Below are 112182 nucleotides of genomic sequence, written 5' to 3' on the forward strand. Positions count from 1 at the left end.
AGCGCCTGACGCTGGGCCGGGCGCGCCAGCGGGCCCGCGAGCGGCTGGACGCGGTCGCGCCGTTCGGCTCGCTGCGCGGGCGGCCGCGCACGGTGGCGGCCGAGGACGGCACCGAGCTGTACGTCGAGCTGGACGGCCCCGAGGACGCGCCGCTGACCGTGGTGTTCTGCCACGGCTACTGCCTCAACCAGGACGTCTTCCACTTCCAGCGGGCGGCGTTCCGCGGCGACCTGCGGCTGGTCTTCTGGGACCAGCGCAGCCACGGCCGGTCCGAGCGCTCCCGCTCCTACCTGGCCGGGCGGCCCGCCTCGATCGACCAGCTGGGCGGCGACCTCGGGGCGGTGCTCGACGCGGTGGTCCCGAGCGGGCCGATCGTGCTGGTCGGCCACTCGATGGGCGGCATGAGCGTGATGGCGCTGGCCGAGCAGCGCCCGCGGCTGTTCCGCGACCGGGTGGCCGGGGTGGCGCTGATCGGCACCACGGCCGGCCAGTGGGAGACGGTGACCCTCGGGCTGTCCCCGGTCGGCACCAGACTCTGGCGCCGGCTGGGCCCCGGGGTGGTCCGGCTCCTGGGCAGCCAGGTCGGCCTGGTGGAGACCACCCGGCGTCTCGGCGCCGACGTCAGCGCCGTCTTCTACCGGCGCTTCTCCTTCGGTGGCGACGGCAAGGACGTCGACCCGGCGGTCGCCCGGTTCGCCGACCAGCTGCTGGACAGCACCCCGATCGACGTGGTCGCCGAGTTCTACCCCGCCTTCGCCGCGCACGAGAAGACGGCGGCGCTCACCGCGCTGGCCGAGCTGCCGGTGCTGGTGCTGGCCGGCACCGAGGACCTGCTCACCCCGGTCGCGCACAGCGAGGCCATCGCCCGGGCGCTGCCGCGAGCCGAACTGGCGCTGCTCCCCGGCGCCGGGCACCTGGTGCTGCTGGAACGCCCGGAGGAGGTCAACGCCCGCCTGGCGGAGCTGATCCAGCGGGCGGGCGGCCCCGAGGTCTGACGACAGGACCTGGGACCGTGCGCGATGTGGCACGGTTGGCTCAACGTCCGTGCGGCAGAACAAGAGGAAGCCATGGCCCCCCAGACCACACTCACCGTCCGTACCCCCGAGCGGATGACCGGGCTCGGCCGGCGGCTGGCCGGGGTGCTGCGGCCCGGCGATCTGGTGCTGCTCTCCGGGGAGTTGGGAGCGGGCAAGACCACGCTCACCCGGGGGCTCGGCGAGGGGCTCGGGGTGCGCGGGGCGGTGACCTCGCCGACCTTCGTGATCGCGCGAGTGCACCCCTCGCTCGTCGGCGGGCCCGCGCTGGTGCACGTGGACGCGTACCGCCTGGGCGGCGGGCTGGACGAGATGGAGGACCTCGACCTGGACGTTTCGCTGCCGGAGTCGGTGGTGGTGGTCGAGTGGGGCGAGGGCAAGGTCGAGCAGCTCTCGGCGGACCGGCTGGAGGTGCGGATCGAGCGGGCGCTCGGGGGCGGCGAGCGGCCGGAGGCCGACGAGGACCCGCGCCGGGTCACGCTGACCGGTCTCGGCGGCCGCTGGGACGGGGTCGACCTGGCCGCGCTGGACGGCTGAGGTTTTTTCCGACAGCGTGTCGGCATCATGTTGCAGCCGGAGGTGGCGCCATGATGGGATGGGCTTTGCAGTTAGGTGTACCTAACTAGGGAGTCCGCCATGCAGAGCAGCACCCCCGTGACCAGGAAAGCCCCGGAGCCGGCCGAGCGGGTCCCGATGGACCGGCTGCTGGCCGCCACCGCCGCGGCGGTGGCCGTCTGCACGCCGCCGAAGCCCGGCGAGGCGGCTCAGCCGACGACCTGTACCCGGGTGCCGTCGGGGGCGAAGTCCCAGAGCGTCTGACCGTCGGCCCGGTCGAAGCGGATCCCGCCGGTCTTGACCTTCGGATCGGCCGGCGCGGTGGAGCCGTCGAGCGCCGCACTGAACCCGAAGACGACACCACCCTGCTGAGTGAACCGGACCACGTGCTCGATCTGCTTGCCGTCGGTCCCGGCCCCGGCGGGCGCCCGGCTGTAGACGGTGTAGCTGCCCGGCGCCGGGTTGACCGAGCCGGGCACCACCGGGAAGGCGGCCTGGATCTCGGGGGTCTTCTTCGGGTCGACCAGCCAGACCTCCTTGGCGCTCAGCGAGTAGACCACCCGCAGGGTGCTGCCCTCCGCCGACTTGGGCAGCGGCGGAGCGCTCGGGGAGGCGTCGGCGCTCGGGGTCGGCGAGCCGGCCGGTGCGGTGCCGGCGTTGGGCGGCGGCTGGGCGGCCGAGGCGCGGCCGGCGGTGCCGTCGGCCTGGACGGCCAGCAGGGCGACCAGCGCCATGGCGCTCAGGGTCAGACCGGCGACCGCGACTGCAGGACCCTTCATCGCCACCGCGCACTCCCGTCGTTCGTAGGGCCGTGAGCCCCATCGTGCCAGGTTCCGGGCGGGGCCCAGGGACCTGGAGAACGTGTGTTCCGTACGGGGACAGAGGGTCGACTCCGGCGACCCTCTAACCTGGACCCGTGCTGCTGCTCGCGTTCGACACCGCTACCCCCGCCGTCACCGCCGCCGTCCATGACGGCGCGACCGTCCTGGCGCAGACCTACCAGGTCGACGCCCGGCGCCACGGCGAACTGCTGCTGCCCACCATCGCGCGGGTGCTCGCCGAGGCCGGCGTGGACAAGCGCGAGCTGACCGCGCTCGCGGTCGGCGTCGGCCCGGGCCCGTACACCGGGCTGCGGGTGGGTCTGGCCACGGCCGCCGCGCTCGGGCACGCGCTCGACCTGCCGGTGCACGGTGTCTGCACGCTGGACGCGATCGCCCGGCAGGCGCGCGCCGAAGGCCTGAGCGGCCCGTTCACGGCGGCCACTGACGCGCGTCGCAAGGAGGTCTACTGGGCCGACTACGACGCGGCGGGGCGCCGGATCGAGGGCCCGGCGGTGGACCGGCCCGGCGACCTGACGGTCCGTCAGGTCTCGGTGGGCGCCGGCGCGCTGCTCTACCCCGAGACCTTCCCGGGCGCGCGCGGGCCCGAGCACCTGTCGGCCGGCGCGCTGGCCGACTTCGCGGTCGCCGAACTGGCCGCCGGACGCGAGCTGTTGCCGCCGCTGCCGCTCTACCTGCGCCGCCCTGACGCGCAGGTCCCCGCCGGCTACAAGGCGGTGCTGCCGGCGTGACCGCGGGCACGCGCACGACGAGGATCACGCTGCGCCCGATGCGCTGGTGGGACATCGCGCCGGTGCTGGATCTCGAGCACACGCTCTTCCCCGAGGACGCCTGGTCGGCCGGGATGTACTGGTCGGAGCTGGCCGACGCGCACCCCGGCGGCAGCCGCCACTACACGGTGGCCACCACCGAGGACGGCACCATCGTGGGCTACGCCGGACTGATGGCGGGGCCCGGCGAGGCGGACGTGCAGACCATCGCCGTCGACGACCGCTACCAGGGCCGGGGCCTGGGCGCGGCGCTGCTCACCGACCTGGTCGACGAGTCCGTCCGGCGCGGCTGCACCGAGCTGCTGCTGGAGGTGCGGATCGACAACTTCCGCGCGCAGCGCCTGTACGAGCGGTTCGGCTTCGCGCCGGTCGGCATCCGGCGCGGCTACTACCAGCCGGCCAACGTGGACGCGCTGGTGATGCGCCGCGACCACCGAAACGAGAACGAGACCGAGGAAGACCATGGCTGACGAACCGCTCGTCCTGGGCATCGAGACCTCCTGCGACGAGACCGGCGTCGGCATCGTGCGCGGCACCACCCTGCTGGCCGACGCGGTGGCCTCCAGCGTCAACGACCACGCCCGGTTCGGCGGCGTGGTCCCGGAGATCGCCAGCCGCGCGCACCTGGAGGCGATGGTCCCCACCATCCAGCGCGCGCTGGACACCGCCGGGATCAAGGCGAGCGACCTGGACGGCATCGCGGTCACCGCGGGGCCCGGCCTGGCCGGCGCGCTGCTGGTCGGGGTCAGCGCCGCCAAGGCCTACGCCTGGGCGCTGGACAAGCCGCTCTACGGCGTCAACCACCTCGCCTCGCACATCTGCGTGGACCAGCTGGAGCACGGCCGGCTGCCCGAGCCGACGATGGCCCTGCTGGTCTCCGGCGGCCACTCCTCGCTGCTGCTCACCGGCGACATCACCAGTGACGTGCGCCCGCTCGGCGCCACCATCGACGACGCGGCCGGCGAGGCGTTCGACAAGGTGGCCCGGGTGCTCGGCCTGGGCTTCCCCGGCGGCCCGGTGGTGGACCGGATGGCCCGCGAGGGCGACCGCAAGGCGATCCACTTCCCGCGCGGCCTGAGCGGCCCCAAGGACCCCGAGTTCGACTTCTCCTTCTCCGGCCTGAAGACGGCGGTGGCCCGCTGGGTGGAGGCCAAGCGGCGGGCCGGCGAGGAGGTACCGGTGGCGGACGTCGCGGCCTCCTTCCAGGAGGCGGTCACCGATGTGCTGACCCGCAAGGCGATCAAGGCCTGCCAGGAGCACGACGTGGACCACCTGATGATCGGCGGTGGGGTGGCGGCCAACTCCCGGCTGCGCGCGATGGCCGAGCAGCGCTGCGAGCGGGCCGGCATCCGGCTGCGGGTGCCGCGCCCGGGCCTGTGCACCGACAACGGCGCGATGGTCGCCGCGCTCGGCGCGGAGATGGTCTGGCGCGACCGGCCGACCTCGGCCTTCGACCTCTCGGCCGACTCCTCGCTGCCGGTCACCGAGGTCTCGGTGCCGGCCGCCCTGCTCGGGCACGGCGACGTGCACGGCGAGGCCTACCGCGCGCTGGACGGCGGGCAGGCGTGACCGAGGCGGTGATGTGGGAGGCCAAGGCGGTCGACGGTCGCGGGGCCGAGCTGCTGGGGTGGGCGCGCGAGCACCTGGCCCCCGCGCTCGCGGCGGCCGAGCGGCTGGAGCTGTTCAGCGCGCCCGGTGGGAGGGTGCTGGCGATCAGCTGGTGGCCGGCCCCGGTCGAGCCGGTGACGCCGCCTGAGCCGCCGTCAGAGCTGCTGGCGCGACCGGTGCATCGCTGGTCCTTCCACCGTGAGTACGTGGCCGAAGCACGGTAGCGTTCCGGGACGAGAGCGCTGGTCGAACACACAACAGCAGGGGGAGCGGGACGCCGTGAAGACCTACCAGAGGAGCCGGCTGACGGCGTGCACGGCGGGCTCGCTCGCCCTGGTCGCCGCCGTCGCGCTCAGCGGCTGCGGCAGCAGCGGCGGGGAGCAGAAGAACGCGGTCGCACCGCAGAGCACCCCGGCGGCCGGGCCGCCGTCGAGCGCCGCGCCGTCGACCGCGGCCACGCCGCCGGCGGCCGGCGACGGTCAGGTGTCGGCCGCGGCCTGGGCCAAGTGGCACCTGCAGCCGCTGCCCGCCGCGCCCGCGCCGCCCGCCGACAAGCCGGTCAAGCTCGGCAGGACCGGCCAGGTCCCGGTGATCAGCGCCATTCCCACCAGCGACAAGGTGGTCTTCGTGACCATCGACGACGGCGAGGAGAAGGACCCCAAGTTCATCGAGATGATGAACGACCTGAAGATCCCGGTCACCATGTTCCTGATGGACGACGCGATCAAGAACGACTACGGCTACTTCAAGCCGCTGCAGGCCGCCGGCAACCACATCCAGAACCACACGCTGCACCACCCGGCGATGAGCACCAAGTCCGCCGTCGTGCAGAAGAACGAGGTCTGCGGCGACCAGCAGGTGCTCAGCCAGCAGTACGGGGCGGCGCCGTTCCTGTTCCGCCCGCCCTACGGCGACGGCGCCAACACCGCCACGCTCAACTCCGCGGTCCAGCAGTGCGGTCCGCGGGCGGTGGTGCTGTGGCGCGAGACGATGCAGATCCACGACATGCAGTACCAGGCCGGCGACAAGAAGTTGAAGCCCGGCGACATCATCCTGGCCCACTTCCGCGGTCCCAAGGACCTCAAGGGCGAGACGATGACCGAGATGTTCGGCGAGTTGCTCAGCCGGATCCAGGAGCAGGGCTTCTCGGTGGCACGGCTGGAGGACTACATCCAGCCGCCGGCCGGCTGAGCCACCGGCTGAGCCAGCAGCATGGTCGGGGTGTCGGCGACCCGGGTCAGGAAGACCGTCGCGGTGTTCGGCCCCTCGGGCTTCAGCTGCCGGCGCAGCTCCTCCGGGGTCAGCCCGATGCCGCGCTTCTTGATCACCACGGTGCCCACCGCCCGCTGCCGCAACAGGATCTTGAGCTTCTTCACGTTGAACGGCAGCAGGTCGGTGATCTCGTACGCGTGCGCGAACGGCGTCGCGAGCAGCTGATCAGAGGTCAGGTAGGCGATCATCGGGTCGATCAGGGTGGCGCCGAGCCGTGCGGCGACCTCGGCGACCAGGTGGGCGCGGATCACCGCGCCGTCCGGCTCGTAGAGGTAGCGGCGCACCGGCCCGGCCGGCGGGTCGGGGAGCCGGCCGCCGGTCAGGGTGTGCGGTCCCGGCAGCAGGGTGGCCCGGTGCGGCGCGTCGGCGGCCGGGGCGGTGCCGAACCAGAGCACCGCCTCCTTGACCTCGCCGTGGTCGGAGACCCACTCCGCCTCCGCGTCCTCGGGCACCGCCTCGTGCGGGATGCCCGGGGCCACCTTGAGCGCGCCCAGCGGGGTGCGGCGGCCGGCCTCGATCGCCCAGGAGAGCGGTGGGGAGTAGGCGGCGGGGTCGAAGACCCGGCCCTTGGCGGTGCGGCGTGCCGGGTCGGTGAAGACGGCGTCGAATCCGTCGACCGCCACCTCGGTCACGTCCGCGCAGCGCACCTCGATCAGCTCGGACAGGCCCAGCGCGGCCGCGTTGGCCGCCGCGACCGCGCAGGTCAGCGGGTCCCGGTCGACCGCGAGCAGCGAGATCCCGGCCCGTGCCAGGGCGATCGCGTCACCGCCGTTGCCCGCGCACAGGTCGGCCAGCCGCGCCACCCCGAGCCGGCTGAACCGGGCGGCCCGCCACTCGGCCACGCTGCGCCGGGTGGACTGCTCGACCCCGTTGGGCGTGAAGTACATCCGCGCCGCGTCGTCCCCGAACTTCGGCTGGGCCCGCTGCCGCAGCCGCGCCTGCCCCAGCGCCGCGGAGACCAGCTCCGCCGGGTGCTCCCGCCGCAGCCGGGTGGCCAGCGCCAACTCCTCCTCGGGGGCGTACTCGCGCAGTTCGGTCAGCAGCCGCTGTCCCTGGTCGGTCAGCAGCCGCGCAAAGGTCTCGGTCTCCACCCGCCCATTGTCCAGGTCCGGCGATTCGCCCTGCGCGCCGCTGGCACTCTGGTTGACTGAGTGCTAACCGCGTCCTATGGTCGTTCCTGGCACTCCCCCCAGGGGAGTGCTAACGCGACAGTATCGGCCTGACCCCCGCGACGGCAGGCCGTCCCTGTCGCTCACCTACCTGTTAGACAACCCCGTAATCTCCGAAGGGGAACTCGGACGTGACCACCGCCAGCAGCAAGGTTGCCATCAAGCCGCTTGAGGACCGCATCGTGGTCCAGCCGCTCGACGCCGAGACCACCACGGCCTCCGGCCTGGTTATCCCGGACACCGCCAAGGAGAAGCCCCAGGAGGGCGTTGTCCTGGCCGTCGGCCCGGGCCGCTTCGAGGAGGGCAACCGTCTTCCGCTCGACGTCACCGTCGGCGACGTCGTCCTGTACTCGAAGTACGGCGGCACCGAGGTGAAGTACAACGGCGAGGAGTACCTCGTCCTCTCGGCTCGCGACGTTCTCGCCATCATCGAGAAGTAAGCAGTCCGGCGGACCTCACGGTCCGCCATCTGGCCCGCCCCGGATCCGTGTCAGTTGTGACAGGGGCCCGGGGCGCGGTTGTTGCTACACCTGACGTCACGTACGCAGATATCCCGAGGAAACGGAATCATGGCGAAGATCCTGCAGTTCGACGAGGACGCCCGCCGCTCGCTCGAGCGCGGTGTCAACAAGCTGGCCGACACGGTCAAGGTGACCATCGGCCCCAAGGGCCGCAACGTCGTCATCGACAAGAAGTTCGGCGCCCCGACCATCACCAACGACGGTGTCACCATCGCCCGCGAGGTCGAGCTGGACGACCCGTACGAGAACCTCGGCGCGCAGCTGGTCAAGGAGGTCGCCACCAAGACCAACGACGTCGCGGGTGACGGCACCACCACCGCCACCGTGCTGGCCCAGGCCCTGGTCAACGAGGGTCTGCGCAACGTCGCCGCCGGCGCGGGCCCGGCCGCCCTGAAGAAGGGCATCGACAAGGCCGTCGCCGCCGTCTCCGAGCACCTGCTCTCCATCGCCCGCGAGATCGAGGGCAAGGACGACATCGCCGCCGTCGCCTCGCTCTCCGCGCAGGACCCGCAGGTCGGCGAGCTGATCGCCGAGGCGATCGACAAGGTCGGCAAGGACGGTGTGATCACCGTCGAGGAGTCCAACACCTTCGGCGTGGAGCTGGACTTCACCGAGGGCATGCAGTTCGACAAGGGCTACCTGTCGCCGTACTTCGTCACCGACCAGGAGCGTCAGGAGGCGGTCCTGGAGGACCCGTACATCCTGATCAACCAGGGCAAGATCTCCTCGATCCAGGAGCTGCTCCCGCTGCTCGAGAAGATCCTGCAGGGCGGTGCCTCCAAGCCGCTGCTGATCATCGCCGAGGACGTGGACGGCGAGGCGCTCTCCACCCTCGTGGTGAACAAGATCCGCGGCACCTTCAACGCGGTGGCCGTCAAGGCCCCGGGCTTCGGCGACCGCCGCAAGGCCATCCTGGGCGACCTGGCCACCCTGACCGGTGCCACCGTCATCTCCGAGGAGGTCGGCCTCAAGCTCGACCAGGCCGGCCTGGACGTGCTGGGCTCGGCCCGCCGCGTCACCATCACCAAGGACGACACCACGGTCGTCGACGGTGCGGGCGACTCCGAGGCCGTCGCCGGCCGCGTCGCCCAGATCAAGGCCGAGATCGCCAACACCGACTCGGACTGGGACCGCGAGAAGCTGCAGGAGCGCCTGGCCAAGCTGGCCGGCGGGGTCTGCGTGATCAAGGTCGGCGCCGCCACCGAGGTGGAGCTCAAGGAGCGCAAGCACCGCCTGGAGGACGCCATCTCGGCGACCCGCGCCGCGGTCGAGGAGGGCATCGTCGCCGGCGGCGGCGCCTCCCTGGTGCACGCGCAGAAGGTGCTGGACGGCGGCCTGGGCCTGTCGGGCGACGAGGCCACCGGTGTCGCCGTGGTCCGCAAGGCGCTCGCCGAGCCGCTGCGCTGGATCGCCCAGAACGCCGGCCTCGAGGGCTACGTCATCACCTCCAAGGTCGCCGAGCTGGACGGCAACCAGGGCTTCAACGCCGCCACCGGCGAGTACGGCGACCTGATGAAGGCCGGCGTCATCGACCCGGTCAAGGTCACCCGCTCCGCCCTGGAGAACGCCGCCTCGATCGCCTCGCTGCTGCTCACCACCGAGACCCTCGTGGTGGAGAAGCCCGCCGAGGAGGAGGCCGCTGCCGGTCACTCGCACGGCGGCCACGGTCACTCGCACTGACCCCTGGTAGCGCGCTGAACCGACGGCCCGGCACCCCCGCTCGAGCGGGGGTGCCGGGCCGTCGGTCTACCCTTGGCGCATGATCGAGGCTCGTCATCTGCGTGTGTTGCGCGCGGTCGCCCGTACCGGGTCGTTCTCCGCCGCTTCGCGGGAGCTGGGGTGCACCCAGCCGGCGGTCAGCCAGCAGATGAAGGCGCTCGAGAAGTCGGTGGGCCTGCCACTGGTGGCCCGCTCCGGGCGCGGGGTGCAGCTGAGCGAGGCCGGCGAGGTGCTGCTGAAGCACGCCTCGGGGATCCTGGCAGGCCTCTCGGCGGCCGAGCAGGAGGTGGCCGCGATCGCGGGGCTGCGGGCCGGGCGGGTCCGCCTGGTCTCCTTCCCCACCGCGAGTTCCACCCTGGTGCCGCCCGCGGTCGCCCGACTGCGCGACGCCCATCCGGGGGTGCGCGTGTCGCTGGTGGAGGCCGAGCCGCCGGAGTCGCTGGCGATGCTGCGCGGCGGTGAGTGCGACATCGCCCTGGCCTTCCGCTACCCGGGCGAGCACCCGAGCAGCACTCCCGCGCACGGTGTGTCGCGTTCGGCCCGGGCCGCCGCGGTGCTGGCCGCCGCCGAGACGGCCGCCGCGGGCGACTGGTCCGAACTGGTGGTGCGTCCGCTGCTCGACGACCCGCTGGTCGGCCTGCTCCCGGTCGGCCACCCGCTGGCCGACCGCACCGCCGAGCAGCCGGTGCGGCTCGCCGAGCTGGCCGAGGAGCAGTGGATCGCGGGCTGCCCGCAGTGTCGCGGACAACTGGTCGAGCTGTGCGCCGAGGCCGGTTTCGCGCCCCGGATCGACTTCGCCACCGACGACTACCCGGCGGTGGTCGGCCTGGTGGCGGCCGGCCTGGGGGTCGCGGTGCTGCCGCGCCTGGCGCTGGACGCGGTGCGCCACGACGCGGTGGCGGCGGTGCCGGTGCACGCGGCCGACGGCCGGTCCGCGCTGCGCGAGGTGGTGGCGCTGACCCTGCCGGACCTGGCCGAGGTGCCGGCGGTGCGGCTCATGCTCGACCGGCTCGCCACGGTGGCGGCCGGTCGTCGAGGGTCGGGCTCTTCGGAAATGTCCGTTCGCTGACCGACGGACGTCGAGCAAACGTTTCTGCTACCGGTGGGCGGCCCCTACCGGACGGTCAGTGCCGGACGGTCACCGGCACCTCGGCCAGCCGGTTGCGGGCGCGACCCTGCAACTCCTCGCGCTCGTCCTCGGTCAGGCCGCCCCAGACGCCGTAGGGCTCGCGGACCGCCAGCGCGTGGGCCGCGCACTGGGTGCGCACCGGGCAGCGCATGCAGACCTCCTTCGCGCTCTGCTCCCGCGAGCTGCGCGCCGCGCCACGCTCGCCTTCGGGATGGAAGAAGAGCGAACTGTCCACACCGCGGCAGGCGGCGGAGAGCTGCCAGTCCCACAGGTCCGCGTTCGGACCGGGGAGTCGGGAGAAATCGGCCATGGCTCATTCCCTTCGAGTCGTCCGACAGCCGTTCGGCGAGGCTTCGAGGCGCCGGGATGGACACCTGGAAATATGACTTACAGCACGCTTCCCGACAAGTCACCCACAGAGTTACCCAACAGTCAATGATCGTACAAAAGCCATGAAAACGGACTAAACGGGCAGGAAGTGGGTCGGATGAGTCGTGGCAATCGGGTGGCCCGGTGTGTCGGCGCCCCCCGCCCCGCGCTGCCGTCGGGCCGTACTCCGGCGTGCGCGGCGCGCGCCGATCGGGTGTCGGACGCGCGCTACGAGCACAAAAGAGCGGTGTCCGCCCCGCGATGCGGCTGATCAGTAATGGGTTGGCCACGTACAGTGGTGGAGATGGCCCTGAAGGCCGTAACTCATTCGAGTGACGGTCGTTGGAAGTGCGGAGAGAGTTCGTACCAGCCAGGAGGCTCAACGTGACGCGGATCAGCTGCGGAGGACGGTCATGACTTCCGTTCTCGTTTGCGACGATTCACCGCTTGCCCGGGAGGCGCTGCGCCGTGCGGTGGCCACCGTGCCGGGTGTCGACCGGGTGACCACGGCGACGAACGGTGAGGAGGTCCTCCGCCGCTGGGTGGCCGACCGCTCCGATCTCGTCCTGATGGATGTCCGGATGCCCGGACTGGGCGGCGTGGAGACGGTTCGGCGGCTGCTGTCCGCCGACCCGGGCGCCCGGATCATCATGCTCACCGTCGCCGAGGACCTGGACGGCGTGGCGCTCGCCGTGGCCGCCGGGGCTCGCGGCTACCTGCACAAGGACGCCTCGCGGGCCGAGCTGCGGGCCACCGTCACCCAGGCGCTGGCCGATCCGACCTGGCGTCTGGCGCCACGCCGGCTGCGCAGCCCCGACATGGGAGCGGCGCCCACGCTGACGGCCCGTGAGATCCAGGTGCTGGAGGGGATGAGCCACGGCCGGAGCAACGCGGAGATCGGCCGCGAGCTCTTCCTCTCCGAGGACACCGTGAAGACGCACGCCAGGCGGCTCTTCAAGAAGCTCGGCGCCTCCGACCGCGCACACGCGGTGGCGCTCGGTTTCCGCTGGGGCCTGGTCCGCTGAAGCTGCGCCGACTTCCGGTGCGCCCCTTCCTCCGTTGGACGGAGGAAGGGGCGCGGTCGCTTTTCCTCGGGCGCGGCATAGGCCGTGGGGCCGGTCAGGCTGCACCATGGAGGGGTGGAGCGCGGCGACGGTGGGAACGGGGGTGGGTCGGTGGCGGATAACGTTCCGGTGCACAAGTCCGGACGCGGTGCGAGGTTTTCCGACGCGACCAGGCACCATGGACCGATGCGCGACGACGAGGCCGCCGAAACCGGCGAGGTAGCACCGGCCGATGCCGTCCCCAGCAACTCCGGGGCCCGCGGCCGGAGGTCGCCGTCTGCCGCGGGCACCTCGCCGCTGGTCGCCGAGCTGGTGGCGGCGGCGGTTCGGGGCGAGGGCCCGGCCACTGACGCCCTGTTGGCCTACGTCCACCCGCTGGTGCTGCGCTACTGCCGGGGCCGGCTGGTCCGGTTGCCCGGAGGCGCCCGGCACCATGTGGACGACGTGGCCCAGGAGGTCTGCGTCGCGGTGCTCTGCGCGCTGCCGCGCTACCGGGACGAGGGGCGGCCGTTCGAGGCCTTCGTCTACAGCATCGCCGCCCACAAGATCGCCGATCTGCAGCGGGCCGCGATGCGCGGGCCCGGCTCGACGGTGATCCCGCCGGACGACCTGCCCGAGGTGCCGGACGAGGCGCTCGGCCCGGAGGAGCGCGCGTTGCTCAGCAGCGACGCCGCCTGGATGCGCGAGCTGCTGTCGAATCTGCCGGCCCGTCAGCGCGAGCTGGTGCTGCTGCGGATCGCGGCCGGGCTCTCGGCGGAGGAGACCGGGGAGATGCTCGGCATGTCGCCGGGGGCGGTGCGGGTCGCCCAGCACCGAGCGCTCAGCCGGCTGCGCGCGCTGGCGGAGGAGTCCGCGTAGCTCGCCCTGTGGCCTCGCTCACGGTTGTCAAGAGGGCGCGACGTGGCTTCTCCCGATGCCAGTACGATGGGGTATCGGCGCCTGGACAGGTCGCCAAAGATCCGTGCGGGCGAGTGACGTCACCTCGTAGATTCGTCCAATAGCGGTTTGGTGTCCTTCCACTGCCGGTGCGCGCCCCGACCCTCACAGGGCGCATCCGATCGACCGGCCGGCCACGGGAAGGTAGCCCCCACCATGTCTCTTAACGCCGCAGGCGTACCCGAGAAGTTCGCGATGCTCGGACTCACGTACGACGACGTCCTGCTGCTGCCCGGGGCGTCCCACGTGCTGCCGAACCAGGTGGACACCTCCTCGCGCGTGTCGCGCAACGTCCGGGTGAACATCCCGCTGCTCTCCGCCGCGATGGACAAGGTCACCGAGGCCCGGATGGCCATCGCGATGGCCCGTCAGGGCGGGGTCGGCGTGTTGCACCGCAACCTGTCGATCGAGGACCAGGCCAACCAGGTCGACCTGGTCAAGCGCTCCGAGTCGGGCATGGTCACCGACCCGATCACGGTCGGCCCCGAGACCACGCTGGCCGAGGCTGACGCGCTCTGTGCCAAGTTCCGGATCAGCGGCGTGCCGATCGCCGACCCGGACGGCAAGCTGCTGGGCATCGTCACCAACCGCGACATGGCCTTCGAGACCGACCGCAGCCGCCAGGTCCGCGAGATCATGACCCCGATGCCGCTGATCACCGGCAAGGTCGGGATCTCCGGTGAGGACGCGATCGGCCTGCTGCGCCGGCACAAGATCGAGAAGCTCCCGCTGGTCGACGACGAGGGCCGGATCAAGGGCCTGATCACGGTCAAGGACTTCGTCAAGGCCGAGAAGTACCCGAACGCCGCCAAGGACGCCGAGGGACGGCTGCTGGTCGGCGCCGCCGTCGGTGCCAGCGCCGAGGCCTTCGACCGGGCCCAGGCCCTGGTCGCGGCGGGCGTGGACTTCCTGGTGGTGGACACCTCGCACGGCCACAGCCACAACGCGCTGGAGTGGATCGCCAAGATCAAGTCGGCCGTCGCGGTGGACGTGATCGGCGGCAACGTGGCCACCCGGGACGGCGCCCAGGCGCTGATCGACGCGGGCGTGGACGGCGTGAAGGTCGGGGTGGGCCCCGGCTCGATCTGCACCACCCGCGTGGTGGCCGGCATCGGCGTCCCGCAGGTGACCGCGATCTACGAGGCCGCGGTGGCCTGCCAGGCGGCCGGGGTGCCGGTGATCGGCGACGGCGGTCTGCAGTACTCCGGCGACATCGGCAAGGCGCTGGCCGCCGGTGCCGACACGGTGATGCTCGGCTCGCTGCTGGCGGGCTGTGAGGAGTCGCCGGGTGAGCTGCTGTTCATCAACGGCAAGCAGTTCAAGTCCTACCGCGGCATGGGTTCGCTGGGCGCCATGCAGTCGCGCGGGCAGGGCCGCTCGTACTCCAAGGACCGCTACTTCCAGGCCGAGGTCGCCTCGGACGACAAGCTGGTTCCCGAGGGCATCGAGGGTCAGGTGCCCTACCGCGGCCCGCTGTCGGCCGTGCTGCACCAGCTGGTCGGTGGCCTGCGGCAGACCATGGGCTACGTGGGCGCGGCCACCGTCGCGGAGATGGAGAGCAAGGGCCGGTTCGTCCGGATCACCTCGGCGGGGCTCAAGGAGAGCCACCCGCACGACATCCAGATGACGGTCGAGGCCCCGAACTACACCAGCCGGTAAGCAGCGCTCGAAGGCCCGCCACCGTCCGCGTGGCGGGCCTTTGTGCGTCCGGTGCCGGGTGTCCGGGATACTAGGGGGCGATCGTGAGCAGCAAGCAGCAGAGAGGCTCGAAGTGACTGAGATCGAGATCGGGCGGGGCAAGCGCGGCCGGCGGGCGTACTCCTTCGACGACATCGCCGTCGTCCCCAGCCGCCGTACCCGGGACCCGAAGGAGGTCTCGATCGCCTGGCAGATCGACGCCTACCGCTTCGAGCTGCCGTTCCTGGCGGCCCCGATGGACAGCGTGGTCTCACCCGCGCAGGCCATCGCGATCGGCCGCCTCGGCGGCCTCGGGGTGCTCAACCTCGAGGGCCTGTGGACCCGCTACGAGGACCCGCAGCCGCTGCTGGACGAGATCGCCGGGCTCACCGACGAGGCCGCCGCGACCCGCCGCCTCCAGGAGATCTACGCCGCGCCGATCCAGGCCGAGCTGATCGGCAAGCGGATCCGGGAGGTGCGCGACTCCGGTGTGGTCACCGCGGCCGCGCTCTCCCCGCAGCGCACCGCCGAGTTCTCCAAGGCGGTGGTCGACGCGGGTGTGGACGTCTTCGTGATCCGCGGCACCACGGTCTCCGCCGAGCACGTCTCGGGCGCGGCCGAGCCGCTCAACCTCAAGCAGTTCATCTACGAGCTGGACGTCCCGGTGATCGTCGGCGGCTGCGCCACCTACACCGCCGCGCTGCACCTGATGCGCACCGGTGCGGCCGGCGTGCTGGTCGGCTTCGGCGGCGGCGCCGCCCACACCACCCGCAACGTGCTGGGCATCCAGGTCCCGATGGCCACCGCCGTCGCGGACGTGGCCGCCGCCCGCCGCGACTACATGGACGAGTCCGGCGGCCGCTACGTGCACGTGATCGCGGACGGCGGTGTCGGCTACAGCGGCGACATCGCCAAGGCGGTCGCCTGCGGCGCGGACGCGGTGATGATCGGTGCCGCGCTGGCCCGGGCCACCGACGCGCCGGGCCAGGGCTTCCACTGGGGCATGGAGGCGGTGCACGAGGAGCTGCCGCGCGGCAAGCGGGTCGACCTCGGCACGGTGGGCACGACCGAGGAGATCCTGGCCGGTCCCTCGCACACCCCCGACGGCACGATGAACCTGTTCGGCGCGCTGCGCCGGGCGATGGCCACCACCGGCTACTCGGAGCTCAAGGAGTTCCAGCGGGTCGAGGTGACGGTCAGCCACCGCTGACGGTCCGTCAGCGAAGGGGTCGGGGCGAGCAGCCCCGGCCCCTTCGGGCGTTCATCGGGCGCCGAAGCGCCTGGTGAAGATGAAGCCTTCGGCGGCCGCGAACAGGTAGAACAGGATGTCCTTGGCGTCGAGCATGCTCCGCCAGCCCTGCATCGTGTCGCCGAGTTCCGAGCCGAAGACGTCGGTGGGCCCCAGGCCGTACTGCTGGTGCAGCACCAGGTAGATGTAGAAGAGCTGGCCGAGGAAGACGCCGAGCACCGAGAGGAGCAGGCCGAGCACCGGCAGCACCGGGTGGCGGCCGCCGACCTTGCCCAGGCCGATCGAGACCAGCAGCGCGAGCGCGATGGCGAAGTAGCTCCACTGCGAGTTGCTGGCCTTCATGATGAAGCCGTAGAGCACCGCGCCGGCCAGCATCGCGAGCAGGCCGACCGCGATGCCGCCGCCGACGTTGCCGCGTCGCGGCGCGGGCGCGGCGAGCTGGGCGTAGCCGTAGGGCGCGGGCTGGCCGAAAGGCGCCGGTGGCCCGAAGGCGGGCGGTTGCGGCTGTGACTGCTGAGGCGGCTGGGGCTGCGGATAGGACGGTGGCACGGGCCCGGACATGGAGCTTCCCCCGACGTGGAGCGGATGCGACGGGGGCGAACGCTAGCAGCGGCGCCCTGTCCGGGGACAGCGGTTTCGGGTCACGACTCGACTATTCCAGGGGTCGAGTGAACAGCCGCCGTGGGCACAGGGGATGATGGAGGCTTGACCGTCGGCCTGGTGCGCGCAGCGACCCGACGGTACGTCACCTGACCGGCAGCAGCACATGGGGGAACGCCCGAATGACCCAGCCGCAGGGCACTTCCGGACGCGTCCTGGCCGACCGGTATCGGCTCGATTCGGTCCTCGGCAGCGGTGGCATGGGGACCGTCTGGCGGGCCGAGGACGAGATGCTCGGCCGGATCGTGGCGGTCAAGGAACTGCGGATGCACGGCAGCGTCGACGACGACGAGCGGCACCGCCTGATCGTCCGTACGCTGCGCGAGGCCAAGGCCACCGCGCGGATCCGGCACACCGCCGCCGTCACCGTCTTCGACGTGGTCGAGGAGGACGACCGGCCGTGGATCGTGATGGAACTGGTCGACGGCCGCTCGCTGGCCGAAGTGGTCAAGGAGGACGGGCCGGTGACGCCGACCCGGGCCGCGGAGATCGCGCTGGAGCTGCTCGGCGTGCTCGGGGCCGCGCACAGCCAGGGGATCCTGCACCGGGACGTCAAGCCGTCCAACGTGCTGATCGGCGAGGACGGCCGGGTGGTGCTGACCGACTTCGGCATCGCCAGCGTGGAGGGGGACACCTCGGTCACCTCGACCGGGATGCTGGTCGGGGCGCCCTCGTACATATCCCCGGAGCGGGCCCGCGGGCAGAAGCCGGGGCCGCCGGCCGACCTGTGGTCGCTGGGCGGCACGCTCTACGCGATGTTGGAGGGCAAGCCGCCCTACGACCGGGGCTCGGCGCTGGCCACGCTCACCGCGGTGATGACCGAGGACCTGCCCGCCCCCGAGAACGCCGGGCCGCTGCGCCCGGTGATCGAGGGGCTGCTGGAGCGGGACCCGGAGAAGCGGCTGGACGCCTCGACCACCCGCTCGATGCTCAAGCGGATCGTCGCGGAGTCCACCGCGCGCGCCGAGTCGACCACCAGGGTGGCGTTGCCGGCCGCCGAGTCGACCAAGCTCGATCTGGCGTCGGGCGGGCCGGCGGAGAAGTCGGCTGACCCGGCACCGGAAGTCGGATCCGCCGACGTTGCGCGCAAGTCGGCGAGGCTGAGCGTGCCCGGGCTGAGCACGGTGCGGGTGGGCAGCAAGCGGGCCGCGGCCGCAGCCGCTGCCACGGCGGCGGGGACGCCGGCGGAGGACCCGGCGCAGGCGGAGACCGGTGTCTGGTCGCGCAGCGGCACGCTGGGGACCGCCGCGCGCTGGTCGGGCCGGCGGCGCCGGCTGCTGGCCGTGCTGGCGGTCGTGCTGCTGGTGCTGGTGGCCGGCGTGATCTGGCTGGTGGCGGGCACGGGCGGGGCGACGAAGAAGGGGGCGGGGCCAGCGGCGCTGCCCGGCGCGGTCGGGGTGGCCTCGACCGTCACGACCGGATCGCCCTCGGCCGCGTCGGCTTCTGCCCCGAGCAGTGCCGCTCCGAGCGGTGTCGCCCCGAGCAGCGCCGCCCCGAGCAGCGCGGCGCAGGGCACCCCCGCCGCGAGCGCGGTGGCACCGGCCACCGGCGCTGCCCCCACCAGTGCCGTCCCGAGCAGTGCCGCGCCGAGCAGCGCAGCGCCGTCGGGCAACCCGGCGCCGGCCGTGCCGACCGGCTACTACCAGTACACCGACTCCTCCGGCTTCTCCATCCAGCTCCCCAACGGGCTGAACCTGGACGCCAGTTCCTCGAAGGACGGCAGTCACGTCTTCCGGGGCGGCGGCATCACCCTGCAGGTCGACTGGACCACCACCCCCGGCGCCAGTGCCCTCGCCGCCTGGCAGTCGGAGGAGCAGCAGGTTTCCCCCACCCTGAGCAACTACCAGCGGGTCCAGCTGCAGGCCCTGTCCGGCTGGCGCTGGTCGAACGCCGCCGACTGGGAGTGGACCTTCGGCTCCAGCACCCGCCAACACTCGCTCAACCGTGGTTTCGTGCTGGACAACCGTAAGTACGGTTATGCGCTCTACTGGACCACGAGCGACAGCGACTGGAGCACCCCCGCGATCAGCCAGGCCCGGGCCATCGGCTTCCAGAGCTTCCAGCCCGCGCCATAGCGAGAGAGGGGGCGGCCATGCGAGCTGGCCCTGGCCAGACGATGGCCGGCCACTATCAGGTGGTAGCCAGTCACGTGACGGACCGTCAGCCGTCGGAGGCGGACGCGGCCGGACCACGCCGCCTCGCGGTGGACCTGCACGGCGACACCCCGGTGCTGCTGGAGGGACTGGAGCTGCCCGAACTGCTGGTGCCCGAACTGACCGGCAGCGCGGACTTCGAGGGCAGCCGCTGGCTGGACCCGGCTGAGATCCTCGCCGCCGTCCGCGCGGTGCTCGCGGACACCCCCGAGCACCCCAGGCTGCGGCAGTCCTTCGAGGTCTTCGCGGCGGACGGCGTGGTCTGGGCCGCGGTCGAGCGGCCGCCCGCGCGGGCACTGCCCGAGCTGCTCGCGGCCGGCCCGCTGGACCCGTACCGGGCCGCCGAGCTGGCCGCCGACCTGTGCGGCGCGCTGGCCGCGCTGCACCTGGACGGTCACCCGCACGGGAACCTGGCCGTCGAGCAGGTGCTGGTCTGCGAGGACGGCGCCGCGCTGCTCGGTGGCCAGGCGATCGGCGCCGCCCAGGAGGCGCTGGCCAGGGCGCTGGGCGGCGCGGACGGGCGGCGCTGGGCACAGGCGCGGACCGGCCTGGTCGGGGCCAGGGCGGAGCGCTGGCCCCCCGAGCTGCTGGCGGCCGAGGCGGCGGGGCCCGCGGCGGACCTGTGGGCGCTGGGCGTGCTGCTGCACCGGGTGCTGACCGGATACGGTCCGTTCCCCGAGCAGAGCCCGACCGCGCTCTTCGCCGCCGTCCGGGCCGCGCAGCGGGCCGACAGCGCCGGGTGCGGACCGCTGCGCCCGCTGGTGGACCGGCTGCTCGCGGGCGACCCCGCCGAGCGGCCGTCGGCCGTCGAGGCCCGGCAGTGCCTGACCGAGCTGCTGGCGCAGGCGCCGGAGCCGTACCGGGCCGAGGAGGTCGAATCGGCGCTGCCGGTGCTGCGGCCGGCCGGACCGCTGGTGCCGCGCCCGCGCCGGTGGCGCCCGGTGGCGGTGGTGCCCGAGCACGCCCGGCACGCCAGGGCGCAGCGGCCGTCCAGGCTGCTGCCGGCGCTGCTGGTCGGCGGGGTCATGGTGGCCATGGTGCTGGCGATCGCGGCGGTGGCCGTGTTCGCCGGGTGACACGCGTAGCGCGGCGGACATCACAGCCCGGTCACGTGGCCGGGTCCCGGTGAAGCATCGTGGATCGGACGCCTAGGCTGGGGCCGGAACATTGTCCGAGCGGTGATCAGATGCGTGCTGCACCGAAGATGGGGGGAGTGGTCGCCGTGAGTGGACAGGAGCAGGCGGGGGCCGCCGGCGCGCCCGTGCCGATCCAGGCCGAGCCGAGCGAGGTCGCGGCGGGCCCGGGGGAGTCGAGCCGCGTGGAGTCGGGCCCAGTGGAGTCGAGCCGCGTGGAGTCGAGCCGCGCGGAGTCGAACTGGGCCGAGCCGATCGGCAGAGCCGAGACCCGTCGGATGCTCGCCGGGCGCTACGAGCTGGGTGAGCGGCTGGGCCGAGGCGGCATGGGGACCGTCTGGCGGGCCAGGGACCTGATGCTGGACCGCGAGGTGGCGGTCAAGGAGCTGACCGTCAACCACCTGCCCGAGGAGGATCTGGCGATCCTGCAGTCCCGGATGAAGCAGGAGGCCAGGGCGGCGGCCCGGATCAAGCACAGCGGCGTGATCACCATCCACGACGTGCTGGAGCAGGACGGCCGCCCGTGGATCGTGATGGAGCTGATCGACGGCCGTTCGCTGGCCGACGTGGTCGCCCAGGACGGCACGCTCTCGCCGCGCGAGGCCGCCGAGGTCGGCACCCAGGTGCTGGCCGCGCTGCACCGGGGCCACCAGCTCGGGGTGCTGCACCGGGACGTGAAGCCGGCCAACGTGCTGCTCGAACACGGCACCGGGCGGGTGGTGCTGCTGGACTTCGGGATCGCCAAGTTCGAGGGCTCGTCCGAGCTGACCCGGCCCGGCGACCTGGTCGGCTCGCCGGACTACCTGGCGCCCGAGCGGGCCCAGGGCGAGCGTCCCGGCCCGGCCTCCGACCTGTGGGGGTTGGGGGCCACGCTGTGGGCGGCGGTGGAGGGCCAGTCGCCGTTCCGCCGGCACGACCCGCTGAGCACGCTGGCCGCCGTGGTCGCCGAACCGCTGCCGGAGCCGCGCAAGGCGGGTGCGCTCGGGCCGGTCCTGGCCGCGCTGCTGGCCAAGCCGGTGGAGCAGCGGCCGAGCGCCGACGAGGCGCAGCGGATGCTGCGCGAAGTGACCGCCGGACACACCATGGCGATCACCGCTCGCCCGGCGGCGATCCACCGCACGCCCACCCAGGTGGTGCCGGTGGTGGACCGCCCGGCGCTGGCCGAGCCGGGCAGCCCCGCCGAGCCGCCGTCCGCCACGTCCGCCGGGCCGACCGGTCCCACCGCCGCGCTCGCGCCCGCCCCGGCGCCGGCACCGGCCGGGCCGACCCCCACCGGGCCGCTGCCGGCGGCCCGCGGCTCCCGCCGGCGCGGGGGCCTGCGGCTGGCGCTGCTCGGACTGACCGCCGCCTTGGTGAGCGGTGCGGTGGCCTTCGGCGTGGTCCGCTACGACCACCGCAGCCAGCCGCCGGTGGCCGACACGTCGCCCTCGGCTTCGCCCAGCACCGCCCCGCCGACCGCCGTGCCCAGCTCCGCGCCGTCCACACCCAGCGCCGCCGCGCCGGCCGGCCCGGCACCGTCCGGCTTCAAGTGGGTCACGGACCCGCTCGGCTTCCGCTTCCCGGAGCCACAGGACGGCGGCACCTGGACCCGGCTGTACCGGAACAACAACGTCTACTACAGCCCGGACGGCCAGCGGCACCTGATCCAGTTCGCCGTCCAGGTCGGCCAGTCGCTCTCGCCGCTGGACCATCTCCAGCAGCTGTCCGACGGGTGGAACAAGCAGGCGCAGCTGGGGACCACGGACTACAAGCAGGAGTACCTCGCCAGCGCGGAGGTGCACGGCTACGAGGCGGCCAAGTGGATCTTCACCTACACCAACACCACCGGCGGCCCGAACGCCGGACCGCGCCGGGCGATCGAGGAGGAGTACCGGGACAGCCAGGGCACCTCGTACGCGATGCTGGTCTCCGGCCCGGTCACCGGTGACGACCACACGCTGACCGAGAGCCGTTTCACCGCGCTGCTGAACGGCTTCACCCCGGTGACTCCGTAGCGCCTTTCGCTGTTACCGACGGGTACACAACGGGCCGTTCAAGGCCTAGGCTGCGCCCATGACGGACATCACGGCAGAAAACCGCGGCGGCGGCCGCAATCCGGCGGCCCCGGGCGCCGGCCGTACGGTCGCCTCGGCGGTCCCGCAGTCCCTGGTCGCCCGGCTGGCCCGCGGTGTCACCGCTGCCGGTGACGCCGACCTCACGCGGACCCTCGCGCCGCTCACCGGTGAGCCGCTGGCCGAGCTGCCGCAGTCGACCCCGCAGGACGTCACGGTGGCCTACGAGCTGGCCCGGCGCGCCCAGCAGGCGTGGGCCGCCCAGCCGGTGCGGCGCCGGGCGGCGGTGCTGCTGCGCTTCCACGACCTGCTGCTGAAGCGGCAGGACGAGGTGCTCGACCTGATCCAGGCGGAGACCGGCAAGTCCCGGCTGCACGCGTTCGAAGAAGTGCTGGGCGCCGCGCTGGCCGCCCGCCACTACGGTCGCGCCGCGGTCGGCTACCTGAAGGACCGCCGCCGCGGCGGGGCGCTGCCGGTGCTCACCCACACCGTGGAGGGGCGTCGCCCCAAGGGCGTGATCGGCCAGATCTCGCCGTGGAACTACCCACTGGAGCTGTCGGTCAGCGATGCGCTGCCGGCCTTCGTGGCGGGCAACGCGGTGGTCAACAAGCCCGACACGCAGACCGCGCTCACCGCGCTCTGGGCCCGCGAGCTGCTGATCGAGGCCGGGCTGCCGGCCGACCTGTGGCAGATCGTGATCGGCGACGGCCCGGTGATCGGCCCGGCCGTGGTCGAGCACGCGGACTACGTCTCGTTCACCGGCTCCACCCCCACCGGCCGGGACGTGGCCCAGCGGGCCGCCGCCCGACTGGTCGGTGCCTCGCTCGAACTCGGTGGCAAGAACGCGCTGCTGGTGCTGGCCGATGCCGACCTGGACAAGGCGGCCGAGGGCGCGGTGCGGGCCTGCTTCTCCTCGGCCGGGCAGCTGTGCATCTCGATCGAGCGGCTCTTCGTGCACCGCTCGGTGGCCGACGCCTTCCTGGAGCGGTTCGTCGCGCGGACCCGGGCGATGCGGTTGGGCGGCGGCCTGGCCTACGGCGCCGACATGGGCTCGCTGGTCTCGACGCGACAGCTGGAGACGGTCACCCGGCACGTCGAGGAGGCCGTCAAGGCCGGCGCCACCGTGCTGACCGGCGGCCAGGCCCGCCCCGAGCTCGGCCCGCTCTTCTACGAGCCCACCATCCTGGACGGTGTCACCCCCGAGATGACGGTCTGCGGCCAGGAGACCTTCGGCCCGGTGGTCTCGATCTACCGTTTCGACACCGACGAGGAAGCCGTCGAGCAGGCCAACGCCACGCCGTACGGCCTGAATTCGAGTGTCTGGACCAAGGATCGGCGGCGCGGCCGGGCGATCGCGACCCGGCTGCGGACCGGCACCGTCAACGTCAACGAGGCCTACGCGGCCGCCTACGGCTCGGTGGGCTCGCCGATGGGTGGCATGGGCGACTCCGGACTCGGCCGGCGCCACGGCGCCGAGGGCATCCTGCGCTTCACCGAGGCGCAGACCGTCGCCACCCAGCGGCTGCTGCCGATCGCGCCCTCGCTGGGCCTGACCGACGAGAAGTTCGCGGCCCTGATGACCACCGGCCTGCGGGCGTTGAAGGCGCTGGGGCTCAAGTGACCGAGGAGAACGGTGTGGCGGACTTCGACTATGACGTGATCGTGGTGGGCTCGGGCTTCGGCGGCTCGGTCAGCGCGCTGCGGCTGACCGAGAAGGGCTACCGGGTCGCCGTGCTGGAGGCCGGGCGGCGCTTCGCACGGGACGAACTGCCGGAGAACTCCTGGGACGTGAAGAACTACCTGTGGGCGCCGGCGCTCGGCCTCTACGGGATCCAGCGGATCCACCTGCTGGCCAACGTCCTGGTGCTCGGCGGGGCCGGCGTGGGCGGCGGCTCGCTCAACTACGCCAACACCCTCTACGTGCCGCCGAAGGCCTTCTTCGAGGACCGGCAGTGGCAGCACATCACCGACTGGGAGGAGGAGTTGGCCCCCTTCTACGACCAGGCACAGCGGATGCTCGGGGTGCGGACCAACCCCACCACCACCCCCTCCGACGTCCACCTGCAGGCGGCCGCCGAGCAGTTGGGCGTCGGCGACACCTTCCACCTGGCGCCGGTCGGGGTCTTCTTCGGCGACGGCCGGGACGCCGACGGATCCTCCAAGACGGTGCCCGGCGCGGAGGTCGAGGACCCGTACTTCGGCGGTGTCGGGCCGCGCCGCAAGGCCTGCGTGGAGTGCGGCGAGTGCATGACCGGCTGCCGGCACGGGGCCAAGAACACCCTCACCGAGAACTACCTGTACCTGGCCGAGGCCAACGGCGCCGAGATCCACCCGCTCACCACGGTGGCCCGGATCCGCCCGCTGGACCGGGCCGACGGCGAGCCGGCCGACGGGGAGCATGGCTTTGCCGTCGACGTGCGGCGCACCAACGCCCGGGGCGCGTCGGCCGAGCGGTCCGGCGCCCGGACCCTGACGGCCGCCAGGGTGGTGGTGGCGGCCGGCACCTACGGCACCCAGACGCTGCTGCACCGGATGCGCGACCAGGGCCGGCTGCCCGGCATCTCGGCCACCCTCGGCGAGCTGACCCGGACCAACTCCGAGGCGCTGGTCGGCGCGCAGACCACGCCCCGGCGCTACGGCGGTCCGGTGGACTTCACCAAGGGGGTGGCGATCACCTCCTCGATCCACCCCGACGAGAACACCCACATCGAGCCGGTGCGCTACGGCAAGGGTTCGAACGCGATGGGCTTCCTGTCGATCATGCAGGTGCCCGGCGGCGGGCGCGGCCCGCGCTGGCTGCGGGCCGGGGCCACCGCGCTCAAGCACCCGACGGTGTTCGCCCGCTCGCTGAGCAACTACCGGTGGTCGGAGCGGACCATCATCGGTCTGGTGATGCAGTCGCTGGACAATTCGATCACCGTCTCGCTGAAGCAGAAGGGCCTGGGGAAGGGGAAGTTGACCTCCCGGCAGGGCCACGGTGAGCCGAACCCGAGCTGGATCCCGGCCGCCGAGCGGGGCGCCCAGGCGCTCGCCGCCTCGATCAACGGCTTCGCCGGCAGCACGGTCGGCGAGGTCTTCGACATCCCGATGACGGCGCACTTCATCGGCGGCTGCCCGATCGCGGACAGCCCCGAGCGCGGCGTGGTCGACCCGTACCAGCGGCTCTACGGGTACCCGGGGATCAGCGTGGTGGACGGCTCGACCATCTCCGCCAACCTCGGTGTCAACCCGTCGCTGACGATCACCGCGCAGGCCGAGCGGGCGATGTCGATGTGGCCCAACAAGGGCGAGACCGACCCGCGGCCGGCCCAGGACCAGGGCTACCGCCGGGTCCCGGCGGTAGCGCCGCTGCGCCCCGCGGTGCCGGGCGGGGCCTTCGGTGAGCTGCGGCTGCCGCTGCTGGCGGTGCCGAAGGTGCCCAGGAAGCAGGACTGACCGGGACGGCGCGCTGCCGCCGGACAAGGGTTGCCGCCGGACAAGGCAAAGGGCCCCGCGGGGGAACGGGGCCCTTTGTCGCTCAGCACGCGGCGTCAGGGCAGCGCCGGTGCTGGGTCGACGGCGCCGGGGGATGAGCGCCGTCTATTCGGTTGGCTTCGAGTTCGCGCCGGGCGCGAGCCGGCGCGTGCGCTCCTTGGTGCGCGCCCCGGCCTGGGTCGGGCCGGGCGGCACACCGCTCTCACGGAGCGTGATGAGATACGCACTGTGACCGCCGATGGGCAGGTGCAGCGCGACAGGTGACCCGCCGGCCCACGTCGGCCGCCGGAAACCCCCTCCCAGCATCGTGCTGGACGCGGGCCATGCTCTGCAACCGATTCGGCCGACTTCGGCACATTCCATTTTCGCCGGTGGTCTCGCCGGCGGCGCTCCTGACGGCCTGTCAGCAGCCTGCCCGGACCCGTCCAGGGCATGGTGGCCTGGCACATATCGGTGACGCTCAGTAGTCGAAGCGTCGGCGACCGGGCGGCGCGACGGCGGTCCGGGCGTCCCCGAAACCCGCCGCCGCGCCTCCTGGCGCAGTCGTGAGCCGGCCGCTGTCCCCTGCTGCCGGTTCACCGCACCCGCGCGCGGTCCCACGGCGCCGCCACCGACCGATGCCTCCGGCGGTGCGGCGCCACGCGAGCGGGCGGACTGTGAAGAACTCCACGCGTGGTCCTGCCGGCCGTACAGGCGCGGGCCCAGGCGCCGGTGCGGCGCACCTGGCGGGTGCGGCGCGGTCGTACGGTCGCCGGGAGAACGAGCGCGCGCCGGGGTCGGACACGGGCAATCGACAAAGGTCGGCAAAGGGGTGAACGGGGCGGCCGGTAGACTCGGGGGTGACACCCCCACATCGCTGCCGGAAGGCCGTCTGTGTCCTCTGCTACCCCCGACCAGTCCGCATCGCCGGTCGACACCGTCCTGGTGGTCGACTTCGGCGCCCAGTACGCCCAGCTCATCGCCCGTCGGGTGCGTGAGGCGCGGGTCTACAGCGAGATCGTGCCGAGCACCATGCCGGTCGCCGAGATGCTCGCCAAGGACCCGAAGGCGATCATCCTCTCCGGCGGTCCGTCCTCGGTCTACGAGGAGGGCGCGCCGCGGCTCGACCGTGCGATCTTCGAGGCCGGGGTGCCGGTCTTCGGCATGTGCTACGGCTTCCAGCTGATGGCGATCACGCTCGGCGGCACCGTCGACGACAACGGCGCGCGCGAGTACGGCCGCACCCCGCTGCACGTCAGCAAGACCGGCTCGACGCTCTTCGAGGGCACTCCGGCCGAGCAGTCGGTGTGGATGTCGCACGGCGACGCCTGCTCCGCCGCGCCCGAGGGCTTCACCGTGACGGCGTCCACCGACGTGGTCCCGGTCGCCGCCTTCGAGAACGACGCGGCCAAGCTCTACGGCGTCCAGTACCACCCCGAGGTGCTGCACTCCACCCACGGCCAGCAGATCCTGGAGCACTTCCTCTACCGCGGCGCGGGCATCGCCCCGTCCTGGACCACCCACAACGTGGTGGACGAGCAGATCGCGCTGATCAAGGAGCAGGTCGGCGACAAGCGCGCGATCTGCGGCCTCTCCGGCGGTGTGGACTCCGCGGTCGCGGCCGCCCTGGTGGCCAAGGCCATCGGCGACCAGCTGACCTGCGTCTACGTCGACCACGGCCTGATGCGCCAGGGCGAGACCGAGCAGGTCGAGAAGGACTTCGTGGCCGCCACCGGCGTCAAGCTCAAGGTGGTCGACGCCGAGGAGCGGTTCCTGACGGCCCTCAAGGGTGTCAGTGACCCGGAGGAGAAGCGCAAGATCATCGGCCGGGAGTTCATCCGGGTCTTCGAGCAGGCGCAGGCCGAGATCGTGGCCGAGGCCGGCGAGCACGGCGAGTCGGTCGACTTCCTGGTCCAGGGCACCCTCTACCCGGACGTGGTGGAGTCCGGTGGCGGCACCGGCACCGCGAACATCAAGTCGCACCACAACGTCGGCGGCCTGCCCGAGGACCTGCAGTTCTCGCTGGTCGAGCCGCTGCGCAAGCTGTTCAAGGACGAGGTCCGGATGGTCGGCCAGGAGCTCGGCCTGCCCGAGGAGATCGTCCAGCGCCAGCCGTTCCCCGGCCCGGGCCTGGGCATCCGGATCGTCGGCGAGGTCACCAAGGAGCGCCTGGACCTGCTGCGCGAGGCCGACGCGATCGCCCGCGAGGAGCTGACCCTGGCGGGCCTGGACCGCGAGATCTGGCAGTGCCCGGTGGTGCTGCTGGCCGACGTGCGCAGCGTGGGCGTGCAGGGCGACGGCCGCACCTACGGCCACCCGATCGTGCTGCGCCCGGTCTCCTCCGAGGACGCCATGACCGCCGACTGGTCGCGGCTGCCCTACGAGGTGCTGGCCAAGATCTCCACCCGGATCACCAACGAGGTGCGCGACGTCAACCGCGTGGTGCTGGACGTGACCAGCAAGCCGCCGGGCACCATCGAGTGGGAGTGAGTCTTTCCGGCTCTCCCGTTGAACGGCCGCACCGCCATCCGCGTATCCGTGGTTGGCGGTGCGGCCGTTCGCGTCAGATCCGGCCAGGTCGCGGGTGCGGTCGGATCTGACGCCCGGCGGTCGGGATACCGTCAAAAACGGGCAGAATGCCGATCGAAAACGTCTGGAAGTGATGGAGGGTGACGCGATGATGGAGGGCACCAGAGACTCGGTCGAGCCCGCCGGCTCCGGCGCGCAGCCGGTGGCCACCGGGCCGGTGCCCCCGGGCGGGGTGGGCCGAGCCGCTCGCGCCGCCCAGCGCCGAGCCCTCGCCGGCCGCTACGCGCTGCTGCCGCTGCGCCTCTTCCTCGGCGTCACCTACAGCTACGCGGGCCTCGACAAGCTGGCCGACAGCCACTACCTGGCCGGCGCCGGTGACCCGCAGTCCTTCTACGCGCAGACCCTGGCCGCCAAGCCGCACAGTCCGGTCGGCTGGGCGCTGGCCCCGGCGCTGCACGAGCCCACCTTCTTCGGCCTGCTGATCGCCTTCGGCGAACTGGCGGTCGGGCTCGGCACCCTGTTCGGCCTCTGGGGCCGCCTGGCCGCGCTCGGCGGTGCGCTGCTGAGCCTGACCCTCTTCCTCACCGTCAGTTTCAACATCACGCCCTACTACCTGGGCAACGACCTGCCCTACCTGATGGCCTGGACCGCCGTGCTGCTGACCGGGACGCCGTACCTGTCGGTCGACGGGTACCTGACGGGCCGGGCCGAGCGCGACCGCCGGCGCGGTCTGGACGAGGACGCGGTGCGCCGCCGGATCGTGCTGGACGGCTCGATCGCGGCGGTCGCGCTCGGCGGTGCGGGGCTGCTGGTCGGCTCGCTGACCGCGACCTTCGTGCGCCGCAAGCCGAAGGCCACCACCGCTGCCACTGCCAGCACTGCCGGCACTGCCGCGCCCAGCACGCCCAAGCCGGTGGCCGGCGGCGGGTCGGCGCCCTCGGTCGCCGTCGCGGACGTCCCCGTCGGCGGCTCGGCCACCGTCACCGACCCCGGCAGCGGCGACGCGGTCTACATCGTGCAGCCCAAGGCGGGCCAGTACTGCGGCTTCTCCTCGATCTGCACGCACGCCGGCTGCGGCGTCAATCCGCCGAAGAACGGGAAGCTCAGCTGCCCCTGCCACGGCTCGGTGTTCGACGCCGCGACCGGCGCGGTGCTGAACGGGCCCGCGACCAAGCCGCTGCCGAAGTACACCGTCACCAAGGACGGCGACCGGCTGGGCCTGGGGCCGCTGCAGTCCTGACGGATCGTCAGCTGCCGGGCGCCTGAGCGGCGCCGCTCACGCGTCCGGCCCTCGGCCGCGTCGGGACATCGCCGCCACCGCGCCGGCCAGGCCGGCCGCGCCGAGCACGATGAAGGTGATCGGCATGACGATCCGTCCGCTCACCGAGAAGCCGTTCAGCGAGGCCACCAGGTAGAGCACGGCGATCACCGTGAAGAGGCCGCCGGCCATGAACGAGAAGAGGTCGAACCGATGCCGCTTCATCCCTGCACCACCTGAATGTCGCCGAGTCCGACCTGCACGGTCACGTTGATGGTTCCCTTGCTCGCGCCGCCCCCCACCGGGCCGAGGTGCACCGTGGTGTGCGCGCCCACGTTGCCGTTCAGCCTCCGGTCGGGGAGTTGGATGTTGCCGACCGCGGTCCGCGCGGTCAGGTTCACGTCCACGCCGGTGGGCAGGGTCAGGGTCGCGTTGCCGGCGCCGAGCCGCGCCGTGGTGGCCACCGTACCGCCGGCCGGGTCGACCGAGGACAGGTCGAGCCGGACGTCGCCGGCCCCGAGCCGGTAGCTGTGGTGCAGCTCGGCCGCGGTGGCCGGGGCCCACGTGCGGTTGCCGATCCCGGTGCCCACGGTGCCGACGCTGCTGCCCACGGCCGCCAGCAGCAGGGTGAGCAGCAGGGCCGGGATGGTCAGTACCCGGGCCCGGCCGTACCTGGCGCCCACCAGGATGGTCAGCCCGAGCCCGAGCAGTCCGGTGGCCAGCGTGGTGGAGAGCAGCACGGTGGTCGCCAGGTGGCCGTTGAGCGCCCAGACCAGCCAGGCCACGCCCACCGAGAGCAGCAGGCCGAACGGGGCGAGCGCCGAGCGCGGGCGGCGCTCCCGGCGGGCCGGCCGCAGCGGTGGTGGCGGCGCGGTGGCGGCGGTCTTGCGCAGCGGGTCGCCGGCGGGCAGGTCGGTGCGCTGCCACCAGGGCTGGGCCGGCGCGCCGGGGTGCGGGCCCGAGCCGTACGGGTTGCGCTCGGGGTGCCGCGGGTCCCACAGATAACCGCTGCGGTTCGGCGGCGCGGCGTCCGAGGGGGCGTCCGCTGACAGGGCGTCGGATGCCGTGGTGCCGCGCTCCTTGGTCAGGTCGACCCGCTCGCGCAGCTCCTCGGCGCGGTTCGCCCACTCCTCGCGCCACTGCTCCTTCTGCTCGGCCCACTCCTCGTGCAGCTCGGCCTTGCGATTGGCCCACTCCTCGTGGAAGTCGCGCCGCCAGGTCTTCCAGTCGCTCAGCGGCGAGGCGGTGCCGCCGTCGGTGCGGCCGCCGAGACCGAAGCGGCTGCCCGTCCCGGTCGGCCGGTCGTACGGGCCACCGGGGCGCGGCGGCCGCCCGAACCCGTGGGCCCGACGGCGTCGCTCGGGGTCGTAGCGCACCGCGAAGAAGATCATCGCGCCGAGCAGCAGCAGCGGGAAGACCGAATCGCCGCTGCCCATCCAGGAGAAGAACACCCCGGTGCCGATCACGGTGAGCAGCACCGCGCCGATCGACTGGCCGTCCACCCGGCCGGTGAGCACCCGCTGCAGCTCGGTGCGCCCGTGCTTGCCGTCCGGGTGCTCCATCGGCACGATCAGCCAGGCCAGCCCGTACAGGAACAGCCCGAGGCCGCCGGTCAGGCAGAGCACCGCGGTCACCACCCGGAAGACCACCGGGTCGATGTCCAGGTGCCGGCCGAGTCCGCCGCAGACTCCGGCCACCACCCGGCGGTTCTCGTCCCGGGTGAGCGGCGGCCGACCGCCCTCGGGCTGCTCCTCGGCGGTCGGCTCGTCCTCGGCCGCGCTCTGCTCCTGCGTCATGGCTCCATCCTGCGGGCTGGCGGCGCCCGGTGGGAGCAGGATGGGCCCTGGACGGACCCTGATCTCTCCCTGAGACCGAGGTCAGGGAGGACGGTGGCGCCGCCGCGGCCCGGGCGGCTTCAGTGGGCCTTGGCGGTGGCCTTGGGGGAGTCGGTGGAGAGCCAGCCGGCCTTGACGTCGTTGTCCAGCGCGCCGAAGAAGCTGTTGGCCATCCTGGCGTAGCCGAGGTCGTCGGGGTGCAGCCGGTCGTAGAACTCGGCCGCGGTGAGGGCCGGCGGGTCGACGTAGTTCAGGTGCCGGCCGAGCTGCAGCTCGCCCGGCACCAGGTCCTGCGCCTGCTGGTTGAACTGCTTGACCAGGTCCTGCAGGCCGCCGGTGGTCGGGATCAGCCCCATCACCGCGACGGTGGCCCCGGGGCGGTCGTCGAAGATCTGGTCGATCAGTGCCGCGAGCCGGTCGGCCGCGTGCGGCTTGTCGTCGCCGCGGTCCAGGTCGTTGATGCCGATGTGCAGCAGGATCACGTCCGGTTCGGAGTCGGCCAGCCAGTCGTCCGCATTGGCCCGGAGGTCGTCGATCATCCAGCCGCTGTGGCCCTCGTGCCACGGCTGCTCGAAGTTGCCGTCGCGCTGCGAGCCGACGAAACTCGCGGTGAAGTCGGACTGCTGGGTGATCAGGTTCCACAGCGGCAGCCGGTAACCGTTGCTGTCGGTGCTGCCCACGCCCACGGTGATCGAGTCACCGAGCGGCATCACCCGCAGTGCCGGCGGGTCGGTCCGGGCCGCCACCGGTGCCGCGCCGGCCGGCGAGGCGCCGGCGACCAGCGTGGCACCCGCGCAGAGTGCCGCGGCCAGCAGCGTGGAGATGATCCGTTTCATGAGCTACCTCCCGATTGGTGACGTTCTGTCAGTCACGGTGAGATAGGAAGTTCATAAGATCAACCAGCGCGGCCTCGACACGCCACGCTCTCCATCCGGACGGCAGCCGACGCTCTGCGCACACCTCTGCGCACACCTGTCCGCACACCTAGGGGACGGACCCTGATGCGCCGAGGCTCGCCCGCGTGTGACCATCGGTGGCGTGGCAGCCCCCGGTACCGAACCCGATCCGAGCACGACCGCCCCCGCCGGCCCACCGTCCGGGGGTGCCGAGCCGACCCCGGGCCCGGCCGGACCGTCGTACCGCAAGCTCTACCGCAGCCCGCACTCGCGGATGCTGGGTGGCGTCGCGCACGGGCTCGCGGTGCACCTGGGACTGCCGGTCACCTGGGTGCGGGCCGCCTTCGTGCTGCTCTTCTTCGCCAACGGCATCGGGGTGCTGCTCTACGCGGCGTTCTGGTTCGTGGTGCCGATCGGCATCGGCGAGCCGGCCCCGCAGGGCCTGGGTCCGCGCTACGTCTGGACGAACGGGGAGTTCGTCCCGGCCGATGCCGCCGGCGCGGCTCCCGAGCCGCTGCTCAAGGGGGAGCGCGGGCGGCTGGCGCGGCTGCGCGACCTGCTCCAGGGCACCTTCCAGGGCGAGCCGCTGGTCGCCGGGCAGGCGCCGGCCGCCGGGCCCGGTGGTGCGGCCAGCCGGCAGAACCTCGGACAGCTGGCCGCGCTGCTGATGCTGGTGATCGGCGTGATGGCGCTGCTCAACGTGCTCGGCATCCAGTCCGCCCAGCCGTACGCCTGGCCGCTGCTGGCGATCGGGGTCGGCGTCGCGCTGGTCTGGCGGCAGGCCGACGACTCCCGCTGGCAGCGCTGGTTCGGGCTGGAGGGCGGCGGCAAGCGGCGGATCGCCTTCGCCCGGGTCGGCGCCGGCGTGCTGCTGGTCACCGTCGGCATCATCACCTTCCTGATCCTGCAGGGCACCGGCTCCACCCTCGCCTCGGTGATCGAGGCCTCGCTCGCGGTGCTGGCCGGGGTGCTGGTGCTGACCGGTCCCTACGCGCTGCGGATGTGGCAGGACCTGGGCGCCGAGCGGACCGCCCGGATCCGGGCCCAGGAGCGGGCCGAGATCGCCGCGCACATCCACGACTCGGTGCTGCACACGCTCACCCTGATCCAGCGCAGGTCCGAGGACCCCAAGGAGGTGCAGCGGCTGGCCCGGGCCCAGGAGCGCGAACTGCGACTCTGGCTCTACCGCCCCGAGGCCGCCGCCGAGGCCGCGCCCGACACCCTCGCCGAGCGGCTGCGCGCGGTGGTCGCCGAGGTCGAGGACCGGCACGGCGTCCCCGTCGAACTGGTCTGCGTCGGCGACTGCCCGATGGACGAGCGGCTCACGGCCCAGATGCAGGCCGCGCGTGAAGCGATGGTCAATGCCGCCAAGTACGGTGGCGGAGGACCGGTGCAGGTCTACGCCGAGGTGGAGGGGAGGACGGTGTCGGTGTTCGTGCGCGACCACGGCCCCGGCTTCGACCCCGACACCGTGCCGGAGGACCGGATGGGCGTCCGTGAGTCGATCATCGGCCGGATGAAGCGCAACGGCGGCACCGCACGGGTGCGCCCCGCGCCGGACGGCGGCACCGAGGTCGAGCTGGAGATGGAGAGAGCCGCAGATGACTGACGCTGTTTCAGGAGTGCCGGGTTCGGCCGGCGAGGGCGGCCCGGGGCGGGTGGCCCGGGTGGTGCTGGTCGACGACCACCGGATGTTCCGCACCGGCGTGCGCGCCGAGATCGGCCGCACCGAGACCACCGGGATCGACGTGGTGGGCGAGGCCGACGACGTCGAGTCGGCGGTCCGGGTGGTCGCCGAGACCCGCCCCGACGTGGTGCTGCTCGATGTCCATCTGCCCGGCGGCGGTGGCGTGGAGGTGCTGCGCCGCTCGGCCGGGGTGATGGGCGAGCCGGGCGGGGTGAAGTTTATCGCGCTCTCCGTCTCGGACGCCGCCGAGGACGTGATTGGCGTGATCCGCGGCGGTGCCCGCGGCTACGTGACCAAGACGATCACCGGCACCGACCTGGTCAACGCGATCTTCCGGATCGCCGACGGCGACGCGGTCTTCTCGCCGCGGCTGGCCGGCTTCGTGCTGGACGCCTTCGCCGCCACCGACACCCCGCCGGTGGACGAGGACCTGGACCGCCTCACCCAGCGTGAGCGCGAGGTGCTGCGGCTGATCGCGCGCGGTTACGCGTACAAGGAGATCGCCAAGCAGTTGTTCATCTCGGTGAAGACGGTGGAGAGCCACGTCTCGGCGGTGTTGCGCAAGCTCCAGCTGAGTAACCGTCACGAGTTGACTCGGTGGGCCACCGCGCGCCGGCTGGTCTGACCGGCTGACCTGCGGCGGCGGTCCGGGAGGCCGCTCCGGGCAGCGGCCCGGAGGCCTCCGGGCGGGCGGGAGCGGGCATCGGCCTGGGGTATGGTGCCAGGTGCACAAATGGGGCGTCGCGGTCTTTCACGGCGTACCCCTTCCCCACATGTGAGGGTAAATCGCATGCGCCTGATGCCAGAGTCTCCGCACCAGACCGGTGTTGAGCCGACCGGCCTGTCCGCACCGAGCGACGGTCGCACCCATGGGAAACGGGGAGGCAGGCCGCGTCTCTACGTGCTGGACGGGCTGCGTCTGTTAGCCGCGCTGGCGGTCGTGTTCTGGCACTACGCCGGCTACCAGCAGCACCCGCAGATGTGGGGTGGCAACTCCACCAAGTTGGTGCCCGAGCTCAGCTCCTGGGCCGCCTACGGGTGGTCGGGAGTCGAACTGTTCTTCCTGATCAGCGGTTTCGTGATCTGCATGTCGGCCTGGGGCCGGACGGTCGGCGAGTTCTTCGTCTCCCGGGTGGTGCGCCTCTTCCCCGCGTACTGGGTCTGCCTGCTGATCACCTCGGCGATCGTCCTCACCGCACGTCCGACCTGGATGTGGAACATCGACAAGTTCCACTACTCGGACGTGCTGACCAACCTGACGATGATGCAGAACGGCGTGGGCGGGGCGATGGACATCGACCCGGTCTACTGGACGCTCTGGATCGAGCTGCGGTTCTACATCATGTTCGCCGTGCTGGTGGCGCTGGGTGCGCTGACCTACCGCAGGGTCGTGATGTTCTGCGCGGTCTGGACCCTCGGCGCGGTCGCGACGGCCGCCTCCGGCTGGGCCGTCCTCGACCTGGTCTTCGACCCCGAGTACGCGCCGCTCTTCATCGCGGGCATCGCGATGTACCTGATCCACCGCTTCGGTTCCGATCTGCTGCTCTGGAGCATCGTCGGCTTCAACTGGCTGCTCGCCCAGCACCGGATGCTGCAGATCATGTCCGGCTACCGGAACGACGCGGGGCACCCGCTCAGCTTCAGCGTGGGCCTGCTCATCGTCACGGCCTGCTTCCTGGTGATGATCGCCGCGGCGCTGGGCCGGCTGGACTGGATCCGCGGCAGGTGGATCGTCACCGCGGGCGCGCTCACCTATCCGCTCTACCTGCTGCACGAGGAGATCGGTTGGTATCTGATCTCCAAACTGCACCGGCACCTGAACCCGTACGTCCTGGTGTTCTCCCTGGTCGGGGCGATGCTGGTGGCGTCCTGGCTGGTGCACCGGCTGGTGGAGCGGCCGCTCTCCAAGGTGCTCAAGCGGCGGCTGACCGCAGCCCTGGAGCGGGCCCGCCGGATCGACGCCGCGGAGCGTGACCGGCTCTGGGCGACGGCGGCCGCCACCGCCGGCGAACCGGGCGCGGACCAGCGCCACGGCGGTTCCCAGTAGTCCCAGCGCGGAGTCCGCGAGGAAGAGGAGAGCATGTCGGACACGTCCACCGACATCGGCGCGCACCCCGATGACGCGGCGCGAGCACCGGGACCGCGCCGTGGATCCACCGGCCCATCGCTGTGGGCGCCCGACACCTGGCCGGTCAGGCTGCTGGCCCCGCTGGGCTACTGGGCCTGCACCCGGTTGCTGATGATCACACTGCTCTTCTCGCTGAAGATCAACGCGACCGGCGAGCTGCACATGCTCTACGAGAAGTGGAGTCACCAACTGGCCCAGGGCAGTTACCCGATCGGTGATCCGACCTGGCAGTACCCGCCGGGCGCCGCCTTCGTGATGCTGGCCCCCCGCCTCATCCCGGGGGTGAACTTCGTCCAGGGCTTCGTCATCGTGATGTTCCTCGCGGACCTCACGGTCATGGCGAGCCTGGTGCTGGTCGGCCGCAGCCGTGAGCGCAGCCTGGCCGGGGCCTGGGTCTGGGTGCTCGGCCTGCCGTTGCTGCTCTACATCCCCTACGCCCGCTACGACATGTTGGTGACCGCCTTCGCCGTGTTCGCGCTGCTCGCGGTGCGACGTCGGCCCCGGCTGGGCGGGGCGCTGGCCGCGGTGGGCGCGATGGTCAAGGTCTGGCCGGCCTTCGCGGTGTTCGGCGCTCCGCGCGGGCGCGGCCTGTGGTCGATCTGCCTGGGCTTCGCCGCCTCGGCGCTGGCCCTCGCCGCGATCGCGGTCGGCTTCTTCCACGGGCCCTTCGACTTCCTGAACGCGCAGGGCAGTCGGGGCGTGGAGTTCGAGTCCCTCGGTGGGACCGTGCTGCTGGTGGCCCGGTTCTTCGGCTACTCGGGGACCATCCAGTACCACTTCGGTTCGATGGAGTTCCTCGGCCCGTACGTCACCGAGATCTCCGACGGGCTGCTGGTGTTGAGCGTGCTGGCGTTCTGCTGGCTGCTGCTGTGGCGCCTGCGCGCCCGGGTCTGGAACGCGGCCACGACCGCGGACGCCGCGCTGGCCGCGGTGCTGGTCTTCACCACCACCAGCCGGGTCATCAGCCCGCAGTACTTCGTTTGGGTGATTGGCCTCGGCGCGGTCTGCCTGACCTTCCGGGAGACGACCCAGCGCGCGGTGGTGGTGCTGCTGGTCGGCGCCACCGCGCTGACCTCGGTCGAATACCCGCTCTTCTTCGACAACGTGGTCCAGGGCTCGGCCGGTTTCACCCTCGTACTGGTGCTGCGCAACGTGCTGCTGCTGCTGGCCATGGTGCTGTCCTGCGTCAGACTGTGGCGGTCGACCGTACCGAGGCGCTGACCCGGGCGGCGCGGTGCGGACGGGCCAAGGTGGCTGTCCGGCACGGTGATCGACCACGGTCGACACGCCGAACACTGATGTGGCCCACGCGGGGTCGGACGTCTCGGTCGATCCGCGCCCGACGGCCTTTCACCACGACCATCGGGAGTGCGCCAGTGAGCACCCAGCTTGCGGGTCCGGATGCCGACGAGGGTACGGGGGTCCGCCGGGCGAGCCGTCTCGGCGCTGCGGGCCTGAGGCGTGGGCTCGGCGACTACCGGGCCCGGCTGCTGACTTCGGGCCGTTACGCAGGACCGGCGCTGCTGGGCTACGCGGCGGTCCGCGCGATCGGCGTCATCATCGTGCTGCTCTGGCACCACAAGCACGGCGAGTCGGGCCTGCACCGGCTCAGCACCATGTGGGACGCCTACTGGTACGCCGACATCGCGAAGCACGGCTACGCCGGGTCGAAGCCGGTGCCCGGACCGCACGGCCCCTACCAGGCCTACGCGTTCTTCCCGATCTACCCGATGGTGATCAGGGCGTGCCACCTGCTGCTGCCCCTGTCGGTCAGTCAGGCCGCGCTGCTGGTGGCCTGGTTCGCCTCGCTGGTCGCGGCCTGGGGGATCTTCGCGGTCGGCGACCACCTGTACGGGCGCCGGGTCGGCACCATCGCGGCGGTCCTCTGGGGGGTCACGCCCTACTCCCTGGTCGAGAGCCTGGCCTACTCGGAGTTGCTGTTCACCGCCTTCACCACCTGGGCGATGTACGCGGCGGTCAGGCGGCGGTGGATCCTGGCCGGTCTGCTCAGCACGCTGGCGGGCCTCACCCGGCCGACCGCCGTCGCGGTCGCCGGCGCGGTCTGCCTCGGTGCGCTGGTCGCGCTGGTGTCGCAGTGGTGGCGGACCCGGCACGGCACCATGCCGCGGGAAGCGCGGGTCGCCTGGTGGCGCCCGGTCGTCGGTGGGCTGATCGCGCCGCTGGGCTTCGTCTCGTTCATCCTCTGGGTCGGTCTGCAGAAGCACAGCCTGACCGGCTACTTCAAGGTGCAGGAGGCGTGGCAGTCGCAGTTCGACTACGGCAGCTCGACCCTGCAGTCGGTCCGGGACATGCTGGCGACCAGCAACACGCTCTGGATGTCCGACGTGGTGGTGGCGATCACCCTGATGGCCTCGGTCATGCTCTTCGCCCTCTCGATCCTGCAGCGGCAGCCGATCGTGCTGGTGGCGCTCAGCGCGCTCGTGCTGCTGCTGGCGCTCGGTGACGCGTCCTACTTCAACTCGCGGGCCCGCTTCCTGATCCCGGCGTTCGCGCTGCTCTTCCCGCTGGCCGGCGCGCTCGCCCGGGTGCGGACCAGGGGGGCGGTGGCGACCGTCATGGCCTTCGCCGCGGTCACCTCGGGGCTCTTCGGGGGGTACCTCGCCTTCGTCTACACCAACTCTCCGTGATCATTCGGTAGCATGGCGTGCCCGATGGAGCGCGTCATGAGCAACGCGGTAGGGGACTGAGCAGTGAGCACCAGTGCTGATGTCGGCACCGCCGACTCGATGACGGCAGAAGCTGACGGCGTGGCGACCTCCGGCCGGCGGTCGTGGCGACGTGACGAACGGTGGAGACGGCTGCTCGCCCGCACCAGCTGGCTCTGGCCGGCGCTGCTCACCCTCGCCTTCGGCCTGCGCGGCAGTTCCCGCCCGCAGATGTGGCGCGACGAGCTGGCGACCTGGAGCGCGGCCACCCGCAGCACCGGTGAGCTGCTGGCCATGCTTCGGCACGTGGACGCGGTCTCCGGGTTCTACTACCTGCTGATGCACTTCTGGGCAGCCGCGTTCGGGGAATCGCCGATGGCCTTCCGGCTTCCCTCGGCGCTCGCGATGACCGCCGCCTCGGTCTTCGTGGTGCTGACCGGGCGCAAGGTGTTCGGGACGCGGGCCGGCCTGGCGGCGGGCCTGCTGTTCGCGGTCCTGCCCAGCGTGTCGAAGTACGCGCAGGAGGCGCGCTCGTACGCCTTCGTGGTGCTCGCGGTGGCCGCCGCGAACTGGCTGCTGCTGCGGGCGCTGGAGCGGCCGACGGTGCGGCGCTGGCTGCCGTACTCGGTGAGCATCGCGCTGGCCGGGCTGTTCCACGTGGTCTCGCTGGCCGTGCTGGTACCGCACGCCGTGGTCGTCCTGCTGCGGTGGCGCGAGCGTGGCAGGTCCCGGCTGCCACTCGGCTTCGCGGCGGCCGTCGTGCTGGCCGTGCTGCCGGTGATCCCGCTGGTGCTGCTCGGTCGGCGGCAGGTGAAGCGCCAGATCTCCTGGCTGTCGATGCCCGACCTGCAGAACTTCGTCGATCTCTGGCACAACCTGTTCAGCTCGCAGCTGGTGAGCGGCTGCGTGCTCGCGCTCTGCGTGCTGCCGGCCGCGTGGCCGCGCGGCCGCCGGCGCGCGGTGGAGATCGGGCTGATCGCCTCGCTGCCGATCCTGCTGGTCTGGTTCGTCTCGCAGGGCAGCGTCTCCTACTTCCTCGACCGCTACCTGCTGTTCACCGTGCCGGCCTGGGCCGTGCTCGCGGCCGGCGGACTGACCGCGCTGCGCCCGCGGCCGCTGATCGTGCTCGGGCTGGTCGGCACCGCGCTGCTGGGCATCCAGGACCAGTACGCCCTCAGGACGGCCAACGTCAAGGAGTGGGCCGACGAGAAGGGTGCCGCCCAGATCGTGGCCAGCGGGTACCGGCCCGGCGACGGGATCGTTCCGGTCCGCGGCGACAAGCGGTTCATGATGCTGGACTTCGCGATGGACGTCTACCTGCCGAGGAGCGTCCGGCCGACGGACGTCTTCCAGGCCGAGACGCCCGCCCGGGCGCACGATCTCTATCCGGTGGACTGCGCGCAGCCGGCCGTCTGCGCCCGGGGTTTCCAGCGGATCTGGGTGCTCACCTACGGCGGGGTCAAGGATCCCTACCAGGAGATCCCGAAGGCCCAGGCGGCGGTGCTGAAAGCCGAGTTCACCGCGGTGCGGATCGACACGGCGGCCCACGGGCTGGCCGTCTCGCTGCTGGAGCGCAAGCCCGACGCCCCCTAGGGCCTGTACGGCGGATCTTTCCGGGCCCGTCAGTTCTGTCGGTGCCGGGCCATAGACTCGGAGGGCCATGAGTAGCCTCTTTGACGACCTCCCGTTGCCCGGCTTCGAGCCCTTCGAGGCGAAGCCCGCCGCCGCCGCGCTGCCCGTCGACTTCGCCGAGGAGCCTCCGCCGGAGGGCTACCACGGCCACGAGGGCGGCTACCCCGAAGAGGAGGAGATCCCCACCGATCTCTTCCGGACCGACTACGCCGCGCAGGCCGAGCGCGACGCCTACTACCGCAACGGCGCGCACCGCACCGTGGTCGACCCGGCCCAGCTGCTCGAAGGCATGAACGACCCGCAGCGCGAGGCCGTGCTGCACGCCGGGTCGCCGCTGCTGATCGTGGCCGGTGCCGGGTCCGGCAAGACCCGGGTGCTGACCCACCGGATCGCCTACCTGCTGGGCGCCCGCGGTGTGCAGCCCGGCGAGATCCTGGCGATCACCTTCACCAACAAGGCGGCCGGCGAGATGCGCGAGCGCGTCGAGCAGCTGGTCGGCCCCCGGGCCCGGGCGATGTGGGTCTCCACCTTCCACAGCGCGTGCGTGCGGATCCTGCGCCGGGAGAGCAAGCGGCTCGGTTTCACCTCCAGCTTCTCGATCTACGACTCGGCGGACTCGCAGCGCCTGATGGCCCTGGTCTGCCGCGATCTGGACCTGGACCCCAAGCAGTTCCCGCCGAAGTCCTTCACCGCCAAGGTCTCCAACCTCAAGAACGAGCTGATCGACGAGGAGACCTACGCGGCGCAGGCCGCCAACCCGATGGAGCGCAAGCTCGCCGAGGCCTACGCGCTCTACCAGGCCCGGCTGCGCGAGGCCAACGCGCTGGACTTCGACGACATCATCATGACCACGGTCAACCTGCTGCAGGCCTTCCCGGACGCGGCCGAGCACTACCGGCGGCGGTTCCGGCACATCCTGGTCGACGAGTACCAGGACACCAACCACGCCCAGTACATGCTGGTGCGCGAGCTGACCGGCGGCGCGGCCGGTTCGGCGCCCAAGCGCACCGTGGACGGCGACCTGGTCAACCCCGCTGCCGCCGGGCTGGTGGACCTGCCGCCCGCCGAGCTCTGCGTGGTGGGTGACGCGGACCAGTCGATCTACGCCTTCCGCGGCGCCACCATCCGCAACATCCTCCAGTTCGAGGAGGACTACCCGGACGCCGTCACGATCCTGCTGGAGCAGAACTACCGCTCCACCCAGACCATCCTGAGCGCCGCCAACTCGGTGATCGAGCGCAACGCCAACCGCCGTGCGAAGAAGCTCTGGACGGCCGGCGAGCACGGCGAGAAGGTGGTCGGCTACGTCGCCGACGACGAGCACGGCGAGGCGCAGTTCATCGCCGAGGAGATCGACCGGCTCACCGACGCCGGCGACGCCCGGCCCGGTGACGTGGCGATCTTCTACCGGACCAACGCGCAGTCCCGGGTCTTCGAAGAGGTGTTCATCCGGGTCGGCCTGCCGTACAAGGTGGTCGGCGGGGTGCGCTTCTACGAGCGCAGGGAGGTCCGCGACATCCTCGCGTACCTGCGGGTGCTCTCCAACCCCGAGGACACCGTGCCGCTGCGCCGGATCCTCAACGTGCCCAAGCGCGGCATCGGCGACCGCGCCGAGGCGATGATCGAGGCGCTCGCCGCGCGCGAGCGGATCTCCTTCGCGCAGGCGCTGCTGCGGGTGGACGAGGCGTACGGGATGGCCGCGCGCTCGGCCAACGCGGTGCGCAAGTTCAACGAGCTGCTGGCCGGTCTGCGCCAGGTGGTCGAGTCGGGGGCCGGTCCGGCCGCCGTGCTGGAGGCCGTCCTGGAGGAGACCGGGTACCTGGCCGAGCTGCAGTCCTCCACCGACCCGCAGGACGAGACCCGGGTGGAGAACCTCCAGGAGCTCGCCTCGGTGGCCCTGGAGTACGAACAGGATCCGGGTGAGCGGCCGGACGCGGGCGAGGACGGCGCGCCGCCGGTCGGCTCGCTGGCCGACTTCCTGGAGCGGGTCGCGCTGGTCGCGGACAGCGACCAGATCCCGGACGACGAGGACGGCCAGGGCGTCATCACGATGATGACCCTGCACACCGCCAAGGGCCTGGAGTTCCCGGTGGTCTTCCTGACCGGCATGGAGGACGGGATCTTCCCGCACATGCGGGCGCTCAGCCAGGTCAAGGAGCTGGAGGAGGAGCGCCGGCTGGCCTACGTCGGGCTGACCCGGGCCCGGCAGCGGCTCTACCTGACCCGCAGCGTGCTGCGCAGTGCCTGGGGGCAGCCGGCCTACAACCCGGCCTCACGGTTCCTGGAGGAGATCCCGGCCGAGCTGGTCGAGTGGAAGCGCACCGGGGCGGCCGCCGTGCCGCCCTCGCGCGGGCTGTCGATGAGCGGCTCGCGCGGGTCGGGTGCCGGCTCGGGGTCCGGCGCTGGCTCCGGCGCGGGTGCCGCCTCGCCGAAGGCGGGCTGGGGCAAGTCGGCGCGCAAGGTCACCGAGCGCGAGGTGGTCGCGCTGGCGGTCGGCGACCGGGTCAGCCACGACAGCTTCGGTCTGGGCACGGTGGCCGCGGTCGAGGGCGTGGGTGACCGGGCGAAGGCGACCGTCGACTTCGGCTCGGCGGGGCGCAAGCAGCTGCTGCTGCGCTACGCACCGGTCGAGAAGTTGTAGCCGCTCGAACGGCTGTCGCGCTAACCTCCCCTCAGGCAGTTAGTGCTGGTTAACGTGGAGGCAGTGATGGGTGTGTCAGGCCCGATCCGGGTGGTGGTCGCCAAGCCGGGGCTCGACGGCCACGACCGCGGCGCCAAGGTGATCGCGCGTGCGCTGCGCGACGCCGGCATGGAGGTGATCTACACGGGCCTGCACCAGACGCCCGAGCAGGTGGTCGACACCGCGATCCAGGAGGACGCGGACGGCATCGGCCTGTCGATCCTCTCCGGCGCCCACATGACGCTCTGCGCCCGGGTGATCGAGCTGCTCAAGGAGCGGGACGCGGCGGACATCAAGGTGTTCTGCGGCGGCATCGTCCCGGCCGAGGACATCGCCGAGCTCAAGGCGATGGGCGTGGCCGACATCTTCACCCCCGGCACGCCCACCCGGGACGTGGTGGCCTGGGTCGAGGCCAACCTGCGCGCGGCGGGCTGAGCCGGGCTCGGCTCGCGGCCTACGGTTCGAGCTCGGCCAGCATCTCCGCGCGGAAGCGCAGGGTGCCGGCCAGCCGGCCGAAGGTCTCGGCCCACGCGGTGTCCGGCGCCGCGTCGGCCGCCAGCGCCGCCACCGCCGGTGCGGTGGCGGGCGCCAGCGAGCGTTCCGTCAGGCCCAGGACGCCGCTGTGGTTCCACGGGTACGAGCCGGCCGCCGCCGCCCGCTCCAGCGCGGCCACCACGGCGGTGCTGAGCGGCGGGGTCCACGGGGTGGCGCAGGCGCCGAGCAGTTGGAAGGCCTCGCCGGGGCCGTTGACCCGCAGGAAGGCGGCCGTCCAGGCGGCCCGCTCGGCCGGCGGCAGCACCGCGAGCAGCTTGGCCGGCGACCCGGCGATCCCGGCCGACCTGGCCCTGCGCGGTGCCGGGCCGAGCAGCACCCGGGCCCAGTCGGCATCGCCCTGGCGGACGGCGGCCCGGGCCCAGGCCTCGCGCAGCTCGTCGCGCCACTGATCGCCGCCGGAGGCGGCGTCGACCACCGGCAGCGCGAGCAGTTGGGCGGGGGAGCGGCCGAAGGCCGTGGTCCAGGCGGTGAGCGGGGTGGCGGCCAGGATCTCGCCCAGCCACCAGGCCTGCTCGCCGCGCCCGGTGGGCGACTTGGGGGGTATCCCGTCCCGTTGCAGGCTCGCGTCGCAGCTGGTGGGCGGCTCGACCAGCAGCGTGCCGTCCGGAGTGAGGCGTACGGCGGCCAGCGCGCGCTCCGCCATCCGGTGGCCGAGTGCGGAGCCGGGCAGCGTGGAGAGCAACTCGGCGGCGGTGGCCCGGACGTTCTTGCTGCGGTCGCCGAGCGCGGCCTCCAGGAACGGCTCGTCGGCCGGGCCCAGTCCCTCCTGCAAGGCGTCCAGGAAGAGCAGCCGGTCCTCGGCCCGCTCGGCCGGCCAGGTCCCGGCGAGCAGCGCGAGCCCGGCGGCCGGATCCCGGCGGCGCAGCCTGGTCAGCTGGGTGACCCGTTCGGCGAACAGCCCCTCCTGCCAGACGCGGTCCGCGCCGGCCGGCCCGTCCACGCCCGTGGTGCGCATCAGATAGCGCCAGTCCGGGTTCTGCTCGGCCAGCCGGCGGCCGAGCGGGCCGACCAGCACGACCACGTCACCGCGCAGCTCGCTGCGGGCCCGGGCGGCCTCCAGCAGGGCCGGCACCTGGGCGGCGGGCGGGCGGTAGCCGCGCTCGCGGGCGGTGGCCAGCCACTGCGGGAGCAACTCGGTGAGGTTGGCCAGGGCGCCGCCGCCAGCTCGTCCGGCTAGCAGCGCGGTCAGCCGGCGGGCGGCGGGCTCGGGCAGCTCGGGGCGCGGGTCGGCGGGCGGCGGCTGTTCGGGGCGCGCGGCGGGCGGTGGCAGCAGCCCGGCGCGGCGCCGCACCACCGCCAGCGCGGCCAGCTCGAGCAGCGCGGTGGCCGGATCGCTGCGGTCGACGGTGGCGGCAGCGGCCACCGCCGCGGCCGAGCCGTCCGCTTGGGGCAGTGCGCGCCGGTCGGTGCCGAGCAGCGCGGTGCTCTGCAGGTCGGCCCAGTAGTCGCCGGTCATGCCGCTGTTCAGGCCGCTGTTCATGCCGCACCTCGCAGACTCAGGTCGATCGCCCGGCCGGTCCGGTCCCAGACCGTCACGGGGGTGAACCCGCGATGTCCGCACTCGCCGAAGACCGTCAGCGGACGCCCTTCGGCGACGGCCACCAGCCGCCAGAGCGCGGTGCTGTCCACCTCGCCTACTGGTAGCGCGCCCTGATCGTCCGTCAGCAGCCAGCCGTCGGGTCCTCGGACCGGGACCACCTCGGCCAGTGGCACCGGCCAGGCGTCCGTCCACGGGTCCTCGGCAACCGCCTCGCCGTAGTCGGCCACCGCCTCGGCGACGGTCCGCCCGCGGGGCGGGCCGGGGGTCGGGACGGGAGTGTCCTGCCGGGGGCCGAGGACGGCGCGCAGCGGGCGGACACCGGGGTGGAAGGCCAGCTCTGCCTCCATCGAGTGGCCGACGGGCAGCGCGAGTTCGGCCGGCTGCCCGGGGCGGTCGTAGTCGAGCAGCACCGCCTGGCGGCCGCTGCGGGCGCCGCGGAGCCAGAGCCGGCGGCTGGTCAGTGGGCCCTCGACGCGCTCCCGGCAGCCGAGCGCGAGCCAGCGGTCGCGCACCGTGGGGCCGGCCAGCAGCTCGGCGCTGTCGATGCTGAAGCCGACCCTGGACCGGACCGTGGCGGCCAGCGCTCCGGGCAGCTCGTCGACCCGCTGGTAGGCGGCGGCGAGCAGGTCGAGCAGCGCGTACCCGGCCAGCTGCTCCTCGCTCGGCAGCGTGGCCAACTCCCGTACCCGGGCGGCGAGTCCGGGGGCCTGGGCGTCCACCATCCGGGCCGCCACCTCATCCCAGTCGCCGGCCGCGCCGGCCAGCCCCTGGCGCACCCGGTCGGCCAGCCGCAGCCGCAGCTCCCGGGCCCCGTCCGCGACCCGCGCCGCCCGCCGCTCGGCCCGCCGGCGCGCGGCCACCGGATCCGCCGGCCCCCGCGCCGCCCGCTGCCGCCCCGCCGCCCCGTTGGCTGCCCAGTCGGCTGACGTGCCCCCGTCCGGCACCGCCTGCGGCTGCCTGCTCCACAGCAGCAGCAACCCCAGCGCGTGCTTGCACGGAGACTTCCGGCTGGGGCAACTGCACTGGTACGCGGGCCCGGTGAGCTCGACCACCGTCCGGTACGGCGCACCCCCGCTGCCGGCGCACAGCCCCCACACCGTCCCGTCCGCGCTCCCGACCGCCGACCACGCGGCGGGCGCGGAGAACGGGCCGGCGGCGGCCCGTGAGGCGGCGTCAGGTGCGAGGGACAGGATGTGCTCGGTGCTCCAGCGTTCCTCCATGGATCGAACGTAGAGCGGGGGACTGACAGTGCCTCAGAAGCGTCTTGGCGGGTAGACCTTGAAGGTCTTGGTGGAGAGGGGGAAGGAAAAGGGCTCGGGGAGCTCGATGTCCTCGCCGAACTCGCTGGACGCGACGGTGCGGTAGTCGCTGCCACGCGGTTGCGAGTGCAGCTCGCAGATTCCCTCGTTCGGGTCAACGATCAGGTAGAGCGGGATCTCGCTGGCGGCATACCAGGCCCGCTTCTTCGCGTAGTCGCTGTCCCGGTCCGAGGACACGATCTCAACGGCGAGGTCGGCGCGTTGAGCGGGGAACGGGTTCGCGTTGTCGGACGTCTGCTCATGGGTCGTCGCGACGATGTCCGGCTTCGGCTCGAAGCTTCTTACTCCGGGAGCTTCTCGAGCAGGCGCATCAGGTCGTGTGCGGTCTCCGGCACGGTCGCGGTCATCACGGCACCTCCTCGTTCTCTGCGCCCAGGCTAGCGAGAGCGCACGGTCGGTGACCGCCCGATTGTCAGTGCCGGGGTGCAGAGTGGTTCTCGCAGGCGGGCCGGAGCCCTTGGCCCGGGCCTGTCGTCCGTGTGCTGATGCTTCCCGATCATGTCAACCGTCCCGGGCATCGCCATGCCCGTCGGCGGTCGGTCCGAAGGAGCCCTCCATGACCACCATCGACGTTCTGCGGCCGCATGCCGAGGACGCGTTCGCCGCCGAGCTGGCCGCGCTGGCCGAGCAGGACGAGCGGCCGCGGCCCGAGCGGTGGCGGTTGTCGCCGTGGGCGGTGGCGACCTATCTGCTGGGTGGCGAGCTGCCGGACGGCACCGTGATCACGCCCAAGTACGTGGGGCCGCGACGGATCGTGGAGGTGGCGGTGAGCACCCTGGCCACCGATCGGGCGCTGCTGCTGCTCGGGGTGCCGGGGACGGCCAAGACCTGGGTGTCGGAGCATCTGGCGGCGGCCGTCAGCGGGGATTCGACGCTGCTGGTGCAGGGCACGGCGGGGACTTCCGAAGAGGCCGTGCGATACGGCTGGAACTACGCCGAGTTGCTCTCGAACGGGCCGAGCCGGGCCGCGCTGGTGCCCTCGCCGGTGCTGCGGGCGATGGCGGACGGCAAGATCGTCAGGGTCGAGGAGCTGACCCGGATCCCGGCCGACGTGCAGGACAGCCTGATCACCATCCTGTCGGAAAAGACGTTGCCGGTACCGGAGTTGGGCTGGGAAAATCAAGCTGTCCGCGGGTTCAACCTGATCGCCACCGCCAACGATCGAGACCGCGGGGTCAACGAACTCTCCAGTGCGCTGCGCCGCCGTTTCAACACGGTCGTGCTGCCGCTGCCGGCGAGCCTCGACGAGGAGGTCGAGATCGTCGCGCGGCGGGTCGACCAACTCGGCCGCGCGCTGGAGCTGCCCGAGCTGCCGGGCGGCACGCAGGAGATCCGACGAGTGGTCACGGTCTTCCGCGAGCTGCGCGACGGCGTCACCGCTGACGGTCGGACCAAGGTCAAGAGTCCGACCGGCACGCTCTCCACCGCCGAGGCCATCTCGGTGGTCACCAACGGTCTCGCGCTCGCCGCGCACTTCGGCGACGGTGTGCTGCGCGCGCGGGATGTGGCGAGCGGGCTGGTGGGGGCGGTGGTTCGCGACCCCGTCACGGATCAGGTGGTGTGGCGCGAGTACGTGGAGGGCGTGCTGCGCGAGCGGGACGGCTGGAAGGACTTCTACCGGGCTGCCCGGGAGCTGTCCGGATGAACTGATCACCCTACGAGGACAGGGAGTTGGACGATCTGAGCGATCTGTACGACGTGCACGACCCGCGCAAGACACCAGGAAAGGACAAGGGGGAGGACATGACTGGTGAGGTGACCCTGCTGGGCGTACGCCACCACGGACCGGGCTCGGCCCGTGCGGTGGGGGCCGCGCTGGCCGAGCTGCGGCCGGACGCGGTGCTGATCGAGGGACCGCCGGAGGCGGATCCGATCATCGGTCTGGCGGCGGAGCGGGACATGGTGCCGCCGGTCGCGCTGCTCGCGCACGCGGTGCACGACCCGGCCCTGGCGGCGTTCTGGCCGTTCGCCGCGTTCTCGCCCGAGTGGGTGGCGATCCAGCACGCGCTGGCGGCCGAGGTGCCGGTGCGGTTCATCGACCTGCCGGCCGGCAGCGGCTTCGCGCTGCGGGCCGCCGAGGGCTCGGGCCAGGCGTCGGACGAGCCGTCCGGTGCGGCGGCGGACCCGATCGCCCGGCTCGCCGCGGCGGCCGGCCACCCGGACCCGGAGGCCTGGTGGGAGGACGTGGTCGAGCACCGGCTGCCCGGCGGGGACCCGCTCGCGCCGTTCGCGGCGGTGGCCGAGGCGATGGCCGTGCTGCGCGACCCGGACGTCGGCACCCCGGGCTCGCCCAGCGCACACCCCGCCGGCGCGCCCGTGGCCTCGGGCGCGCCCGGCGCGGGCGTGGCGGCCGGGGCGCCCGCCGGGCGGCGTGACGAACTGCGCGAGGCGTACATGCGCCAGCAGATCCGCGCCGCCCGGCGGGCCGGCCACCGCCGGATCGCCGTGGTCTGCGGCGCCTGGCACGTGCCGGCGCTCGGCGCGCTGCCCGCCGCCGGCGCGGACCGCGCGCTGCTCGCCGGGCTCCCGAAGAAGCTCAGGACCGAGATCACCTGGGTGCCCTGGACTCACCGGCGGCTCGCCCAGTGGACCGGCTACGGCGCCGGCATCGAGTCGCCCGGCTGGTACCAGCACCTGTTCGACCGCCCGGCCCGGTCCGCCGGGCCGGGCGGTGGCGGTACCGGCCTGGTCAGCTTCCTGGCCCGGGCCGCCGCACTGCTGCGCGGCGCCGACCACCTGGTCTCCGCCGCGCAGGTCATCGAGTCGGTCCGGCTCGCCGAGACGCTGGCCGCCGTGCGCGGCCGCCCGGCGGCCGGGCTGGCCGAGGCGCTGGACGCGGTCCGCTCGGTGCTCTGCGACGGCTCCGAGGTGGCGCTCGGCCTGGTGCGCGAGCGGCTGGTGGTCGGCGAGGCGCTCGGCCGGGTGCCGGCCGCCACCCCCACCGTGCCGCTGCAGCGCGACCTGTTCCGGCTGCAGCGCACGCTGCGGCTGGCGCCCGACACCGCGGACCGCGAACTGACCCTCGACCTGCGCCGGGAGCTGGACGTGGGCCGCTCGCTGCTGCTGCACCGGCTGCGCCTGCTCGGCGTCGGCTGGGGCACCGAGAACGCTTCCGCCGTCAACTCCACCGGGACCTTCCGGGAGAGCTGGCGGCTGCACTGGGATCCGGAGTTCGCCGTCCGGGTGGTCGAGGCCGCCCAGTGGGGGACCACCGTCGAGGCGGCCGCCACCGCCAAGGTGACGGCGCTGGCCGCCCAGGCCGTCGAACTCGGCGCGCTCACCGGGCTGGCCGAGCACTGCCTGGTGGCCCGGCTGCCCGCCGCGCTGCCCGCGGTGCTGAGCGAACTGGCCGACCGGGCCGCGCTGGACACCGACGCGGCCGAACTCGCCGACGCGCTGCCCGCGCTGGTCCGCGCGCTGCGCTACGGGGACGTCCGCGGCACCGACGCCGGCGCGCTGGAGGGGGTCGCGCAGGGCCTGGCGACCCGGCTCTGCGTCGGCCTGCCGACCGCCTGCACCGGGCTGGACACCGCCGGCGCCGCCGCGATGCGGGCCCGGCTGGACGCGGTGCACGGCGCGATCGGCCTGCTCGGCCGAGCAACCGACGCCCTGTCACCGACCGGGCCAGCGGCGGCCGGGCCAGAACCGGCCGGGCCGCAGACTGCCGGCGACCTCGCCGACCGCTGGGCCGCCGCGCTGGCCGCGCTGGCCCGGCGCGAGCCGGCGGGGAGCGCGGCCACCGGCGTGCCGGGGCTGCTGCGCGGCCGCGCGGTGCGGCTGCTGCTGGACGACGGCCGGCTCGACGCGGCCGAAGCGGCGCGCTCGCTGCGCCTGGTGCTCTCCAGGGCCGCGGTGCCCGCCGACGCGGCCGGCTGGGTCGAGGGCTTCCTCTCCGGCGGCGGCGCCCTGCTGCTGCACGACCCGCGGCTGCTCACGCTGCTCGACGGCTGGCTGGCCGAGGTGCCGGGCGACACGTTCATCGACCTGCTGCCGCTGCTCAGACGCACCTTCGCCACGCTGGAGGCCGGCGTGCGCCACACCGTCGGCGCGCGGGTGGCCGCCGGCCGGCTGGGCCCGGGCGGTGGCGCCGCCGGCCCGGCCGAGGAGCTGGACCAGGCCCGCGCCGACGCGGCGCTGCCCACCGTGCTGCGCCTGCTGGGCCGCGCCGCGCCACCCGACCCGCCCGCGGCGACGCCCGTCCGGATCCCCCGTCAGCTGGACCGCAGGAGTGCCGCATGACGACCGGGAGCGAGCTGGACCCCGACCAGGAGCGGTTGCGCCGCTGGCGTCTGGTGCTCGGCGGCGAGGCCGAGAGCACCGGCTACCGGCCGGTCGGCCGGGACGCGGGCATCGACCGCACGCTCGCCGCCCTCTACCGCGCCGCGCCGCACGACCCGCAGAGCGCCCGGGGTCAGAGCCGCTCGGCGGGCCTGGGCGCCAGCGCCCCGCAGGTGGCCCGCTGGCTCGGCGACATCCGCGAGTACTTCCCGACCTCGGTGGTCCAGCTGCTGCAGCAGGATGCGATCAGCCGCCTGGGCCTGTCCCGCCTGCTGCTCGAACCGGAGATGCTGGCGGCCGTCGAGCCGGACGTCCACCTGGTCACCACCCTGCTCTCGCTCAAGCACGCGCTGCCCGAGACCACCCGGCAGAGCGCTCGCCAGGTGGTCGGCAAGGTGGTCGCCGACCTGGAGCGCCGGCTGGCCGACCGGACCCGGGCCACGCTGACCGGCGGGTTGGACCGCGGTGCCCGGGTACGGCGCCCGCGCCACCGCGACATCGACTGGGACCGCACCATCCGCGCCAATCTGGGCAGCTACCTGCCCGAGTACCGCACCGTGGTCCCCGAGCGCCTGGTCGGCCATGCCCGGGCCCGGCGCGCGCTGACCAAGGAGGTGATCCTCTGTGTCGACCAGTCCGGCTCGATGGCGGCCTCCGTGGTGTACGCGGCGGTCTTCGGCGCGGTGCTCAGCTCGATGCGCACGCTGGACACCCGGCTGGTGGTGTTCGACACCTCGGTGGTCGACCTGACCGAGCAACTGGCCGACCCGGTCGACGTCCTGTTCGCCACTCAGCTGGGCGGCGGCACCGACATCGACCGCGCGCTGGCCTACTGCCAGTCCCGGATCACTCGTCCGGCTGAGACCGTGCTGGTCCTCATCAGTGATCTCCACGAGGGCGGGGCCCGGGACGGGATGCTGCGGCGGGTGGCGGCGATGAAGGCCGCCGGGGTCCAGTTCATCGCGCTGCTGGCGCTCAGTGACGAGGGCGCTCCCGGCTACGACCACGCGCACGCCGCCGCGCTGGCCGCGCTCGGCTGCCCGGCCTTCGCCTGCACCCCGGACGGCTTCCCCGAGATCATGGCGGCGGCGCTGGCGAAGCGCCCGCTGCCACTGCCGGACAGCGGGTCGGCCGTGAGGTGAACAGTGGGCGCGCGAACCCCGGTGACGCACCCGCTGTGACGGTTCTCACCCGATCCGGGCGGCCGACCGGCGAATCCGGCCGGTCCTGCGGCGATACCCTGCCAGACGGACGTGACGCGCGTGTTGATTGACGTGTGCGCCCGAGACCGCGTGGGCCGCAAGGCCGCAACTCTGCGTACCCGCACGGCCCCGACGACCCGCAGCGAAGATCCTGCCGTGGCACGCTCGTAGAGACACAATCCGCGACCACGAACAAGGACGAACACACGTGGACCTGTTCGAGTACCAGGCGAGGGACCTCTTCGCCAAGCACGGTGTACCCGTGCTCGATGGCGAGGTCATCGAGAACGCTGAGGACGCTCGCGCGATCGCCGAGCGCTTCGGTGGACGCGCCGTCGTCAAGGCTCAGGTGAAGGTCGGTGGCCGTGGCAAGGCCGGCGGCGTCAAGCTCGCCGCCGACCCGGCCGACGCTGTCGCCAAGGCCGACGCGATCCTCGGCATGGACATCAAGGGCCACACCGTGCACAAGGTGATGCTGGCCGAGACCGCGGACATCAAGGAGGAGTACTACGTCTCCTTCCTGCTGGACCGCGCCAACCGCACCTTCCTGGCGATGGCCAGCAAGGAGGGCGGCGTCGAGATCGAGGTCGTCGCCGAGGAGAACCCCGAGGCGCTGGCCAAGGTCTCCGTCGACGCGAACGAGGGCTGCACCGCCGAGAAGGCCGCCGAGATCGTCGCCGCCGCGAAGTTCCCGGCCGAGATCGCCGACCAGGTGATCGTGGTCCTGCAGCGCCTGTGGGACGTCTTCATCAAGGAAGACGCCCTGCTGGTCGAGGTCAACCCGCTGGTCAAGACCGGTGACGGCAAGGTCATCGCGCTCGACGGCAAGGTCTCGCTGGACGAGAACGCCGAGTTCCGCCAGGCGGAGCACGAGGCGCTGGTCGACCACGCCGCGGCCAACCCGCTGGAGGCCGCCGCCAAGGCCAAGAACCTCAACTACGTCAAGCTCGACGGTGAGGTCGGCATCATCGGCAACGGCGCGGGTCTCGTCATGAGCACCCTGGACGTCGTCGCCTACGCCGGTGAGAACCACGGTGGCGTCAAGCCCGCCAACTTCCTCGACATCGGCGGCGGCGCCTCCGCCGAGGTGATGGCGAACGGCCTGGAGATCATCCTGGGCGACGCCGACGTCAAGTCGGTCTTCGTCAACGTCTTCGGTGGCATCACCGCGTGCGACGCGGTCGCCAACGGCATCGTGCAGGCCCTGGAGCTCCTGGAGAGCAAGGGCGAGGCCGTCACCAAGCCGCTGGTCGTCCGCCTGGACGGCAACAACGCGGAGCTGGGTCGCAAGATCCTGACCGACCGCAACCACCCGCTGGTCGAGCAGGTGGACACCATGGACGGCGCCGCTGACCGCGCCGCCGAGCTGGCCAACGCGAAGTAAGGAAGGGGACTCTCACCATGGCTATCTTCCTTACCGAGGACAGCAAGGTCATCGTTCAGGGCATGACCGGCTCCGAGGGCATGAAGCACACCCGTCGGATGCTCGCCTCCGGCACCAAGATCGTCGGCGGCGTGAACCCGCGCAAGGCCGGCACCACGGTTGACGTCGACGGCACCGAGGTGCCCGTCTTCGGCTCCGTCGCCGAGGCCATCAAGCAGACCGGCGCCGACGTCAGCGTCATCTTCGTGCCGCCGGCCTTCACCAAGAGCGCGGTCGTCGAGGCGATCGACGCCGAGATCCCGCTCGCGGTCGTCATCACCGAGGGCGTCCCGGTGCACGACAGCGCCTCGTTCTGGGCCTACGCCGGCGAGAAGGGCAACAAGACCCAGATCATCGGCCCGAACTGCCCCGGCCTGATCTCCCCCGGGAAGTCCAACGCGGGCATCATCCCGGCGGACATCACCAAGGCGGGCAAGATCGGCCTGGTCTCCAAGTCCGGCACGCTGACCTACCAGCTCATGTACGAGCTGCGCGACCTCGGCTTCTCCTCGGCCGTCGGCATCGGTGGCGACCCGGTCATCGGGACCACCCACATCGACGCGCTGCGCGCGTTCGAGGCCGACCCGGAGACCGAGATCATCGTGATGATCGGTGAGATCGGTGGCGACGCCGAGGAGCGCGCCGCGGCCTTCATCAAGGAGAACGTGACCAAGCCGGTCGTCGGCTACGTCGCGGGCTTCACCGCCCCGGAGGGCAAGACCATGGGCCACGCCGGCGCCATCGTCTCGGGCTCCTCGGGCACCGCTCAGGCGAAGAAGGAGGCCCTGGAGGCCGCCGGTGTCAAGGTCGGCAAGACGCCGTCCGAGACCGCTCGCCTGGCGCGTGAGCTGATCAAGGGCTGACGCTCGGTCAGCAGTGTCTGCTGCCGCACCCCGGACCGGTTCGCCGGTCCGGGGTGCGGCGTTTTTCCGGGGCCGCACCAGAAGCTGCGGATGCCCGGGGTGCCGGCCGGGGTGGCCGGTCCCGCGCTGCCGTTCGCGGTGCCGGTGCAGAGCGGGGCCGGGACGGGGCGGGGGTTGAACCAGGCCGACGGGCCGTGCCCGTCCAGGGTGCCGGTGATCGAGGCCGTGGTGGCCAGCACCAGCAGCGCGGCGCCGGCCGGCAGCGCCAGGGCCCGCGCCCGGGCGGCGGCCCGGCACCGCAGGTCGGCCTGCCGGGGCTCGGCGCCGCTCGGGCAGCCGCGCACGGCGGCCTGGTAGAGCAGCCCACCGAGCCGCGGCGCGAAGTCGGGGGCGGCCGGATCGGGGCCGACCAGCGCGGGCACCGCGCGGACCAGGTCGAGGTGCGCGGCGTGCAGCCGGTGGCCGACGGCGGCCGCGCTGGCCTCGACCTCGACGGCGATCTCCGCCGCCGCCAGGCCGAGCGCGTCGTGCAGCACCACGACCTGGCGGCGCGCGCGGCTCAGCCGGCGCAGCGCGGTGAGCAGTTCCAGGTCGTGCGCGGTGAGCGCGGAGTCGAGCGGCGGGGTGCGGTGCCGCGACCGCGGACCCAGCGGGTACCAGGGAGTGAGCGCCGTCGCGAAGGCGCGGGTGCGCAGCCAGCGCGCGGGGTCGGGCTCGGCGGCCAGCTCGGACCAGCGGTTCCAGGCGCTGCCCAGGGCCTGCCGGGTGGCGCGCTCCGCACCGCGGCGGTGGCCGGCGGTGAGCAGGAAGGTCTGCTGCAGCAGCTCGTCGTACGAACGTTCGTAGAGCTTCTGGTAGTTCGCCGACGTGGACGGCGATGCGGCGGCGAGCGAAGAATTTTGACGCATGATCAGATGATCGGGGACACGTCGACGGCTCGCTCCTGCACGGGGCAGGACGAGTGACGGCGGCACCATGAGGCACATGACGCAGCATCTGATGGGCCGTCCGTTGCCGCGCGCGATCGGCGCGTTCGACTCCGCGCCGGTCCTCGCGGGCGCCGCGGCGGCGCTGCTCGGACTCGCCGTGGTCGGGGCCCCGGTGCTGGTCCTCTGGGTCCTGACGGCCGCTCCGCAGGACAGCGCCGCCGACGCCGCCCGGCTGGCCGGCGCGCTCTGGCTGCTCGGCCACGGCGGGCCGTTGAGCCGGGGCGGCGGCGGTGTCCCGCTCGCGCTCACCCCGCTGCTGCTGACCGTGTGCAGCGCGCTGCTGCTGCGGCAGGGCGCCGCCCAGGTGGCGGCCCGGCCGGGCGTCCGGGGCCAGGCGGTGCCCGCCGCGCTCTGCGCCGGATACCTCGCGGTGGCGCTGCCGGTGGCACTCGCCTGCGCCCGGGCCGGCGCGCTGCGGGCCCGGCCGCTGCCCGACCTGCTGGCGGTGCTCGCCGTGGCCTACCCGGCCGCGCTGGCGGGCGCCGGGGCCGCACCGGCCTGGTGGTCGACCCTGCGTGCGCGGATCTCGGACCCGCTGCTCGCCCGGCTTCCGAACCGGCTGCGCGAGCTGATGCCCGGGCGCCCGGCGCTCGGCGCCGTGGCGGTGGCGGCCGGCCGGGCCGCGGCGGCGGCGCTGCTGACCCTGGTGGCCGGCGGGGCGCTGCTGCTCGGCGCGGTGCTGCTGCTGCGCACCGACAGCACCGGGCCCGCGCTGCGCACGCTGACCGGCGGCAGCCTGCCCGGGGCGCTCGGCCTGCTGCTCTGCTGCCTGCTGCTGGTGCCCAACGCGGTGCTCTGGAGCATCGGTTACGCACTCGGGCCGGGTTTCGCGCTGGGGGTCGGCACGGTGGTGGCGCCCGGCCGGCTGACGCCCGGCCCGAGCCTGGACTTCCCGCTGCTGGCCCTGGTGCCGACCACCGCCTCGGCCTGGCAGCGGCTGGTGCTGGTGGTCCCGGTGCTGGCAGGCCTGGCGGCCGCCGGGCTGCTCGCCCGGGCAGCGGTGGCGCCCGGCGCCACGCCGCCGTCCGCCGGGGCACCCGCCCGGTGGCGTCCCGGCGCCACCGCGCTCGCCGCCGGGCTGAGCGCGCTCGTGGTCGGCCTGGCGGTGGCCCTCGGCGCCCGGCTGGCCGGGGGAGCGGTCGGCGCCGGGCGGATGGCGCAGCTGGGACCCTCGGCGTTCTGCGGGCTGGCGGCGGCCGGCTGGGTGGCGGTGGTGGCGGTCCCCGGCGCGCCCGCGCTGCGCTGGTGGCTGCTGCGCCGGGCGGCGGGTGACCTGCCGGCCTAGGACCTGGGGGACGGACATCGTGCTGATGGCGGGCACAAGGCTGGTTGACAGGATGCGCGGCCAGTGTCGGACGCGGTGCGGGTGGCGGAGCCGACGCCACCCGCTGACGCCCTCCTGGGATGGGAAAGGGATCCGATGACTCCTGCGCCTGACAACCGGACCGAGTTGTCCGTCGTCATTCCGATGTACAACGAGCAGGAGGCGCTGCCCGCCCTGGTCGCCCGGCTTCGCCCGGCCCTGGACGGCACCGGCGTCCGCTACGAGGTCGTCGCGGTGAACGACGGCAGCACCGACGGTACGTCCGCGCTGCTGCGCGAGCTGCGCGGCGAGTGGAGTGAGCTGCGGGTGGTGGAGCTGCGTCGCAACTCGGGGCATCAGGCGGCGCTGACGGCGGGTCTGCACAGCGCCGTGGGCGCGTATGTGGCGAGCATCGACGCGGACCTGCAGGATCCGCCGGAGAAGATCGCCGAGATGCTGGAGCTCGCCAGGCGCGACGACCTCGACATCGTCTACGGGGTGCGGTCGGACCGCAGCACCGACAGCGGGTTCAAGCGTCGTACGGCGGGTCTGTACTACTGGCTGATGCGCCGGCTGGTCGGTAAGCGGGTGCCTTCGCAGGCGGGTGACTTCCGGCTGTTGAGCCGCGAGGCGGTCGACGCGCTGAAGGCGTTGCCGGATCAGCAGCAGGTCTACCGGTTGCTGGTGCCGTGGCTGGGCTTTCGCAGTGGTCAGGTCACGTATCACCGTGACGAGCGGGTGGCGGGGGAGACCAAGTACCCGTTGAGCAAGATGATCCGCCTGGCGGTGGACAGCATCACCAACTTCTCCGCGGCGCCGTTGCGGATCGCGACCTGGCTGGGCGTGGCGAGCTTCTTCGCGTGCTTCGGGATGTCGATCGCGACGCTGGCGGTCCACCTGGCGGGTCACACCGTGCCGGGGTGGACCTCGCTGTTCGTCGGGATGCTCTTCATCGGTGGCATCCAGCTGATCTGCGTCGGTCTGCTGGGCGAGTACATAGGACGGATCTACACCGCCGTGCAGAGCCGTCCCACCTACTTCATCGGCTACGACTCGGCCGACGACGGCCAGGAGTCGGCGAACTTCGCGGCACCCCGGGAGCCGGAGCTGACCGAGGTGCGCTGACCGACCCCGGGAGCCGTGTCGGCGGGGGCGGCGGGCTGCGGGCGGCTCAGTTCTGCGGGTCGGTGAGGGTGACCACCCACTGCGGGGCCAGGGTCGAGCAGCTCTGCTGGCCCACCGCGGTCAGCGAGTCGTTGACGCAGGTGAAGTACGGGCGGTAGGCCAGCTGCACCGAGAAGAAGCTGAGCACCAGGAAGATGGCCACCCCGCCGGTGAGCAGGCCGCCGAGTGCCGCCGGCATCTGCGGGCGGCTGCGCTGGCCGTAGGGCCAGGTGACCGGGGCGCCGCTCGGGGCCTCGGCCGCGCGCTCCGCGGTCCGCTCGGCAGTCCGCTCGACGGCCGCCGTGCTCGCCGCGTTCGCTGTGCTTGCCGCGTTCGCCGTGCTGGCCGGGTTCGGTGCGGTGGCCGGGCGCAGCGCGCTGATGCCCCAGTAGAGGGCGAGGGCACCGAACAGCAGGGCGAGCGAGGCGATGTTCTGCAGCCCGCAGAAGAGCGCGGCCATGCCGCTCATCAACGCGTAGCGCGAGCGGCGGTGCTGCGGGTCGTTGGGGTCGAAGCGCGGCTGCTGCGGACCCGGCTGGCGGTCCGGCCAGCCCGGGCCGCCACCGCCCTGCCAGTTCGGGCTCCACGGGTGCGGCGGCGGCACCGGCGCTCTGCCGGGCCGGCCCTCACCGGTGGGGCGGTCGCCGTCCTCGGGTTCGCCCTGGGGCGCGCCGTCCGAGGGCCCCTGCGGGAGGCGCGGCCGCCACGGCTGGTCCGGGGCATCCTCCGGCGGCGGAGCGAAGGGGTTGCGCTCGTCGCTGCTCTTGCCGCTGCTCATGTCGGTCGAGGTCCTCATCGTCGTAGGGCGTCGCGACCCATGATCCCGCAGGCCGATGAGGAGCTGAGCCCGGCCTGCCGTTCGCGGTGCCACGGTCCTGAGAGCGGCTCGTCGGGCGGCGCCGGGAGATCCCGCTCTCATCTACGCGCGTCAAGCAGAATCCCTGGCCAACCTGCGTTCAACCAGCCGTTATCGTGGTGACGGTCGGCAGCTCTCCCAGGTTCCCGGGCTCCTCGCACGCCGCGCGCATCCGGCGAACCCACCGGCCGCCGACCTGCCGCCTGTCCGTAGTGGCCCCACCGCCCGGTGGACGTACCAGCGGGCGGGCACCCGACGTTTACGGAGATCCAGCGCAGTGGCTGCCGCTCACCCGCTCGCCTTCCCGCCCCCGTCCGACCGCCCTGCCCGGCTGCTGGTCCTGGTGTCCGGCTCCGGCACCAACCTCCAGGCCCTGATCGAGGCGGTCGCCGATCCCGGCTACGGCGCCGAGATCGTCGCCGTCGGTGCCGACCGGGACGGCATCGCGGGGCTCGAGCGCGCCGAGCGCGCCGGCATCCCGACCTTCGTGCACCGGGTGAAGGACTACCCCGACCGGGCCGCCTGGGACACCGCGCTGACCGCGGCCGTGCAGGCCTGGCAGCCCGACCTGGTGATCACCGCCGGCTTCATGAAGATCCTCGGTGAGCGCTTCCTGGGCGCCTGGAGCGGCCGGATCGTCAACACCCACCCTGCCCTGCTGCCCGCCTTCCCCGGCGCCCACGGCGTTTCCGACGCGCTCGCCTACGGGGTCAAGGTCACCGGCTGCACCGTCCACCTGGTCGACGCCGGGGTGGACACCGGTCCGATCATCGCGCAGGGCGTCGTGCAGGTCACCGACGCCGACCATGCCGATGGCGGCGAAGCGCTGCACGAGCGCATCAAGACTGTCGAGCGTCAGCTGCTCGTCGAGGTCGTGGGCCGTCTCGCCCGCGAAGGACACCGCATCGAAGACCGAAAGGTTTGGATCCCGGCATGAGTTCCGCCCCCCACGCCGCGCCGCCCGTCTCCGAGGACATCCGTCCGATCCGCCGCGCGCTGGTCAGCGTGTACGACAAGACCGGCCTGGAGGAGCTGGCCCAGGGCCTGCACGCCGCCGGGGTCGAGCTGGTCTCCACCGGCTCCACCGCCGCCAGGATCGCCGCCGCCGGCGTCCCGGTCACCGAGGTCTCCGAGCTCACCGGCTTCCCGGAGTGCCTGGACGGGCGCGTGAAGACGCTGCACCCCCGGGTGCACGCCGGCGTGCTGGCCGACCTGCGCCTGGAGTCGCACCGCGCGCAGCTGGCCGAGCTGGGCATCGAGCCCTTCGACCTGGTCGTGGTGAACCTCTACCCGTTCGCCGCCACCGTCGCCTCCGGCGCCACCCCGGACGAGTGCGTCGAGCAGATCGACATCGGCGGCCCGAGCATGGTGCGCGCCGCCGCCAAGAACCACCCCTCGGTCGCGGTGGTGGTCGACCCGGCCCGCTACGCGGACGTGCTGGCCGCCGTCCGGGCCGGCGGGTTCGACCTGCTGACCCGCAAGCGGCTGGCCGGCGCGGCCTTCGCGCACACCGCCGCGTACGACGTCGCGGTGGCGCAGTGGTTCGAGGTCTCGGGCTACACCGAGTCCGAGGAGCCGTTCCCGGCCTTCCTCGGCGCCACCTGGGAGCGCTCGAACGTGCTGCGGTACGGCGAGAACCCGCACCAGCGCGCGGCGCTCTACACCGACGGCACCGGGGGCCTCGCGGCCGCCGAGCAGCTGCACGGCAAGGAGATGTCCTACAACAACTACGTCGACACCGACGCCGCCCGCCGCGCCGCCTACGACCACGCGGGCCCGGCCGTCGCGATCATCAAGCACGCCAACCCGTGCGGCATCGCGGTCGGCGCGGACGTCGCGGAGGCGCACCGCAAGGCGCACGCCTGCGACCCGCTCTCCGCGTTCGGTGGCGTGATCGCGGTCAACCGCCCGGTCACCGTCGAGCTGGCCGAGCAGATCGCGCCGATCTTCACCGAGGTCGTCGTCGCCCCCGACTATGAGGCGGGCGCCGTCGAGGTGCTCGCCCGCAAGAAGAACATCCGCGTGCTGCGCGCGCCCGAGGCCCCGTGCGAGCGCCGGGAGGCCCGCCGGATCAGCGGTGGCCTGCTCTTCCAGCAGCTCGACCGGGTGGACGCCCCCGGTGACGACCCGTCGACCTGGACGCTGGCCACCGGTGAGGCGCTCTCCGAGGCCGAGCTGGCCGAGCTGGCCTTCGCCTGGATCTCCTGCCGCGCCGTCAAGTCCAACGCGATCCTGCTGGCCAAGGACGGCGCCTCGGTCGGGGTCGGCATGGGCCAGGTCAACCGGGTCGACTCCGCCAAGCTCGCGGTCGCCCGCGCCGGGGAGCGTGCCGCCGGTTCGTTCGCCGCCTCCGACGCGTTCTTCCCGTTCGCCGACGGCCTGCAGATCCTGCTCGACGCCGGCGTCAAGGCCGTGGTCCAGCCGGGCGGCTCGGTGCGGGACGAGGAGGTCATCGCGGCGGCCGCGGCGGCCGGGGTGACCATGTACTTCACCGGGACCCGGCACTTCTTCCACTGATCGTGCCGATCGGCTGACGGGCCGTGGGATCTCTCCCACGGCCCGTCAGCCGTCTCGTTGTCTTTTTTTGGGGGCCTCAGCCGGTGACCACGACCACCGTGCCGGCCATCTTGTCCGCGAAGGTCTGCCGCTTGGCGTCCCAGAGCGGCCACAGGTAGCCGATCAGGCAGCAGAGCGCGTCCAGCAGGTGCAGCAGCCGGCGGCCGATCGCCAGGCCGGTGCCGAGGTAGCTGCCGTCGGCTATCCGCAGCACCCTGGTGCCGACCACCTTCTTGCCGGGCGACTGGCCGGTGCTCCCCTCCATGTTCGCCACGACCAGCAGCGTCACCAGGTTCACCAGGCTGCCCAGCGACGACCCGGTGGCGAGCTGGATGGCCGTACCGGGCAGGCCCACGATCAGCCAGTCGATGAGGAAGGAGACCACCCGCCGGCCCCAGTTGGCCAGCGGCGGAGCGGGCGGGTAGGGCAGGTCGTAGCCGGGTGGCCGCTGGTCGTACGCGTTGCTCATCGGATCCTTCTGATCGTCGTACCGGCGCCTGGCGTCGGTGCTTGGCGTCGCTGCTTGATGCCGGTTCGTGCGGGAGCTGCCCGAGAACGCCGACGGCCCGTTCGCTCCGTCCGGAGCGACCGGGCCATCAGCCGTGCTCAGTGGAAAACCGTGCCGCCCGCTACCGGGCAGCCGCGCGAGCTACTGCGCGCGAATCACCAGGCTGTTGGTCACCTTGTCGGCGAAGCACTGGCCCTTGTCGTCCCAGAGCGGCCAGAGGTAGCCGAGGCCGCAGAGCAGGTTGTCCAGGACGTGCGCGAGCTTGCGCACGAAGGCCATGCCGAAGCCGAGCGGCCGGCCGTCGATCTCGCGGACCAGCTTGATGCCCACGGCGCGCTTGCCGATGGTCTGGCCGGTGCTGCCCTCGCGGACCAGCTGCCAGATGAGCAGGCCCAGCGTGAGCACGGCGCCGACCAGGATGATCGCCACGCCGCCGCCGCTCAGACCGGTGGAGGCGGTCGTGGTGGCGGGGGTGCAGACCGGGGCCGAGGTGTCGCTCGGGTCGGTGGGGAAGGTGCAGTTGGGCACGCCAGAGGCCACGCTGCCCACCACCATCGCGATGCCGATGAAGTAGCAGATGGTGAACGGCACGAAGATCACCAGCGAGTCGATGATGTACCCACCGACCCGGGCGCCCCAGCTGGCCACCACCGGCGGGCCCGCCGGGGCGTAGCCGTAGGGAGCGGCGTCCTGCTGCGGGTAACCGTAGTTCGGGGCACCCTGCTGCGGGTAGCCGTAGGCCGGCGGCTGCTGGCCGTACGGGTTCTGCTGCGGCGGGACGCCGTACGGCGCCTGCTGGGGCTGGCCGTACGGCTGCTGGGGCTGACCGTAGGGCGCCTGCTGGGGCTGGCCGTAGGGGTTGTTCGGGTCGGGCGGGTAGGACACGGAATGCCTCCGGGCGGGACGAGCTCTGCGGGCAGTTGGGACAGTGGGGACAGCGGGTGAGACTAGTGGAGCGCTATGACGGTGCGACACCCAGGCGGAAGAGCTGCCAGATCCAGGCGACCGCCAGCGCGCCGCCGATCACGACCCCGCGCCGACGCGGCGTCAGCGACCACCACCAGGCGTCCCCGCCGAGCGGCGCGGTGAGCAGGCCGAGTACCGCGACGACGGTCACCGGATTGGCCGTCAGGGCGGCCAGCCAGTGGCCGTGTCCGGCCTCGATGAAGACCGTGGTGCTGCCGCAGGCCGGGCACGGGATGCCGGTGAGGCGGCGCAGCGGGCAGAGCACCCCGGGATCGTGCGCGTCGTGCAGCACGGCGACCGCCAGCGCCGCGCCGGTCGCCAGCGCGCAGCGCAGGGCGGTGCGGGTGAACCGGGTGGTCGGGCCGGCGGGCGTCCGGGCGGGCCGGGCGGCCCGCACCGGGGTGATCACCGCAGGCCGGATGGCGGCGGGTGTCCCGGAAGCTGTTGCGATGGAGTGGTCACGAACGTTCTCCCCCGATCACCCGCGGGCCGCAGTTTCGGCGCTGCGCGGGCCATGTGACTGGTGCTCGGAGCCTATGGTCGACGGCAGCGGGCCACGCTGTCCAGCGCGTTGGCAGGGTGTGGACAGAACTGTGGCGCAACTGCAACCGGATCCACACGTTCCGTTAAGATGCGGGCGCGCGGAGAGCGGCGTGCCGAGCAGTGCCGCCGATCCGGGAGGATAGGGGTATGACTGCCCAGATTCTCGATGGCAAGGCCACCGCCGCCGCGATCAAGTCCGAACTCGCCGTCCGCGTCGCGGCTCTCAAGGAGCGGGGCATCACCCCGGGCCTCGGCACCGTACTGGTCGGCGACGACCCGGGGAGCCACTCCTACGTGCGCGGCAAGCACCGCGACTGCGCCCAGGTCGGCATCGCCTCCATCCAGCGCGAGCTGCCCGCCACCGCCAGCCAGGCCGACGTCGAGGCCGTCGTCCGCGAGCTGAACGAGGACCCCGCCTGCACCGGCTACATCGTCCAGCTGCCGCTCCCCAAGGGCCTGGACGCCAACCCGGTGCTGGAACTGATGGACCCGGACAAGGACGCCGACGGCCTGCACCCCACCTCGCTGGGCCGCCTGGCGCTCGGCATCGACGGCCCGCTGCCCTGCACCCCCTACGGCATCGTGGAACTGCTGCGCCGTCATGACGTGGAGATCAACGGCGCCGACGTGGTGGTGGTCGGCCGCGGCGTCACCGTGGGCCGCTCGATCGGCCTGCTGCTCACCCGCAAGAGCGAGAACGCGACCGTGACGCTCTGCCACACCGGCACCCGCAACCTCTCCGAGCACCTGCGCCGGGCCGACATCATCGTCGCCGCGGCGGGCGTCCCCTACCTGGTCAAGGCGCAGGACGTGCGCCCGGGCGCGGCCGTGCTGGACGTGGGCGTCAGCCGCACCGAGGCCGGCCTGGTCGGCGACGTGCACCCGGCCGTCGCGGAGGTGGCCGGCTGGCTCTCACCCAACCCGGGTGGTGTCGGCCCGATGACCCGCGCCATGCTGCTCAACAACATCGTCGAGGCGGCCGAGCGCCAGACCGCCCACTAGTCGCCACCCTGGGGATCGGAAATGAGCGCGGTACGAACGGGCCGGTCCGCACGTCGCCGGACGGCCCGGAACAGAGCGGCACCGAACACCGGGCCTGTGGCCACGGGGACACTGCCGCCGGAGGGCGCCAAGGCGGCCCTGGACCGCGGCCACTCGCTGCCGGTGCGGCAATGGCCGATAACGCTGGTCATGCTGGTGGTCGCGATCGGGCTGCTGGTCGCCTGGCTCGACGACTTCCGCTACGGCCTGCTGACCATCGGCGGCGGCATGCTGTTCGGCGCCCTGCTGCGGCTGCTGCTGCCGGAGGTCGGGATGCTCGCGGTGCGCAGCCGGTTCACCGACGTGCTGGTGCTGCTCTTCTTCGCGGCCGTGATCGTGCTGCTCGCCCTGGTGGCCCAGCCGGACCCCTGGCTGCGGCTGCCGGCGGTGGAGGACATCGGCAGCTATATCGGGCAGCGCCACTGACGCCGGCGCCGACGGGCGTTCGCCGGAGCCCGCCCCTGGCCGGGGCGGGCTCCGGCACGCTGTGACGCACCAGCCACGCCGGTGGGCACGCCCTCGGGGCGCCCTTGCGATAACCTGACGCCGGTTCTCTCGATGTCGAGAGAAAACATCCTCGGCTCCAGTGCGCCGACGTGCCCTGGGGCATGCTGGCGATCGCTGGAGAAGGAAACATGACTCGCACCCCCGTCAACGTCACCGTCACCGGAGCGGCCGGCCAGATCGGCTATGCGCTGCTCTTCCGCATCGCCTCGGGCCACCTGCTCGGCGCGGACGTGCCGGTGAACCTGCGCCTGCTGGAGATCCCGCAGGGCCTCAAGGCCGCCGAGGGCGTCGCCATGGAGCTCGACGACTGCGCCTTCCCGCTGCTGCGCGACATCACCATCACCGACCAGGCGAACACGGCCTTCGACGGCGCCAACGTCGCCCTGCTGGTCGGCGCCCGCCCGCGCACCGCCGGCATGGAGCGCGGCGACCTGCTGCAGGCCAACGGTGGCATCTTCGGCCCGCAGGGCAAGGCCATCAACGCGCACGCCGCCGATGACATCAAGGTCCTGGTGGTCGGCAACCCGGCCAACACCAACGCCCTGATCGCCCAGCGCAACGCCCCCGACGTGCCGGCCGAGCGGTTCACCGCGATGACCCGCCTGGACCACAATCGGGCGATGGCCCAGCTGGCCAAGAAGGCCGGCGTGACGGTCGAGGACGTCAAGAAGGTCACCATCTGGGGCAACCACTCCGCCACCCAGTACCCGGACCTGTTCCACGCCGAGATCTCCGGCAAGAGCGCCTTCGACGCCGTCGGCGGCGACCAGAAGTGGGTGGAGGACTTCTTCATCCCGAAGGTCGCCAAGCGAGGCGCCGAGATCATCGAGGTCCGTGGCGCCTCCTCGGCCGCCTCGGCCGCCAACGCCGCCATCGACCACGTCCACACCTGGGTCAACGGCACCCCGGCGGGCGACTGGACCTCGATGGGCATCGTCTCCGACGGCTCCTACGGCGTGCCGGCCGGCCTGATCTCCTCCTTCCCGGTCACCACCAAGGACGGCAAGTTCGAGATCGTCCAGGGCCTGGAGATCTCCGACTTCGACCGCGCCCGGATCGACAAGTCGGTCGGCGAGCTGGCCGAGGAGCGCGACGCGGTCACCGAGCTCGGTCTCATCTGACGAACACCCCGCCGTACCCGTGCCCCGGCCGACCGCTTCGGTTCAGAAGCGGTCGGCCGGGGGCGCTTACACTGGCCGACCGTGAACGAAACCCTCCAGGACGCCGCCCTCGTCCTGCTCTTCATCGTCCTCGGTGGGCTGTTCAACATCGCCGAGATCTCGCTGATCTCGCTGCGCGAGGGGCAGATCAGGGCACTGGCGGAGCGCGGCACCAAGCGGGCGGCCCGGGCCGCCCACCTGGCCGCCGATCCGAACCGCTTCCTGGCCGCCGTCCAGGTCGGGGTGACCTGCATGGGCTTCCTCTCGGCCGCCTTCGGCGCGGACACGCTGGCCGGCAAGCTCTCCCCGGTCTTCGTCCGGCTGGGCCTGTCCAGCGGGGTCGCGGACGCGGTCGCCCTGGTCGGGCTGACCCTGCTGATCTCCTACATCTCACTGGTGCTCGGCGAGCTGACGCCCAAGCGGATCGGCCTGCAGCGGGCGGAGTCGATCGCGCTGCTGGCCGCGCCGGTGGTCGACGTCATGTCGGTGGTGCTGCGCCCGGTGATCTGGCTGCTCGGCCGTTCCACCAACCTGATGGTCCGCCTCTTCGGCGGCGACCCCAAGGCCGGGCGCGGTTCGATGAGCTCGGAGGAGCTGCGCGGCCTGGTGGCCGCCAACACCGAGCTGGGCAGCGACGAGCGGGCGCTGATCGCCGATGTCTTCGCGGCCGGCGAGCGCCAGCTGCGCGAGGTGATGGTGCCGCGCACCGAGGTCACCTTCCTGGACGCCGACCAGCCGCTCACCGAGGTCCGCGAGGAGACCAGCACCTCGCCGCACTCGCGTTACCCGGTGGTCGAGGGCTCCTACGACGCGGTGGTCGGCTTCGTCCACGTCCGTGACCTCTACCGGGCCCGTGGTGAGCGGGCGCTGCGGGTGCGCGAGATCGCCCGTCCGGTCAAGCTGCTGCCGGCCACCAAGAAGGTGCTGGAGGCGATGAGCGAGATGCGCCGTGAGGGCCACCACCTGGCGATGGTGGTGGACGAGTACGGCGGCACGGCCGGCATCGTCACGCTGGAGGACCTGGTCGAGGAGGTGATCGGCGAGATCCGCGACGAGTACGACGCCCAGGAGACCACCGCGACCCGGCGGCTGGCGGGCGGCGGGGTCGAGGTCAACGGTCTGCTCAACCTGCCGGACTTCGCCGAGGAGACCGGGGTGGCGCTGCCCGAGGGCCCGTACGAGACGGTGGCCGGCTACGTGGTGGCCGAGCTGGGCGAGCTGCCCGAGGTCGGTGACCAGGTGCTGGTGGACAAGGAGGGCGCCGAGCACGGCGTGCTGCTGACCGTGGCGGCGCTGGACGGGCGGCGGATCGACCGGATCCGGGTGCGCGCCGAACCCGCACCCGAGGCGGCGGGCGAACGATCGTCCGAACCTCCAAACGAAGCCGGGTCCTGACCGCCTGCCGAAGCTGGAAGAATGGCGGTCATGGTCAACGCAGCGGTCACCAGTCCGGCGAAGGATCGCCCTCGGGTGCTCTCCGGCATCCAGCCCACCTCCGGCTCGTTCCACCTCGGCAACTACCTCGGCGCGGTGCGCCAGTGGGTGGACCTCCAGGAGGCGAACGACGCCTTCTACATGGTGGTCGACCTGCACGCGATCACCGTTCCACAGGATCCGGCGCAGCTGCGGGAGAACACCCGGGTCTCGGTGGCCCAGCTGCTCGGCGCCGGCCTGGACCCGGAGCGCTGCACCCTCTTCATCCAGTCCCAGGTGCCCGAGCACGCGCAGCTCGGCTGGGTGATGAACTGCCTCACCGGCTTCGGCGAGGCGGCCCGGATGACCCAGTTCAAGGACAAGTCGGCCAAGCAGGGCAGCGACAGCACCACGGTCGGCCTCTTCACCTACCCGATCCTGCAGGTCGCCGACATCCTGCTCTACCAGGCCGACGCGGTGCCGGTGGGCGAGGACCAGCGCCAGCACCTGGAGCTCACCCGCGACCTGGCCGAGCGCTTCAACAGCCGTTTCGCGCCGACCTTCACGCTGCCCAAGGCGTACATCCTCAAGGAGACGGCGAAGATCCTGGACCTCCAGGACCCGACGGCCAAGATGAGCAAGTCGGCCTCCTCGCCCAAGGGCCTGGTCAACCTGCTGGACGACCCCAAGCTCAGCGCCAAGAAGTTCAAGAGCGCGGTGACCGACACCGACACGGTGGTCTCCTACGACGAGGAGAAGAAGGCCGGCGTCTCGAACCTGCTGCGGATCCACGCGGCGCTCAGCGGGCAGAGCGTGGAGCAGTTGGTCGCGCACTTCGAGGGCAAGATGTACGGCGCGCTCAAGACCGAGCTGGCCGAGCTGTTCGCCGAGTGGGTGGTGCCGTTCCAGCAGCGGACCCAGGCCTACCTGGACGACCCGGCGGAGCTGGACCGGGTGCTGGCGGTGGGCGCGGAGAAGGCCCGCGCGGTGGCCGGCGAGACCCTGGCGACGGTCTACGACCGCATCGGCTTCCTTGCGGCCGCCAAGCGCTGATGCCCGAGCCGATGCCTGCCGATGGTGGCGATCTCACCGAGGTCGCCACCATCGGCGCGTCGTTGACCATCGGCGTGGCCGTCACGGTGCCCGAGCCGTTCGGCTCGGCGATCCAGGACACGCGCGCGGCGCTGGGCGATCCGCTGGCCCGGGCGATACCCACGCATGTCACGCTGCTGCCGCCGACCGAGATCCCGGCCGAGCGGTTGCCGCAGGTGCGGGCCCACCTGGCGGCGGTGGCGGCCGGGCGCCGCCCGTTCCGGATGCAGCTGCACGGCAGCGGCACCTTCCGCCCGGTCTCCCCGGTGGTCTTCGTCCGGGTCGAGGAGGGCGCGCAGGAGTGCCGTGAGCTGGAGGCCGAGATCCGATCCGGCCCGCTGGCCCGGGAGTTGGCGTTTCCGTACCACCCGCACGTGACGGTGGCGCACGGTCTGGCGGAGGAGGTGCTGGACGCCGCGGCGGTCCAAGTGCGGGCCTTCCACGCGGCTTTCGCGGTGCCCGCCGTCACGCTCTCCTGGTTCGGCGCTGATGCGGTCTGGCGCCCGTGGCGTGCTTACCCGCTGGGTCAGCGTTAATCAGCGCGAATCAGTTGCGTGAAATACAGAATGTAATCTCTTATTACTTTCTCATTCACCGCACCATCAGCTGAGCGCTATACTCAGCCGTTAATGGCTGCGGGGGGCTTATCGGCCAGAAGGCTCACCGTCTGGAGAGATGATGCGCTGTCCCCGCACGGTCCGGCGAGTCATGCGTGCCGTGGCCGGCCGGGCCCGCCGGGTCGGCGTGTTGTCCGGGGTGCTGCCGGCGCAACGGACGGCCGAGCAGCCGGGCGCCGTGCCGGAGCCCGAGCCGGCGCCCGCCCCGCCGAGCGCCGAGGAGCTGCGCCGGGAGCGCGAGGAGCAACTGCTCGAGCGACGGCCCGCGTTGGTGCGGCACGACGGCTTGCTGGCCGAGGTACGCGACGACCTGCTCTCCGGGGACGCCTACCTGCGCAGCTTCACCGAGGTGACCGATCTGCTGCGCACCAGCGGGGTGGTGTTCGCCCCGATCCGCGGTCAGGGGTTCCGGCAGTGGGTGGTGATCGCGCCCGGCCAGCGGGCCGAGGTGCTCGCCGCCTGCGTTGCCGCCTTCGCCGGCGAGCCGGTCTATGCGGACCTGCTGGGGCACGACGTCACGCTCAGCACGGTGCTCGCCGAGGAGCTGGCGCAGGCCGTCGCGGCCCTGGAGGCGGTCCCCGAGGCGGCCGAGGAGCCCGGTGAGTCCGGGGTGTTGGTCAAAGGGGTGCGGATCTACCGGCCGGTGGTGACCGGCGGGCGCACCCTGTCCTACGCCGCGGACCACGGCTGTGACCTCGACTTCTGGGATTCGGCCAGGCCCTCCCAGGGCGCGATCGCCGCGATCCACGAGCCGCCGTTCGGCTGGTGGGTGCCCTCCTTGGAGCCGGAGGCGACGGTGCGGATCGGCGATCGCGAATTCCCGGCGCCGGCCGCGTTCGCCCGGCCACTGCTGGACGACGTCACCTTTCCGGTGGACGCGGTGATCACCTGGGTCGACGACAGCGACCCGGTCTGGCACGGCCGGCGCGCCGCGGTGCTGGCCGCGATGGACCGGCCGCCCGCCACCGGGGACGGCCCCGAGCGCTTCCACAACCGCGATGAGCTGCGCTACTGCCTGCGCTCCATCGCCATGTACGCCCCGTGGATCCGGCACGTCTTCCTGGTCACCGACGGGCAGCAGCCCGACTGGCTGGTGGCCGAGCACCCGGACCTGACCGTGGTCTCGCACCGTGAGCTCTTCGCGGATCCGGCGGTGCTGCCGGTGTTCAACTCGCACGCCATCGAAACCCAGCTGCACCGAATTCCGGGTCTCGCCGAGCATTTCCTGTATTTCAACGACGACATGTTCCTGGGACGACCGATTCGGCCCGAACAGTTCTTCCACGGAAACGGCGCGCCGGCGGTCAATCTCGATTCCCGGGTGATCCCGCCGGGACCGGTGACGGGCGACGACGACGAGTACGTGGCCGCACAGAAGAACACCCGGGCCCTGATCCGGCGCGAGTTCGGCCGGGACACCACCAACACCCTCAGCCACGCCCCCTACCCGCTGACCCGCACCCTGCTGGCCGAGAGCGCCGAGGAGTTCGCCGCCGAGCTGACCGGCACCGTGCGCTCGACCTTTCGCTCGACCACCGACATCGCGCCGATCACCCTCGCCGTCAGCCGCGGGTACCTCGCCGGCCGGGTCGCCTGGGGCCGGATCGGCCACCGCTACGTGGACGTCGACCGGCAGGCCGCCCTGGAGCAGCTGCCCGGTCTGCTCGGGGAGCGCGCGATCGACACCTTCTGCCTCAACGACGGCGTCCTGGCACAGGTGCCCAGGCCCGAACAGGACCGGATCGTCACGGCCTTCCTGCAGGACTACTTCCCGGTGGCGGGCCCCTTCGAGCAGTCGCTGCCGGCACCGGCGGCCCGGACCGCTCCCGAGCAGACCGCGCCGGCCGAGCAGCTCGACCCGACCACCGGGCCCGCCGAGTCGGCGGGCTCCGCCCCGCAGCCACACCTGGTCGAGCAGCACGGCTGACCCCCGGCCGTACCCGACGCGAAAGCCCGCGGGCCCCGTGACCAGCACTCAGGTCACGGGGCCCGCAGGCCTTCCCAGCCGAGGACTCGGCCCAGCAGGCCGTCAGCCCAGCAGACCGTCCACCACCCGGGCCGCGGCGTGGCCGTCGTCCAGGTCGCAGTAGGTCGAGCGGAACGCGGTGTAGGCCTCGCGGTGCTCGGCCGCGACCCGGTCCAGGTCACCCAGCGCCTCGACCAGCTCCGCCGACGTCCGCAGCAGCGGCCCCGGTGCGTCCCGCTCGAAGTCGAAGGTGAACCCGCACAGGTTGTCGCGGTAGTGCTCCAGGTCGTAGGTGAAGAAGAGCACCGGCCGACCGGTGTTGACGAAGTCGAACACCGAGGCCGAGTAGTCGGTCACCAGCGCGTCGGCGACCAGCAGCAGGTCGGCCATGTCGGGGTAGCGCGAGACGTCCCAGACGTAGCCGTTGCCGGCGTCGGCGACCGGGCCATAGCAGTTCGCGTGCGGGCGGACCAGCAGGACCTGGTCCTCGCCGAGCGCGGCACGGGCCGCCGCCAGGTCGATCCGCAGGTCGATCTGGTAGCCGCCCTGCGGGCGCTTGCGGTCCTCCCGGAAGGTCGGCGCGTACAGCACGACCTTCTTGCCCTCGGGCAGGCCCAGCTTGCGGCGCACCTCGGCGGCCCGCTTCTCCCGGTCGGGGGAGAACAGGATGTCGTTGTGCGGGTAGCCGGTCTCCAGCATCTCGCCCTGGAACTTGAAGGCCCGACGCAGCACCGGGGTCGCGAAGCTGCCGCCGGAGATCAGCTTGCTCCAGGTCAGCACCTCGCGGTCGAGGTGCTTGAGGTAGTTGCTGTCGATGAACCAGATCTTCTCGAAGTCGTGGCCGATCCGCTTGAGCGGGCTGCCGACCCAGGTCTGCAGCACCACCTGGTCCGGACGCAGGCTCACGAAGTCGGGCAACTGGGCGCTGGTGACGATGTACTTGGCGGTGGCCACGGCCTCGTACCACTCCGGGCTCCACTGCCGCAGCCCGCGGGCGCTCTGCGGAAGTTCGGCCTGCTGGTCGTCCACCGTCCACAGGTGCTCCAGCGGCAGGCCGCGGCGGACCAGCTCCTCGTGGATGGCGCGCGGCGAGCCGGCGTACTGGCCGCCGTTGGCCACGTTGTAGAGCACCGCCTGGCGCAGCGGCTGCTGCTTGGCGGCCGGGTAGGCCTCCTTGCGCAGCACCCGCTGGCGGTAGCCGCTGCGCTCGTGCGGGCCGAGGTCGGCGTGCGCCTCCAGCGAGAGCGTGTCGAAGTAGCGGCGCTCCAGCACCACCTGCTTGCCGCGCGCGCGGATCTCGGCGGGCAGCGCGGCGTGCGCCTCCAGCGCCACCTGGACCTTGGGCCAGGCGAAGTCGGGATCGCCGCCCTCGGGCCGGAAGAAGACCTCCCAGGTGCCCTTGTGCAGCGGTACCTGGCCCGCGTACGAGCTGATGGGGGTGGCCGGCAGGTTCACCTCGAAGCGGCCGTCGCTGACCAGCACCGGGTGCAGGTAGTCCTCCTCGCGCCAGACGTGACGGACCACCAGGTCGTAGCGGTGCTCGCCGGACAGCGGGAAGTGGCCGGTGAGCGTGAAGCCCTGCTCGTCAGCGCCGGTGATCCGGTCCACCACCGGCTGCACCAGCTGGTCGGCGAACTGCAGGTGCCCGGTGTCGGTCGGCTTGGAGACCAGCACCCGGGCGGTGCCCACCGGGGACTCGGGGTCCAGCGGCAGTTCGAGGTGCTGCAGCGGCGCCCGCTCGTCGACCATGACCGGCAGCGTGGTCCGGTCGGCCAGCAGCAGCTTGGCGTACCACTGGTCGGCGCTGCGGGTGTCGGCGGCCGGGTCCAGCGCGTTCCACCGGTCACGGACCTCGGCGAGCTGCGTGAGCGGGATCCGCGCGGTGAACGGCACCGGTCGCCCAGCCGGGGTGCCGAACTCGACCGGGAAGTCGATCTTGCTGCCGGACTGCGAGTGGTGCAGCTGCAGCCGGAGCCCGGACAGGTCGGAGCCGCCGCGCACCGTGCCGTTGAGCTCGATCTCGCCGTCCGCCGCACCCAGTTCGGTGACCGAGGCGCGCAGCGTCTCGACCTTCAGGTGCAGGAAGCCGTCCTTCAGGAACGGCACGATCCGCGTGCTGGCGTCGACCCAGTGGGTCGGGTAGCTCTGCGCCGTGTCGGCCCAGCCGCCGGAGATCCGGCCCTTGTAGACGCCGGCCTTGCCGACGCCGCCGATCAGCACCCGCCAGATGCCGTCCTGCCACTGGCCGCGCTTCTTCAGCTTCGCCGGATCGATGAAGGTGGTGAAGCCGGCCCAGTCGCAGCTGTACAGGTCGTGCGGGGAGCTCGCGGTCGCTTCGGGCGCGTACTGGGTCTTGGCGGAGAAGGTGACGATCCGCTTGCCCTTGGCCTCGCGCAGCACGATCTTGCGGACCAGGTCGTGCTTGCCCTCCACACCCACGTGCTCCGGGAAGGCGTGCCCGGTCAGCCGCAGCTTGCCGTCCTCCCAGGCCGACTCGTAGACCCGGCTGCGCATCACCAGCGCGTTGTCCAGCCGCAGCACGTCGGCCGGCACGCTCTTGCGCCCACCGCGCAGGAACGGGTAGTCGGCGTACGGCCGGACCAGGCCGCGAGCCGGCGCCGCGCCGTTGCTCTCGGCCTCGAAGGCCATCTGCTCGACGAGCTCGTCGATCCGGCCCTGCAGGGTCAGGTGGTACTTCAGCCGCAGCGGCGCGCGCAGCTTGCGGACCAGCTCGGGCCCGATCACGCGCAGCAGCCGGCCCACGCACTCCAGGTACGCGTCGCGGTAGTCCTGCTCGCCGTCGACCACCGACCAGAAGAACATCGGGATCTCCTCGACGAGGTTGTTCTCGTCGTAGGAGCGCAGGTACTCCTTGAACTTCGGGTCGGTCTGCTTCAGCAGCCAGGTGCGGACCAGCTCCATCGAGGTGACCCGGTCGATCAGGCCCTTCGGGTTGGTGCGCATCTGGGTGATCGACATCTCGCCGACCTCGCGCTCGCGCCAGTGGTAGATCGGCTCGGTGAGCACGTCCACGCTCTTGGCCAGGTAGTGGTGCGGCACGCTGACCGGCGCGTCCTCGTACAGGATGCCCTCGGGGTAGAGCAGGCCGGCCATGTCCCAGAAGCTGCGCCGGTACACCTTGTTCCACGCGGTGCGGTCGGTGACCAGCGCCGGGATCTCGGTGATGTGGGTCTTCAGCCTGGTCTCGCGGAACGGCTTGGCGTGGCCGCCCGACGGGTAGTGGCCCACCGCGCGGAAGCGCAGCACGTTGCCGGTGGCGAAGTCGGAGCCGGTCTTGTCGAGCGTGGAGATCATCAGCTCGTACGCGCTCGGCGGCAGGGTGTCGTCACTGTCCACGAAGGCCAGGAACTCGGTGCCGTCGGTCAGGTGCAGCAGGCCGGTGTTGCGGGCGGCGCCGAGGCCGGCGTTCTGCTTGCGGACCAGTCTGAATCGGGAGTCCTTGGCGGCGAACGCCTCGGCGAGTGCCGCGCTGCCGTCCTTCGAACCGTCGTCCACCATGATGCACTCGAGGTCGCTCATGGTCTGGGCGGCGATGGACTCCAGGCACTCCTCCAGGTACCGCTCGACGTTGTAGATCGGAACAACGACAGAGAGACGGGGGGCCATCTTCGGGGCGGGCCTTTCATCAGGGGCGGTGTCACGGCCTGGAGCGGACCCGAGGCTTCGAGGGCCACCGGACAGGCGGTACGCGGCGAATCCTACCGTCCGACCCGGCCGGCCCCCCGTGTCGGCCAGGCCCGGCGGGGCTGAGCGGACGCCGGCCGGTGACCTGTCAGGCTGAACCGCATGGGATTCCTCACCAGGCTGCCGGTGATCGGTCCACTGGTCGCCGCCGTGCTGCGCAGCCGCCCGTACCGCGTCTACCAGCACTTCACGGCGGCCAAGGCCAACCGGCTGGCCGGTGCCGTCACCTTCTTCGGCTTCCTGGCGCTCTTCCCGCTGCTGACGGTGGCTCTGGCGATCGCGGTGACCACCCTCACTCCGACCCGGGTGGACACCCTCAAGCACAAGATCGCCGACCAGGTCCCGGGGCTGGCCAACTCGCTGGGTCTGGACTCGCTGATCGCCAACGCCGCCACCGTCGGGGTGCTCAGCGGGTTGCTGCTGCTGATCTCCGGGCTCGGCTGGGTGGGCACCATACGCGGTGCGATCCGGGACATCTGGCAGCTGCCCGAGGAGGACGGCAACGTGGTGCTGCGCAAGGTCTGGGACTGCGTGGTGCTGGTCGGCCTCGGCGTGGTCTCGGTGGTCTCGCTGGGCGCCTCCGCGATCACCACCCAGCTGGCGGGACGGCTGGCCAGTGGCCTCGGCCTCTCCGACCAGGGCCAGGCGCACTACCTGCTGGCGGTGGCCGGCTTCGTCATCGCGGTCGGCGCCGACCTGCTGCTCTTCCTGTACCTGCTCGCCCCGTTCCCCCGGATCGCCGGCCAGCACCGCCGCGACCTGATGACCGCCGCGCTGATCGGGGCCGTCGGCTTCGAACTGCTCAAGCTGCTGCTCTCCTCCTACCTGGGTTCGGTGGCGGGCAAGAGCCTGTACGGCGCCTTCGGCGTGCCGGTCGCGCTGCTGCTCTGGATCAACTTCGTCTGCCGGCTGCTCATGTACTGCGTCGCCTGGACCGCCCTGGCCGACCCCGAGGGCGCCCGGGCCCGCGCCCGCGCGAGCGCGGAGACCGCCTACCGCGCTGCCGGCGAGCTCGGCATGGCCGGCCCGCCGACGCGGCCGTAGCGGCTTGAGGCCCTAGGGCCTCTCTTACGGATCTTGCCGGGCGTGCGACGCCGGGCCTCCCGCCTGGACGCACCGGCGAATCATCCAAGTACGACCCAGTACGAGGACGATCCGCCGGCACACCCAGCCGGGCGCCCACCGCCGCGCGCTGATCCGACAAGATCCGTAAGAGAGGCCCTAGCTGTCCCGCTTCGGCCGGCGGCGCAACGCGGTGGCGCCGCGCAGGGCGGAGGAGGCGGTGGCACCCCGGGGTGCGGCGGCCCGGCCGGCGGCCGGGACCGGCGCGGACCGGCGCCGGTTCAGGAACCAGCCGGCCGCAGCGGCGCCGATGACGGTGACGACGCCGATCACCGTCCAGCTCTCCGGGCTCGGCATCGTCGAGCCGTGCCGGAGCGGCCCGGCCAGCTGCTGCCGGCCGCCCGGCACGCTGCCCGGCAGCGCCTGGCCGGGGACCGGCACCGGCACCAGTGCGGACCCGGCGGCGGGGCTCGGCGCGGTCGCGGCCGTGACGGCCGGCTTGGCGGAGACCAGTCGCCCGACCGGGGTCAGGCGGCCGCCGGCGGCGAAGCCCCAGTCCAGCAGCGCGGCGGTCTCGTCGTAGACCTTCATATAGGTGTCCGGGTGCATCACCGCGACCAGCAGCGTGTGCCCGTCCCGCTCGGCGGCGCCGACGAAGGTGCTGCCCGCGTTGGTGGTGTAGCCGTTCTTGACCCCGATCAGGCCCGGGTACTTGCCGAGCAGCCGGTCGGTGTTCTGGATCCCGAAGGTGGCGCGCTGACCGGTCCGGCTGTCCACCAAGCCGGGGAACTGGGCGTCCTTGGTGGCGCAGTAGGAGCGGAAGTCCGGGTTGCGCAGGCCCTCCCGGGCGAACAGGGTCAGGTCGTAGGCGCTGGTCAGCTGCCCGTCCTCGTCGTAGCCGTCCGGGGAGACCACGTGGGTGTCGGCGGCCCCGAGGTCGTTCGCCTTCTGCTGCATCTGACGGACCGTCTGGTCGACGCCGCCGTTCATGTGCGCGAGCACGTGCACCGCGTCGTTGCCCGAACTGAGGAAGACCCCGCGCCACAGGTCCTCGACGCGGTAGTCCAGGTCCTCCTTGACGCCGACCAGGCTGCTGCCGCTGCCCAGCCCCGCCAGATCCTCGGGCGCCACCCGGTGCACGACCCTGCGGTCGATCTTGGGCAGCACGGTGTCGGCGAAGAGCATCTTCAGCGTGCTGGCCGGCGGCAGCCGCAGGTGCGGGTTGTAGGCGGCCAGCACGTCACCGGAGTCGGCGTCGGCCACCAGCCAGGACATCCCGGTCAGCCCCTCCGGCAGCCGCGGCGCCCCCGGCCCGAGCGCGACCTGCACCCCGGGCAGCCCGAGCCGCTCACCACCGACGACGGTGGCGACCGGCGGCGGCTCGGCCGCGGCGACGGGGGCGGCCGCCAGCACCAGGGCGGCGGCCAGCGCGGCGGCCCGACGACCAGTACGACACATCAGGTAAGCATCCAAGTGCATTTGGTGTCCGTACCCGTCCAACGTCCACCGGCCCCGGCCCGTCGCCCGGCTCGCCGGAACGGGGGACCGCCGACTGGGCTGATCGGCTCCCTGCCGTTCGGTATGAAGGCCCGCCGCGAGGTGATCGGGAAGCTGACCGTCACCACACTTGAGCCCAACGAGGACCACTGGGACGAAGCGGAGATGGCCTACGCCGACGTGGTCCGGAAGCTGGTTGACCTCGCGTTCAAGGGCTACGCCTACAACCGCATCGCGGCGACCATGAACAAGGAGGGCACCCCCGCCCCGGGCACCACAGCGCAGCGGAACACCGAGGCGCGCAAGAAGGCCGTCCGGGAGCGCGGATTCCCTGGCCGGCAGCGGACCGGGATCATCTGGCGGGCTCAGACCGTGCGTCACATCCTCACGCACCCCTGCATCGGCGGGTTCGCCTCGGTGCGCCTCCCGAAGGGCCCCAAGGGGACGTTGGCCAACGTCATTGCCCGGGACCAGTCAGGGGCTCCGCTGACGCCGCACCAGGGCATCATCCCGAGCCAGACCTGGCTGGAGCTCCAAGAGAAGATCGGTCAGCGCGGCCTCGCTGAGCGGCAGTACGAGAACGGCGTGCCGGAGCTGTCCGGCTGGAAGTTCTCCCGTTGCGCCATGTGCGAGGGCTCGATGGGCAAGAGCGGGTGCTACTACATGTGCGCGAACCCCATTGGGCACGGTGGTCTGTCGGTGCAGACCGCTCACCTTGACGACTACGTCGCCCGCCAGGTTTGGGCGAAGATCACCAACGCCGATCTCGCCGATCCGGATGACCAGGCGTGGCTGGTGGCGGCTGCTCTACGGTTCGCGGAGCAGGAGGACCTTTCCTCGCTGATCGCTACGCCATAGCAGGATTCGGCGTGGCTACGGGTCTGGGACTTCCGATCGGATCTCTCGGTCACCTGCTGTGACCTGGCCTTTCGGCCGGTTGGCCCGGGTGGCCCACGCGCGCGTGCACGACGCGGGTGCAGGCGCGCACCTGCGCGTACGCGTAGGGCCGCCTGGTCAGCAGGAGTCTCGTGCCGCTGCCACCCGGGCGCGTCGGTCGGTCACAGCCGGCCTGAGCCCAACCGGCTGCGGAACGGCCCGCCAAGCCGCGAAATCCCTGCTCTGGCAGGAGGACGGAGTTACCTATCCGAACTGTCGTTCACCCGCCGTGCGGTCGGCGCTGGTCCGGTCGGCGCGCCGAGCACTGCCCGGCCTGTCATGAGACGCTCGCCAGCACCTGCGCGGGCGACGCTCACCGAACCGGTCAGCACGGCGCTCGCAGGTGCCTGCTGCCCGCCACGGTCGGTCTCCGGCAGAACGGCCGGGGCCTGTGGCGCCGTGCGCCCTACCCGAGCCGTTGAGCTGCCCACTGCCCCCGCCTGGCCCCTTCGAGGGTCGGTCGGGGGCTTTTCGTCGTCCGGGTGCTTATCCGAGGTAGGGGGTCGCCCGGTGTTCCAGGAAGTGCTGGAGCCGGAGCCGCTGGGTGTGGTGCATCGGCAGGTTCTCGATCTCGGTCGGGGCGACGAACTGGAGGTCGGTGGATTCGCTGGAGATCCTCAGTTCTCCGCCCGTGATACGAGCGGTGAAGCACACGTTGAACTGTTGGCGGACCTCGCCGTCCGAGTAGGCGATGATGTGGCGGGGGTCGGTGTACGTGCCGACCAGGCCCGTGATCTCCACAGCAAGTCCGGTCTCTTCCTGGACTTCCCGCACCGCCGTCCCGGGCAGCGACTCGCCGAGGTCCATCGTTCCGCCGGGCAACGCGTACAGCCCGTTGTCGGTTCGCCGTTGCAGCAGGATGCGGCCCCTGTCGTCGGTCACGACGGCGGATGCCGCGACGACGACCCGGTTCGGCTTGGGGGCGTCGGGATCGTCGTAGTACTCGGTTCGTGCCACGTGATCAGTTCTCCTCAGCCGGTCGAGCGGTGTCCCACACCGCGTCGAAGCTCGCAGCATAGGTGTCGAACAGCGTCCCTGCGCCCGAGCGCCGCAGGTGCCAGACCGGCGCGCCAAAGGCGTTGACGCCCCACACGTGCGCGTTCACGAGGAGCTGGTCATCTGCTCGGTACAGGCTGTTGTAGAGCGTCGTCGAGTGGGTGCGGATCTCGATCCCGGGAGTCCCGAGGAGAGGGCGGTAGTGCAGGAGCGCGAGTCTGCAACGGGACTCGATGCCGTGGCCGAACTTCTCCTCCTGGCCGCGCTGCCTGACGTTCTCGCTGTCGGGGTCACCGAGGGCGATGCGGACGGTGCAGCCCTCGGCGGCGCGTTCACGGAGCAGGTCGTTGAGCCGGGGGTACGCCTCGTGGAGGAAGACCGCCGCGTAGACAAGGACGTCGATTCGCTCCGTGGCCTTGCCGAGCAGGTCCACGAAGACGGAGACCGGCAAGTCGGCCCGCTGCTCGTACAGCCCCACCAGTTCAGGGCTTATCGCGCGGGCGGCACGGGGCTGCCGCAGGCTCGGCCACAGTGCGAACACGTCTTCTCCCAGTGCTTCGGCAGCCAGGCGGGCTGTCCCTAGCCGGGGCGTCCTGTTCTGGTTGGCCCATCGTTCAACCGATTTGGTGTCCACGCCGGCCTTCTCCGCCAGGGCGGCGTGCGTCCAACCGCCGGACGTCATAGCGCTTTTCAGTCTCTCGTTCGGCATCGCGATTGTCTCCCCACAGACACCGGGCCTTTGTTGGGGACGTTCTACCGCACGGGGGACGTCCCGAAGTGTCCTTTGCACGAGGTTCCACCGTCCCGGGCGACTGCCGGACCTTGGTATCCACCAAGTGGGAGGAGTGGGCAGATGACGACGGGCGGGCAACGCAGGACCCTCGCCGAGTACCGGGCCGAGCAGCGCCAGCGTGCCTCTGTCGGCAACCCGTTGGACGAGTACGACCCGGAGTATTCTGCCCGGGCCATCAGGGGTACGCCGCGTGGGTGGCCGTTCTGCACCTGCGGCAGCGACAAGTGCCCCGACAAGGACATCGCGTGAGTGCCGCTCAGCAGGCCGACGGCGGCCCGGAGCCGGTGGACCCCTTCGAGTGGATCAGGGCTCACCCGTGGCCGCGTGAGTGCCCTGCCGAGCCCCGACCGGTGCTGACTCCGGAAGAGTTCAGCGAAGCTCCGTTGACGACCGACGAGCGGCGACGGCGGGCCGAACTGCTCGCCAGGGTGCGCGAGGCCAACCACCCCCGCTGCTGGCCGGCCAACTGACTCCCGCCCCGGTCGTCATCCCTGGCAGACAGCCGACCGGAGCGGGGTCCAACACCGAACGACCCGGACACCGACCGGTGATTCGGAACACCTCAGTGTGTGAGGAGCCACCGGCATGACCACTCCCACGCCCGGCCCCAACCGTCCACCCGGCCCCGGTCCGATGCCGCCGGAGTGACGACGGAGCACGCAGACGCGGAGAACACACCAATCATGAGGAGGCACAGCCATGGGAAAGCACGGCGGAGGCGGCGGCAACGACGGGCCCGGCAAGGCGGGCGGGGGCTCGGGCGGCGGTCACTCGGGGTCGCCGGACACGGCCCCGCAGGACGGGCAGCGGGACGCGCCGCCCACCAACCTGCCCAAGCCCGGGAAGTAGGCAGCCGATGAACTGGGGCGAACTCGCCGACAGGCTCCGGGAGTCCGGGGCACTGTCGGCCGACTGGGAAGAGACGTTCCGCGCCGTCCCGCGCGACCGCTTCACTCCGGCGCGGATCCACCACGGGGGCGAGTGGATCGACAGTGAGACGAGCCCGGCTCGATGGGCGGAGCTGGCCGACTCGGACCTGCCGTTGGTCACGCAGCTGTACGAGGGGACCGAGATCCCGTCCTCGTCCAGCTCCATGCCCACGGTGGTGGCCACGATGCTCCGCCAGCTGGACGTCGCCGAGGGGATGCGCGTCCTGGAGGTGGGCACAGGTACGGGGTGGACGGCGGGCCTGCTGGCTCACCGACTCGGCGCTGACAACGTGGTCAGCATCGAGGTGGATCCCAGGCTCGCCGCCGAGGCGCGGGGCCGGCTCGGCGCGCTCGGGCTGCGGCCCCGAGTGGTGGTCGGTGACGGCATGCTCGGCGACCCCGCCGGGGTGCCCTTCCAGCGGGTTCACCTGACGGCCGCCGTTCAGCGTCTGCCCGCTGCTCTGATCGAGCAGACCGAGCCCGGCGGGGTGATCCTGGCCCCGTACGGCACCGCCTTCTGCAACGGGGCACTGGCGCGGCTCACGGTCGCCGAGGATGGCAAGTCGGCGAGCGGTCCGTTCGTGGCGGACGTGGCGTTCATGTGGATCCGCGACCAGCGGCCCGACAGCGGCGAGTTCGAGATCGAAGACGTCCGCTACGGCCGTTCGGAGATCGACCCCGCTGACGTCGCCGACAACACCGACGCCGCGTTCGCGATCGGCCTGCTGATGCCCGGCCTGTTCCGGCAGAGCGTCTGGGCCTCCTACGACCGGTTCGGCACGGGCCGGTTCGAGATCTGGGACGGGCAGTCGTACGCCCACTGCCGCCTTGCCGACTGGCAGGGCGAGCATGCCGTCTCGCAGTCCGGCCCCCGGAACCTGTGGGACGAGGTGACAGCCGCCCGCGAGTGGTGGCAGCGCCACGACTGCCCGGACCTGTCCCGGCTCGGCCTGACCGTGACCGTGGCGGGCGAACACCGGGCCTGGCTGGACGACCCGGACCACGTGATCGGCTGACCCTGACCGGCCCGGCTGCCATACGTCCCCCACGGGCGGCCGGGCCACCGTCTCCCGCTGCTGGGGAAGGCACGACAAGTGCAGCGGGACCGCCCCGCCTGTGCGCCGCCCGTGTGGTGCGCGGGCGGGGCTGCTTCGCTTACTGGGCGGCGCGCCGGGCGGCGAGAACGCCCCGGATGCCGATGACGCCGATGGCCGTCCCCAGGGCGAACGACACGATGGTGAGGGCCAGGTGGATCCAGAAGAAGGCGGTCGGGTGGGAGTGATCGCCATTGGTGAACGCCTGGTGGGCGGAGTCGGCCCAGAGGTTCTTGGCGAATGTCACCCAGACCATCCAAGACCACGCGCCGAACGCCGTAAGGAACCAAGAGACGGGGCGAGTGAGCTTCATGGGTGTGGTCCTTCGAGCGGAGTAACCGGTCCCTCAAGTATGTGGGCCGTGCCCGCCGGGCCAGCTGCCGGGGGTGTGGGATCCTCCTGGGTGTCTTCCGTTCTTCGACCTTCGTGAAGAATCTCTGGCAGGACTCGGCCCACCAGGCCTTCACCAACGGCGACCACGGCCACCCCACCGCCTTCTTCTGGATCCACCTGGCGCTGGCCGTCACCTCCTTCGTGCTGGGTGTCGTGGTGGGTGCGGTGGGGCTGCGCGGGCTGCGCGCCGGAAAGCCGTTGACCTGACGGTTCGGCGCCTGACAGAGTCCCAGCTGCTCACCGCAGTATCGGAAGTTCTTTCGAGGGGGACTCGACTCCTTTGCGTACCACCCGCCTGCTCGCCGCCACCGGCGTGCTCACCATGGCCGTCGGTCTGGCCGCCGCCCCGAACGCCGTCGCCGACACCGCGCCGTCCTTCAGCAACCCGCGCGTCACTCCCGCCCCGGTGCTTGCCCCCGGAGGCACCCCGGCCGAGGACTGCGCGCCGAACGGCACCCCGGGCTGGGTCGGGCTGAGCATCGCGCCGCCGACGCTCAGCGCTGACGTCCAGCTCCCGGCCGGCGCCGCCGTGCTGCCGGACATCGCGGTCACCGACACCACCACCGACCCGCACACCTCGGTGTTCCGGGCCACCAAGCTGGCGGTCCAGAACGGCACCGTGAGCGTCCAGGTGCCGGGTCTGCAGGACGGCCACAGCTACGTCTGGCACGCCTACACCGCCGGCGCGGGCGTGGACGCGTCCACGCCCGAGTGCCACTTCCGGGTCGACCGCACCCCGCCGACCGTCGGCGTGAACTCCACCGACTTCCCGGCGCAGGGCTCGGGGCAGACGGCGACCAAGTACGCCGGCCAGCCAGGAACCTTCACCTTCACGGGCGCCGACCCGGTGCCCGCCGGCGGTGCGGCCTCCGGAGTGGCCTGCTACCAGTACGCGCTCGCGCCCGCCTCGCTGGGCATCTTCACCGGCTGCGGGGCCGCCAACACCGTGGTGCCCGCTGCCGACGGCACGGCGAGCGTGCAGCTGACGCCCGCCGACTGGGGCACGAACACGCTGGCCGTCCAGGCGATCGACAACGCGGGCAACGTCTCGCAGACCGTCTCGTACGGCTTCTACGCGCCGAGCAACCCCACCCCGCCGGCCACTCCGGGTGACGTGGACAACGACGGTCTGGCGGACATCGTGGTGCCCGACGGTGCGGGTGCCCTCCAGGTGATCAAGGGCAACAGCGGCAGCACGACGCCGAGCGAGGCCTTCCCGGCGGCCGACGCGCCCGGCGGATCCGGCAGCTGGAGCGGTCTGCAGATCGCCCACCGTGGCTGGATGCCGAACACCGCGACCGCGGACACGGTCTTCGTGCACAACCCGCAGAACCCCGGCGCCCTCTACATGTACCGCAACGAGGGCTCGCTCCAGCTCGGCGGGCAGTACCCCGGGCTGGTCAGCCGTCCCACGACGTGCCAGGACGTCACTGGGGCCACCATCGGCTGCCCCGCGGGTTACGGCTCCGACTGGTCCGGTGTGACGCAGCTCGTCGCGCTCGGCTCCACCGACCCGGGCAAGCCGAACGATGCAGCGCTGCTCACCGTCGAGGGCGGCAACCTGTGGCTCTTCGACCGGGCCAACTCGCTGCGCTTCACTGTCGCCCAGCAGCTGACCACCACCGGCAACTGGAGCGGCTACGACCTGGTCGCCCCCGGTGCCGACGCGCAGGGCAATCTGGCGCTCTGGGCCCGCGACCGCGCCACCGGTGACCTGCACGCCTTCCCGCTGCCGAAGAAGGCCGACGGCACCTTCGACTTCTCCGCTCTGGCGGACCCCACCGCCCACGTGGTGGCGTCCGGCTTCACCACCGCTGCCTACCCGACCCTGGGCAGCTCCGGTGACCTGGACGGCGACGGTGTGGCCGACCTGTGGGCGGTCACCCCGGACGGGCACCTGGACGTCTTCAGCGGCTGGACCGAGCCGTATGACTTCGGAGTGCTGCAGTAACGCAGACGCACAACACAACGGCCAGGGCCCCGTCCGATCGGACGGGGCCCTGGCCGTTGTCGGCTCGACGGAGCGTCAGAAGCGGCGCGTCACCAGGGCGCGCTTGACTTCCTGGATCGCCTTGGTGACCTCGATGCCACGCGGGCAGGCCTCCGAGCAGTTGAAGGTGGTGCGGCAGCGCCACACGCCCTCGCGGTCGTTGAGGATCTCCAGGCGCTGCTCGGCGCCCTCGTCACGCGAGTCGAAGATGAAGCGGTGCGCGTTGACGATGGCGGCCGGGCCGAAGTACTGGCCGTCGTTCCAGAAGACCGGGCAGGACGAGGTGCACGCGGCGCACAGGATGCACTTGGTGGTGTCGTCGAATCGCTCGCGGTCCTCGGCGGACTGCAGGCGCTCGCGGGTCGGCTCGTTCCCGTTGGTGATCAGGAACGGCATGACGTCCTTGTACGCCTGGAAGAACGGGTCCATGTCGACCACCAGGTCCTTGAGGACCGCGAGGCCCTTGATGGCCTCGATGGTGATCGGCTGCATGCCGCCCTTGCCGTCGGGGGTGGCGACGTCCTTCAGCAGGGTCTTGCAGGCCAGCCGGTTGCGACCGTTGATCCGCATGGCGTCCGAGCCGCAGATGCCGTGCGCGCAGGAGCGGCGGTAGGTGAGGGTGCCGTCCTGCTCCCACTTGACCTTGTTGAGGGCGTCCAGGACGCGCTCCTTGGGGTCCATGGTGAGCTGGTAGTCCACCCACACCGGGTCCGGGTGCTCCTCCGGGTTGAACCGGCGGATCCGCAGGGTGAAGTTGATCATCTGGACGCCGCCGGCCTCGGCCGCGTCCAGCGCCGCGGAGTGCGGGGCGTCGATCGTGGGGGCGCTCATCAGTACTTACGCTCCATCGGCTGGTAGCGGGTCGTGACGACCGGCTTGTAGTCAAGGCGGATCGAGGTGGTGCCGTCCTCGGCGACCTCCTGGTACGCCATGGTGTGCTGCATGAACTTCACGTCGTCACGGGTCGGGAAGTCCTCGCGGAAGTGGCCGCCGCGCGACTCCTCGCGGGCCAGCGCGGAGATGACCAGCACCTCGGCCAGGTCGAGCAGGTTGCCCAGCTCCACGGCCTCCAGCAGGTCGGTGTTGTAGCGGTAGCCCTTGTCCTGGATCGCCACGTGCTTGTAGCGCTCGCGCAGCGCGGCGATGTCCTCGCCGGCCTGCTTCAGGGTGGCGCCGGTGCGGTAGACCATGGCGTTGACGTCCATGGTCTCCTGCAGCTCCTTGCGGATCTGCGCCACGGACTCGGTGCCGGTGGACTCGCGCAGGCCGTCGACCAGCGCCTGCACCTTCTCGGCCGGGTCGGCGGGCAGCGGGACGAACTCGCTCTTGCTCGCGTAGTCGGCGGCGGCGATGCCGGCCCGCTTGCCGAACACGTTGATGTCCAGCAGCGAGTTGGTGCCCAGGCGGTTGGCGCCGTGCACGGACACGCAGGCGACCTCGCCGGCCGCGTACAGGCCGGGGACGACGTCGGTGTTGTTGCGCAGCACCTCACCCTCGACGTTGGTCGGGATGCCGCCCATCGCGTAGTGCGCGGTGGGCTGGATCGGGATCGGGTCCGTGTAGGGCTCGATGCCGAGGTAGGTACGGGCGAACTCGGTGATGTCCGGGAGCTTGGCGTCCAGCTGCTCCGGCGGAAGGTGCGTCAGGTCCAGGTAGACGTGGTCGCCCTCGGGGCCGCAGCCGCGACCCTCGCGGATCTCGGTGTAGATCGCGCGCGAGCAGACGTCACGGGACGCGAGGTCCTTCATGACCGGGGCGTAGCGCTCCATGAAGCGCTCGCCGTCCTTGTTGCGCAGGATGCCGCCCTCACCGCGGGCGCCCTCGGTGAGCAGGATGCCCATCCGCCAGATGCCCGTCGGGTGGAACTGGAAGAACTCCATGTCCTCCAGCGGCAGGCCGCGGCGGTAGACCAGGGCCTGGCCGTCACCGGTGAGGGTGTGGGCGTTGGAGGTCACCTTGAAGAACTTGCCGGTGCCGCCGGAGGCGAAGACGACCGCCTTGGCCTGGAAGACGTGGATCTCGCCGGTGGCCAGCTCGTAGGCGACGACGCCGGAGGTCTTGCCGTCGTTGATCAGCAGGTCGAGGACGTAGAACTCGTTGAAGAACTCGACGCCGTGCTTGACGCAGTTCTGGAACAGCGTCTGGAGGATCATGTGACCGGTGCGGTCGGCCGCGTAGCAGGAGCGGCGCACGGCCGCCTCGCCGTGGTTGCGGGTGTGGCCGCCGAAGCGGCGCTGGTCGATCCGGCCGGCCTCGGTGCGGGAGAAGGGCAGGCCCATCTTCTCCAGGTCGAGGACGGCGTCGATGGCCTCCTTGCACATGATCTCGGCGGCGTCCTGGTCGACCAGGTAGTCACCACCCTTGACCGTGTCGAAGGTGTGCCACTCCCAGTTGTCCTCCTCGACGTTGGCCAGGGCGGCACACATGCCGCCCTGGGCCGCGCCGGTGTGGGACCGGGTCGGGTAGAGCTTGGTCAGGACCGCGGTGCGGCTGCGCTGGGTCGACTCGATGGCCGCGCGCATGCCGGCGCCGCCGGCGCCGACGATGACGGTGTCGTACTGGTGAATCTGCATGGGGGTTAGCTCGCCTCTGGCTCTTGCTGGCTCTGCGATGGCCGATTAGCTGCTGGGCCTCAGATGTTGGGGTCGAAGGTGAAGATCACCAGGGTGCCGAGCAGCACGGTGAAGACCGTGGCGGCGCCCATGAGGCCCTTCAGCCAGAGCCGAGTGGAGTCCTTCTCGGCGTAGTCGTTGATCACGGTGCGCATGCCGTTGGCGCCATGCAGCATGGCCAGCCAGAGCATCAGCAGGTCCCAGCCCTGCCAGAACGGCGAGGCCCAGCGGCCGGCGACGAAGGCGAAGTTGATCTTCGACACGCCGTGGTCGAGCAGCAGCATGATCAGCAGGTGACCCAGGATCAGCACGACCAGCACGACGCCCGACAGGCGCATGAAGAGCCAGGCGAGCATCTCGAAGTTGGTCCGGGTGCGCCGCGGGGTCTTCGTGGTGCGGGTGCGCGGCGGCTGGATCACGAAGGCGTCGGCGGGGTTGCCGGTGCCAAGACCCTTGCCGGTGTGCGCCTGCGAGGAGGAGATCAGCTCGATGTCGGTGGTGTCAGTAGACATGCCGGATCACTTCCCGAACCAGGTGAGCAGGGTGTGCTGCAGGATGCCCCAGAAGGCACCCGCCATCAGCACGACCCAGAGGCCGACGACGCTCCACAGCATCTGCTTCTGGTACTTCGGGCCCTTCGACCAGAAGTCCACCGCGATGACCCGCAGGCCGTTCAGGGCGTGGAACAGGATGGCGGCGGTGAGGCCGTACTCCATCAGGTTCACCAGCGGAGTCTTATAGGTGTTGATGACGGAGTCGTACGCCTGTGGCGAGACCCGCACCAGTGCGGTGTCCAGGACGTGGACGAGAAGGAAGAAGAAGATGAGGACGCCAGTGACTCGATGAGCCACCCAGGACCACATGCCTTCGCGGCCGCGGTACAGCGTTCCAGCCGGCACGGAAAACCCTCCGGAAGCGGTTGAAGGGCTCGGCCGGCTTCGGTGTCGGTCAGCCCGGCCGGGTACGGTCCACCGGCCGCGGTCATCCTATCGACGCGTCGTCGGTAACCGCCTCCGGGGGGTTTGAGTGTGATCAATCAGGCACGGGCGGCCTAACGGGACGTTTTTCCGTGACGCTGGGTCATGGTTCCGGCGCGGTACGGTGACGGATCTTCGGCTTTCCGCCGTTGTCAATCGCCGTTGAGGACATCGATGACCGTTTGCCCTGCCGTTTTGTTGCTGCTGCCCGTGCTCGCGGTCGGCGGGTGCGCCACGGTCAAGCCCACCGCGGCCGACCAGTTGCCGGCGGCGCGGGTGCTGAGCGTCGTCGAGCTGCGGGCCGCCGCGGTGGAGAGCGCGGATCTCGGCGGCGGATACACCGTCACCTTGATGAGCCCGGGTCAGGCCGCCGCGCCGCAGCACGGGGAGCGGCAGCTGGCCGATGTCGCGGCCTGCCAGCCGGTGCTGGACGCGATCGGTCCGGCGGACCCGAATGCCCAACCGCAGGCCGAGACCGACCTGAGCACGGTCAGGGCCGGCGATTCGCCGGGCGCCCTCTACACGGCGCTGCTCGGCTACCCAGTGGGCCGGGCGGCCGTGCTGCAGTCGACGCTCGACCAGGTGCTGGCGCAGTGCGCCGACTTCACCTCGGGTGCGGCGAGCCAGCCCCAGGGGGCCCGCACCCGGCACCAGCTGGAGCGGGCCGACACGCCCACCCCCGGGGGAGCCGACGGCGCGACCGCCTTCACCCTGACGAGTGGTCCGCAGACGGGTGGGCCGGCGCTCTCGCAGCGGGCCGCGGTGGTCCGGGTCGGCACGGCGCTGGCCGTCTTCTCCACCGTGGGGACGGCGAAGGAGCCGGCCGCCGTGCCGGACTCGGCGGTGGTCCTGGCGCAGACCCGCAAGCTGCGGGCCGCGCAGGGGTGAGCCGACCGGGCCGGCCGGCCGGGCTTGAGGTGGCCGGGCTTCAGGCGGCCGTGCTGCTGGCGACCAGGTGTTCCAGGCGGTTCAGCGCGATCCGGCGCAGCTCCTCGGCGGCGACCAGGCGCTCCTCGTCCGGCTCGTTGGCCAGCCGGGTGCGGATCGAGCTGAGCACGGTGTCCAGCATCTCCTCCGGCTCGACGCCGTCCAGGCAGACCACGAAGACGTGCCCGAAGCGCGATTCGTAGGCGGCGTGCGCGGCACGCAGCGCGGTGTGTGCCGCCTGGCTGCCCGGGGCCCGCATGCCGAGCAGCGGCTGCGGCATCCAGCTCTCGTCGGCCAGCGCCTCGGCCAGGTCGCTGGGACGCAGGTCGTAGGAGGCCTCGCTGGCGGCGGCCAGCAGCGACTCCAGGTCGGGGTAGGGGCGGTGGGCGGTCAGCCGCAGGGCCCAGCGTTGACTGCCGCAGCAGGCGAGCAGGGCCTCCTCGGCGGCGCCGGGGTCGGCCTCGTTGAAACGGTGTAGTCCGACCGCGGGGCTGGGCGGGGTCGTCGGCCGTGGTGCGGGGATGTCGGCCGGGATGTCGCTGGCCAGCGGGTCCTCCTCGGAGGGCGGAAAGGGGCTCGTGGGATCGGACATGAACAGCATGGATCACGGCAGAGCGCGAGCGGGGTCACCCACGCGGCGCCGAGCTCCTCCCGGGCAGCGGCACCACGGTAGTTGAGCGCTCACCCGTTGGGGAGAGTGCTCGCGGAATTCACCCTGACGAGCTATCAAGTTGTGACCCGCGCCATACCGGACCATCCCGATCCGGCGATCCGCCGCCCCCGCTCAGTCCCGGTGCACCTTGTAGTTGGAGGCCTGGGCGCGCGGGCGGACCACCAGCAGGTCGATGTTGACGTGCGACGGGCGGGTGACCGCCCAGGTCACCGTCTCGGCGATGTCCTCGGCGGTCAGCGGGTGCGAGACGCCCTGGTAGACGGCGGCCGCCTTGGCCTCGTCACCGCGGAACCTGGTCACCGCGAAGCCCTCCGACTTGACCATGCCGGGGGCGATCTCGATCACCCGGATCGGCTCGCCGACCAGCTCCAGGCGGAGCGTGGCGGCGATGGTGTGCGCGGCGTGCTTGGCGGCCACGTACCCGCCGCCGCCCTCGTAGGCGGCCAGCGCGGCGGTGGAGGAGAGGATCAGCACCGTGCCGTCGCCGCTCTCCCGCAGGCCGGGCAGCAGCGCCTGGGTCATGTGCAGCACGCCGAGCACGTTCACCTGGTACATCGCCAGCCAGTCGGCCGGGTCGCCCCGCTCGACCGACTCGGCACCGAACGCCCCGCCGGCGTTGTTGATCAGGACGTCGACCCGGCCCACCGAGCCGGCGAAGGCGTCCACGGCGGCGCGGTCGGTGACGTCCAGGGTGACCGCGCGCGCGACGCCGCCCTTGGCCTCGATCTCCTTGGCGAGCTCCTCGATCCGCTCGGTGCGCCGGGCGGTCAGCACCACCTCGAAGCCCTCGTCCGCCAGGTGCCGGGCGGTCGCCGCGCCGATCCCGCTGCTCGCGCCGGTGACCACCGCGACCTTCTGCTGACCGCTACCCATTGCCGTGTCCTTTGCCTGCGTTCCGTCGTGCCTGACAGCCTGCGGTGCCATCATCGCAGCAAGATCGGCCGGACAGGACCTGGGCCTCCCGGCCTGCGGTGCCACCCGTTTTCGTGCGGAGGATCCCGATGGCAGCAGAGCCACGACGCAGCGAGTCCGGCTTCCCGATCGCGCCGCTGTACGGACCCGAACCGCCCGAGCCAGGGCTCGGGCGGCCGGGGCAGTACCCGTTCACCCGGGGCATCTACCCCTCGATGTACACCGGGCGCCCGTGGACCATGCGGCAGTACGCCGGCTTCGGCACCGCCGCCGAGTCCAACGCCCGCTACCGGCAGCTGATCGCCGGCGGCACCACCGGGCTCTCGGTCGCCTTCGACCTGCCGACCCAGATGGGCCACGACTCGGACGCCCCGCTCGCGGCCGGCGAGGTGGGCAAGGTGGGGGTGGCGATCGACAGCGTCGAGGACATGGCGGTGCTCTTCGACGGCCTCCCGCTGGGCGAGGTCTCCACCTCGATGACCATCAACGCCCCCGCCGCCCTCCTGCTGCTGCTCTACCAACTGGTCGGCGAGGCCCAGGGGGTGGCGGCGCACCGGCTCACCGGCACCGTGCAGAACGACGTGCTCAAGGAGTACATCGCCCGCGGCACCTACATCTTCCCGCCGGAGCCCTCGCTGCGGCTGGCCGCCGACGTGTTCCGCTACTGCCGGGCCGAGATCCCCCGCTGGAACACCATCTCGATCTCCGGCTACCACATGGCCGAGGCCGGCGCCGACCCCGCGCAGGAGATCGCCTTCACGCTGGCCAACGGCATCGCCTACGTGCGTACCGCGCTGGCCGCCGGGATGGCGGTGGACGACTTCGCGCCCCGGCTCTCCTTCTTCTTCGTGGCCCGCACCACGCTGCTCGAGGAAGTGGCCAAGTTCCGTGCCGCGCGCCGGATCTGGGCCCGGATCATGCGCGACACCTTCGGCGCGCGGGACCCGAAGTCGCAGATGCTGCGGTTCCACACCCAGACCGCAGGCGTCCAGCTGACCGCCCAGCAGCCCGAGGTCAACCTGGCCCGGGTGACCGTGCAGGCGCTGGCCGCGGTGCTGGGTGGCACCCAGTCGCTGCACACCAACGGTTTCGACGAGGCCATCGCGCTGCCCACCGAGAAGGCGGCCCGCCTCGCGCTGCGCACCCAGCAGGTGCTCGCCTACGAGAGCGATGTCACCGCCACCGTCGACCCGTTCGCCGGCTCCTACGCGGTGGAGGCGCTGACCGACGACGTCGAGGCGGCGGTGCTGGCGCTGCTGGCGCGGATCGAGGAACTGGGCGGCGCGGTGGCGGCGATCGAGCAGGGCTACCAGAAGGCCGAGATCGAGCGGACCGCCTACCGGATCCAGCAGGAGACCGACGCGGGCGAGCGGACCGTGGTCGGGGTCAACCGATTCCAGCAGGCGGTGGAGGAGCCGTACCAGCCGCTGCGGGTGGACCCGGCGATCGAGGCGCGGCAGGCCGAGCGGCTGGCTCGGCTGCGCGCCGAGCGGGACCGCTCGGCGGTGGACCGCGCGCTCGGCGCCCTGCGGCGGGCGGCTCAGGGCAGCGACAACGTGCTGTACCCGATGAAGGAGGCCCTGGCCGCCCGTGCCACGGTCGGCGAGGTCAGCGACGCGCTGCGCCAGGTCTGGGGGACCTACCGGCCGGCCGAGCGGTTCTGACCGCGCTCCACACGCACGTGGGGCCCGGAGTCGGTTCGACTCCGGGCCCCACGGTCACCGCTGGGTCAGTTCTGCGCGTTGTCGTCGCCCGAGGTGTCCGGGCCGAGGTTGTCCGCGCTGTTGTGCTTCACCGCGAAGGACTTGAAGAAGCCCTTGGCCGGCGAGCCGAGGCCGGTCGCGGTGTCGTAGCCCTTGGTGGCCGACAGGCCGTAGTCGGCGCCGACCTTGTAGAGGCGGACCTTCAGCTGGCCGCCGACCATGCCCAGGTCGACCACGTTGCCGCGCTTGGTGTGCACCGCGGCGTCGTTGACGTCGTGGAAGGCGCGGGAGTCGTAGCGGTCGTACAGGTCCGGGTTGGCGAAGCCGAGCGGCCGGCCGCCGCGGGCCTGGATCGCGTCGGCCATGATGCCGCCGAACTCCGGCGAGGAGACCGAGGTGCCGCCGTAGCCGCCCTCGCTGTAGCTGCCGCCGGCCGGGGTGTAGCCGACCAGGGTGGCCGCCACCAGGTCACCGCTCATCGCGACGTCCGGGGTGGCCCGCTGCGGGGTGGCCGACTTGGTGCCGTCCGCCGCCACGGTGGAGATGGAGTCCGGCACCACGCCCTGCTGGTACCACGGCTGGGCCTCGCCCTTGACGACGCCGCCGCCACCGCCGAAGTAGAAGTTGCCCGGGTACGGGGTCCAGGACTTCTGGTCGGGGGAGAGCACCGAGCGGGAGTCGCCCATGCTGAGCTCGTGGCCGTAGTCGCCGGCCTTGTTCTTCAGCTCCAGCGTGGTGCCGCCGACCGAGGTGATCCACGGCGAGGAGGACGGCCACTGGGTCTGGGCCTGGTTGGTGTCGGGCTGGCAGTTGGCACCGGTGGCCGCGGCGCCCGGCGAGCTGTCGCCGCAGTCGCCGGCCGAGGCCATGAAGGTGATGCCCTCGGTGGCGCCGAGCTGGAAGACCTGGTTGTCGGCCGCGATCACGGCCGGGTCGAGGTCACCGCTCTTGCCGTGCATGATCTCGCCGTAGGAGTTCGAGACGATGTCGGCCAGGTGGTTGTCGACGATGTTGCTCAGCGCGGCGGTCAGGTCCTGGTCGTAGCAGGAGTTGGCGCCGACGTAGACCACGTTGGCGTCCGGCGCGAGGCCGTGCACCATCTCGACGTCCAGCGCCTCCTCGCCCGACCAGTCGCCGCAGTCGGCCTGGTGCACCCACTGGTTCGGGGTGAGCACCTCCTTGTACTGGCCGGGGGCGAAGGGCTGGTCGCCGTGCGCGGTGGCGAAGTGGTTGGCGTCGGCCTGCATGGTGCCGAGCCCGTAGGCGTCGACGATGGCGACGGTCGCGCCCTTGCCGGTCACCTTGGCGTCGGTCACGCCGTAGGCCTTGCGCAGCTGGCTGGGCACGTACGAGCAGGGCGCGAACGGCTCGTTCTTCTCGTAGCCGACCGGGGCGCCGGAGGCCGTCTTGGAGCCGTACTTGCCGTCCGAGCAGGTCGGGGTGGTCGGCAGCGCCTGCGGCGTCTTGGCGGACAGTGCGCCGGGCTGGTCGGTGCCCTGGGCCTGCGCCTCGGCGGTGGCCTGCGAGACGGCGTTCGAGGAGGACTTCTGGACCGTGTCGGCCAGGCCCTGGATGCCGGCCACGTCGGCCGCGACCTCGGCCGGGACCACCGCGTCGGCGGCGGGGGCCTTGTGGGTGCCGTCGTCGGTGCGGTAGTTGCGGAACTGGGTGCCCAGCGCCTTGGTCAGCTGGTCGGTGGTGCCGGTGACCTGAAGGTAGTGGGCGTCGGTCGCACTGATCGTCAGACCGGCGCCGGTCAGCCACTTGCTGACCGCCTTGACCTGCGCGTCGCTGGTGCCGAACCGGGCCTTGGCGTCGGCGGTGGAGAGGAACTGCCCGTACAGCGGCGAGTTCTGGTCCGAGACGGCCTGGGCGTAGGCGGCCAGCCCCTGCGGGTCCTTGCCGGCCAGGTACACCCGGGCGGTGGCCGGGGTGCCCGCGGGCACCGCGCCGGCGTCGGCCTGCGCGGTGGCCCAGTCGGGGTGCGACCCGATGAGCTCCTTCGCGGCGGACGGCTGGTCAGCGGTGGTGGAGGCGATGGCCGGGCTGGCGAACGCGAGCGTTCCCAGGACCAGGACAGCGGCGGCCGGGGCCGCGACGGCTATCCCGGCGAGCCGGCTGCGAGCAGCTGCGGGCACGTGGGTTCCCCACTTCTCATGGAAGGCCCCCATCTCCTGCGGGGGCAGGCGATGGTGACAGCGTGTCGGGCGTGCTTCGTGAGCTCGCTCCGGACGCGGGCGTGACGGATCACCCCGCCTGGCCTGGCTCCTGAGGGAGGGTCGGCGGAGTGGGAGTTTGACTGTGCCGTCGTTGTCTATTCGCTCAGATGGTCGATCTTCAAGACTTCGCCTGAATTTTTTGCCATCCCATGACCTGAATGACCGCATGCTGATACGCGGCGGCCATGCAGGTGTGACAGTCGGGGTCCACGCTGGTGGCGTCCGGTCGTGACCCCTGGGGTTCCTGGTCGTTGCACAGGTTCACCGGTCGGGGCGGTGCCACCGGGGAAGGCGGCTGAAACGAGATGTCATACCCACCTGCGGGCCGCGTATGCGCCAATCCGGGGAGTTATTCGGCTGAAGTCAAGCCAAACTCTCCCCGCCCCCATATTCTTGTTGGGGTGAAGCGTCCACAGACCGCCCCGAAGTCAAGCCCGCAGGCGAATCCGCAGGCCACCGCGACCGCCGCCCAGGCACCGTCCGACCTCGCCAGGGCCGCGCGGCCGCTGCGCGCGCGGATCCGGGCGTACGAGGCCGAGTTGATCGCCTTCCGTCGCGACCTGCACCGCCACCCCGAGCTGGGCCGCCAGGAGTTCCGCACCACCAAGCTGCTCTGCGAGCGGCTCGGCAAGGCGGGGCTGACCCCGCGGGTGCTGCCCGGCGGCACCGGTCTGATCGTCGACCTGGTGCCGCCCGGCAGCGAGGCCGGGGCCCCGCTGCTGGCCTTCCGCGCGGACATCGACGCACTGCCCATCGAGGACGCGAAGTCCGAAGCCCCGTACCGCTCCACGGTCCCCGGCAGCGCCCACGCCTGCGGCCACGACGTGCACACCTCGGTGGTGCTCGGCACCGCGCTGGTGCTGGCCGACGCGCTGCGCGAGGGGCGGTTGCGGCAGCCGGTGCGGCTGATCTTCCAGCCGGCCGAGGAGATGATGCCCGGCGGCGCGCTGGACGTGATCGCGGCCGGCGGGATGGACGGGGTCGGCCGGATCTTCGCGGTGCACTGCGACCCCAAGGTGGTGGTCGGCCGGATCGGCCTGCGCACCGGCGCGATCACCTCGGCCTGCGACGCCCTGGTGCTGAGCCTGGACGGCCCCGGCGGACACACCGCGCGCCCGCACCTGACCACCGACCTGGTCACCGCGATCGGCCGGCTGGCCGCCGACCTGCCGGGCGCGCTGGCCCGCCGGATGGACCCGCGCTGGGGCGTCAGCCTGGTCTGGGGCCGGATCGAGTCCGGCTCCGCGCCGAACGTGATCCCGCAGCACGCCGAACTGGAGGGCACCGTCCGCTGCCTGGAGCTGGCCGGCTGGCGGGAGGCGCCGGACGCGCTGCACGAGCTGGTCGACTCGATGGCCGAGACCCATCGGGCCAAGTGGACGCTGGACTACAAGCGGGGCGTCCCGCCGGTGGTGAACGAGGCGGAATCGATCGCCCAGTTCGAGATGGCGATGACGCGACAGTTCGGTGGCGAGGGTGAAGCCGTCGTGGAGGAGACGGAGCAGTCCCTGGGGGGCGAGGACTTCTCCTGGTACCTGGAGCACGCGCCGGGCGCGCTGGCCCGGCTCGGCGTGCGCGCGCCGCACGAGACGGCGGTGCGGGACCTGCACCAGGGGCAGTTCGACGTGGACGAGCGGGCGATCGCGATCGGCGTCGAACTCTTCAGCTCGCTGGCGCTGGAGCACGGCCGCAGCTGAGGGTGCCGGCAGCCGCCGCGGTGGCACGTCGCGACCGGGGAGAGCCGTGGTGGCGGGGCCGATCGAAGGGGCCTGTGGAGGTTCCGTGCGGCCGTGGGACACTGGGCCGATCAGCAGGTGTTCACCCTGACCTGATGGTCCCCAGTGCCACGGTTTGATAACAACCCGAATGGCCGGGCGACCCGTAACACAACCGTGTTCTACGCGCGTTACGGTGACGTCCGACCACGCCAAACGGGTGTGTGAGAAGGAGATACTCCCTTGCGCCGTTCAGTAAAGCTCGCCGCGGTTGTGCTCTCGGGTTCCCTGGGCATCGCCTCGCTCGCCGCTTGCGGCGCAAAGAGCACCGACACCACCTCCGCGTCCTCCTCGGGCGGCTCCGGCATCAAGGTCGGCATGGCCTACGACGTCGGCGGCCGTGGTGACCAGGGCTTCAACGACTCGGCCGCGGCAGGCCTGGACAAGGCCAAGGCGGACTTCGGCGTCCAGACCAGCGAGGCCGACGCCAAGCCCGGTGAGGCGGACTCCGACAAGCAGACCCGTCTGGAGAGCCTGGTCACGGCCGGCTACAACCCGATCATCGCGGTCGGCTTCGTGTACCAGGCGACCGTCGAGAAGGTCGCCAAGGAGCACCCGAACGTCAAGTTCGCGATCATCGACTCCGACTCGCCGACCCAGCCGAGCAACGTCACCTCGCTGGAGTTCACTGAGCAGCAGAGTTCGTACCTGGCCGGTATCGCGGCCGCCAGCAAGACCAAGACCAACCAGGTCGGCTTCATCGGTGGTGTGCAGTCCGAGCTGATCAAGAAGTTCGAGGCCGGCTACCGCGCGGGCGTCGCCTCCGTCAACCCGGGCATCAAGGTCGACGTGACCTACCTGACCACCCCGCCGGACTTCACCGGCTTCACCGACCCGGGCAAGGGCAAGGCCGCCGCCCAGGGCCAGATCGACCAGGGCGCGGACGTCATCTACGCCGCCGCCGGCGCCTCGGGCACCGGTGCGATCCAGGCCGTGGCGACCACGCCGGCCCCCACCAAGGGTGACCAGCTCTGGGTGATCGGCGTCGACAGCGACCAGGCCAAGCAGAGCGCGCTGACGCAGTACAGCAGCCACATCCTGACCTCGGCGCTGAAGAACGTGAACACCGCGGTCTACAACTACATCCAGAGCGTCAAGAACGGTCAGCCGCTCTCCGGCATCCAGCGCTTCGACCTGAAGTCGGGCGGTGTGGGCCTGGCCACCACCGGCGGCCACATCGACGACATCTCGGGCAAGCTCCAGAGCGCCACCCAGGCGATCATCGCGGGCACCGTCACCCCGCCGACCACCCCGCCGGCCAACTGACCGACCAGCACCACCGCGTAGTCGAGCAACACGTCTGAGACAGGGAGGGGCCCGGTGGGTCGCGCGCGAGCGCACTCCGCCGGGCCCCTCTCGTTCCCTCCACGCCGCCGCCGAGCAGCACGGCCGGCCTCCCCTCCTCCCCAGCGCAACGACGCGCCTGCTCACCACCAGGAGATCGCCATCACCGCTTCCAAGCCCTCCCTCAGCAAGGGAGGTAACCCCACCATGGGATCGGCGACCGTGGCCGTCGAACTGCGCGGCATCACCAAGCGCTTCCCCGGCGTCGTGGCCAATCACGACATCAACCTCACCGTCCGCACCGGCACCGTCCACGCCCTGATGGGTGAGAACGGCGCCGGCAAGTCGACGCTGATGAAGATCCTCTACGGCATGCAGCGGCCGGACGAGGGCACCATCGCGATCAACGGCGAGCTGTGCGAGTTCGCCACCCCCGGCGACGCCATCGCCCGCGGCATCGGCATGGTCCACCAGCACTTCATGCTGGCCGACAACCTGACCGTGCTGGAGAACGTGGTGCTCGGCGGCGAGAAGCTGCACGGCATCGGCGCCAAGGCGAAGGCGAAGATCAGGGAGATCTCCGACCAGTACGGGCTGAACGTGCGCCCCGACGCCCTGGTCGAGGACCTCGGTGTGGCGGAGCGCCAGCGGGTCGAGATCCTCAAGGTGCTCTACCGCGGCGCGCGGATCCTGATCCTGGACGAGCCGACCGCCGTGCTGGTCCCGCAGGAGGTGGACGCGCTCTTCGGCAACCTGCGCGAGCTCAAGGCCGAGGGCGTCACCGTCATCTTCATCTCGCACAAGCTGCACGAGGTGCTCTCGGTGGCCGACGCGATCAGCGTGATCCGCCGCGGCACCACGGTCGGCGACGCCGACCCGAGCGAGGTGACGGCACGTCAGCTCGCCGAGCTGATGGTCGGCAGCGAGCTGCCCTCGCCGGAGAGCCGCGAGTCCACCGTCACCGACGTGGAGATGCTCAAGGTCGAGAGCCTGCGGATCGCCAAGGCGGACGCCGAGGGCATCGAGCGCGTCGTGCTGGACGACATCTCGATGACCATCCACAAGGGCGAGATCCTCGGTCTCGCGGGTGTCGAGGGCAACGGCCAGGCCGAACTGGTCGAGGCCATCGTGGGCATGCTCCCGGTGGACGCCGGCGTGGTAACGCTGGACGGCAAGGACCTCACCCCGATGCTGACCCGCGCCCGCCGCGAGGCCGGCATCGGTTACATCCCCGAGGACCGGCACCGCCACGGCCTGCTGCTGGAGGCCCCGCTCTGGGAGAACCGGATCCTGGGCCACGTCACCGAGGCGCCCAACGCCAAGGGCTTCCGGATCGACCCGGCCGGCGCCAAGCGCGACACGCTGCGGATCGTCGAGGAGTACGACGTCCGCACCCCGGGCATCGACGTCACCGCGGCCTCGCTCTCCGGCGGCAACCAGCAGAAGCTGATCGTCGGCCGCGAGATGAGCCACCAGCCCAAGCTGCTGATCGCCGCGCACCCGACCCGCGGTGTGGACGTCGGCGCGCAGGCGCAGATCTGGGAGCACATCCGGGTCGCCCAGCGCGGGGGCCTGGCCGTGCTGCTGATCTCGGCGGACCTGGACGAGCTGATCGGCCTCTCCGACACGATCAAGGTGATCTACCGCGGTCGCCTGGTCGCCGACGCCGACCCGGCCACCGTCACCGCCGAGGACCTGGGTACCGCGATGACCGGTGCCGCCGGCGGCCACATCGAGTCCGACGAGACCGCGCTGGCCCAGGCGGCGGTCGTCGCCGACGAGCAGCTCGGGCGCAGCGACGCACCGGGCGGCGAGTCGACGGAGGCCGTTGCCGCCACCGAGGCGGCCGAGGCAGCCGAGGCCGCAACCGCCACCGAGGCCGCAGAGTCCGCTGAGGCCACCGAAGCCGCTGAGGCTGCCGAGGCGACCGAAGGCACCGAGGCCGCCGAGGCCGCCGACGAGGTCGACGCCCCGGCCGGGGATGCCGCCGACACCACCGACACCGCTGCCGACGACGCGCAGGCGGGGGAGTGACCCACATGAGTACCACCACTCACCCCGTGCAGCGGGGGTTCTTCCAGCGGATCGACCGCGAGAAGCTGGTCCTGGCGATCGCCGCTCCGGTGCTCGCCGTGATCGTCGCCGTGCTGCTCTGCTCGGTGCTGCTGGCCGTCGCGGGCTACAGCCCGTTCCAGGCGTTCCACATCATGACGAACTACGGGACCGCCTCCGACGGCCAGGTGGCCATCCTCAACAAGGCCACCACCTACTACCTCGCCGGCATCGCGGTCGCCTTCGGCTTCCGGATGAACATCTTCAACATCGGTGCGGGCGGCCAGTACCAGCTCGCGGCGCTCTTCGCCGCCTACGTCGGTGGCCAGCTCAACCTGCCGTCGTTCCTCGAGATCCCGCTGCTGCTGATCGTCGCCATGCTGGTCGGCGCCGCGTGGGCGTCGATCGCCGGTGTCCTCAAGGTCACCCGCGGGGTCAGCGAGGTCATCTCGACCATCATGCTCAACGCGATCGCCGGCGCCGTGATCGGCATGCTGCTGGTGCCGGGCATCTTCGCGCCGGGCAACGGTGGCGGGGTCAGCAACACCGTGCAGACCAAGCTGATGGCCGGCTCCAGCAACTTCTTCACCTTCAGCACGCAGGGCGGCCAGCTCTACGGCTTCCTGATCATCGCGGTGCTGGTCGGCATCGGGTTCCAGCTGGTCCTCAGCCGCACCCGGTTCGGCTTCGACCTGCGGGCCACCGGCCGCTCCGAGGAGGCCGCCGCTGCCAGCGGTGTCAGCGTCAAGCGCATGGTGCTGATCAGCATCTGCGTCTCCGGCGCGCTGGCCGGTCTGAGCGCCATGCCGGACCTGCTGACGTACTCGCACTACTTCGGCCAGAACTTCGGGCAGACGGTCGGCTTCACCGGCATCTCGATCGCGCTGCTCGGCCGCAACACGCCGGTGGGCGTCGCCTTCGCGGCGCTGCTGTGGGCCTTCCTGGACGCGACCGCACCGCTGCTGTCGGTGCAGAACTTCCCGCCGGAGATCATCCAGGTCATGCAGGGCACCATCGTGATCTGCGTGGTCGTCGCCTACGAGCTGGTGCGCCGCTTCGGCGTCAAGCGCCAGCAGCAGAAGGTCGGCGCCCAGCTTGCCGCTGCGGCTGCTGCTGCGAACGAGAAGAAGGAGGTGGCGGCATGAGTACCGCGACTGAGTCCCGCCCCAAGCAGGCGGCCACGGCGCCGGGCAAGAACCGCAAGCTCTCCCTCCCGGTCATCCTGCTGCTGATCGCGGGCGCGATCCTGCTCTTCGCCGCCGTGGGTGCCGGCACCGGCAACCACGCGCTGACCTCCTCGGGGCAGATCACCGCCGCGATCGGCGCCGCCGTGCCGATCGGCATGGCAGGCCTCGGCGGCCTCTGGTCGGAGCGGGCCGGTGTGGTCAACATCGGCCTCGAAGGCATGATGGTGGCCGGCACCTTCGCCGGTGCCTGGGTCGGTTTCCTGGTCAATCCGTGGGTCGGGCTGCTGGCCGCGATCGCGGCCGGTGCCTTCGCCGGTCTGCTGCACGCCGTGATGACGGTCGGCTTCGGCGTCGACCACATCATCGCCGGTGTCGGCATCAACCTGCTGGTCCCGGGCATCTGCCTGTACATCAACCGGATCTACTACACCGCGTACCAGAGCGCCGGTGCCGGAGCGAGCCAGTCCCCGCCCACCCCGGGGCTGCCCACCCTGACCGTGCCCGGCCTCTCCTCCTGGCTGGGGACGATCGAGGGCCACCACTGGTTCTTCGTCTCGGACGTGGCCGGCGTGCTCGGCGGCCTGGTCAGCAACCTCTCGGTGGTCACCCTGCTGGCGGTCGCGCTGCTGGTCGTGAGCTACTTCGTGCTCTGGCGCACCAGCTTCGGCCTGCGCCTGCGCTCCTGCGGTGAGAACCCGATCGCGGCCGAGTCGCTGGGCGTCAACGTCTACAAGTACAAGTACATCGCGGTGATCGCCTCCGGCGGCTTCGCCGGTCTCGGTGGCGCCTACCTCTCGATGGTCGCCTCCAGCATCTACCACGACGGCCAGACCGGCGGTCGCGGCTACATCGGTCTCGCCGCGATGATCTTCGGCAACTGGCTGCCGGGCGGCCTGGCCACCGGTGCGAGCCTGTTCGGCTTCACCGACAGCCTGCAGCTGCGCGACCCCGGCTCGGTGCACGTGCTGCTGCTGGTGATCGCGCTGATCCTGGCGCTGCTGGCGCTCTGGCAGGGCTACCGGCGCAAGCTGATCCCGGCCGTGGTGAGCCTGGTCGCCGCCGCCGGCATGGCCGCCTGGTACGCGGCCAGCGACGCCGTGCCGCGTCCGCTGATCGTGGCGACGCCGTACATCATCACCCTGGTGGTCCTGGCGATGTCCTCGCAGCGCCTGCGCCCGCCGAAGGCCGATGGTCAGATCTACCGCAAGGGCCAGGGCAAGTGACGGCGCCTCAGCTGCCCGAGATCGACTGGGACACCCTGCGCGCGGCGGCCCGGGACGCGATGTCCCGGGCGTACGCCCCGTACAGCAAGTACCCGGTGGGCGCGGCCGCGCTGGTCGACGACGGACGCGTGGTCAGCGGCTGCAACGTGGAGAACGCCTCCTACGGGCTCAGCCTCTGTGCCGAGTGCGGGCTGGTCTCGGCGCTCCACGCGGGCGGGGGCGGCCGGCTGGTCGCGTTCGCCTGCGTGGACGGCGCCGGTCGGGCGCTGATGCCGTGTGGCCGCTGCCGCCAGCTGCTCTACGAGCACGGCGGCCCGGAACTGCTGGTGGACCTGCCGTCGGGGATCAAGACGATGGCGGAGGTCCTGCCGGACGCGTTCGGTCCGGAACGGCTGTAGGCAGCCGCTGAGGGTCTCCGGATCTCGGTGGATCCGATGGTAGCCGCGCGGGAGTGACGCGCGTAGAGTTTGTGCGGGGGCGGCTGAGCAGCAGCCGCCCCCGCGCCATTTCGTTCCTTGTGGGAGAAAGCCATGGACGTCATCTCCGTCATCACCGCCAAGCGCGACCGCCGCGAGCTGACCGATGATCAGATCGACTGGGTGATCGACGCCTACACCCGCGGTGTGGTGGCCGACGAGCAGATGTCCGCGCTGGCCATGGCCATCCTGCTGAACGGGATGAACCTGCGCGAGATCAGCCGCTGGACCGACGCGATGATCCGCTCCGGCGTCCGGATGGACTTCGCCGCGCTCGGCACCCCCACCGCCGACAAGCACTCCACCGGTGGCGTCGGCGACAAGATCACCCTGCCGCTGGCCCCCCTGGTCGCCGCCTGCGGTGCCGCCGTCCCGCAGCTGTCGGGCCGGGGCCTGGGCCACACCGGCGGCACCCTCGACAAGCTGGAGTCCATCCCTGGCTGGCGCGCGCTGCTCTCCAACGACGAGATGATGCACGTGCTCCGCGAGTCCGGCGCCGTGATCTGCGCGGCCGGCGACGGGCTGGCCCCCGCCGACAAGAAGCTCTACGCGCTGCGCGACGTCACCGGCACGGTCGAGGCGATCCCGCTGATCGCCTCCTCGATCATGTCCAAGAAGATCGCCGAGGGCACCGGCGCCCTGGTGCTGGACGTCAAGGTCGGCTCCGGCGCCTTCATGAAGAACCTGGCCGACGCCCAGGAGTTGGCCCGCACCATGGTGGGCCTGGGCCGCAACGCCGGCGTCAACACCGTCGCGCTGCTCACCGACATGTCGACCCCGCTCGGCCTCACCGCCGGCAACGCCCTGGAGGTGCGCGAGTCGGTCGAGGTGCTGGCCGGCGGCGGCCCCGCGGACGTCGTGGAGCTGACGATCGCGCTGGCCCGCGAGATGCTCAAGGCCGCCGGCGTGCACGGCAAGGACCCGGCCGACGCCCTCAAGGACGGCTCCGCCATGGACCACTGGCGCCGCCTGATCTCCGCCCAGGGCGGCGACGTCGACGCCCCGCTGCCGGTCGCCAAGGAGCAGCACGTGATCCCGGCCCCGGCCACCGGCGTGCTGACCGCGCTGGACGCCTACGCGGTGGGCGTCTGCGCCTGGCGCCTGGGCGCCGGCCGCGCACGCAAGGAGGACCCGGTGCAGGCCGGCGCGGGCGTGGAGATGCACGCCAAGCCGGGCGACGTGGTGACGGCCGGCCAGCCGCTGCTCACCCTGCACACGGACACCCCGGAGCGCTACGACTACGCGATCGAGGCGCTGGCGGGCGGGGTCGAGGTCTCGCCGCTGGGGACGGAGTACACGCGGACGCCGCTGGTGCTGGACCGGATCGGGTGAGATAGCAGGAGTGGTTCCGGTGGGCGGCTCGCGGGGTGCGGGCCGCCCACCGGTGCGTTCAGGGGCGGGGGAGCGGGGGGAAGTCGAGCCCGGCATCGTCGGCCAGGAACCGGAGGAAGGCCTCACCGTCTCCGAAGACCAGGCCGCGCTCGCCGTGGGCGAGATCCTCCTCGACCTCTCGTTCTTTGGCCTGCCAACCCGGAGTCCAGAACCAGGCCTGGTCAGGCGGAATGGTTGAGGCTGGGATCATGAGGAGGCGGCCACCTTGGACGGCCATGACGAGGCGGTCGCCCTCCCGCAGTCCGAGCTGCTCCCTGATCGCACGTGGGATGGTGACTGCTCCGTTCTTGCGGAGCGTGGTAGTCGGGACAGGTGGGAGCGAGCGGCGGTCTGGAGCGGCCATGGTGCAACCCTGTCACAGCAGAACGTCGTCGGACGGATACTCTCTGACGCGTGGACGTGACGCGCTTCGTTGTCGAGCTGGAGCCTGAGGTGCGTCGGTGGCTCGCGGAGCTGCCGGCGCGCCACTATGTCAAGGCGGAAGACTACGTTGATCTTCTGGCGGACAACCCGACCTTGTTGGGGGAGCCGTACTCGCGCCACCTCGGCGGCGCGGTCCGCGAGTTGCGGTTCTCGCTCGGCCGCGAGGCCACCAGGATCACCTATTGGCTCGCGCCGGACCGCCGGGTCGTGCTGCTGACCGTGTTCGTGAAGACGAAGATGCGGGAGACTGTTGAGGTCACCCGGGCTCTCTGGGCGCAGAAAATCTGCGAGGCTGAGCATGGTGAGGCGCACGAGGAGTTCAGCCGGTCGATCACGGACGAGGAGACGCGATGAACCACTCCCGGTGGAAGACCGCGCGGACCCGTGCGCTGCTCGGCGAGCAGGTTGCGGAGGGCCCTGAGGTCGCCGCTCTGCGGTTGGAGATCCGGTATGCGCGTGCGTTCGGGCAGGCGCTCTATGACCGGCGGACCGAGCTCGGCCTTTCGCGGGCTGAGGTGGCCGGGCGGGCGGGGATGGCGGAGTCGCAGATCGAGCAGATCGAGGGTGGTGACACGGTGCCGACTCTGCCGCTGCTGACCCGGCTCGCGGGCGCGCTGGAGGCTGAGTTGGATCTCCATCTGGCGCCGGATGCCGAGGTCGCGCTGCGCTTCCACTCTCCCGCTGCCTGACGGCCGCGTGGGCGCCGGGTCAGCGTTCCACCCGCAGGCTCAGGCACTGCCAGCTGAGCCGGCGCGGGCCGAAGAACGGTGGGGCGGGGTGGTAAGTCCCGTCCGATACGGACAGGTTGACGATCAGGTAGGCGTGCCAGTCCTCGCCCACGCCGCGGCCGTCCGAGTAGACGAGGGTGTCGCCCGCGTGCCAGTCGACGGAGTCGGCGCCGATGGTGGTGCTGAGGTCGAGGGTGGCGCCGGGGGCGACGCCGGCGGCGGCGCCGTGCCAGTAGGAGGAGGTGCCGGCGATGTGGTTGCTGACCTCCAGCAGGTCGGGGTGGTCGGGGTGGTACTCGAAGACGTCGACCTCGTTGCCGCCGTCCCGCCAGGTCCAGATGGCCGGCCAGGCGCCGATGCCGGTGGGCAGGGTGACCCGGGCGTGCAGGGTGTCGCCGGCCAGTAGTTGGAATCCCTGCGGGCTGCCCTCGGTGGTGAGCAGGTTGCAGCTCCACTGGAGGCTGAACCAGCTGCGGGTGGCGGTGAAGCGACCGCCTGGGCAGTGGGCGCCGTTGAGGCGGTCGAGTTTGTGGTCGGCCCGGTTGGTCGGGCCCATGTTCGGATAGGCGCTGGTTCGGCCCGCCACCCATTGTTCGGTCGAACCGAAGTCCGCGTCGAAGACGATCGCCATGGCTCTCTCCCTGGTTCCGCAGGGTGATATGCCCGTTACGTCGTGCGATAACCGCTGGTGGCCGGCCCGTTCAGGCGCGGAGCCCGAGCCGCACGGCGCGTTCGACCGGCGAGTGCGCGCCGTCCGCGCGGTCCAGGTCGAGCGGTGCGGTGGACAGCAGCGGCGGCTGGGCGAGGAAGCGCGGGACGGTGCCGTGGTGCGACTGGGCGCCGTGGATCAGGAACGGGTGGCAGAGGTACACGTCCCCGGCCCGCCCGGTGGCGAGCGCCTGCGGGCGGTCCGGCGAGTCGAGCTTGCCGACCTCGTCCATCGCGCCGCAGAGCTCGAACAGGTTCACCCCGCGCTCGCCGTGGGGCTCCAGGAACGGCGGCACGTCCAGGTGCGAGCCGACCTTGATCCGGGTCGGCGCGCTGTCGGCGTCGACGTCGGAGAAGAGGAAGAGCATCAGCAACGCCCGGTCCCGGGAGCGGAGGTTGAGCCAGTAACCCTGTTCGCCGGGCGGGGTGTAACTGCCGTCCACGTGCCACCCCGCGTCGCCCGGGTCCTGCGGGTGCGGGAAGCGGATCGGGAAGGTGCCGAGCCCGGTGCGCGGCAACCAGCGGCCCGGGCCGACGAGTTGGTCGAAGGCGGCGTGCAGGCGGGGCGTGCCGGCGGCCTGCCGGAACGGTGCGTCCCCGTAGCCGTCCAGGCGCACCACGGGTTGCGTCCAGGTGGCCGGGTCCTCGGGGTCCAGGCCGGTCTCGCGCCAGAGGAACGCCCGGCACTCGTCGGCGAGTTCGCGCGGGAACGCCTCGGGGAGGTGGACGAAGCCTTCGGTGACGAAGCGCTCGATCTGGTCATCGGTCAGGACGGCGGCAGCGGCGGACATGGCGCCGATTCTGAGCGGGGGAGGGCGGCGGCGACAACCGGATTTCGTGCGGGCGGCCGGCCGCGGGTCAGCGGCGGTGGCTGCGGACGAGGGCGACCGTGCCGAGGGTGAGCAGGGTGAGGGCGAGCGCGCCGACGGTGAGCAGGCTCGGGGAGGTGCCGGAGTCGGCGAGGGTGGGGCGGGGTGCGGCGGTGAGGGTGAGGAGCAGGACGGCGGCGAGGGACTGGGGCATGCGGGGGCTCCGGGTGGTGGCGGGACGGGTCGCTGCTCACTCCAGTCGAACGGGGATGCGGGAGGCGCGCAGGCGCACCGGGGATGCGGCTCGTCGGGCGAGCCGCATTCACCCGGGAGGCGGATGGACCCCGCGTGAACCCCGCCCCCGGCGTGCCCCGTGGACACCGATGTGCGCCTGGTGGCCGGTCCGCGTGCCGGCCCGGCTCGGCGCCGAGGCAAGCTCGCGCCCTTAGTGGAAGGTTGGTGGCACGTTCGATGGCAGCCCTCGCCATGTTGGTCCCCACGCGTGGCCGGCCGGACAACCTCCGTCGGCTCTGGCAGGCGTTCACCGAGACGTGCACCACTGCCACGACGCTCATCGCCTGCGTCGACTTCGACGATCCGGTCCTGCCGGGCTACCGCGAGCTCCACGAGACCGCACGCGGCAACCGTGGAGCGGGCACCGACGGCCCGGAGTTCCACCTCCTCGAAGCGCCGCGCCTGCGGTTGGCCGGCACCCTCAACTACTACGCGCCGCAGGTCGCCGCCCGTTTCCCCAAGATCGGCTTCCTGGGCGACGACAACGTGCCGCGCACCGTCGGCTGGGATCAGCGCTACGTCGAGGCGCTCGACGAGCTCGGCACCGGCATCGTCTACGGCAACGACCTCCTCGTCGGTCCGGACCTGCCCACCCAGGTCGCGATGACCAGCGACATCGTGCTGGCCACCGGGCTGATGGTCCCGCCGGGCATCGTCCACCTGTGGGCCGACAACGCCTGGCTGGAACTCGGACAGGCCCTCGACGGGATCACCTACCTGCCGGACGTCGTGGTCGAGCACCTCCACCCCTTCGCCCGGAGTGCGGAATGGGATGACGGCTACCGCGAGGCGAACACCAGGGAGCGGTACGACGCGGACCGGGCGGCGTTCGAGCAGTGGCGCGCCGAGGAGATGGGCCGTTGGGTCGGGCAGATCCGGGCGTATCCGCCCGACGACCACCCGAACCCGTGGCCCGATCGGCTCGCGCTGGCGCTCGGCGGGGTGTCCTGACCGTACGGGGCCGGGGTCCACTCGCGATGGGTGCGGCACGGCGGGCCGATCCGGGAAGCCGCGATACTGACGCCATGAGCGATGACGAGCAGCAGCAGCCGACCGGGCCTGGGTTCGTGAAGTTCCGCCTGCAGTGCCCCAACTGCAACCAGGGGTCCCGTGCCCGCGCCCGGATGGGCGCGCGGGACTACCTCGGCCACGACGGAAAGCCGGCCATCGTGGTGGGCGCGAGCTACGTGCCGGAGACCTGTACGGACTGCCAGGGGACGGGATTCCTCGCCCTCGGGTCCGAGGAGTGGAAGGGGCGACGCGAGCCCGACCCGTCGGCCGACTGAGACGTCGACATCGTCGACGTTCATGCCCGCACCGTACCCACCCCCGCCGCCCGCCAGGTGGCGTACAGCGTCACGCCGCCCGCCAGGGTCATCGCCGCCAGGCCCACAACTGCCGCGCCCGACCAGCCGACCGCGTGGAAGGCGTCCGCGCCCACCGTGCCGCCGAGGCTGTTGCCCAGGTAGTAGGCCATCAGGTAGAGGGCCGAGGCCTGGGCCCGGCCGTGCTGCGCCGTCCGTCCCACGGCCGAGGAGGCGGTGGCGTGACCGGCGAAGAAGCCGCCGGTGATCAGCACCAGGCCGAGCAGTGCGCAGAGCAGGGAGTTCGCGAGGGAGAGCAGCAGGCCCGCGGTGGTCAGGCCGATCGCGACGTAGAGGGCGCCCCGGCGGCCCAGGGCGCGGGTGAGGCGTCCGGCGGCGGCGGAGGTGCCGGTGCCGACCAGGTAGACCACGAAGATCGAGGCGGCCACCGACTGCGGCAGGTGGAAGGGCGCCGCGATCAGCCGGAAGCCGACGGTGTTGTAGACCGCGCCGAAGACGGCCATGAAGAGCATGCCCAGCGCGTACAGCCGCAGCAGCAGCGGGTTGCGCAGGTGGGCGCCGACGGTGCGGGCCAGGGCGCGGGCGTCCACGGGGGTGCGGCGGAAGTGGCGGGCGGTGGGGATCAGCAGGCGGAAGGCGAGCACCGAGAGCAGCGCGAGCGCGGCCGAGGCGGCCAGGCCCCAGCGCCAGCCCCAGGCGGCGCCGGTCCAGCCGGCGACCAGGCGGCCGCCCATGCCGCCGATGCTGTTGCCCGCGACGTAGAGGCCCATCGCGGACGGCAGCGCGCTCGGGTGCACCTCCTCCACGAGGTAGGCCATCGCGGTGGCGGGCAGGCCGGCCAGCGCCGCGCCCTGGAGCGCGCGCAGTGCGACCAGGACGCCGAGCGAGGGGGCGAACGGCAGCGCGACGGCGATCAGCGAGGCGGCGAGCACCGAGCCGGTCATCACCGCCGTGCGCCCGTAGCGGTCGGAGAGCGCACTGGCCGGCAGCAGGCCGAGTGCGAGGCCGAGGGTGGCCGCCGAGGCCGTCCAACTCGCCTGCCCGGGCGTGAGGTCGAGGCCGGCGGAGAGCAGCGGCAGCAGGCCCTGGGTGGAGTAGAGCAGCACGAAGGTGGCGATGCCGGCGGCGAACAGCGCGAGGTTGGAGCGCCGGAAGTCCCGCTGCCCGGGGCGCAGTCGCAGGTCGGTGGTGGTGGCGGAGTGGACGGCACCCGGGGCGGTGACTGCGGCGGATGCCTCGGCTGCGGTGGTCTCCACGGGAGGCATGGCAATGACGCTAGACCTGCCCGATTCCATGCGTCCAATACATCAATGGGCCACAATTCATGCTGTGGCGTATGAGGAGAATCCCGTCCCGAGACCCGTCGAGCTGGACCCGCAGGCTCCGGCGGTCCAACTCGCGCCGAAGCTGGCGCAGTTCGCGGCGGTGGCCCGGCTGGAGCACGTGACCCGGGCGGCCGAGCTGCTCGCCATGCCGCAGCCCACGCTGTCGCGCGCGATCGCCCGGCTGGAGCGGGAGTTGGGGGCCGACCTGCTGGTCCGCGAGGGCCGCACGGTGCGGCTGACCAGAGCCGGTCAGCTGCTGCTCGGCTCGGTGGAGCGGGCGTTGGCCGAGCTGGAGCGCGGGGCCCGGGCGGTGCGGGCCGAGGTGGACCCGGCAGCCGGGCGGGTGGCGTTCGGGTTTCTCCACACCATGGGGACGGACGCGGTGCCCGCGCTGCTGCGGGGCTTTCGGGCCGACCACCCGCGGGTGCGGTTCCAGCTGGTGCAGGACTACGTGGCGGCGATGCTGGCCCGGCTGCGGGCGGGCGAGTTGGACCTGTGCCTGGTCTCGCCGCTGCCCGCCGAGGACGACCCCGAGCTGACCGCCCGGCCGCTGGACGAGCAGCCGCTGCACCTGGTGGTGCCCGCCGACCACCGGCTCGCCGGGCGGCGCCGGATCCGGCTGGCGGAGGTGGCCGAGGAGCCGTTCGTCGCGCTGGAGCAGGGGTACGGGCTGCGCGGGATCACCGACGACTTCTGCGCGCAGGCCGGGTTCGCGCCGCGGATCGCCTTCGAGGGCGAGGAGGCGGAGACGCTGCGCGGGCTGGTCGCGGCCGGGCTCGGGGTGGCGCTGCTGCCGCCGGGGACGGTGCCGCGGCCCGGGGTGGTCGACCTGACGGTGACGGCACCGCGGACCCGGCGGGCGATCGGGCTGGCCTGGGTGACCGGCCGGTCGTTGCCGCCGCCCGCGCAGGCGTTCCGGGAGTTCGTGCTGTCGCGGCGCGGGCGGCTGCTGGAACGTGGCTGAGGACGGCTGCTGGAACGCGGCCGAGGGGGCGGCGGCCGGCCGGGCGAAGGGCTGTCGTGGCGGGACTCGATCTACGCGCGTAGGCATTACACTCTCGCCATGGAGAAGCAGATCACCGTCCCCGCGGGCACCACGGCCCCGCGTGTCCCCACCGCCGACCAGATCCGTCGCGCCCCCAAGGTGCTGCTGCACGATCACCTGGACGGCGGCCTGCGCCCCGAGACCATCGTCGAGTTGGCCGCCGCCTGCGGCTACCAGGGGCTCCCCACCACCAACCCGGCCGAGCTGGGCGTCTGGTTCCGCGAGGCCGCCGACTCCGGCTCGCTGGTCCGCTACCTGGAGACCTTCGCGCACACCTGTGCCGTGATGCAGACCCGGGACGCGCTGATCCGGGTCGCCGCCGACTGCGCCGAGGACCTGGCGGCCGACGGCGTGGTCTACGCCGAGGTGCGCTACGCCCCCGAGCAGCACCTGGAGGCCGGGCTGAGCCTGGACGAGGTGGTCGAGGCGGTCAACGAGGGCTTCCGGATCGGTGAGGCCAAAGCCCGGGCCAACGGCCACCGGATCAAGGTCGGCACCCTGCTCACCGCGATGCGGCACGCCGCCCGCTCGCAGGAGATCGCCGAGCTGGCCAACCGCTACCGCGACGCCGGCGTGGTCGGCTTCGACATCGCCGGCGCCGAGGCGGGCCACCCGCCGACCCGGCACCAGGGCGCCTTCGACTACCTCAAGGGCGAGAACAACCACTTCACCATCCACGCCGGCGAGGCCTTCGGCCTGCCCTCGATCTGGGAGGCGCTGCAGTGCTGCGGCGCCGACCGGCTCGGCCACGGTGTGCGGATCATCGACGACATCACGGTCAACGAGGACGGCACCGTCGAGCTCGGCCGGCTGGCCGCCTACGTGCGCGACAAGCGGATCCCGCTGGAGATGTGCCCGACCTCCAACCTGCAGACGGCGGCGGCGAGTTCCTACGCCGAGCACCCGATCGGGCTGCTCAGCCGGCTGAAGTTCCGGGTCACCGTGAACACCGACAACCGGCTGATGAGCGGGACCAGCATGAGCCAGGAGTTCGGCCACCTGATCGAGGCCTTCGGGTACGGGCTGGACGACATGCAGTGGTTCACCGTCAACGCGATGAAGTCCTCGTTCCTGCCGTTCGACGAGCGGCTGGCGATGATCAACGAGGTGATCAAGCCGGGGTACGCGGAGCTCAAGGCCGAGTGGCTGTTCGGCGCCTCGGCCTGAGGGCGGTCGGTCGCCGAGTGGCCGTCCACTGCTGAGGATCCGTCAGACTCCGTACGGGGAAGGCGCGGTGCGACTGTATGACGGTTCACTCGGCCGAGTGACACGCTTTGGTCCCGGCACGACGGACTGTCTACGGTGAGCCAATCACTGCTGACACGGTGCAGCGGCACACGCTGGGCTGGTGCCTTCGGGCCCGCCCTGGCGCGAGCCCGCGCCGGCCCGACGGACCCTAGGACGGACCCATGAAGCAGGCCACTCTCAAGGCTGCCGGCACGGCGGCGCTCGGCGTCGTCATCGCGGCCACCGCCGCCGGTGCCGCGTCGGCCGCCGCCCCCGGCGGCCTCGGCGCGCTGCCCACCGGTGCGCTGCCCGACACCACTGGCCTGACCGGGACTCTGGACAAGGCCCCGGCGGTCGGCGGTCCGGTCTCGCACGCCACCGGCATGCTCGACTCCAACGCCGGCCAGGCGCCCGCCGCGCAGGCCCCGGCGGCCGCTGCCCCGGCCGGCGAGGCCACCCGCGGGCTGCCGGTCGGCGCGCTCGGCGGCATCGCGAAGCAGGCACCCGGCCCGGTGGGCGGCCTGCTCGGCGGCGCCGCGCCGGTGAGCGGTGGCCTGCCCGGGGTCGGCTGACGGATCGGGCCACCACGGCTCACACCAGGGCCGCCTACTGCGCGCGAGCGGAGCAGGCGGCCCTGTGTCGTACCCGGGGTTCGGCCGGCCGGGTCAGGGCTCCTGCGGGAGCAGCAGCCACAGGGCCAGGTAGACCAGGAACTGCGGCCCGGGCAGCAGGCAGGAGACCAGGAAGATCAGCCGGACCGTCCAGGCGGAGAGGCCGAAGCGCTCGGCGATCCCGGCGCAGACGCCGGCGACGAGGCGGTCGTGGCGGGGGCGGGCCAGCGTGCGGATGGCGGTCATGGCGGTCTCCGAGCGGTAGCGGGGTGACGCTCCGGTGGTCCCGGGGCTGTGACTCCATGCTGCGTCCGGTGGACCTGGTCGAGCGTCAGCCCGGATGCCGA

103 protein-coding genes (1 of these 103 running past the window's edge) are annotated in these 112182 nt (G+C 72.2%); 70 read left to right on the top strand and 33 right to left on the bottom strand.

Features of this window, described 5'->3' with window-relative positions:
* The 3 genes from P3T41_RS24325 to P3T41_RS24335 form a co-directional block, all read left to right on the top strand.
* Nucleotides 1–995, top strand: partial view of an alpha/beta hydrolase gene (locus tag P3T41_RS24325; protein ID WP_280692463.1) — the 3' portion only. 37 nt of this gene lie to the left of the window's left edge; only the last 995 of its 1032 coding nucleotides appear in the window; its start codon lies off the left edge, out of view; its stop codon occupies nt 993–995.
* A gap of 72 nt (nt 996–1067) precedes the next feature.
* Entirely contained in the window at nt 1068–1571 is a 504-nt protein-coding gene (gene tsaE, locus P3T41_RS24330; RefSeq protein WP_280692241.1) for a tRNA (adenosine(37)-N6)-threonylcarbamoyltransferase complex ATPase subunit type 1 TsaE, read from the top strand.
* Between the two features lie 99 nt (nt 1572–1670).
* Nucleotides 1671–1853 carry a hypothetical protein gene (locus tag P3T41_RS24335; protein ID WP_280692243.1) on the top strand — a complete coding sequence of 61 codons (183 nt, stop codon included), beginning with the start codon at nt 1671–1673 and terminating at the stop codon, nt 1851–1853.
* On the opposite strand, the gene P3T41_RS24340 is transcribed toward P3T41_RS24335, so the two are convergent.
* Nucleotides 1799–2368 (bottom strand): hypothetical protein, encoded by a 570-nt coding sequence (locus P3T41_RS24340; RefSeq protein WP_280692245.1) that lies wholly within the window; start codon nt 2366–2368, stop codon nt 1799–1801. The genes P3T41_RS24335 and P3T41_RS24340 overlap by 55 nt on opposite strands.
* A gap of 137 nt (nt 2369–2505) precedes the next feature.
* Between P3T41_RS24340 and tsaB the strand changes: the two genes are divergently transcribed.
* Genes tsaB through P3T41_RS24365 form a run of 5 tightly spaced genes read left to right on the top strand, consistent with a single transcriptional unit; the run spans nt 2506 to nt 5997 of the window.
* On the top strand, nt 2506–3159 hold the full coding sequence (gene tsaB / locus P3T41_RS24345) for a tRNA (adenosine(37)-N6)-threonylcarbamoyltransferase complex dimerization subunit type 1 TsaB (protein WP_280692247.1): 654 nt from the start codon (nt 2506–2508) through the stop codon (nt 3157–3159).
* Nucleotides 3156–3668 carry a ribosomal protein S18-alanine N-acetyltransferase gene (gene rimI / locus P3T41_RS24350; RefSeq protein WP_280692249.1) on the top strand — a complete coding sequence of 171 codons (513 nt, stop codon included), beginning with the start codon at nt 3156–3158 and terminating at the stop codon, nt 3666–3668. Before tsaB ends, rimI begins: the two co-directional genes overlap by 4 nt.
* Entirely contained in the window at nt 3661–4767 is a 1107-nt protein-coding gene (tsaD, locus tag P3T41_RS24355; RefSeq protein WP_280692251.1) for a tRNA (adenosine(37)-N6)-threonylcarbamoyltransferase complex transferase subunit TsaD, read from the top strand. The genes rimI and tsaD overlap by 8 nt, the downstream gene beginning before the upstream one ends.
* A complete protein-coding gene (locus P3T41_RS24360; protein WP_280692252.1) occupies nt 4764–5030 on the top strand; it encodes a hypothetical protein in 267 nt (88 codons plus the stop codon). The genes tsaD and P3T41_RS24360 overlap by 4 nt, the downstream gene beginning before the upstream one ends.
* A 55-nt stretch (nt 5031–5085) precedes the next feature.
* Nucleotides 5086–5997 (top strand): polysaccharide deacetylase family protein, encoded by a 912-nt coding sequence (locus P3T41_RS24365; protein WP_280692254.1) that lies wholly within the window; start codon nt 5086–5088, stop codon nt 5995–5997.
* Here the strand turns inward: P3T41_RS24365 and P3T41_RS24370 are convergent.
* Nucleotides 5973–7169, bottom strand: coding sequence for a class I SAM-dependent methyltransferase (locus tag P3T41_RS24370; protein ID WP_280692255.1), 1197 nt, complete (start codon nt 7167–7169; stop codon nt 5973–5975). The genes P3T41_RS24365 and P3T41_RS24370 overlap by 25 nt on opposite strands.
* Nucleotides 7170–7378: 209 nt before the next feature.
* On the opposite strand from P3T41_RS24370, the gene groES reads away from it, so the two are divergent.
* The 3 genes from groES (at nt 7379) to P3T41_RS24385 (ending at nt 10556) form a co-directional block, all read left to right on the top strand.
* Entirely contained in the window at nt 7379–7687 is a 309-nt protein-coding gene (gene groES / locus P3T41_RS24375; RefSeq protein ID WP_280692257.1) for a co-chaperone GroES, read from the top strand.
* A gap of 129 nt (nt 7688–7816) precedes the next feature.
* Nucleotides 7817–9448 (top strand): chaperonin GroEL, encoded by a 1632-nt coding sequence (gene groL / locus P3T41_RS24380; RefSeq protein WP_280692258.1) that lies wholly within the window; start codon nt 7817–7819, stop codon nt 9446–9448.
* Nucleotides 9449–9527: 79 nt separating this feature from the next.
* A complete protein-coding gene (locus P3T41_RS24385; RefSeq protein WP_280692260.1) occupies nt 9528–10556 on the top strand; it encodes a LysR family transcriptional regulator in 1029 nt (342 codons plus the stop codon).
* Between the two features lie 55 nt (nt 10557–10611).
* Here the strand turns inward: P3T41_RS24385 and P3T41_RS24390 are convergent, their stop codons facing one another.
* A complete protein-coding gene (locus P3T41_RS24390) occupies nt 10612–10926 on the bottom strand; it encodes a WhiB family transcriptional regulator (RefSeq protein ID WP_280692262.1) in 315 nt (104 codons plus the stop codon).
* A gap of 472 nt (nt 10927–11398) precedes the next feature.
* Here P3T41_RS24390 and P3T41_RS24395 point away from each other — a divergent pair, with 472 nt between their 5' ends.
* From P3T41_RS24395 to P3T41_RS24410, 4 genes are all read left to right on the top strand, one after another.
* Entirely contained in the window at nt 11399–12010 is a 612-nt protein-coding gene (locus P3T41_RS24395) for a response regulator transcription factor (RefSeq protein ID WP_014136228.1), read from the top strand.
* A 225-nt stretch (nt 12011–12235) separates the two neighbouring features.
* Nucleotides 12236–12907: an RNA polymerase sigma factor ShbA gene (shbA, locus tag P3T41_RS24400; RefSeq protein ID WP_280692263.1), complete on the top strand. Its 672-nt coding sequence runs from the start codon at nt 12236–12238 to the stop codon at nt 12905–12907.
* A gap of 234 nt (nt 12908–13141) precedes the next feature.
* The gene (gene guaB / locus P3T41_RS24405) at nt 13142–14644 is read left to right on the top strand and encodes an IMP dehydrogenase (RefSeq protein ID WP_280692265.1); all 1503 of its coding nucleotides are present in this window, start codon (nt 13142–13144) and stop codon (nt 14642–14644) included.
* A gap of 112 nt (nt 14645–14756) precedes the next feature.
* Nucleotides 14757–15872, top strand: coding sequence for a GuaB3 family IMP dehydrogenase-related protein (locus P3T41_RS24410; RefSeq protein ID WP_280692267.1), 1116 nt, complete (start codon nt 14757–14759; stop codon nt 15870–15872).
* 51 nt (nt 15873–15923) lie between these two features.
* Here P3T41_RS24410 and P3T41_RS24415 read toward each other — a convergent pair whose 3' ends face one another.
* Nucleotides 15924–16472 carry a hypothetical protein gene (locus P3T41_RS24415; protein WP_280692269.1) on the bottom strand — a complete coding sequence of 183 codons (549 nt, stop codon included), beginning with the start codon at nt 16470–16472 and terminating at the stop codon, nt 15924–15926.
* Nucleotides 16473–16693: 221 nt separating this feature from the next.
* Between P3T41_RS24415 and P3T41_RS24420 the strand changes: the two genes are divergently transcribed.
* From P3T41_RS24420 to P3T41_RS24450, 7 genes are all read left to right on the top strand, one after another.
* Nucleotides 16694–18646, top strand: a complete 1953-nt coding sequence (locus tag P3T41_RS24420) for a serine/threonine-protein kinase (protein ID WP_280692270.1) — start codon at nt 16694–16696, stop codon at nt 18644–18646.
* Nucleotides 18647–18720: 74 nt separating this feature from the next.
* A complete protein-coding gene (locus P3T41_RS24425) occupies nt 18721–19800 on the top strand; it encodes a protein kinase (RefSeq protein WP_280692272.1) in 1080 nt (359 codons plus the stop codon).
* Nucleotides 19801–19946: 146 nt separating this feature from the next.
* Nucleotides 19947–21851, top strand: a complete 1905-nt coding sequence (locus P3T41_RS24430) for a serine/threonine-protein kinase (protein ID WP_280692273.1) — start codon at nt 19947–19949, stop codon at nt 21849–21851.
* Nucleotides 21852–21909: 58 nt separating this feature from the next.
* On the top strand, nt 21910–23529 hold the full coding sequence (locus P3T41_RS24435) for a succinic semialdehyde dehydrogenase (RefSeq protein ID WP_280692275.1): 1620 nt from the start codon (nt 21910–21912) through the stop codon (nt 23527–23529).
* Between the two features lie 14 nt (nt 23530–23543).
* A complete protein-coding gene (locus P3T41_RS24440; RefSeq protein WP_348533694.1) occupies nt 23544–25343 on the top strand; it encodes a GMC family oxidoreductase in 1800 nt (599 codons plus the stop codon).
* Between the two features lie 912 nt (nt 25344–26255).
* On the top strand, nt 26256–27851 hold the full coding sequence (gene guaA, locus P3T41_RS24445) for a glutamine-hydrolyzing GMP synthase (RefSeq protein ID WP_280692278.1): 1596 nt from the start codon (nt 26256–26258) through the stop codon (nt 27849–27851).
* 190 nt (nt 27852–28041) lie between these two features.
* Nucleotides 28042–29130: a Rieske 2Fe-2S domain-containing protein gene (locus tag P3T41_RS24450; RefSeq protein ID WP_280692280.1), complete on the top strand. Its 1089-nt coding sequence runs from the start codon at nt 28042–28044 to the stop codon at nt 29128–29130.
* Between the two features lie 36 nt (nt 29131–29166).
* Here P3T41_RS24450 and P3T41_RS24455 read toward each other — a convergent pair whose 3' ends face one another.
* The 3 genes from P3T41_RS24455 to P3T41_RS24465 form a co-directional block, all read right to left on the bottom strand.
* The gene (locus tag P3T41_RS24455; RefSeq protein ID WP_280692282.1) at nt 29167–29373 is read right to left on the bottom strand and encodes a hypothetical protein; all 207 of its coding nucleotides are present in this window, start codon (nt 29371–29373) and stop codon (nt 29167–29169) included.
* Nucleotides 29370–30944, bottom strand: a complete 1575-nt coding sequence (locus P3T41_RS24460) for a PspC domain-containing protein (protein WP_280692284.1) — start codon at nt 30942–30944, stop codon at nt 29370–29372. The genes P3T41_RS24455 and P3T41_RS24460 overlap by 4 nt, the downstream gene beginning before the upstream one ends.
* A gap of 119 nt (nt 30945–31063) precedes the next feature.
* Nucleotides 31064–31819, bottom strand: coding sequence for an SGNH/GDSL hydrolase family protein (locus P3T41_RS24465; RefSeq protein ID WP_280692286.1), 756 nt, complete (start codon nt 31817–31819; stop codon nt 31064–31066).
* Nucleotides 31820–32021: 202 nt separating this feature from the next.
* Between P3T41_RS24465 and P3T41_RS24470 the strand changes: the two genes are divergently transcribed.
* From P3T41_RS24470 to P3T41_RS24505, 8 genes are all read left to right on the top strand, one after another.
* On the top strand, nt 32022–33488 hold the full coding sequence (locus tag P3T41_RS24470) for an ATP-binding protein (protein WP_280692288.1): 1467 nt from the start codon (nt 32022–32024) through the stop codon (nt 33486–33488).
* On the top strand, nt 33481–34191 hold the full coding sequence (locus P3T41_RS24475) for a response regulator transcription factor (RefSeq protein ID WP_280692290.1): 711 nt from the start codon (nt 33481–33483) through the stop codon (nt 34189–34191). The genes P3T41_RS24470 and P3T41_RS24475 overlap by 8 nt, the downstream gene beginning before the upstream one ends.
* A 216-nt stretch (nt 34192–34407) precedes the next feature.
* Nucleotides 34408–35613: an acyltransferase gene (locus P3T41_RS24480; RefSeq protein ID WP_280692465.1), complete on the top strand. Its 1206-nt coding sequence runs from the start codon at nt 34408–34410 to the stop codon at nt 35611–35613.
* 33 nt (nt 35614–35646) lie between these two features.
* The gene (locus P3T41_RS24485) at nt 35647–36915 is read left to right on the top strand and encodes a glycosyltransferase family 87 protein (RefSeq protein WP_280692292.1); all 1269 of its coding nucleotides are present in this window, start codon (nt 35647–35649) and stop codon (nt 36913–36915) included.
* Nucleotides 36916–37070: 155 nt separating this feature from the next.
* Nucleotides 37071–38342 (top strand): glycosyltransferase family 39 protein, encoded by a 1272-nt coding sequence (locus P3T41_RS24490; RefSeq protein WP_280692294.1) that lies wholly within the window; start codon nt 37071–37073, stop codon nt 38340–38342.
* A gap of 63 nt (nt 38343–38405) precedes the next feature.
* Nucleotides 38406–39953, top strand: a complete 1548-nt coding sequence (locus tag P3T41_RS24495; protein WP_280692295.1) for a glycosyltransferase family 39 protein — start codon at nt 38406–38408, stop codon at nt 39951–39953.
* A 67-nt stretch (nt 39954–40020) separates the two neighbouring features.
* Nucleotides 40021–42633 carry a DNA helicase PcrA gene (gene pcrA / locus P3T41_RS24500; protein ID WP_280692297.1) on the top strand — a complete coding sequence of 871 codons (2613 nt, stop codon included), beginning with the start codon at nt 40021–40023 and terminating at the stop codon, nt 42631–42633.
* Nucleotides 42634–42699: 66 nt separating this feature from the next.
* Nucleotides 42700–43107, top strand: a complete 408-nt coding sequence (locus P3T41_RS24505) for a cobalamin B12-binding domain-containing protein (RefSeq protein ID WP_280692299.1) — start codon at nt 42700–42702, stop codon at nt 43105–43107.
* A 19-nt stretch (nt 43108–43126) separates the two neighbouring features.
* Here the strand turns inward: P3T41_RS24505 and P3T41_RS24510 are convergent, their stop codons facing one another.
* The 3 genes from P3T41_RS24510 to P3T41_RS24520 are packed head-to-tail and all read right to left on the bottom strand — an operon-like array spanning nt 43127 to nt 46515.
* The gene (locus P3T41_RS24510; RefSeq protein ID WP_280692300.1) at nt 43127–44707 is read right to left on the bottom strand and encodes a DUF5691 domain-containing protein; all 1581 of its coding nucleotides are present in this window, start codon (nt 44705–44707) and stop codon (nt 43127–43129) included.
* Entirely contained in the window at nt 44704–45987 is a 1284-nt protein-coding gene (locus P3T41_RS24515; RefSeq protein WP_280692302.1) for an SWIM zinc finger domain-containing protein, read from the bottom strand. Before P3T41_RS24515 ends, P3T41_RS24510 begins: the two co-directional genes overlap by 4 nt.
* Before the next feature lie 33 nt (nt 45988–46020).
* A complete protein-coding gene (locus P3T41_RS24520) occupies nt 46021–46515 on the bottom strand; it encodes a Uma2 family endonuclease (RefSeq protein ID WP_280692467.1) in 495 nt (164 codons plus the stop codon).
* 127 nt (nt 46516–46642) lie between these two features.
* On the opposite strand from P3T41_RS24520, the gene P3T41_RS24525 reads away from it, so the two are divergent.
* The 5 genes from P3T41_RS24525 (at nt 46643) to sucD (ending at nt 53852) form a co-directional block, all read left to right on the top strand.
* Nucleotides 46643–47731 (top strand): AAA family ATPase, encoded by a 1089-nt coding sequence (locus P3T41_RS24525; protein WP_280692304.1) that lies wholly within the window; start codon nt 46643–46645, stop codon nt 47729–47731.
* A 98-nt stretch (nt 47732–47829) separates the two neighbouring features.
* On the top strand, nt 47830–50325 hold the full coding sequence (locus P3T41_RS24530; protein WP_280692468.1) for a DUF5682 family protein: 2496 nt from the start codon (nt 47830–47832) through the stop codon (nt 50323–50325).
* A complete protein-coding gene (locus tag P3T41_RS24535) occupies nt 50322–51506 on the top strand; it encodes a VWA domain-containing protein (protein ID WP_280692306.1) in 1185 nt (394 codons plus the stop codon). Before P3T41_RS24530 ends, P3T41_RS24535 begins: the two co-directional genes overlap by 4 nt.
* A gap of 268 nt (nt 51507–51774) precedes the next feature.
* Nucleotides 51775–52950 (top strand): ADP-forming succinate--CoA ligase subunit beta, encoded by a 1176-nt coding sequence (sucC, locus tag P3T41_RS24540; protein ID WP_280692307.1) that lies wholly within the window; start codon nt 51775–51777, stop codon nt 52948–52950.
* Nucleotides 52951–52967: 17 nt separating this feature from the next.
* Nucleotides 52968–53852 carry a succinate--CoA ligase subunit alpha gene (gene sucD, locus P3T41_RS24545; RefSeq protein WP_280692309.1) on the top strand — a complete coding sequence of 295 codons (885 nt, stop codon included), beginning with the start codon at nt 52968–52970 and terminating at the stop codon, nt 53850–53852.
* Here sucD and P3T41_RS24550 read toward each other — a convergent pair.
* Complete coding sequence (locus P3T41_RS24550; protein ID WP_280692311.1) at nt 53756–54760, bottom strand: sigma factor-like helix-turn-helix DNA-binding protein; 1005 nt, start codon at nt 54758–54760, stop codon at nt 53756–53758. The two genes, sucD and P3T41_RS24550, sit on opposite strands and share 97 nt — an antisense overlap.
* A 76-nt stretch (nt 54761–54836) precedes the next feature.
* Between P3T41_RS24550 and P3T41_RS24555 the strand changes: the two genes are divergently transcribed.
* Entirely contained in the window at nt 54837–56126 is a 1290-nt protein-coding gene (locus P3T41_RS24555) for a DUF6350 family protein (protein WP_280692313.1), read from the top strand.
* 135 nt (nt 56127–56261) lie between these two features.
* On the top strand, nt 56262–57269 hold the full coding sequence (locus P3T41_RS24560) for a glycosyltransferase family 2 protein (protein ID WP_280692315.1): 1008 nt from the start codon (nt 56262–56264) through the stop codon (nt 57267–57269).
* Between the two features lie 46 nt (nt 57270–57315).
* On the opposite strand, the gene P3T41_RS24565 is transcribed toward P3T41_RS24560, so the two are convergent.
* Nucleotides 57316–58104, bottom strand: coding sequence for a hypothetical protein (locus tag P3T41_RS24565; RefSeq protein ID WP_280692316.1), 789 nt, complete (start codon nt 58102–58104; stop codon nt 57316–57318).
* Nucleotides 58105–58441: 337 nt separating this feature from the next.
* Between P3T41_RS24565 and purN the strand changes: the two genes are divergently transcribed.
* Together purN and purH are read left to right on the top strand one after the other, a co-directional pair.
* Nucleotides 58442–59101, top strand: a complete 660-nt coding sequence (purN, locus tag P3T41_RS24570) for a phosphoribosylglycinamide formyltransferase (RefSeq protein ID WP_280692318.1) — start codon at nt 58442–58444, stop codon at nt 59099–59101.
* The gene (purH, locus tag P3T41_RS24575; protein ID WP_280692319.1) at nt 59098–60681 is read left to right on the top strand and encodes a bifunctional phosphoribosylaminoimidazolecarboxamide formyltransferase/IMP cyclohydrolase; all 1584 of its coding nucleotides are present in this window, start codon (nt 59098–59100) and stop codon (nt 60679–60681) included. Before purN ends, purH begins: the two co-directional genes overlap by 4 nt.
* Before the next feature lie 76 nt (nt 60682–60757).
* Here the strand turns inward: purH and P3T41_RS24580 are convergent, their stop codons facing one another.
* The 3 genes from P3T41_RS24580 to P3T41_RS24590 form a co-directional block, all read right to left on the bottom strand.
* Nucleotides 60758–61189 (bottom strand): RDD family protein, encoded by a 432-nt coding sequence (locus tag P3T41_RS24580; RefSeq protein WP_280692321.1) that lies wholly within the window; start codon nt 61187–61189, stop codon nt 60758–60760.
* A gap of 180 nt (nt 61190–61369) precedes the next feature.
* A complete protein-coding gene (locus P3T41_RS24585) occupies nt 61370–62113 on the bottom strand; it encodes an RDD family protein (protein WP_280692323.1) in 744 nt (247 codons plus the stop codon).
* A 73-nt stretch (nt 62114–62186) separates the two neighbouring features.
* Nucleotides 62187–62603 carry a DUF2752 domain-containing protein gene (locus P3T41_RS24590; RefSeq protein ID WP_280692325.1) on the bottom strand — a complete coding sequence of 139 codons (417 nt, stop codon included), beginning with the start codon at nt 62601–62603 and terminating at the stop codon, nt 62187–62189.
* Nucleotides 62604–62884: 281 nt separating this feature from the next.
* Here P3T41_RS24590 and P3T41_RS24595 point away from each other — a divergent pair, with 281 nt between their 5' ends.
* The 7 genes from P3T41_RS24595 (at nt 62885) to P3T41_RS24625 (ending at nt 70494) form a co-directional block, all read left to right on the top strand.
* Nucleotides 62885–63739, top strand: coding sequence for a bifunctional methylenetetrahydrofolate dehydrogenase/methenyltetrahydrofolate cyclohydrolase (locus tag P3T41_RS24595; RefSeq protein ID WP_280692327.1), 855 nt, complete (start codon nt 62885–62887; stop codon nt 63737–63739).
* 96 nt (nt 63740–63835) lie between these two features.
* Nucleotides 63836–64204 carry a DUF3017 domain-containing protein gene (locus tag P3T41_RS24600; protein WP_280692329.1) on the top strand — a complete coding sequence of 123 codons (369 nt, stop codon included), beginning with the start codon at nt 63836–63838 and terminating at the stop codon, nt 64202–64204.
* A 209-nt stretch (nt 64205–64413) separates the two neighbouring features.
* Nucleotides 64414–65406, top strand: a complete 993-nt coding sequence (locus P3T41_RS24605; RefSeq protein ID WP_280692331.1) for a malate dehydrogenase — start codon at nt 64414–64416, stop codon at nt 65404–65406.
* A gap of 81 nt (nt 65407–65487) precedes the next feature.
* On the top strand, nt 65488–66840 hold the full coding sequence (locus tag P3T41_RS24610) for a hemolysin family protein (RefSeq protein ID WP_280692333.1): 1353 nt from the start codon (nt 65488–65490) through the stop codon (nt 66838–66840).
* 30 nt (nt 66841–66870) lie between these two features.
* Nucleotides 66871–67911 carry a tryptophan--tRNA ligase gene (trpS, locus tag P3T41_RS24615; protein WP_280692335.1) on the top strand — a complete coding sequence of 347 codons (1041 nt, stop codon included), beginning with the start codon at nt 66871–66873 and terminating at the stop codon, nt 67909–67911.
* Between the two features lie 11 nt (nt 67912–67922).
* Nucleotides 67923–68486 carry a 2'-5' RNA ligase family protein gene (locus P3T41_RS24620; RefSeq protein WP_280692336.1) on the top strand — a complete coding sequence of 188 codons (564 nt, stop codon included), beginning with the start codon at nt 67923–67925 and terminating at the stop codon, nt 68484–68486.
* A 172-nt stretch (nt 68487–68658) separates the two neighbouring features.
* A complete protein-coding gene (locus tag P3T41_RS24625; RefSeq protein WP_280692338.1) occupies nt 68659–70494 on the top strand; it encodes a Stealth CR1 domain-containing protein in 1836 nt (611 codons plus the stop codon).
* A gap of 102 nt (nt 70495–70596) precedes the next feature.
* Here the strand turns inward: P3T41_RS24625 and P3T41_RS24630 are convergent, their stop codons facing one another.
* Nucleotides 70597–74160, bottom strand: a complete 3564-nt coding sequence (locus P3T41_RS24630) for a CDP-glycerol glycerophosphotransferase family protein (protein WP_280692364.1) — start codon at nt 74158–74160, stop codon at nt 70597–70599.
* A gap of 180 nt (nt 74161–74340) precedes the next feature.
* Here P3T41_RS24630 and P3T41_RS24635 point away from each other — a divergent pair, with 180 nt between their 5' ends.
* A complete protein-coding gene (locus P3T41_RS24635; protein ID WP_280692365.1) occupies nt 74341–75282 on the top strand; it encodes a YhjD/YihY/BrkB family envelope integrity protein in 942 nt (313 codons plus the stop codon).
* A 177-nt stretch (nt 75283–75459) separates the two neighbouring features.
* Here the strand turns inward: P3T41_RS24635 and P3T41_RS24640 are convergent, their stop codons facing one another.
* Complete coding sequence (locus P3T41_RS24640) at nt 75460–76779, bottom strand: serine hydrolase (protein ID WP_280692367.1); 1320 nt, start codon at nt 76777–76779, stop codon at nt 75460–75462.
* A 102-nt stretch (nt 76780–76881) separates the two neighbouring features.
* On the opposite strand from P3T41_RS24640, the gene P3T41_RS24645 reads away from it, so the two are divergent.
* The gene (locus P3T41_RS24645) at nt 76882–77655 is read left to right on the top strand and encodes a recombinase family protein (RefSeq protein WP_280692369.1); all 774 of its coding nucleotides are present in this window, start codon (nt 76882–76884) and stop codon (nt 77653–77655) included.
* A 564-nt stretch (nt 77656–78219) separates the two neighbouring features.
* On the opposite strand, the gene P3T41_RS24650 is transcribed toward P3T41_RS24645, so the two are convergent.
* Nucleotides 78220–78690: an NUDIX domain-containing protein gene (locus tag P3T41_RS24650; RefSeq protein WP_280692371.1), complete on the bottom strand. Its 471-nt coding sequence runs from the start codon at nt 78688–78690 to the stop codon at nt 78220–78222.
* A 4-nt stretch (nt 78691–78694) separates the two neighbouring features.
* Entirely contained in the window at nt 78695–79438 is a 744-nt protein-coding gene (locus P3T41_RS24655) for a helix-turn-helix domain-containing protein (protein ID WP_280692373.1), read from the bottom strand.
* A 144-nt stretch (nt 79439–79582) separates the two neighbouring features.
* Between P3T41_RS24655 and P3T41_RS24660 the strand changes: the two genes are divergently transcribed.
* The 4 genes from P3T41_RS24660 (at nt 79583) to P3T41_RS24675 (ending at nt 81467) form a co-directional block, all read left to right on the top strand.
* A complete protein-coding gene (locus tag P3T41_RS24660) occupies nt 79583–79771 on the top strand; it encodes a hypothetical protein (RefSeq protein WP_280692374.1) in 189 nt (62 codons plus the stop codon).
* On the top strand, nt 79768–79992 hold the full coding sequence (locus P3T41_RS24665) for a hypothetical protein (RefSeq protein ID WP_280692376.1): 225 nt from the start codon (nt 79768–79770) through the stop codon (nt 79990–79992). Before P3T41_RS24660 ends, P3T41_RS24665 begins: the two co-directional genes overlap by 4 nt.
* A gap of 229 nt (nt 79993–80221) precedes the next feature.
* Nucleotides 80222–80371, top strand: a complete 150-nt coding sequence (locus tag P3T41_RS24670) for a hypothetical protein (RefSeq protein ID WP_280692378.1) — start codon at nt 80222–80224, stop codon at nt 80369–80371.
* A gap of 7 nt (nt 80372–80378) precedes the next feature.
* Nucleotides 80379–81467 carry an rRNA adenine N-6-methyltransferase family protein gene (locus P3T41_RS24675; protein WP_280692379.1) on the top strand — a complete coding sequence of 363 codons (1089 nt, stop codon included), beginning with the start codon at nt 80379–80381 and terminating at the stop codon, nt 81465–81467.
* 139 nt (nt 81468–81606) lie between these two features.
* Here P3T41_RS24675 and P3T41_RS24680 read toward each other — a convergent pair whose 3' ends face one another.
* Nucleotides 81607–81858 (bottom strand): hypothetical protein, encoded by a 252-nt coding sequence (locus tag P3T41_RS24680; RefSeq protein WP_280692383.1) that lies wholly within the window; start codon nt 81856–81858, stop codon nt 81607–81609.
* Nucleotides 81859–81938: 80 nt separating this feature from the next.
* Here P3T41_RS24680 and P3T41_RS24685 point away from each other — a divergent pair, with 80 nt between their 5' ends.
* Both P3T41_RS24685 and P3T41_RS24690 read left to right on the top strand, forming a co-directional pair.
* Nucleotides 81939–82145, top strand: coding sequence for a hypothetical protein (locus P3T41_RS24685; protein WP_280692470.1), 207 nt, complete (start codon nt 81939–81941; stop codon nt 82143–82145).
* A gap of 73 nt (nt 82146–82218) precedes the next feature.
* Nucleotides 82219–83889 (top strand): hypothetical protein, encoded by a 1671-nt coding sequence (locus P3T41_RS24690; RefSeq protein ID WP_280692385.1) that lies wholly within the window; start codon nt 82219–82221, stop codon nt 83887–83889.
* Between the two features lie 75 nt (nt 83890–83964).
* Here the strand turns inward: P3T41_RS24690 and P3T41_RS24695 are convergent, their stop codons facing one another.
* Genes P3T41_RS24695 through sdhC form a run of 4 tightly spaced genes read right to left on the bottom strand, consistent with a single transcriptional unit; the run spans nt 83965 to nt 87439 of the window.
* Complete coding sequence (locus tag P3T41_RS24695; protein WP_280692387.1) at nt 83965–84759, bottom strand: succinate dehydrogenase iron-sulfur subunit; 795 nt, start codon at nt 84757–84759, stop codon at nt 83965–83967.
* Nucleotides 84759–86501 (bottom strand): succinate dehydrogenase flavoprotein subunit, encoded by a 1743-nt coding sequence (sdhA, locus tag P3T41_RS24700; RefSeq protein ID WP_280692389.1) that lies wholly within the window; start codon nt 86499–86501, stop codon nt 84759–84761. The genes P3T41_RS24695 and sdhA overlap by 1 nt, the downstream gene beginning before the upstream one ends.
* 59 nt (nt 86502–86560) lie before the next feature.
* Complete coding sequence (locus tag P3T41_RS24705) at nt 86561–87052, bottom strand: succinate dehydrogenase hydrophobic membrane anchor subunit (RefSeq protein ID WP_280692391.1); 492 nt, start codon at nt 87050–87052, stop codon at nt 86561–86563.
* A gap of 6 nt (nt 87053–87058) precedes the next feature.
* Nucleotides 87059–87439, bottom strand: a complete 381-nt coding sequence (gene sdhC, locus P3T41_RS24710; protein ID WP_280692393.1) for a succinate dehydrogenase, cytochrome b556 subunit — start codon at nt 87437–87439, stop codon at nt 87059–87061.
* A 252-nt stretch (nt 87440–87691) separates the two neighbouring features.
* On the opposite strand from sdhC, the gene P3T41_RS24715 reads away from it, so the two are divergent.
* Nucleotides 87692–88405 carry a hypothetical protein gene (locus P3T41_RS24715; protein ID WP_280692395.1) on the top strand — a complete coding sequence of 238 codons (714 nt, stop codon included), beginning with the start codon at nt 87692–87694 and terminating at the stop codon, nt 88403–88405.
* 40 nt (nt 88406–88445) lie between these two features.
* Here P3T41_RS24715 and P3T41_RS24720 read toward each other — a convergent pair whose 3' ends face one another.
* Complete coding sequence (locus P3T41_RS24720) at nt 88446–89036, bottom strand: 2-oxo-4-hydroxy-4-carboxy-5-ureidoimidazoline decarboxylase (protein WP_280692397.1); 591 nt, start codon at nt 89034–89036, stop codon at nt 88446–88448.
* 192 nt (nt 89037–89228) lie between these two features.
* Nucleotides 89229–89990: an SDR family oxidoreductase gene (locus tag P3T41_RS24725; RefSeq protein WP_280692399.1), complete on the bottom strand. Its 762-nt coding sequence runs from the start codon at nt 89988–89990 to the stop codon at nt 89229–89231.
* 128 nt (nt 89991–90118) lie between these two features.
* Between P3T41_RS24725 and P3T41_RS24730 the strand changes: the two genes are divergently transcribed.
* Nucleotides 90119–91693: a methylmalonyl-CoA mutase family protein gene (locus P3T41_RS24730; RefSeq protein ID WP_280692401.1), complete on the top strand. Its 1575-nt coding sequence runs from the start codon at nt 90119–90121 to the stop codon at nt 91691–91693.
* Nucleotides 91694–91758: 65 nt separating this feature from the next.
* On the opposite strand, the gene P3T41_RS24735 is transcribed toward P3T41_RS24730, so the two are convergent.
* Nucleotides 91759–93870, bottom strand: coding sequence for a S53 family peptidase (locus tag P3T41_RS24735; RefSeq protein ID WP_280692403.1), 2112 nt, complete (start codon nt 93868–93870; stop codon nt 91759–91761).
* Nucleotides 93871–94457: 587 nt separating this feature from the next.
* Here P3T41_RS24735 and P3T41_RS24740 point away from each other — a divergent pair.
* The 7 genes from P3T41_RS24740 to P3T41_RS24770 all read left to right on the top strand — a co-directional run bounded on the left by P3T41_RS24740 (nt 94458) and on the right by P3T41_RS24770 (nt 103280).
* Nucleotides 94458–95648: an amidohydrolase gene (locus tag P3T41_RS24740; protein WP_280692472.1), complete on the top strand. Its 1191-nt coding sequence runs from the start codon at nt 94458–94460 to the stop codon at nt 95646–95648.
* A gap of 261 nt (nt 95649–95909) precedes the next feature.
* Nucleotides 95910–96992, top strand: coding sequence for a BMP family ABC transporter substrate-binding protein (locus P3T41_RS24745; protein WP_280692405.1), 1083 nt, complete (start codon nt 95910–95912; stop codon nt 96990–96992).
* 225 nt (nt 96993–97217) lie between these two features.
* Nucleotides 97218–99044: an ABC transporter ATP-binding protein gene (locus tag P3T41_RS24750; protein WP_280692406.1), complete on the top strand. Its 1827-nt coding sequence runs from the start codon at nt 97218–97220 to the stop codon at nt 99042–99044.
* A 5-nt stretch (nt 99045–99049) separates the two neighbouring features.
* Nucleotides 99050–100207 (top strand): ABC transporter permease, encoded by a 1158-nt coding sequence (locus P3T41_RS24755; RefSeq protein ID WP_280692408.1) that lies wholly within the window; start codon nt 99050–99052, stop codon nt 100205–100207.
* Nucleotides 100204–101472: an ABC transporter permease gene (locus P3T41_RS24760; RefSeq protein ID WP_280692410.1), complete on the top strand. Its 1269-nt coding sequence runs from the start codon at nt 100204–100206 to the stop codon at nt 101470–101472. Before P3T41_RS24755 ends, P3T41_RS24760 begins: the two co-directional genes overlap by 4 nt.
* On the top strand, nt 101469–101870 hold the full coding sequence (locus P3T41_RS24765) for a cytidine deaminase (protein ID WP_280692412.1): 402 nt from the start codon (nt 101469–101471) through the stop codon (nt 101868–101870). The genes P3T41_RS24760 and P3T41_RS24765 overlap by 4 nt, the downstream gene beginning before the upstream one ends.
* A 132-nt stretch (nt 101871–102002) precedes the next feature.
* Nucleotides 102003–103280: a thymidine phosphorylase gene (locus P3T41_RS24770; RefSeq protein WP_280692414.1), complete on the top strand. Its 1278-nt coding sequence runs from the start codon at nt 102003–102005 to the stop codon at nt 103278–103280.
* Between the two features lie 58 nt (nt 103281–103338).
* Here the strand turns inward: P3T41_RS24770 and P3T41_RS24775 are convergent, their stop codons facing one another.
* Nucleotides 103339–103683 carry an AbrB/MazE/SpoVT family DNA-binding domain-containing protein gene (locus tag P3T41_RS24775; protein WP_280692415.1) on the bottom strand — a complete coding sequence of 115 codons (345 nt, stop codon included), beginning with the start codon at nt 103681–103683 and terminating at the stop codon, nt 103339–103341.
* A gap of 50 nt (nt 103684–103733) precedes the next feature.
* Between P3T41_RS24775 and P3T41_RS24780 the strand changes: the two genes are divergently transcribed.
* Nucleotides 103734–104117, top strand: a complete 384-nt coding sequence (locus P3T41_RS24780; protein ID WP_280692417.1) for a type II toxin-antitoxin system RelE/ParE family toxin — start codon at nt 103734–103736, stop codon at nt 104115–104117.
* Nucleotides 104114–104452, top strand: a complete 339-nt coding sequence (locus P3T41_RS24785; RefSeq protein ID WP_280692419.1) for a helix-turn-helix transcriptional regulator — start codon at nt 104114–104116, stop codon at nt 104450–104452. The genes P3T41_RS24780 and P3T41_RS24785 overlap by 4 nt, the downstream gene beginning before the upstream one ends.
* 19 nt (nt 104453–104471) lie before the next feature.
* Here P3T41_RS24785 and P3T41_RS24790 read toward each other — a convergent pair whose 3' ends face one another.
* From P3T41_RS24790 to P3T41_RS24800, 3 genes are all read right to left on the bottom strand, one after another.
* Entirely contained in the window at nt 104472–105122 is a 651-nt protein-coding gene (locus P3T41_RS24790; RefSeq protein WP_280692421.1) for a beta-glucanase, read from the bottom strand.
* 70 nt (nt 105123–105192) lie between these two features.
* The gene (locus P3T41_RS24795) at nt 105193–105990 is read right to left on the bottom strand and encodes a phytanoyl-CoA dioxygenase family protein (RefSeq protein ID WP_280692423.1); all 798 of its coding nucleotides are present in this window, start codon (nt 105988–105990) and stop codon (nt 105193–105195) included.
* Between the two features lie 67 nt (nt 105991–106057).
* Nucleotides 106058–106222, bottom strand: coding sequence for a hypothetical protein (locus tag P3T41_RS24800; protein WP_280692425.1), 165 nt, complete (start codon nt 106220–106222; stop codon nt 106058–106060).
* A 257-nt stretch (nt 106223–106479) separates the two neighbouring features.
* Between P3T41_RS24800 and P3T41_RS24805 the strand changes: the two genes are divergently transcribed.
* A complete protein-coding gene (locus P3T41_RS24805) occupies nt 106480–107253 on the top strand; it encodes a hypothetical protein (RefSeq protein ID WP_280692427.1) in 774 nt (257 codons plus the stop codon).
* Between the two features lie 74 nt (nt 107254–107327).
* Complete coding sequence (locus P3T41_RS24810) at nt 107328–107588, top strand: hypothetical protein (RefSeq protein WP_280692429.1); 261 nt, start codon at nt 107328–107330, stop codon at nt 107586–107588.
* Between the two features lie 20 nt (nt 107589–107608).
* Here P3T41_RS24810 and P3T41_RS24815 read toward each other — a convergent pair whose 3' ends face one another.
* Nucleotides 107609–108892 (bottom strand): MFS transporter, encoded by a 1284-nt coding sequence (locus P3T41_RS24815; protein ID WP_280692431.1) that lies wholly within the window; start codon nt 108890–108892, stop codon nt 107609–107611.
* 64 nt (nt 108893–108956) lie between these two features.
* Here P3T41_RS24815 and P3T41_RS24820 point away from each other — a divergent pair, with 64 nt between their 5' ends.
* From P3T41_RS24820 to P3T41_RS24830, 3 genes are all read left to right on the top strand, one after another.
* Nucleotides 108957–109916 (top strand): LysR family transcriptional regulator, encoded by a 960-nt coding sequence (locus P3T41_RS24820; protein WP_280692433.1) that lies wholly within the window; start codon nt 108957–108959, stop codon nt 109914–109916.
* Between the two features lie 99 nt (nt 109917–110015).
* The gene (locus P3T41_RS24825; protein WP_280692434.1) at nt 110016–111164 is read left to right on the top strand and encodes an adenosine deaminase; all 1149 of its coding nucleotides are present in this window, start codon (nt 110016–110018) and stop codon (nt 111162–111164) included.
* A 242-nt stretch (nt 111165–111406) separates the two neighbouring features.
* The gene (locus P3T41_RS24830) at nt 111407–111796 is read left to right on the top strand and encodes a hypothetical protein (RefSeq protein WP_280692436.1); all 390 of its coding nucleotides are present in this window, start codon (nt 111407–111409) and stop codon (nt 111794–111796) included.
* 93 nt (nt 111797–111889) lie between these two features.
* Here P3T41_RS24830 and P3T41_RS24835 read toward each other — a convergent pair whose 3' ends face one another.
* Nucleotides 111890–112081, bottom strand: a complete 192-nt coding sequence (locus P3T41_RS24835; RefSeq protein WP_280692438.1) for a PspC domain-containing protein — start codon at nt 112079–112081, stop codon at nt 111890–111892.
* Nucleotides 112082–112182 lie beyond the last annotated feature (101 nt).

Source organism: Kitasatospora sp. GAS204B (assembly GCF_029892155.1).
Classification (GTDB): domain Bacteria; phylum Actinomycetota; class Actinomycetes; order Streptomycetales; family Streptomycetaceae; genus Kitasatospora.

What these genes read in the sequence shown, in the direction of transcription:
- P3T41_RS24795 (WP_280692423.1), bottom strand. Translation starts at nt 105,990, where the DNA reads ATGTCCGCCGCTGCCGCCGTCCTGACCGATGACCAGATCGAGCGCTTC.
- P3T41_RS24515 (WP_280692302.1), bottom strand. Translation starts at nt 45,987, where the DNA reads ATGGAGGAACGCTGGAGCACCGAGCACATCCTGTCCCTCGCACCTGAC.
- P3T41_RS24775 (WP_280692415.1), bottom strand. Translation starts at nt 103,683, where the DNA reads ATGGCCGCTCCAGACCGCCGCTCGCTCCCACCTGTCCCGACTACCACG.
- sucD (WP_280692309.1), top strand. Translation starts at nt 52,968, where the DNA reads ATGGCTATCTTCCTTACCGAGGACAGCAAGGTCATCGTTCAGGGCATG.
- P3T41_RS24750 (WP_280692406.1), top strand. Translation starts at nt 97,218, where the DNA reads ATGGGATCGGCGACCGTGGCCGTCGAACTGCGCGGCATCACCAAGCGC.
- P3T41_RS24815 (WP_280692431.1), bottom strand. Translation starts at nt 108,892, where the DNA reads ATGCCTCCCGTGGAGACCACCGCAGCCGAGGCATCCGCCGCAGTCACC.
- tsaD (WP_280692251.1), top strand. Translation starts at nt 3,661, where the DNA reads ATGGCTGACGAACCGCTCGTCCTGGGCATCGAGACCTCCTGCGACGAG.
- pcrA (WP_280692297.1), top strand. Translation starts at nt 40,021, where the DNA reads ATGAGTAGCCTCTTTGACGACCTCCCGTTGCCCGGCTTCGAGCCCTTC.
- P3T41_RS24465 (WP_280692286.1), bottom strand. Translation starts at nt 31,819, where the DNA reads ATGAAACGGATCATCTCCACGCTGCTGGCCGCGGCACTCTGCGCGGGT.
- P3T41_RS24655 (WP_280692373.1), bottom strand. Translation starts at nt 79,438, where the DNA reads ATGCCGAACGAGAGACTGAAAAGCGCTATGACGTCCGGCGGTTGGACG.
- P3T41_RS24420 (WP_280692270.1), top strand. Translation starts at nt 16,694, where the DNA reads ATGACCCAGCCGCAGGGCACTTCCGGACGCGTCCTGGCCGACCGGTAT.
- P3T41_RS24760 (WP_280692410.1), top strand. Translation starts at nt 100,204, where the DNA reads ATGAGTACCGCGACTGAGTCCCGCCCCAAGCAGGCGGCCACGGCGCCG.
- P3T41_RS24395 (WP_014136228.1), top strand. Translation starts at nt 11,399, where the DNA reads ATGACTTCCGTTCTCGTTTGCGACGATTCACCGCTTGCCCGGGAGGCG.
- P3T41_RS24715 (WP_280692395.1), top strand. Translation starts at nt 87,692, where the DNA reads ATGACCGTTTGCCCTGCCGTTTTGTTGCTGCTGCCCGTGCTCGCGGTC.
- P3T41_RS24535 (WP_280692306.1), top strand. Translation starts at nt 50,322, where the DNA reads ATGACGACCGGGAGCGAGCTGGACCCCGACCAGGAGCGGTTGCGCCGC.
- P3T41_RS24555 (WP_280692313.1), top strand. Translation starts at nt 54,837, where the DNA reads ATGACGCAGCATCTGATGGGCCGTCCGTTGCCGCGCGCGATCGGCGCG.
- P3T41_RS24390 (WP_280692262.1), bottom strand. Translation starts at nt 10,926, where the DNA reads ATGGCCGATTTCTCCCGACTCCCCGGTCCGAACGCGGACCTGTGGGAC.
- P3T41_RS24640 (WP_280692367.1), bottom strand. Translation starts at nt 76,779, where the DNA reads ATGCACTTGGATGCTTACCTGATGTGTCGTACTGGTCGTCGGGCCGCC.
- sdhA (WP_280692389.1), bottom strand. Translation starts at nt 86,501, where the DNA reads ATGCAGATTCACCAGTACGACACCGTCATCGTCGGCGCCGGCGGCGCC.
- tsaE (WP_280692241.1), top strand. Translation starts at nt 1,068, where the DNA reads ATGGCCCCCCAGACCACACTCACCGTCCGTACCCCCGAGCGGATGACC.
- P3T41_RS24800 (WP_280692425.1), bottom strand. Translation starts at nt 106,222, where the DNA reads ATGCCCCAGTCCCTCGCCGCCGTCCTGCTCCTCACCCTCACCGCCGCA.
- P3T41_RS24525 (WP_280692304.1), top strand. Translation starts at nt 46,643, where the DNA reads ATGACCACCATCGACGTTCTGCGGCCGCATGCCGAGGACGCGTTCGCC.
- P3T41_RS24455 (WP_280692282.1), bottom strand. Translation starts at nt 29,373, where the DNA reads ATGAAGCGGCATCGGTTCGACCTCTTCTCGTTCATGGCCGGCGGCCTC.
- P3T41_RS24580 (WP_280692321.1), bottom strand. Translation starts at nt 61,189, where the DNA reads ATGAGCAACGCGTACGACCAGCGGCCACCCGGCTACGACCTGCCCTAC.
- P3T41_RS24730 (WP_280692401.1), top strand. Translation starts at nt 90,119, where the DNA reads ATGGCAGCAGAGCCACGACGCAGCGAGTCCGGCTTCCCGATCGCGCCG.
- P3T41_RS24635 (WP_280692365.1), top strand. Translation starts at nt 74,341, where the DNA reads ATGGGATTCCTCACCAGGCTGCCGGTGATCGGTCCACTGGTCGCCGCC.
- P3T41_RS24725 (WP_280692399.1), bottom strand. Translation starts at nt 89,990, where the DNA reads ATGGGTAGCGGTCAGCAGAAGGTCGCGGTGGTCACCGGCGCGAGCAGC.
- P3T41_RS24695 (WP_280692387.1), bottom strand. Translation starts at nt 84,759, where the DNA reads ATGAGCGCCCCCACGATCGACGCCCCGCACTCCGCGGCGCTGGACGCG.
- P3T41_RS24475 (WP_280692290.1), top strand. Translation starts at nt 33,481, where the DNA reads ATGACTGACGCTGTTTCAGGAGTGCCGGGTTCGGCCGGCGAGGGCGGC.
- P3T41_RS24720 (WP_280692397.1), bottom strand. Translation starts at nt 89,036, where the DNA reads ATGTCCGATCCCACGAGCCCCTTTCCGCCCTCCGAGGAGGACCCGCTG.
- P3T41_RS24825 (WP_280692434.1), top strand. Translation starts at nt 110,016, where the DNA reads ATGGAGAAGCAGATCACCGTCCCCGCGGGCACCACGGCCCCGCGTGTC.
- groL (WP_280692258.1), top strand. Translation starts at nt 7,817, where the DNA reads ATGGCGAAGATCCTGCAGTTCGACGAGGACGCCCGCCGCTCGCTCGAG.
- trpS (WP_280692335.1), top strand. Translation starts at nt 66,871, where the DNA reads ATGGTCAACGCAGCGGTCACCAGTCCGGCGAAGGATCGCCCTCGGGTG.
- P3T41_RS24530 (WP_280692468.1), top strand. Translation starts at nt 47,830, where the DNA reads ATGACTGGTGAGGTGACCCTGCTGGGCGTACGCCACCACGGACCGGGC.
- P3T41_RS24340 (WP_280692245.1), bottom strand. Translation starts at nt 2,368, where the DNA reads ATGAAGGGTCCTGCAGTCGCGGTCGCCGGTCTGACCCTGAGCGCCATG.
- P3T41_RS24335 (WP_280692243.1), top strand. Translation starts at nt 1,671, where the DNA reads ATGCAGAGCAGCACCCCCGTGACCAGGAAAGCCCCGGAGCCGGCCGAG.
- P3T41_RS24670 (WP_280692378.1), top strand. Translation starts at nt 80,222, where the DNA reads ATGGGAAAGCACGGCGGAGGCGGCGGCAACGACGGGCCCGGCAAGGCG.
- P3T41_RS24660 (WP_280692374.1), top strand. Translation starts at nt 79,583, where the DNA reads ATGACGACGGGCGGGCAACGCAGGACCCTCGCCGAGTACCGGGCCGAG.
- P3T41_RS24595 (WP_280692327.1), top strand. Translation starts at nt 62,885, where the DNA reads ATGACTGCCCAGATTCTCGATGGCAAGGCCACCGCCGCCGCGATCAAG.
- P3T41_RS24385 (WP_280692260.1), top strand. Translation starts at nt 9,528, where the DNA reads ATGATCGAGGCTCGTCATCTGCGTGTGTTGCGCGCGGTCGCCCGTACC.
- P3T41_RS24435 (WP_280692275.1), top strand. Translation starts at nt 21,910, where the DNA reads ATGACGGACATCACGGCAGAAAACCGCGGCGGCGGCCGCAATCCGGCG.
- P3T41_RS24785 (WP_280692419.1), top strand. Translation starts at nt 104,114, where the DNA reads ATGAACCACTCCCGGTGGAAGACCGCGCGGACCCGTGCGCTGCTCGGC.
- P3T41_RS24675 (WP_280692379.1), top strand. Translation starts at nt 80,379, where the DNA reads ATGAACTGGGGCGAACTCGCCGACAGGCTCCGGGAGTCCGGGGCACTG.
- P3T41_RS24830 (WP_280692436.1), top strand. Translation starts at nt 111,407, where the DNA reads ATGAAGCAGGCCACTCTCAAGGCTGCCGGCACGGCGGCGCTCGGCGTC.
- P3T41_RS24630 (WP_280692364.1), bottom strand. Translation starts at nt 74,160, where the DNA reads ATGGCCCCCCGTCTCTCTGTCGTTGTTCCGATCTACAACGTCGAGCGG.
- P3T41_RS24550 (WP_280692311.1), bottom strand. Translation starts at nt 54,760, where the DNA reads ATGCGTCAAAATTCTTCGCTCGCCGCCGCATCGCCGTCCACGTCGGCG.
- shbA (WP_280692263.1), top strand. Translation starts at nt 12,236, where the DNA reads ATGCGCGACGACGAGGCCGCCGAAACCGGCGAGGTAGCACCGGCCGAT.
- P3T41_RS24805 (WP_280692427.1), top strand. Translation starts at nt 106,480, where the DNA reads ATGGCAGCCCTCGCCATGTTGGTCCCCACGCGTGGCCGGCCGGACAAC.
- P3T41_RS24645 (WP_280692369.1), top strand. Translation starts at nt 76,882, where the DNA reads ATGAAGGCCCGCCGCGAGGTGATCGGGAAGCTGACCGTCACCACACTT.
- P3T41_RS24460 (WP_280692284.1), bottom strand. Translation starts at nt 30,944, where the DNA reads ATGACGCAGGAGCAGAGCGCGGCCGAGGACGAGCCGACCGCCGAGGAG.
- P3T41_RS24755 (WP_280692408.1), top strand. Translation starts at nt 99,050, where the DNA reads ATGAGTACCACCACTCACCCCGTGCAGCGGGGGTTCTTCCAGCGGATC.
- P3T41_RS24680 (WP_280692383.1), bottom strand. Translation starts at nt 81,858, where the DNA reads ATGAAGCTCACTCGCCCCGTCTCTTGGTTCCTTACGGCGTTCGGCGCG.
- P3T41_RS24790 (WP_280692421.1), bottom strand. Translation starts at nt 105,122, where the DNA reads ATGGCGATCGTCTTCGACGCGGACTTCGGTTCGACCGAACAATGGGTG.
- P3T41_RS24510 (WP_280692300.1), bottom strand. Translation starts at nt 44,707, where the DNA reads ATGAACAGCGGCCTGAACAGCGGCATGACCGGCGACTACTGGGCCGAC.
- P3T41_RS24605 (WP_280692331.1), top strand. Translation starts at nt 64,414, where the DNA reads ATGACTCGCACCCCCGTCAACGTCACCGTCACCGGAGCGGCCGGCCAG.
- P3T41_RS24770 (WP_280692414.1), top strand. Translation starts at nt 102,003, where the DNA reads ATGGACGTCATCTCCGTCATCACCGCCAAGCGCGACCGCCGCGAGCTG.
- guaB (WP_280692265.1), top strand. Translation starts at nt 13,142, where the DNA reads ATGTCTCTTAACGCCGCAGGCGTACCCGAGAAGTTCGCGATGCTCGGA.
- P3T41_RS24450 (WP_280692280.1), top strand. Translation starts at nt 28,042, where the DNA reads ATGGAGGGCACCAGAGACTCGGTCGAGCCCGCCGGCTCCGGCGCGCAG.
- P3T41_RS24485 (WP_280692292.1), top strand. Translation starts at nt 35,647, where the DNA reads ATGTCGGACACGTCCACCGACATCGGCGCGCACCCCGATGACGCGGCG.
- P3T41_RS24625 (WP_280692338.1), top strand. Translation starts at nt 68,659, where the DNA reads ATGCGTGCCGTGGCCGGCCGGGCCCGCCGGGTCGGCGTGTTGTCCGGG.
- P3T41_RS24620 (WP_280692336.1), top strand. Translation starts at nt 67,923, where the DNA reads ATGCCTGCCGATGGTGGCGATCTCACCGAGGTCGCCACCATCGGCGCG.
- purH (WP_280692319.1), top strand. Translation starts at nt 59,098, where the DNA reads ATGAGTTCCGCCCCCCACGCCGCGCCGCCCGTCTCCGAGGACATCCGT.
- P3T41_RS24565 (WP_280692316.1), bottom strand. Translation starts at nt 58,104, where the DNA reads ATGAGGACCTCGACCGACATGAGCAGCGGCAAGAGCAGCGACGAGCGC.
- P3T41_RS24810 (WP_280692429.1), top strand. Translation starts at nt 107,328, where the DNA reads ATGAGCGATGACGAGCAGCAGCAGCCGACCGGGCCTGGGTTCGTGAAG.
- P3T41_RS24835 (WP_280692438.1), bottom strand. Translation starts at nt 112,081, where the DNA reads ATGACCGCCATCCGCACGCTGGCCCGCCCCCGCCACGACCGCCTCGTC.
- P3T41_RS24505 (WP_280692299.1), top strand. Translation starts at nt 42,700, where the DNA reads ATGGGTGTGTCAGGCCCGATCCGGGTGGTGGTCGCCAAGCCGGGGCTC.
- P3T41_RS24560 (WP_280692315.1), top strand. Translation starts at nt 56,262, where the DNA reads ATGACTCCTGCGCCTGACAACCGGACCGAGTTGTCCGTCGTCATTCCG.
- P3T41_RS24415 (WP_280692269.1), bottom strand. Translation starts at nt 16,472, where the DNA reads ATGTCCGGGCCCGTGCCACCGTCCTATCCGCAGCCCCAGCCGCCTCAG.
- P3T41_RS24705 (WP_280692391.1), bottom strand. Translation starts at nt 87,052, where the DNA reads ATGTCTACTGACACCACCGACATCGAGCTGATCTCCTCCTCGCAGGCG.